The organism is Actinomadura oligospora ATCC 43269 (genome assembly GCF_000518265.1).
Lineage (GTDB): Bacteria > Actinomycetota > Actinomycetes > Streptosporangiales > Streptosporangiaceae > Spirillospora > Spirillospora oligospora.
Genome location: NZ_JADG01000003.1, coordinates 803,015 through 914,945 on the forward strand (window position 1 = coordinate 803,015; position 111,931 = coordinate 914,945).

The window sequence follows — 111,931 nt, forward strand, 5'->3', positions numbered from 1 at the left end:
GCCAGCGACCTCGACCCCTTCACCGAGCCGGACGCCTTCCAGGCCATCGACGGCGCCGTCCGCGACGTGGGCGTGCCCGTCCTGGTCGGCGCCCTGGTCGACACCCCCGACGGGACCAGGGTCGAGAACCGCGGCATCGTGTGGGACCCGCGGGAGGGCCCCGGGAACTACTACGTCAAGCGGCACCCCGTCCCGTTCGGCGAGTACCTGCCGTTCCGCGACGTCCTCACCAAGCTGATCACCCGCTTCCAGCGCATCTCCCGCGACTTCGTCAAGGGCGACCGCAGCGGCGTCATGAAGCTCGGCCCGATCACGATCGGCGACGTCATCTGCTTCGAGGTCGCCTACGACAAGGAGACCCGCGACTCCGCGCCCGGCGACGTCATGGTCGTCCAGACCAACAACGCCACCTACGGCCGGACCAGCCTCCCGCCGCAGCAGATCGCGATGTCGCGGCTGCGCGCCGTCGAGCACGGCCGGACGGTCCTGGTCGCGGCGACGAGCGGGATCAGCGCGATCATCGCCCCCGACGGCCGTATGATCGCCCGGTCGCGGGAGTTCGTCCCGGCCGTCCAGGTCGCCACGGTCCCCGCGCGCACATCGCGTACGATGGCGGACCGTCTGGGCGCGCTCCCCGAGTGGGCCCTCACCATCGCGGCCCTGGGGGCGGTCGCGGCCGCGCTCGGCCTGGCGCGCCGCCGCCGCACCACCATCGTGCCGCTCCCGCAGGGCCCCACGAACGGGGACGTTCTGCGGGACACTGAGCGGAACACCGAGCGGGCAGGCGTGCGGGAGGCCGCACGCACCGACGACGAGGAGAACTGACGCCGATGGACATCCCAGCCGACCTGGGCCGGGTCCTTGTGATCATCCCGACCTACAACGAGCGGGACAACATCGAGCGGATCGTCGGCCGCGTCCGGGCCGCAGCGCCCGGCGTGGACGTCCTCGTCGCCGACGACAACAGCCCGGACGGCACCGGGAAGATCGCCGACGACCTCGCCGACGACGACGACCACGTCAAGGTCCTGCACCGCAAGGGCAAGGAGGGCCTCGGCGCCGCCTACATCGCCGGGTTCCGCTGGGCCGCCGAGCACGGCTACGACGTCATGGTCGAGATGGACGCCGACGGCTCCCACCAGCCCGAGGAACTGCCCCGCCTGCTCACCGCCCTGCAGGACGCCGACCTGGTCCTCGGCGCCCGCTACATCCCCGGCGGCCGCACCGAGAACTGGCCCCTGAGCCGCCAGTTCATCTCCCGCGGCGGCAACGTGTTCGTCCGCGTGATGCTCGGCCTGCCGCTGCGCGACGCCACCGGCGGCTACCGCGCCTTCCGCGCCGCGACCCTGCAGAAGATCGGCCTGGACGGTGTCGACTCGCGCGGCTACTGCTTCCAGATCGACCTGGCCCGCCGCTCCCTCAAGCAGGGACTGCGCGTCGTCGAGGTCCCGATCACCTTCGTCGAGCGCGTCCACGGCACCAGCAAGATGAGCCGCGACATCATGATCGAGGCGATGGTCCGCGTCACCCAGTGGGGCGTCGCCGACCGCGTCGCCCGCCTCCGCGCCCCCCACTGACGCGCCCCGGACCGGCCGCCTCGGGAACCTGGGGGCGGCGGTGGGGAAACGTTCGGGTGGGCGGCGGCGTTGTAGACGGTGAAACGGTTCGTCCACCCGAAACGAAGATGGAGCCATGCTGCCGCTCGTCCTGGTCCTGTCGTTCCTGCTGCTGCCCGTCCTGGAGATCACGCTGATCATCCAGGTGGGGCAGGCCATCGGCGGCTGGCCGACGGCGGGGCTCCTCGCCGCCGGGCTGCTGGCGGGCGGCTGGCTCGTCCGCCGCGAGGGCCGCCGCGCCTGGCGCGCCCTCAACGCCGCCCTCAGCCGCGGCGAGATCCCCGAGCGTGAGCTCGGCGACGCCGCCCTGGTCATGGCCGGCGGCGTCCTGCTGATGATCCCCGGCTTCCTCACCGACCTGCTCGGGCTGATGTTCGTGCTGCCGTTCACCCGGCCCCCGCTGCGGCGCCTGTTCGGCCGGCTCGCCGCCCGCCGCCTGGGCGCCGCCCAGTCCCGCGCGGGCCTGTTCCCGCCCGGCATGAACGGCCCCGGCCCCGGCGGCTTCGGAGCTTCCGGCGGCACGCCGTTCGGCGACCCGTTCGGGCGCGGCGGTGGGGCGGGCCCGTCCGGCGAATCCGGGCCGTCGCCGCGCGGCACGGTCGTCCAGGGCGAGGTCATCCACGACGACGACCGCCCCTGACCCGACCGCCTCTGCCCCGTCCCGGCCCGCCACCCGTTCGTGATCGTCTTCGGGTCCGCTCTCTGAACCCCGCCCCGCCGGGCTCAGAGAGCCTCACGGGCGGCGACGCCACCGGAGCCGCACCGGGCGGCGCCCTGCGGCCGATCACGCCCCTGAGATGATCTCCGCGTCGTCCAGCCCCGGCCGCGCCGTCCAGCCGGGGCGCCCGAGGGGCGTGCGGCTGTGACGGTTGAGGGTCAGCGGGCGGAACGCCCGGGGAGGGCGGGATGTCGCCCTGCGGACAGATGGAAAACGCCGGGCCGCCCCCGTCATGTGACGGGGGCGGCCCGGCGGTAGTAGTGGCGGATGCCGGTTTCTCAGGCGGACCTACGCCGGCCTGAACGCAGGATCTCCAGACGTTCGGCCAGCACCTCCTCCAGATCCTCCAGCGTCCGTCGTTCCATGAGCATGTCCCAGTGGGTGCGCGGCGGCTTGCCCTTCTTGGTTTGGGGCAGCTCTCCGTCCACCCGCAGTGCGGTCGCGCCGCAGCTGCGGCACTCCCAGGTCATGGGCACCTCGGCCTCGGCGGCGAGCGTCACGGTGAACCGGTGGCCCTTGCCGCAGGTGTAGTCGACCTCCTGGCGTGGGGCCAGATCGGTGTTGCGATCGTTCTCGTAGCTCGTCGCTCCGAGTCGGGTGCCGCGAAGTGCGCGCTCCGCCATCGTCACGTGCCTCCCAGACGGCTTGCGGTCTTGTCCAGACCAACGCTGAGTACCCCGGCAAGATTCCCAGTAGACGGTCGATCCAACCCTGGTACTTTTCCGCGTCCGTCATCGGCCCGTGACCGGCCGTTCACCGGCCCCGTGGTGTCAGGACGTGGTCGACCAGCCCGTACTCCAGGGCCTCCGCGGCGGTGAAGAACCGGGCCCGGTCGAGATCACGGCGGACGGTCTCCAGCCCATGCCCGGTCGCCTCCGCCACGATCCGCTCGGTCTGGTCCCGCAGCCGCAGGATCTCCGCGGCCTGGATCTCCAGGTCGCTGGACGACCCGCGCGACACGTCCACCGCGGGCTCGTGCAGCAGGATCCGCGCCCCCGGCAGCGCCTGCCGCCGCCCCTTGGCCCCGCCCGCCAGCAGGATCGCCGCCGCCGACACCGCCTGCCCGACGCACGTCGTCTCGACGACCGGGCTGACGTACTGCATGGTGTCGAAGATCGCCAGCATGGCTGTCAGGGACCCGCCGGGGGAGTTGATGTACAGGTTGATCGGCCGGTCGGGGTCCATGCCCTCCAGCGCCAGCAGCTGCGCGGTGACGTCGTTGGCGGCCGTGTCGTCCACCGGCGAGCCGAGGAACACGATCCGCTCCTCGAACAGCTTGTTGTACGGGTTGCTCTCCTTCACCCCGTAGGAGGTCCGCTCGACGTAGGACGGCATGACGTAGCGCCCCTCGGCGCGCGGCGTCCTCACGATCCGACCCGGTCGGTGGAGTCGACGACGTGGTCGACGAAGCCGTACTCGCGGGCCTGCTCGGCGGTGAACCAGCGGTCCCGGTCGCCGTCGGCGACGACCTGCTCCAGGGGCCGTCCGGTGTGCTGGGCGATCCGCTCGAACAGCGTCCGCTTCAGGTACACCGACTGCTCGGCCTGGATCTTGATGTCGGAGGCGGTGCCGCCGATCCCGCCGGACACCTGGTGCATCATGATCCGCGCGTGCCGCAGGGCGTACCGCTTGCCGGGCGCGCCCGCGCACAGGATCATCTGCCCCATCGACGCGGCCATCCCGAGCCCGACGGTCGACACGTCGTTCGGGACGAACTGCATCATGTCGTAGATCGCCATTCCCGCGTCCACGACCCCGCCCGGGGAGTTGACGTACAAGGTGATGTCGCGTTCGCCGTCCTGCGCCGCGAGCAGCAGCAGCTGCGCGCAGACCCGGTTGGCGACCTGGTCGTCGACCTCCTCGCCCAGGAACACGATCCGCTGCCCGAGCAGCCGCTGGAACAGCGGCTCGCTCCCCAGCGCCGCCTCCGGCGCCGCGACCGACGCCCGGGACCTCCCCACGAACGTCTCGATCCGCCCCGACCCGTCGCCGACCCGCATGACGCCTCCCAGATCATCTGTACAACTTGTACGGACTGTACAGATCGGAGCGTAGGACGCGCGGACGCTCCGCACCAGGAGGGGCCGGACGGTTTCGCTATACGATGAATCTCGTGGAAGTGCCGGTTACGGAAGCTCGAGCCCAGTTCGCCGACCTGGTCAACAAGGTCGCCTACACCGGCGAGCCCGTGGCCATCACGCGCCGCGGCCGGGTGATGGCCGCCCTGGTGTCCCCCGAGGACCTGGAACTGCTGCAGAGCATGCGCGCGCAGCGCTACGACCTCACGCAGGCCGAATCCACCCCCGCGGGCCCCGACCAGCCGGGGGAGGACCGCCGTCCGAGCGGCCCCCTCCGCATCGCCGCCGAGTACCGCCCCGGAGGCCCACCGGCCCACCGTCCCGGCTTCGGCCGCTGACTCCCGCACCCGAAGAGGGTGAACGCGGCGGGACTACGGCCCGCCTCCCGCGACGCCTGATCGTTTGGCACGGAAAGTCGCCGGGCAGTCACCCGGCGCGAAGATCAAATATGTGCGGACATCGACGGCCATGGCCATTCCACCGACCTGGTCGTCGCCGGCGGCGGTGCGGCCGCCACCGGACCGGGAGCCACCGCCGTCGTCGGTGGTGACGGCGGCGAGACCGGCACGGCCGGGACGCCGCGCCTGGTGGAGTTCAACGGCGGCCCGGGCGGGGCCGGCGGCACCGGAGGCGCGGGCGGCGTGGCAGGCGAGGGTCCCCGTCCGGAACTGAGCGGCATGCCCGGTTCGCCGGGCCAGGGTGGGGACGGAGCGCCGTACGGGACGGGCTACTACCAGGGCGGCAGCGGCGGTGGCGGCGGCGTCATGGGCGGTGTGACTTCGACACCGAACCCGGGTCTTGGGACGCGATCTGCGCCTTCTTCCCCCTCCTGCAACTCCCGCGCCCCGACCTCGACGCCACCCTCACTCGGATCGCGACCTGGATCGCCCCTGGCGGCCACCTGCTCTTCGCCACCGTCCCGGCGGACGTGGACGGAGTCGACATCACCTGGATGGGCCAGCAGGTCCGCGCCACCAGCTACCCCACCGAGGCGTACCTGGCCCGCCTCACCTCAGCCAACCTGACCCTCCTCCAAGTCAAGGTCACCCACTTCACCCCAGACTTCCCGGGCATGGGCCCCGAGCCACAACTGTTCTGCTACGCCCGTCGGCCCGAGCCCGCCTCGGACGGCGCCTGACCGCCGACCGGGCTCGTCGGCCGTGGAGGCGGGCGCTGGAGCGGCCAGGCGGTTGCACGGCACACCTGGCCTCCCAGCCACGAACCAGCCACGAGAGCCCGCTCCCGGCGCGAACAGGCCGACCCGGACCACCAGCACGTTCTAGCGTCGGGCGGTGTCGTCGTGCGCCTTGTCGCGCTTCTCCTTGTGGTCGTCCTGGCGCGCGTTCCGGCAGTCACGGACGATCGCCACGGCGGCGGCGGCGATCTGGAGGATCAGCGAGATTTCGGTGAGGACGTCGCTGGTCATCGGGGGTCCCTTCGTCGGTGGGCGGGTTCCCGTTGTAGGAAGCGCCGGGATGGTCCGGAATCGGGCACGGACAAACCCCGGACAAAGGGGCCCTGGCCGCCGGTCTCGTAGGACAATTCGCTTGTTCTGGATGAGGACGGAGGGTTCATGGGGCGGCTGCGTGACCCGATCGACGAGGACGCGCCGGAGCCGATGCGTGAGCTGGCACGGCGGCTCAGAGCGGCGATGGACGACGGGGGCTACCGGACGGTCCGGGAGTTGGGCGAGGCGGCCGAACTGGGGCACGGCACGGTCGCCGACGAGCTGAGCGGCTCGCGCGCGCCGTCCTGGCGCACGGTCGGGAAGATCCTCCAGGCGTGCGGCGTCCGCGCCGAGACGCCCTGGCTGCGGGCGCAGGAGCAGGCCAAGGAGGCCGAGCGGCGGTGGCGGGTGTCGCTGCGGTCGCAGGGCGCCGCCGAACCGGACGCGCCGGCGCCGGAGGCCGGCCCCGGGATGTTCTCGATCAGGCCGCCCTTCGGTGAGTTGCCCGCACGCGTCCGGGGGCGGGAGACCCTGCTGGACACGCTGCGCGCCCGCCTGGACGCTCCGTCGCGCGACGTCCAGGTGCTGCACGGGCTCGGCGGCTGCGGGAAGACGACCGTCGCGCTCGCCCTCGCCCAGCACGCGCGCGAGCAGGGGTATGCGATCTTCTGGCTGTCCGGCGCCGACCGGGACCGCCTGCTGACCGGCATGTCGGAGATCGCGCGCGGGCTCGGCGCGAACGAGGAGGAGATCGGGGACGCCTGGGCGGGCCGGTCCAGCGCCATGGACCTGGTGTGGAACCACCTGGACCGGTCGCCGCGCCGGTGGCTGCTGGTCGTCGACAACGCCGACGAGCCCGGGCTGCTCGCCGCCGCGGGCGGTGCCCCGGGTGACGGGACGGGCTGGGTCCGCTCCAGCGCCATGGGCCTGACGGTCGTGACCAGCAGGGTCGGCGCGGCCGAGACCTGGGGCGGGGAGGCGGAGTGCCACCTGGTGGGCGTGCTCGGCCCGGCCGACGGCGCGGACGTCCTCATCGACCTCGCCGGGCACGCGGGGGTCCGTGAGGAGGCCAGCCGCCTCGCCGTGCGCCTGGGCGGGCTGCCTCTGGCGCTGCGGCTGGCGGGTTCCTATCTCGCGCGCACCGGCCGCGGCGCCGGTCTGCTGAGGTACCGCCGGGACGGCGCGGACCGCGTCCGCTCGTTCACCGCCTACATCGACACGCTCGGTGACGTCGGCACCAGGCTCCTGGACGACGGTGTTCGAGGGGATGTCCCTGCGGAGCGCGGCGACGACAGCCGCGTCGAGCGGCTGCACCGTCAGCTGATCAGCCGCACCTGGGAACTGACGCTCGACCTGCTCGACACTCAGGGGCTCCCGGAGGCGCGGTCCCTGATGCGCCTGCTGTCCTGCTTCGCCGCCGCGCCCTTGCCCGTGGCCCTGCTGGACCTGGAGGTGCTCGCCGCCCACGGGCTGCTTCCCGACCCGCCCCTTCTCGACCGGGCCGACCGGGCGCTGGAGGCGCTGGTCGACCTCAGCCTGCTGGAGGTCACCGAGGCGGGGGAGGGCGAGGAGGTGCCGTGCCTGACGGCGCATCGCATCGTCCTGGAGTCGAACGCCCAACGTCTGAGGGAGCCGTCGGCGCGGGAACACAGCGCCGTCTGGATCGCGGCCGTCACCATGCTGGAGTCGGGGTGCGCGCCCGATCCGCAGTCACCCTTGAACGGGCTGCGGTGGCGGCTGCTCGCCCCGCACGTCCTGGCCGTGGCCCGGAACGTCCCCGGTGAGCACCCGGACCTTGTGGGGAAGGCGATGGAGGCCGGCCTGCGCGCGTTCTTCTATCTGTGGTCCAGCCGCCAGGCCGAGGCGGCGACCGAACTGGCGTCGGTGCTGTACCGGCGCAGCGAGGCGCTGGCGGTGGACGACCCGGTCCGGTTGTCGATCCGGCATCGGCGTGCTCTGACCCACCTGGAGGGCGAGGAGGAGCTCGCCGAGTACGCGAGCGTGCTCGGCGCGCAGCGGGAGGTGCTCGGACCGGACCATCCCGAAACGCTGATCACCCACTACCAGTGGGCGACCGGGCTGTCAGGCCAGGGCCGTCCGGCGGAGGCCGAGGCGGAGCTCCGGGCGGTCCTCGACGCACGCAGGCGGGTCCTCGGCCCGTCCGACCCGTACACGCTCCTGACGCTCGCGTCGCTGGCGGAGCTCATGAAGCAACGCGGCCACCAGGAGGCGGCCGACGCCTACTACCAGGAGGTGATCGAGCACTCGCCCGCGGAGTTCGGTTTTCTGGACCTGGAGAAGCGGCACCAGCTCGCGCACGCGCTCGACAAGGTCGGCCGCTTCGCGGAGGCCGAACGGGACTACTGCTCGATCCTCGCCGAATTGGAGGAGGGCGGCGCCGTCGACAGCTACCTGTACCGGGACATGAAGCGGTGCCTGTCGCGCAACCTCGCTCGCCAGGGCCGCCTTCCAGAGGCGCTGCAGGCGATGGACGCGTGTGTGGAGCTCTTCGCCCGTGCCTGTGCCGCCGACGACCCGGCGCTGCTGGCCGTCCGGCACGAACGGGGAGACCTCCTGCGCCAGTTCGACGACAACGTCCGCGCCGAGGAGGAGATCCGCGCCGTCCTGGAGATCCGCCGGAACACCGTCGACGACGATGACTCGGTCGTTCTGCACGAGCGGCACTGCCTGGCGCACGCGCTCGCCGACCTCGAAAGATACGAGGAGGCCGCGGCTGAGCTGCGGGAGGTGGCCGGCGCCCACACGCGGATCCTGGGGAACGAGGACCCCCTCACCCGCGATGCGACGTACTGCTTGGGCAGGATGCTCCAACATGCCGGGCGATGGGAGGAGGCAGCAGGCGCGTACACCTCCGTCGTCGCTGCGGAGACGGCGACGCTCGGAGCGGAAGCCGGTGAGACGCTCATGACGCGCTTCCGGCTGGCCGAGGTTCGGCATGCGGGCGGAACCCTCACCGACGAGGCGGCACTGGCCGCGTTCGAGGTGCTGCTCGCCGCGCAGATCGAGGCGGTCGGGGTGGAGCACGAGTACGTGGAGACGGTTCGCGAGGCGCGTGACCTGCTGGCGGCCGTCGTCCACGGCTCCGTCGCGGAGGGCTGACTCAGGGATGGGCGGCCGGGTCAGTGGGGCCAGAGGTTTCGGGTGGAGAGGACGTGGCGGAGGGCTACCAGGTCGTCGGTCATGATGCCGTCGATGCCCATGTCGATGAGGCGGGCCATGGTGTTCGGGTCGTTGACGGTCCAGGCGTGGACCTTCAGGCCGAGGTCGTGGGCCTTGGCGACGAAGGACTCGGTGACGAAGGGGAGGGGGCCGAGGCCGTAGGGGACCTGGGCGCAGGCGACGCCGGTGGAGGCGAGGCGGACGAGTTTGTCGGTGGGGCCGCCGTAGGACTTGGCGCGCAGGGCCATGACGCCGCGGGGGCCGAGTGAGGTGCAGACGTCCTGGTCGGTGAACAGGGGGAGGCGGGCGCGCATCTGGGTGAGGCGGCGGGTGGAGAAGGACGTCAGGCAGACGCGGTCCCAGGACTTGGTCCGGTGCAGGACGCGGGCGAGGGGGCCGATGACCGAGGTTTCCTTCAGGTCGATGTTGAAGCGCGCGTCGGGGAAGGCGTCCAGGAGGTCCTCGAGGCGGGGGATGGGCTCGGTGCCGTGGATGCGGGCGCGGGCGACCTGGGCGTAGGGGAGGGCCGCGATGGTCCCGGTCCGGTCGGTGACGCGGTCGAGGGTCCGGTCGTGGAAGGCGACGACGACGCCGTCGGCGGTGGCGTGGGCGTCGGTCTCCAGGTAGCGGTAGCCGAGGTCGTGGGCGCGTTGGAAGGCCGCGAGGGAGTTCTCGGGGCGTCCGCCGGCGCCGCCCCGGTGGGCGAAGGGGATGGGGCCGGGGTGATCGAGGAAGGCGTAGGAGCCGCGTGACCGCACGCACCAGATTATGGCGGGTTCCCGAGGCGAGGGCCGCATCGCCCACTTCATACCTTACTTCGTAAAGGTCACGAGCGGTGGCAATACCCCCAGAACTCCTCAGATCGGACATCTCTAGCGAGCCGGACGGCGTCAGATGGCTTCGCGGTGGTCGTAGGTGTCGCGGGACTCGGCAACGTAGTCGATGTGGGCGTCGGCCCAGCGGATGAGGGAGGCGACCTCGGTGGACAGGGTGCGGCCCACGGGGGTGAGGGAGTAGTCGACGCGCGGGGGCGAGGTCGGGGTGACGTCGCGGACGACGAGGCCGTCGCGTTCGAGGCTGCGGAGCGTGAGGGTGAGCATGCGCTGGGAGATGCCCTCGATGCCGCGCTGGAGTTCGGAGTAGCGGAGCGGGCCGTCCCCGAGCAGGGCCATGACCAGGACGCTCCACTTGTCGCCGACGCGGTCCAGGACGTCGCGGAGGCGGCAGGTGGGGGTGGCGGCGCCGACGGGTTCGTGGGGGGAGCGAACATCGGTGTGCGTTACGCGGGGCAAAGTGCCTTCTTCCGTCATGGGGGCATTGTCGTCGAGACTCTCTGTGCGCACAACATGTAACCAACGCACAGAAAGTGCGGTGCCTTGTGATTCTGAATGTCGATGCCCTGCGGCGTCGTCCGGGGGTCCGCCCGGTGACGACGGGGCGGGAGATTCCGCATGACCAGCTGGACCAGTTCTCGCCGCCGGAGGTGAGGTCGGCGCTGGTGCGTGAGGCGGAGGCCCTGCCGGGGGTGTTCACCGGGCCGAGCCAGGTGTCGGAGCCGTCGTCGCTGGCGCTGCGGTTGCGGCGTCCGGCGGGGCCGTGGGAGGCGTTCCTGCATCCGAGCCGGGACGAGTTCGGGCACGTCCACCGGGCGGGGTTCATGCACCTGACGGTGCCGCTGCCGCTGGTGGCGCCGCTGGTGGAGGCGGGATGGGCCGAGCCCCATCCGATCAGCCTGCGGCCGGAGTGGCCCGACACGATCGTGATGCTGTACGCGCCGCGTGACGAGGACGAGCTGGCGGTCGCGGTGGCGGTTCTTCGGGCGTCCTTCGAGCAGGCGTCCGGTGTTTCTGGTGAGAAGGAGTGAATGACGTGATGCGTGCGGTGGCTTTCGGTGGTTTCGACGAGGCTCCGGTGCTGACGGAGCTGGCGGTTCCGGAGCCGGCGGCCGGTGAGGTGCTGGTCCGCGTGGCCGCCTCGTCGGTGAACGGGTTCGACCTCGGGTCGGTCGGCGGGTTCCTGAAGGGGGTGTACGAGTACGAGTTCCCGGTGGTGGTCGGCAAGGACTTCGCCGGGACGGTCGCCGCCGTGGGCGAGGGCGTGTCGGAGTACGCGGTCGGGGACGCGGTGTTCGGCGTGGTGATGCGTCCGACGCTGGGGCAGGGCGGTTTCGCCGAGTACGTCGCGGTGCCCGCGGCCTACGGTGTGGCGCGGATTCCGGACGGACTGGACGAGGTCCGCGCGGGCGTGCTGGGCCTGGCGGGGACGGCCGCGTTGAACTCGGTGGACGCGGTGGCGCCGGGCGCGGGGGAGACCGTGCTGGTGTCGGGTGCGACCGGTGGCGTGGGGGCGTTCGCGGTGCAGTTCGCGGCGTCGCGGGGCGCGCGGGTGATCGCGACGGCCGAGCCGGGCGCCGAGGCGGCGTTCGTGACGGCGCTGGGCGCGGCGCACGTGGTGGATCGCGGGGGCCTGGTGGAGCGGGTGCGGGAGCTGGTCCCGGGTGGGGTGGACGCGGCGGTGCACCTGGCCGGTGACGGTGCGGAGGTGTCGGGGCTGGTCGCCGATGGTGGACGGTTCGCCTCCACCGTGCACTTCGTCCCCGAGGACGCCGAGGCGCGTGGCCTGAACACGGCGGTGATCATGTCGGACCCGAGCCCGGAGACGCTCGCGCGGCTGGCGGGTGACGTGGTCGAGGGCCGTCTGCGGGTGCCGATCGCGCGGCGCTACGCGCTGTCGGAGGCCGCTGGGGCGATCGGTGACTTCACGGGCGGGACGCTCGGGAAGTTCGCCGTCTCGGTCGCGGTGTGACCGGGGGTTCGTGATGTTCGTCGCTTATATCGTCGCGGCCGTCGTGATGGCGGTGGTGCTGGCCGGGTCGGGGCGGGCGAAGCTCGTCAAGGATCCGAAGATCACCGCGGGGTTGACCGCGGTGGGTGTTCCGGAGGGGTGGTTCCCGCGGCTGGCGGCGCTGGAGATCGCCGGGGCGCTGGGGTTGCTCGCGGGGATCGGGTTCCGGCCGCTGGGCGTCGCCGCGGGGGCCGGTGTGGTGCTGTACTTCGCGGGTGCCGTGGTGACGCATCTGCGGGCCCGTGACGTCAAGGGCGCGCCGGTCCCGGGTGTTCTGCTGCTGGTGGCCGTCGCTCCGGTGGCGCTGGGGCTGGCCACGCTCTGACCACAGGTGCCGAAGGGGCGCCGGATCTTCGCGGGCTCGGGTTCTCCGGGCCGTGAGGATCCGGCGCCTTTTGTTGTCAGCGGCGGTTGCGTTGGCGGGTCGCCTCGTAGAGGGCGACGGTGGCGGCGTTGGCCGCGTTGAGGGAGCTGGCGGCGCCGCCGATGGGGATGCGGGCCATGATGTCGCAGCCGTCACGCCATCCGGCGCTGAGGCCGTTGGTCTCGTTCCCGATCACCAGGAGGGTGGGGCGGGTGAGGTCGACGTCGGCGATGTCGCGGTCGCCGTTCTCGTCGGTTCCGACGATCTGGACGGGGTTCCCGGTGGCGTGGAGTTCGCCGGTCCAGTCCAGGACCTCGCGGTGGGAGCGGACGCGGACGACGGGCAGCGCGAGCAGCGAGCCGGTGGACGCGCGGACGGCCTTGGGGTCGTAGGGGTCGGCGGCGTGGCCGGTGACGATGAGTCCGGCGCCGCCGAACGCGTCGAGGGACCGGATCAGGGTGCCGATGTTGCCGGGTCCGGTGGGCCGGTCGAACACGGCGCCGAGGAAGCCGGGGGTGACGGGGATGCGGGAGAGGTCGTCGGCGGGGAGTTCGACGACGGCGACGAGCTCGGGGGTCTGCTGTTCCTTGCCGCTGAGCTGGAGCAGCAGGTCGGGGGACATCGCGACGCGTCCGCCGCCGGCCTCGCGCAGGATGTCCTCGGCCCAGCGTGACAGGGGCCGGTCGGCGTCGTAGATGACCGCGCGGACGGGCCAGCCGTGTTCGACGGCCAGGCCGATGGGGCGGACGCCCTGCAGGAGGAACTCTCCGGCGCGCTGGCGCTTGTTCTGGTTCCGCAGCAGCGCCTCCCACTGCTGGAAACGCGCGTTGGGACGCGTGATCCGCACAACGCTCATGGCCGGCCCCCCGGGTCTTGTCGCACCGCACATCGTCGAGCGCGCCAGTCTCCCACAGGTGATCTTCGTCTGTGCGTGGTGCGGCGGGCGCGGCACACTGACCTGCCATGCCGCCTCCGCGCCGCCTCTGTGCCGGTGCCGCGCCGGTGCCGGTCGGTGATCGTGGTCACAGGGTGTTATGGGGGACGTCCGGGCGGTGTCTTGTTACCGAATCCCCGGGCGGGGGCGCACGGATCAGGATGGACGAGGACGGCGACATGAGCGAGCAGCGAAACGGCGAGCGGAACGGCGGCGGACCGGTCTTCGGCGCGGTGGACGGCCAGGTCGAGGAGGCCGCGGCGGGCGCGCCCACGGAGCCGGACGCGGAGGGCGACGTGGCCGGCGACGTCGGCGACGCGGAGGTGGATGTGGACGCGGCGACCGGCGCGTTCGTCGCGCACCGGAACCTGCTGTTCACCGTGGCCTACGAGATGCTCGGCTCGGCCGCCGACGCCGAGGACGTCCTGCAGGAGACGTGGTTGCGGTGGGTGCGGACCGACCTGGAGCAGGTGCGGGACGCGCGGGCGTACCTGATCCGGATCACCACGCGGCAGGCGCTGAACCGGCTGCGGACGATGACGCGCCGCAAGGAGTCCTATGTGGGGCCGTGGTTGCCCGAGCCGGTGCTGACCGCCCCGGACGTCGCGGAGGACGTGGAGCTGGCGGAGAGCATGTCGATGGCGTTGATGCTGGTGCTGGAGACGCTGGGGCCGACCGAGCGGGCGGTGTTCGTGCTGCACGAGGCGTTCGACGTCGGCTACGACGAGATCGCCGAGGCCGTCGGGAAGAGCCCGGCGGCGGTCCGGCAGATCGCCTACCGGGCGCGGCGGCACGTCGACGCGCGCCGTCCCCGGCGGACGGTCACCGCGGGGGAGACGCGGGCGGTGCTGGAGTCGTTCCAGCGGGCGCTGGAGACCGGGGACCTGCAGCGGCTCCTGGACGTCCTCGCGCCGGACATCGTGCTGGTCGGTGACGGCGGGGGTGTGAGGCACGCGGCACCTCGGCCGATCGCGGGCGCGGAGAAGGTCGGCCGGTACATCCTTGGGGGGATCGGCAGGTTCGGCGCCGGGGTGAGCGCGCATCACACCGTCGTGAACGGTAGTCCGGCGCTGGTGTTGCGGCTGGACGGGGTGATCGACGGGGTCCTGGCGGTCGCGGTCGGTGGTGAGGACGGGCGGATCACGGGTCTGTACTACGTCCGCAACCCGGCGAAGTTGACCCGGGTGGAGGCGGAGACGCCGTTCAGTCGCCACTGACATCCCCGACACCCCACTGTATTCCTTGACAGGAATATTCTTCTAAGGGAATACTCGGGGGCATGGACGCACTTGTCTCCGCACTGGCCGATCCGGCCCGCTGGCGCCTGGTGGCGCTGCTGGCCGAGCGGCCCCGCCCCGTCGGCGTCCTCGCCCGTCTCGCCGGCGCGCGGCAGCCGCAGACGTCCAAGCATCTGCAGACGCTCGAGCGCGCCGGGATCGTCACCTCCCTGCGCGTCGGGCAGCGCCGCGTGTACGCGCTGAGTCCCGGCCCGCTGCGGGACCTGGCGGCCGAACTCACCCGCCTCGCCGACACCGCCGAACGCGACGGCGGGTTCGGCGCGGCCCTGGACCACCACGGCCGCGCCGTCGCCGAACGCCTCGCCGCCGCCCAGAACCCCGGGTGGGCCGACGGCCGCACCTTCCACTTCCACCGCACCCTGGCCGGCGCCGTCGACCGTGTCTGGCGGCACCTCACCGACCCGGCGCTGCTCGCCCGCTGGTGGACGCCCGACGGGCTGCGGATGTCGGAGCTGGTGTTCGAGGCGCGGCCGGGCGGGCGGATCGTCCAGGAGTACCGCGACGCCGAGGACGTCGACGGCTCCGACACCCCCCTCGGACGCGCCGACGGCACCGTCGAGGACGTCCGCCCCGGTGAGCGTCTGGTGTTCCGGACCGTCCCGCGGCTCCCCGACGGCGGCCCCGCCTTCACCTCCCACCTCGAACTGCTCCTCCACCCCGCCGCCCCCGGCCCGGGCGGCGGCGCGCCCCGCACCGAGCTCGACGTGCACTACCGGATCACCGACAGCACCGTCGACGCCGCCGACTTCATCGCCGGAATCGAGATCGGCTTCGGGCAGAGCCTCGACCGCCTCGCCGCGACCCTCGCCACACCCCACGACAGCGAAAACAGCAACAGCGACACCGACAGCAACAGCGACACCGACAGCAGCATCGACATCGTGAACAGGAGCGCATCATGACCACTTCGACCGGACGCCGCGTGACCGCGAACCTCGGCCTCAGCCTGGACGGCCGCTACCACGGCGCGGGCGGGTCCCTGGACCTTTCCGCGATCGTCCCGTACGCCACCACCGACACCTCGCGCGACCACCTGGTCCGCCTCACCGAGAACGCCACCACGGCCGTCCTCGGCCGGTCCAGCGCCGAGGGGTTCCTGCAGTACTGGCCGCCGCTGGCGTCCGACGAGGACGCCGACCCGCGCGACCGCGCCTACGCCAAGTGGCTCGTGGACGTCGACAAGGTCGTGTTCTCCCGCACCCTCACCGAGGCGCCCTGGGAGCGGGCCCGCGTGGTGAACGCGCCGGCCGCCGACGTCATCACCGAGCTGAAGGCCGAGGGTGACGGCGACATCCTGGTCAACAGCAGCCCCAGCATCATCAAGCCGCTGCTCGCGGCGGACCTGGTCGACCGCCTCTACCTGATGGTGGTCCCGGAGATCATGGGGGAGGGTCGGCGGCTGTTCGAGGACGGCCTGCCCGCGACCCGGTGGACCCTGGCCCGTCAGGACACCGGCGAACGCGGCGAGATGACCCTGGTCTATGACCGCGCCCGCTGACCCGCGCGCGGCACGCCGCGACGCGCGCCGCTCGTCATGAGGCCCCGAGGCATCCCGCCCGGGGCCTCACCCTTGTCCCGGCGGGCTCTTTGAGGCCGTCAGGCGCTGCTACGCGGACGGGGCCAGCACGAAGACGGGGATCACACGGTCGGTCATCTCCTGGTATTCCGCGTACGTCGGAAACGCGGCGACGGCGCGCTTCCACCACTCGGCCCTCTCGTCCCCGGTGACCTCACGGGCCGTCATGTCCTGGCACACGGCGCCGTCCCGGAGTTCCACGCGCGGGTCGGACCGGAGGTTGAAGTACCAGTCCGGATGGCTCGGGAAGCCGCCCTTGGACGCCACGGCCGCGTACTGCCCCTCGTGCTCCACGCGCATCAGCGGGATCTTTCGGAGCCTGCCGCTCCGCGCGCCGCGCATCGTGAGGATGACGACGGGCAGGCCGGTGTCCCACAGCGTCGTCCCCCGCGTGCCGCCGGAACTTTCGTACAGCTCGACCTGTTCGCGTATCCACTGGGCCGGACTCGGCCCGTACTCGCCCTCGAGAGGCATGGTGGCCACCCCGTCGTCGCCCGCCGGATCGTGCTGCGCAGTGCAACCGTCCCGTGTCCGCAGGCAGCCCATCCTAGGCGTGAAGCGGTGAGGCGGGACTGGGGAGCGGATCCGGTGGGGGTGGGGGCGGCGGGTGGTGCTACGGTCGCTTGCCGACCTGGTGACACCTGAACCGAAGGGGAGGGCCGATGGCCGATCCGGAGCAGTACCGCGCGACGTTCGAGCTGGTGGACGTCGACGGCGACGGGCAGATCTCGCCCGCCGAGCTGAAGAGCCTCATGCGCGCGCTCGGGCAGGACATCTCCGAGACGCGCGCGGTCGAGGTGGTCGTGCAGGCCGACGGGGACCGCGACGGCCGGATCTCCCTGCCGGAGTTCGCCGCCCTCATGGAGACCTTCACCGCCTGAACCCGGCCCCCCGGTTCATCGAGCCCGTGGGGGGAGGTCAGGTGGTGGGGGCGGACCATTCGCGGCGGCGGGCCTCGGCGAGCGCCACGGCCGTCGCGACCGCCACGTTCAGCGACCCGACCCGTCCGATCTGGGGGATGTAGGCGACCGCGTCGGCGGCGGCGAGCAGGGCGGGGGAGCAGCCGTGGTCCTCGCCGCCGACCGCCAGGCACACGTCCCCGTCCAGCGGCGCCTCGTGCAGCGGGACGGCGTCGCCGGTCAGCTCCACCGCGACCAGCCGCATGCCGTTCGCGCGGACCGCCGCGGCGGCCTCGGCCGCCGTCCCCGCGTGGTCCCACGGCACCAGCCGCTCGGTGCCCAGCGCCGTCTTGGCGACGTTGCGGTGGTCGGGGTCGATCGCGTTCCCCGCCAGCCACAGGTGCTCCACGCCGAACACCGCCGCGCTGCGGATGATCGAGCCCATGTTGAACGGCTGCGTCACCGACTCCACCAGCAGCCCCAGCCGCCCGTCGGTGCGGCGGCGCCAGTCCCGGTTCAGGCGCTTGACGTCGGTGGGCCGCAGCTGCCGGCGCGCGGACTGGCCGCTGTCGCGGGCCCCGCCCCGGGCCCCGTCGCGGGAGGCGGAACCGGCGGTGTCGCGTGCGGTGCTCATCAGAGGTGACCTTCCTGCGGACGGGCCGCGACGTGCAGGACCCGGTAGGCGGAGCGTGAGGCGATGCGGCGGGTCGGGAACCCCTGCTGCTCCAGCCAGCGCTGCAGGGAGTCCGATCCGAGGTGCTTCTGCACGACCAGGTGCGCGGCCCCGTCCGGGGTGAGGCGCGGCAGCCAGGTCAGCAGCAGGTCGTGGAGGGCGGGCTTCCCGATCCGGATCGGCGGGTTGGACCACAGCGCGGAGAACCGCAGCTCCGGGTCGACCTCGCCCGGCAGGAGGAACCGGGCATTGCCCGTGTCCGTGGACGCGGCGTTGTCCCGCGCCAGCTCCAGCGCGCGTTCGTTGACGTCCACGCCGATCACGGTCGCGCCGGGGGCGCGTTTGGCCATCGTCAACGCGATCGGGCCGTAACCGCAGCCGACGTCCAGGAGGGTGCCGTGGGCGGGCGGCGGCGGGACGGTCTCCAGCAGGATCCGCGTGCCGGGGTCGAGCCGGTCGGGGGAGAACATGCCCGAGTCGGTCCGCAGCCGAAGGTGCAGGTCGGGCAGGACGAGATCGACCGACCGCGGACGCGACGGCGTTCCGGGCCTGGCCTCGAAATAGTGTTCCCCCACGTCGGGTGACCGTATCAGTGCCGCAGCAGCACTCGCGCCACCCCACACACCCCTGCACGGCCCTCGGCACGGCCGCGCGCAGCCCCTGCCCGGCCGCCCCTCCCCACCCTTGCGCGGACTGGTCGGACCCGGCTGGTCGTCCTGGGGGGAGCGGGGCGGGGTTCCGGCGTGCCGGGGGCCGTCCGGACGCGCGCGTGGGGAAGAGTGGGAACGTCAGGGGCCGGCGGGTGAGGTCGGAGGGGCGGGAATGGTCATCGCGTTGGTGCTGGTCGTGACCGGCTGGTACGCCCTGCGGGCGCTCGGGCTGGTGTGGGAGCCGGTCCGCCGGGTCGTGGCGTTCTGTGAGCCGTGGACGCGCCGCGCGCACGCCTGGGCCCTGTCCGCGCCCGCCACGTTCACCTACGTCGCGATCTTCACCGCGTCCACGCTCGTCCAGTTCTCCGCCCCGCCCAAGCTCATCGACCTGCTCACCACGCTGCAGAGCACGAACCTGGCGAACCTGCACCGCGCGCCGCTGCGCGCCCTGCTCGACAGCGCCCTGTGGGTCGCCGACAACGGTGAGGGCCTCGCCCTGTACGTGGCGCTGTTCGTCACCGTGGTCGCCTGGGGCGAACGCCGTTACGGCACGCCGCGGATCCTGCTGGTGTGGCTGTGCGGGCACGTCCTGGGGTCCCTGCTGACCGCCCTGGTGGAGACCCACGCCCTGGAGAACGGCCGCGCCCCCGCGCGCCTGGCCGTGACCACCGACGTCGGCGTCAGCTACATCATGGTCGCCGGGTGCGCCGCGGCGGTGCTGCTCATGCGGGGCCGGTGGCTCGCGCTCGGTGTCGCCGGGCTGGCCGTGGGGGTGGTCGGGCCCGTCCTGTGGAGCCACTCGCTGTGGGACCTGGGACATCTGTTCGCCGCCACGTGCGGGCTCGCCGCGGCCTGGGCGCTCCTGCAGATCGCCCCGCCGCGTGTCCCGCCCGACCTGCTGCCGTGCCTGCCGCGTCCGGCGCCACTGACGGGGCTTCCGCCCGGGACACCGGCCCCCGGCACCCTCGGCGGCGGCCCGTTCCCGTCCCCGTCCCGCACCGGCGGCCCAGGGGAGGGCACGCCGCGCGGCGGCGGGGGAGCGGAGGACGGCGCCTGACCCCCGCGCCCCGGTGAGGGCGGGGTGGGGTCAGGGGAGGCGGGAGAACCAGGCGAGGGACGTTCCCGCCGCCGCCAGCGCGAACAGCAGCGCCACACCCAGGAACCGGGCGGAGATGTCGCGGTGCTCGGTCTTGAACCCGAGGGAGCTGCCGATGTGGGCGTACACGTCGGTGAGCTGCCCCAGCGACTCAGCCTCGTAGGCCTTGCCGTCGGTGGACTCGGCCAGCGACCGCAGCGTCTCCTTGTTCACCGAAACCCCGGTCGTCTCACCCTCGATGTCGACGGTGCCGTACGGGGTGCCGAACGCGATCGTGGAGACCGGGACGTGCGCGGAACGCGCCGCGTCGACCGCCTCCTGCACCGACCGGCCCGTGGTGTTGTCGCCGTCCGACAGCAGGACGATGTGGGAGGGCGGCGGGTCCTGGCTGGCCTGGGAGTCGAAGGTCCGGACGGCCTGCAGGCAGGTGAACACCGCCTCGCCGATCGCGGTCCGCTTGGCCAGCACCAGCTGGTCGATCGACGCCAGCGCCGTCTGCCGGTCCGCCGACGGCGCGGCGATCAGGTTCGCGTTCCCCGCGAACGACACCACCCCCACGTTGAACCGGGACGGCAGCTCGCCGATGAACTTCTTCGCCGCCGACTTGGCCGCCTCGACCCGGCTCGGCGGGACGTCCTTGGCCATCATCGACAGCGACACGTCCACCGCCACCATGATCGTCGCCCGGTCGCGGGGGACCTTCACGGTCCCGGCGGGCCGCGCGAACCCGACCACCATCAGCGCGATCATCACCAGGAACAGGCCCGCGCCGACATGCCGCCGCCACCCCGGGTTCCGCGGCGCGACCTGCGACAGCAACGCCAGGTTGGTGAACCGGACCGTGTAGCCGCGACGGCGCCGCTGCAGCAGCACGTAGACGGCCACCAGCAGCGGAAGCAGCAGGAGCAGCCAGAGCCGTCCGGGGGACAGGAGGGTCATGCGTGGGCTCCCGCGGTCGAACCGCCGGTCGAGGGGGAAGAGGAGGAGGAAGAGGACGGACTCGGGGAAGCGCCGCCCGCGTGACCGGCGGCGCGTCCGGCCGCCCGGCGGCGCCGCAACGCGAACCGGGCGATGTCGGTGACCCAGTCACCGTCGGTGCGCAGCACCAGATGGTGCGCGCCCGCGCGGCGCAGCGCCACCCGCGTCGCCTCCCGCTGCGCGGCGGCCGCCGCCGCGTACCGCTCACGGACCTTGCGGGACAGGTGGATCTCCTGGGTCGCGCCCGTCTCCGGGTCGGTCATCTCGACCACGCCGATGTCGGGCAGGTCCAGCTCACGCGGGTCGATGATCTCCACGGCGAGGACCTCGTGCCGCGCGGCGAGCCTCCGCAGCGGCCGCTCCCACGGCAACGCGCCCGACCCGGGCACGGCGTTTCCGGGCGGGATGTTCCCGGGCGTGGTGGTCGCGCGGCGGCGCGCCCAGCCGAAACCGGACGTCGCCGGGGCCTCGGGCGGAGCGTCGGGGAGGAAGTCGGAGATGATCACGCGGAGTCCGCGGCGGGTCTGCCCGCGGTGCAGCGCCTCGATGCCCGCCGCCAGGTCCGGCCGCGCCTCGCCGGGGCCGCCGCCGGTGTCGAAACCGCCCGGCCCGAACGTGCCGCCCGCCGCGCCGGGCAGGCCGACGGCCCCGCCGGGACGGGCGCTCCCGGGACGGTGCGGATCGGTGTCCAGGACCTCCTGCAGCAGCGCGTACAGGGGGGCCTTGCCCGTCCGCGCGGGACGCCTCCGCAACCGGTCCCGGTCCAGCAGGTACGCGCCGACCCGGTCACCCAGCCGGACGGTCAGGAACCCCACTGCCGCCAGTGCCGCCACCGCCAGGTCGCGCTTGACCATCCGGGCCGTCCCGAACCCCATGCTCGGAGTGAGGTCGGCGAGCGCCCACACCTCCAGCTCGTGGTCGGCGATCAGGTCCCGGACGTGCGGGGTGGTGGTGCGGGCCGTCACCGCCCAGTCCATGTGCCGGACATCGTCCTCACCCGGCTGGTACAGGCGCGCCTCGGCGACCTCGGTGCCCGGGCCCGGCAGCAGACCGAGATGCTCACCGTTCAGCAGGCCGTCCAGGCGGCGCGTCACCGACAGCTCCAGGCGGCGCAGCGTCCGCTCGGGGACCAGCTCCGCCAGCCGCGAGTCACGCGCGCCGGACCGTTCGGCCGGGGGAGGGAGAGGCGGCGCGAACTCGGGTCGACGCCCCCACATCGCTCCCTCGCCCGGTGCGCCAGCCCCTGGAAGGCCAGACCCTGGATGGTCGGGGCCGTCCGCCGGGCCGGGCGGTGGCGGCGGTGGTGGCCCGGGCGGGCCGCTGGCGGGAGGCATCAGGCCGTCACCTGACCGACCCCGGCACCCGCGCCGGCGGCCGTCCCCTGGTTCCACACCACCCGCGGCGGCGGCACCGCCGCCAGGATCTGCTCCACGACGTCACCGGTGTCGACACCGTCGGCCAGCGCGTCGAACGACAGCACGATCCGGTGCGCCATCACATCCCGCGCGACCGCCCGCACATCGTCCGGCAGCACGTAGTCACGGCCGTTCAGCAACGCCAGCGCCCGCGCTGCGCCCACCAGCCCCAGCGTCGCGCGGGGACTCGCGCCGATCTCGATCACCGGGCGCAGGTCCGGCAGCCGGTACTGCTCGGGCTCACGCGTCGCCATCACCAGCCGCACGATGTAGTCGGCGACCAGCTCGTGCACCGACACCTCCTCGGCGGCGCGCTGCAACCCGATCAGCCGGTCCGGGGTGAGGAGCGCGTCGGCCTCGGGCGGGTCCACGCTCATCCGCCGCAGGATCTGCAGCTCCTCGTGCGCCCCCGGATACCGCACGTCGATCTTCATCAGGAACCGGTCGCGCTGCGCCTCCGGCAGCGGGTACACGCCCTCGGACTCGATCGGGTTCTGCGTCGCCAGCACGATGAACGGCGCCGGCAGCGCGTAGGTGTGCCCGCCCAGCGACACCTGCCGCTCCGCCATGACCTCCAGCAGCGCCGACTGCACCTTCGCGGGAGCCCGGTTGATCTCGTCGGCCAGCACGAAGTTCACGAACACCGGCCCGAGCTCCACGTCGAACTGCTCGGTCGACGGATGGTAGATGCGGGTCCCCACGATGTCGGACGGCACCAGGTCCGGGGTGAACTGCAGGCGGGCGAACGTCCCGCCCACGACCCGCGCGAGCGTCCCGACCGCCAGGGTCTTGGCGACACCCGGCACACCCTCGATCAGGCAGTGGCCGCGCGCGAGGAGCGCCACCACCATCCGCTCGACCATGTGCTCCTGCCCGACGATGACCTTCTTGACCTCCGCGACCGTCCGCTGGAGCAGCGCGGCGGCCTGGTCGACGTCGTGGGCGGCGACGGTCATCTGCGGGTCCCTCACTGGATGGACGGCAACGGACGATGGAACACCGCGACCGGGGAAGCAGGCGACGCCACCCGACCGGGAGCGCCGGCCGCGCGTCCCGGCGGGCACGGCAGGCGGGGACGCCCCATGCCGGTGCGGCCCCTTTTCCGACCTTACGCGATCACTCCGAGGGGTGTGGCGGGGAACACCCACCCTTGCCCCCGGGCCTACCGCCACCACACCCCGGACAGGGCCGGGCGCCCGGGGCGAGGACGGCCCGTCGGGTCGCGCGGTGCGGCCGATCCCGCGTGGGCGGGGCGTCCTGCGGCGGGATCCCGGAACGGGCGGGTGTTGTTAGGCTGACGGGCATGTCGAGGCCGCTGCCCTCCGGGGATCCTGTCCGGTTGGGGCCGTTCCGGTTGACGGCCCGGCTCACCGAGAACGCGGCCGGGATCGTGTACCTGGCCGTCGACGACGAAGGACGCCGCGCGAGCCTCGCCGTCCTGTCCCGGGACGCCGCCGACGACGCCGCCGCCCGTGACCGCTTCCGCGCCGCGATCCTGGCGGGCCTGGCAGGAACATCTCACGCTCCCGGTCATGTCCGCGCGCCTGGTTCGGGCGGGGGGAGCCTCGCCGCTCCCGGGCCGGTCCCTGGGGTGGCGGCGTCCACGCTCACCGAATCCACCTCGGCAGCTCCTGCCGCTGCCCCTGCCTCGGACGCGGGCGGTTCCGGTGGTGCGGACGGCCAGGACCGTCCGGTGTTCGCCGCGCCCGACGGGGCACCCGGCGCCGACGGAGCCGGTGCGGATGCCGGAGCTGGGGCCGGGGGAGTGGCGGAGATCCTGGCGGCGCAGCCCGACGGGCCCGCGCCCTGGGTCGCGACCGCCTATGACGGGCACGCGGTCGGAGCCGAGCGGTTCCTCGAGCCGGTCGTCCCGCGTGGCGCGCTTCGCGGCCGGTGGGGCGGCGTGCGCCGCCGTGGGCCGCTGTTCCAGCCGTACTGGGCGGGCGGGACGGGCGAACCGGCCCTCGCGCCCCGTCCCGGACCTCCCGTCCTGGCGGGCCTGCCCGCCGCGCGGCCCCCGGAACGCGGCCTGGTCGCGGCGATCCTCACCCTCGCGGGGGTCCTGGGCGTTCTGGCGGTGCTGCTGCTGGTGCTGTTCGCCTGCCAGCCGACGGTGAAGACCCCGCCGCCGCAGCCTCCCGAACCGACGTTGGAGTCCCCGTCGGAGACGCCCCCGCCGTCCACGCCCGCCTCCCCGTCGCCGTCTCCGACGCCCACGCCCCGCGAGACCTCGCCGGTGACGCCCGGTCCGTCCGGCTCACCCGGCGACGACGGCGGCGGCTCCGTCTGACCTCCTCCGCCTGCCCCTGCCGACGGGCACGCGGCCCCGCCTGACGATCTCGTGGGCGAGTGGTGTTGCCACCGCGCTCGGCCGACGGTGAGGATGAGGTCGTGGTGAACGAACTGGTGGCGTTCCTCGGCGCGGCGTTCCTCATCGCGATGGTGCCGGGCCCGAGCACCGTCGTGATCGTCCAGCGCGCGGCGCGGGAAGGACGGCGGGCGGGCATGGCGACCGTCCTCGGCAACGAGACCGGCGTCCTGGCCTGGGGCCTGGCCGCCGCGCTCGGTCTGTCGGCGCTGCTGGTCGCCTCGCGTGTCGCCTATGACGTCCTGCGGATCGCCGGTGCCGCCGTCCTGGTGTGGTTCGGCCTGCGCGCGCTCTGGCAGTCCCGTCGCGGCGCCGCCCGCACGACCGCGGACGCCGACACCTTCCCGGACGCGGCTTCCGACGCGGCCTCGGGTGACGTGAGCGCGCCCACCGGGGTCGGACGTTGTTACCGGCAGGGAGTGGTGACCAGCTTCGCCAACCCCAAGGCGGGCGTGTTCGCCGTGTCGTTCTTGCCCCAGTTCGTCCCCGACGGGGTGTCCGTCCCCCTCGCCCTCGTCGCGCTGTCGATGCTGTGGGCGCTCGTCGACCTGGCCTGGTACACGCCGATCGTGTGGCTCGCCGGAGGCGCCGGACGAGTCCTGCGGCGACCCCGCGTCCGGCGCGTCCTGGAACGCGTCTCCGGCATGGTGCTGCTCGGCTTCGGGCTACGCCTCGCCACCGACTCCACCTGACCCCGAACCACAAGATCACCTGGACGCGGAACGGCGCACCGCACTCGCCCCAGGCCGGGCTCTACGCTGGGGAGATGATCTCTTCCCTGGACGCGCTCTCCGACCGCTACGTCGACGAGATGGCCGCCCTCGACCCCTGCCTGGCGGCCATGATGGGCATCGCCGGACAGGACGACCGGCTCACCGACTACAGCCCCGAAGGCGACGCCGCCCGCACCGACCTCGCCCGGCGCACCCTCGCCGAACTCGACAAGACCTCTCTCGACGGCTCCGCCCGCGCCCGCGTCGCCGCCGGTGTCCTGCGCGACCGTCTCGAAACCGAGATCGCCCTCGCCGACGCCGGCGTCCGCGACGAGGCCCTCGACACCACCGACGGACCGATCCAGCGACTTCGCCAGGCCGTCGAACTCCTCGACCAGGGCCCCGCCACCCGCTGGGAACCCGTCCTGGCCCGTCTCGCCGCGTTCCCCGCCGTCCTCACCGGCCTCACCACCTCCCTCACCGCCGCCCGCCAGCGCGGACGCGTCGCCGCGCTCCGCCAGGTCGCCCGCAACATCGAGGTGTGCCGGACCGCGCCCGCCTACCTCACCGGCCTCGCCGACCGCTACGCCCAGTACGGCGGCGGCCCCCTCGCCGAACCCCTCACCACCGCCGCACGCGCCGCCTCGGCCGCCCTCCACGACTTCGCCCACTTCCTCGAAACCGAGATCGCCCCGCACGCGCCCACCCGCGACGCCCTCGGCCGCGACCGGTACGCCCTCGGCGTCCGCGACTACCTCGGCACCACCCTGGACCTGGAGGAGACCTACGCCTGGGGCTGGGCCGAACTCGCCCGCGTCGAGGCGGCCATGGCCGAGGAGGCCGCCCGGATCCTGCCCGGCGCGCCCCTCCCCGAGGTCCTCACCGCCCTCGACAACGACCCCCAGCACCGCGTCACCGGCGCCGAGGCGTTCCGCCGCCACATCCAGGACCTCGCCGACCGCGCCATCGACGACCTCGACGGCACCCACTTCACCATCCCCGAAGCCCTCCGCACCATCGACTGCCGCATCCCGCCCGTCCCGGCCGGGATCTACTACCTCGCCCCCGCCGAGGACCTGTCCCGCCCCGGCACCGTCTGGTGGACCGTCCCGGGCCCCGACACCGACATGATCACCTGGACCGTTCCGGCGACCATGTACCACGAAGGCGTCCCCGGCCACCACCTGCAACTCGGCATCACCACCCTGAACACCACCACCCTCAACCGGTTCCAGCGCACCTCCAGCGAACTCCACCCCGGACACTGCGAGGGATGGGGCCTGTACTCCGAGCGCCTGATGGACGAACTCGGCTTCTACCAGACCCCCGCCCACCGCCTCGGCATGCTCGCCGGCGGACAGCAGCTCCGCGCCGCCCGCGTCGTCCTCGACATCGGCCTGCACCTGGAACTCCCCATCCCCGCCGGAACCGGCTTCCACGAAGGCGAACACTGGAACGCCGACCTGGGCCGCGAGTTCCTCACCCGCCACGGCGGCGCCATGACCCCCGCAGAAGTCGCCTTCGAGATCGACCGCTACCTCGGCCGCCCCGGCCAGGCCATCGCCTACAAGCTCGGCGAACGCATCTGGCTGGAGGCCCGCGACACCGCCCGCCACCGCGACGGCGCCGCGTTCGACCTCAAGGCGTTCCACCAGCACGCCCTCGACCTCGGCCCCATGGGCCTGGACCGCCTCCGCACCGAACTCACCCACCCCGCCTAACCCCCGCGCCCCCTCGCCCCGCCAACAGCCGGTCGAGGGGGACCCCCACCCCTCGACCAGGCCCACGACTCCCGAAACCACGGCGACGCTACGCGGCTGGGGATCCGCGTTTCGGTGTGGCCGAAGACCCGGACGGAACCCTGCTATCTGCCGCGGGTCGCCGGTCACCTGCACGCCGGACCCCGGCACCCGGCACGCCCCCTGTCACATTGCCTCGTCGGCCGGGCTCATAGGCATGAGCGCAACCACACGAGGAGAACACAGTGCAGTTCGTACAAGCCGCCGAGTCCGCCGACGAAACGACGATGCGGTCGATGCTGGCCACCGATCCCGGGCTGGCCGATCGGCACGAGGACCTGGTCACGCGGACGGCCGAGGCACGCAACTGGGCGACGGTCCGGGTGCTGGTCGAACTCGGCTTCGACGTCAACGGCGTCAGCGCCGCCGGCGCGACCGCCCTGCACCACGCGGCGGCGGCGGGCGAGTTGTCGATCGTGCGGCTGCTGGTCGAGCACGGTGCCGACCACACCGTCCGCGAGCCCGAGTTCAACGCCCAACCGGCGGGTTGGGCGCAGTACTTCAAGAAGCCGGAAACGAGGAAGTACCTCGAATCCCTCGCCTGACGCCGCGCCACAGACCACGCGACACCAGGCTGCAGCTCGTCCGGAACGAGGTGCGCGCCGCGCGCGTCCGCCAACGAGGGCTGGCGGGCCGCACGGGTCGTGCTGGACGGTGAGCGCCCTTGCCAGGTGCGCGTTCCGCATCAGGCGAAGCCGCTCACCACCCTGGTCACTCCGCCTGGTGGAGGACGGCGGAGGCGAGCCGATGGACGCGGTCAGGGTCCCGGATCACGTCGATCCTGACGATCTTGTCGCCCGCGACGGTGAAGGCCATGACGGAGAACGGCCGCCCGTCGCGGGTGATCAACGTTCCGGCCGTCCCGTTGACCAGGGCCGGGCGCAGCTCTCCGCCGCGCGGGGCGCGCGACCGCCTGGCCACGGCCGGGGCACCGCGGACGATGGTCGGAGGACGGGCGGCGCCGAAGTCGGTGCGCAGGACGACGTCGGGATCAAGGACCTGGACGAGGGCGTCGAAGTCGCCGGTCCACGCGGCCGCGTAGAACGCGCCGACGACCTGCCGCTGGCGCGCCGGATCCGGATCGGGCGAGGGGACCTGGGCGCCGTTCACCCGGCGCCGCGCCCGGCTGGCGAGCTGACGTGCGGCGGCCGGGGCGCGGCCCGCGATGCCGGCGATCTCCCCGAAGGGCAGTTCGAACATGTCGTGCAGCACGAACGCCAACCGCTCGGCCGGGGTGAGCCGGTCGAGCACCAGGAGCAGGGCCAGGCTCACCGAGTCGGCCAACAACGCCTCCTGCTCGGGGCCGAGGTCACCGGCCGGGACGGCGACCAGGTCCGGCAGGTGCGTGGCGAACGGCTCCTCCCGGCGGCGTCGGCGGGAGCGCAACATGTGCAGGCACTCCCGGGCGACGACGGTCGTCAGCCATCCACCGAGGTTGTCGATCTGTTCCGCGTCCGACCGGCTCAGCCGCAGCCAGGCGTCCTGGACGGCGTCGTCCGCCTCGGCCAGCGAACCGAGCATGCGGTACGCCACCGCCCGCAACCGGGGCCGGTGCTCGAAGCGCTCGGCCAGCCACTCGTTGTCGTCCATCGGTCACACCATTCCATCGCCGGGGATCACAGAGGTGAGCCCTCAGGCGCGGCGAATGTGACGCGCCTGATCACCGGGGGGACCGTCCGCCCACTCCGGCAATGCCGCGACGAGCCGGACCCGCGTGCCGCCGCCGATCGGTCAGGACGCGGGCGACATCCGGAGGGGGTTTGCCCGGTGGGTGGGGGATCGGCGTGTGGACGACGGTCAGTGACCGGCTGAGGGGCGCTCGCCTGCGGAGCCCTTGGCGGTCTGGCCGCTCGGGCCGGTGGCGGCTCGGATCTGGTCGTTGGGGGGACGCCTGACGTCGGCGGGGGAGACCGCCTCGATGTGCTCGCGGTGCAGCCACAGTTCCAGGCCGTCCAGGATCCGCTCGGCGCCGAAGTCCGCGTCGTCCTCGGGACGGTTCCACTGGTGCATGTCGTCCCGGTTCTCCTGCCACCAGCGCGCGTAGTGCGGGAACCGGTCGGACTGCGAGGTGACATACGGGTCGAGCTGCTCCAGCAGCTCCGACCGGCCCACGCCCAGCCCGTCGGTGGCCTGCCGGTACGCCGCCTCGTACGCCGCCGCGCCGACCGCGTGCGACATCAGCAGCGAACTCGCCCGCGCCACGTCCCGACCGGAGAACCCCGCCGAGGTGAACACCGCGATGAACCGGTCACTGAACCGCATCGCGTTCGGACCGATCGCCATCCGCGTCCCGAACAGGCCGATCACCCAGTGATGACGCACCAGCATCGTCCGCATCTCCCGCGCGAACCCCGCCGCGGCCTCCCGCCACGCCACCTCCGGGCCCGGCAGCGGCACCTCGCCCAGCACCTCGTCCATCGCCAGGTCCAGCAGCTCGTCCTTGCCGTCCACGTAGAAGTACAACGACGTCGCGCCCGCCTCCAGCGCCGCGCCGAGCCGCCGCATGCTGAACCCGTCCAGGCCCTCGGTGTCCAGCAGCGCCACCGCCGCGGTCACGATCTCACCCCGGCTGAGCTGCGGACGGCCCCGCCGTGGACGCCCCGGACGCATCCACACCGAGTCGCTGATCGGGTCGGTCTTCCGCGGCATCACACGTCCTTCGGTCTCACCAGGTCCCGGGCGGGGGAGCGGACCTTCACCCTACCCACTCTCGTACAGTGTGCGACGATTAGTAGAGTGTTCGAAAATTCGAGCACCGTACGAAAGGAAGCGGGCCACACCCATGCCCACCACCGCCCCCCACCCACGGCGCTGGCTCATCCTCGCCGTCCTCTGCCTCAGCCTCCTCGTCGTCGTCATCGACAACACCGTCCTCACCGTCGCGATCCCCTCACTCATCCGCGACCTCGGCGCCACCAACACCGACATCCAATGGATCCTCGACGCCTACATCCTGGTGTTCGCCGGACTCCTCCTCACCGCAGGCGCCCTCTCCGACCGCTACGGCCGCCGCCTCGGCCTCATCACCGGACTCGTCTTCTTCGGCGCCGCCTCCGCCCTCGCCGCCTACGCCGACACCCCCACCCAGCTCATCACCGCACGCGCCCTCATGGGCATCGGCGGAGCCTTCCTCATGCCCGGCACCCTCTCCATCCTCACCACCGTCTTCGACGACGACGAACGCAAGAAGGCCATCGCCGTCTGGAGCTCGGCCCTCATGCTCGGCGCCCTCGGCGCCCCCGTCGCGGGCGGCCTCCTCCTCCAGCACTACTGGTGGGGATCGGTCTTCCTCATCAACCTTCCCGTCGCGGCCCTCGGCGTCATCGCCGCCCTCCTGGTCATCCCCGAATCACGCGGCCCCGCCACCCGCCCCGACCTCCCCGGCGCCCTCCTGTCCACCGCCGGCATGACCGGCCTGGTCTGGGCCGTCATCAACATCGCCCGCCACGGCTGGACCGCCCCCACCGTCCTGCTCGGCTTCACCGTCGCCGTCCTCGCCCTCACCGGCTTCGCCCTCTGGGAACGCCGCACCCCCCACCCCATGCTCCCCATCACCCTGTTCACCGACCGCAACTTCACCGGCGCCAGCCTGTCCATCGTCCTGATGTCCCTGTCCGCCGGCGGCCTCACCCTCGCCCTCACCCAGTACCTCCAGTTCGTCCTCGACTACACCCCCCTCAGAACCGGCCTCGCCTTCATGCCGATGCTCGTCTCCGTCATCGCCTTCAACGGCATCGGCGTCGCCCTCGACCGCAAACTCGGAACCCGCACCGCCCTCGCCACCGGCCTCCTCCTGCTCGCCGCCGGATTCGGCCTCCTCGCCCTCATCCGCCCCGGCGACGGCTACACCCACCTCGTCGCCGCCCTCGTCGTCATGGGCGCCGGCAGCGGCACCGCCGGACCCGCCGCCTACGGAACCCTCCTCGCCTCCCTCCCCAAAGACCGCGCCGGAGTCGGCTCCGCCGTCAACGACACCGTCCAGCAAGTCGGCCAAGCCCTCAGCGTCGCCATCCTCGGCACCGTCCTCACCACCGCCTACGCCCGCGCCCTGCCCCACACCATCACCGGCCCCGCCCGCGAATCCCTCGGCGACGCCCTCGCCATCGCCACCCGCACCCACGACAACGCCCTCGCCCACACCGCACGCGACGCCTTCGTCCACGCCATGACCACCATCGCCATCGTCGGCGCCCTCGGCGGCATCGCCGCAGCCGCCGTGGCCTTCACCGTCCTCCGCCCCACCCCCCACAACACCCCCGAAAACACAGCCGAAGACCCAGCTGGGCAGACGCCGGACGGCCCGGCAGGGGAGACCCGAACCGCCGAAACACAACACCGGGATTGACCACCTCCCTGGACGCCTCCCCGGCACCGACCCGCGCCCGGACGGAACCCGGAACGACCCCTGCCGTCCACCCACCGCGACAAGGCTCACCACCAAAACCCGCGACGACGGCCCGGGGACCCGTCCCAAGAAGCAGACAAACGCCACCGCCGCGCAGTTCCGTAGGGCCCGGGATAAGGAGGCACTCGCGGCGCACAAGTTCAGACTGCTCCGGCAGTTGCCGCCTCCGGCCTCACGGAGCGTCCAGGTCGACCTTCCGGAGGGCCGCCGAAGGGCCTACCCCGTGATCTCGGCTCAGAGCGCTTTCGATGCGATGTCCGCGCGTGCTGCCTCGCGAGGGGAGCCGATCGAGGTCACGCGCGTGGAATTGGGGACGGCGGCGATGCCGACCGACCGGGGGAGCGTCCGCATCCCGTCATGGATCTTCCATACCGCCCGGGGCGGCTCGTTCGCCTGGCCGGCGATCACACCGGACGCGTTCTGGGAGCTGGGCCGGGCACGTCCTTCGCGGATGGCGTCCGATGCCCGGTCGGATACGGCCGACACCACACTGAGCGTCCGCATGCCAGCGGCACCAACCGCCTGCCCGGGAGCTCCGAAACAGGACTACCGGGCGTCGGCGCTCGAATCGGCTACGGGCGTGGCGGTCGGTCTGACCATTGCGCAATCCGGGACGGCCACCCGAGCGGCCGTCCCGGATTGCCATGTCATCGACACCGACGTGTTGAGGACGACCGTCTACGACGTCCGGCTCACCCGCCCGCTGGCCGACCGAATCCTCATCTACGCCGACGGCGCCCCGATCACCGTCACCCGCGGGCGGGCCTGACCGCCCGCTCAGCCCGTCTTCGCGGAGATCCCGAAGTCACGCCAGGCCGTGGCGAAGTCCTGGTAGTAGAACGTGGAGCCGTCGTGAGCGGTGACAGTCCCGTTGGCCACGACGTTGTAGTCGCCGCTCAGAGAGAAGACCGGCCCGCCACTGTCGCCACCCTGGCTCGGCAACCCACCGTCAGTACGACGAGCGACGATCAGGTCGGAGTAGTACTCGGTGTTGCCGTACGCGTCGATGTACCAGCCACCGTAGGTGAAGTTGGACGTGTTCTGGATCCCGCAGACCGCACCACTGGTCGAGCCGGACTGGCAGACCCACTCGTTCGCATAAACCCAGTCCCAGCCGACGACGCCCTTGGTGAAGTCGCCCGCAGAACTGCCGTCCCAGATACGCCCGGCCGAACTCGCGCCGATGAGAAGCAGGTCATGCCCCACGTTCTCCTGCGCGCCCGTCCCGACCCACAGACCGGTCCCGGGCGTCGTCCAGGAGCCGTTGTGCCAGCCGCCTCCGGTACGGCCACAGTGACCGGCGGTCAGGAGGTAACTGTTCCCACCGCCGTCGGAGACCGCCCACCCCGCAGTACATCGCGCATGGTTGTCGTCGTTGAGGATCGCGCCACCCCCGTAGTAGGGCGCGTAGTCGTCGTACCGGCCGTCCAGGCCGGCGACGCCACCGTCGACATAGCTCACCGGAACACCCGCCACGGTCTGAGCCTGAGCCGCAGCCGCCTTCCCCCTGTCCCTGGTGGTCAGGACCAGCCCGTCCCCGGTGAGCGACCCGGCGACCTGGCTGATCGGATACGCCGGATCCTTCTTCATGGCGGCCAGCAGGCCCCTGGCCGCCGTCCTCAGTTCGTTCTGGGAGTAGCGAGCGGGCTTCACCTCGACCGCCGCCGAGCCGCGCGCCTGACCGACGGCCTTACTCACGGAGGCGGGAAGCTTACCCTTCCACCACAACTCGACCGACTTGGGCTGCAGGACGATCCCCGCGTACCCGCCCCGTCCCGCCTTTTCCACCGCCCAGGAAATCTTCGACGCGGCCTCCTTCAGCGGTACCTGGTCATGCATCTTCTGCCGGATGTCCGCCGGGATGTGGCTGAACGGAACCGACTCGACGGCGTCCTTGCCACCGCCGGACGCCTGCCCCGCCCCCTGCCCCGCCGACGCGGGCACCATGCCCGACATCGCCACGCTCAGCACTGCCACACCCAAGACCCCGACGAACCGTCCCGAGCCGCGCTTGCTTCCCATGGGTTCCCCTCGTGTAGACCTATGGCCAAGCGAGAGTATTGATGGACTCAAAGGCGATATCAATGCGTTATCGACCAGGTGAATGGCAATGTCCGAATATGGACGCCAGACTTGCCATGAGACGGATGCAACGTACGCTTGTTCCGCTTTACGAATAACAAAGTCAACGCGACGGCCGACATCGGCCAACGGCGCGGCTGTCACTTGCAGGACGTGCGTTGAATCTCGGCAAGGGCGGCAGCATGCCGCCGGGCGTCAGCGCCGACGTAGGGGAGTGGTGGGACTTCATCTCGGCGGAGGGGTGAGGCGTGGCACTGGACGGGGTTCTGTTCGGTTTAGATGCGCTCGGATCGTCCTGAGGTCGTTGGGGAGGAGTCGCTTCACCGCGGGACCGAGCAGGGCCGTGGTGTGCCTGCTCGAGGCGGCGATGCCGCGCGTCCACGCGTCCAACACGGCGAAGCTCGTGAGGACCTACAGGCCTGGGGGAGTCGGGAGCGCGCCGGGTCGATGTTCACCGGCGCGGACGTGCCGGCAGGGGACTGACCGGCGACACAACGCCATGCGTTGTGTCGCTTCGCGGGGCCGTGGCCGCCGAATGGAACCTTGCCTGCGAGGTACGGGCATCCTTCACACGCGGCCGGGGCGGGCGCCAGGTGGGCCCGCTTTGACGAGCACATCTGTTGCGTCGATGAGCCGCGTGTTGAGGGCGAGTGTCGCTGTCCGAGTTGATGGCCGTCGCCCTGGCGGCGTGCCCGTCCAGCAAGACCGGACGCGCGAAGGCGCCGAGTGCCGCATCTGCCTTCAGGGGAGTGAACGATGCTGGCCCGCCGCGGGAGCCGGTCGGGGCCGTGGAGAGGTTACTTAACATAATGTGCATTATCGACCATCCCTGAGATAGCCATGAGTAGGGGTGAAACGGGCACCCTGCGGCCCGGCGCGCGACGCGCGGCGTCGTCGCGCAGGACGTCAGTCGACGACGCGGAGCAGCAAGCTCGTCCCGGCGCTCGTTGTCCGCGTCCGGATCGGCTCGAGCCGGAACGTCCGGCCGCCCGGATGCGAGAACAGCCTGACGCCGTCACCGAGCAGCACGGGAACGATGCTCACGAAGATCTCGTCCAGCAGACCCGACTCGAGGCACTGCGCGGCGACCTGGGCGCCCAGCACGCCCACGTTCTTCGAACCGGCCGCCTCGCGTGCGGCCCCAGCGGCGCGCTCCAGGTCGTCCATGAACGTCACGCCCGGGACCGCCCGCTCGGGGATCTTGTGGGTCAGGACGAACTGCGGCCCGTCCCAGCCTCCCCCGTACGGCTCGCCCTCCTGCTCGGTGCCCTTGTAGGGATCGTCCCCACCGAAGGTGCGGCGGCCGACCAGCAGCGCGCCGGTCTCGCTCATCAGGTCGTCCGCTGCCGGATCAGGCGTCAGGTACTCCACCATCCACCCCATGTCGCCGCCAGGTCCCGCGATGAACCCGTCGAGCGACATCGCGCACTGGTACTGCAAGGCCATGACGTCCTCCCTGGTCTGCTTAGAGAGGTCGACCGCGCCGCGCGCCGATAATCATCGCTCGCTCACTGGTCGCCGTTCACGGGACGCTCTCCTGTCGATTCGTCCGTACCCCGTGCCGAGGACTCCCCCTCGGTGGCCTGGTGTGGACGGACGTTCTGGGATGCGAGGAGCTCGCGCGTCCATGGTCGGCCGCGCAGGATCACCGCCCACGTCCAGGTGGCACAAACAGTACAAAGAGTGCCTAACCGGACAGAAGGGGGATTCTGAGCGGTTTGGCACCCGTTGTTCGGTTCTCATCCGAGGACGTCGGCGCGTGGTGGTCACTGCATGGTCAGCTGGTGCGGGTGGTCGAACGACGTCGGGCAGATGAAGGTCCACAGACTGTAGCCGCGGCCGATCGTGACGCCGGTGGGGTAGCTGGCTGCGGGCAGGCTGTGATGCGTGGGCTCCGCGGCGTCTTCGACGGGCCGCCAGCTGCCGGAGCCGTCCCATTCGCCGCTCGCGATCGTGAGCAGGAGCTCCATGTCCGTTCCACAGTCGCAGACCACCGGGTAAGGGTCGGTGATACTCCAGGAGGCGTACCCGCCGACCTTCCAGCCGTTAGCGACCGACAGCTCGTACTGATATCTGTGCCCGCTCGCCTCCTCCCACTCTCGCAGCCTCCGCCGCAGGTCCCCCGGTAGGGAATCGTCGTCGGGGTACTCGACCACCTGCTCGGGATGCAGGACGCACGGCACCGGCAGGTAGGTGTCGTTCTCCATCACTTCGGGCTCGGGCTGGGGTTCGAGCACGTCCACGACATCGGACGTCCGCCGCCACCGCAGCACCAGTGAGGGGCAGCTCAGGCCGGCATCGTCATCGTGGTCGAAGGGGCACCACAGCACCTGGAGCAGATCCATTCCCGGCGGCGCCACGAGATCGGGAACGTCGCGGCGATACAGCTGAGCGATCGGCAGCATCGTGATCGGCTGCTCTGGGCGCGCGGGAGGCGCTGCCGCCTCCATGTGCTCCAGTTCCGCCTCCTCCCCCGCGGTGATCGCGAACTGCTCGCCGACGGGTGTGCGGGCCCAGGCGTCTCCCAGGATGCGCCGCCGCTTCCGGACGTCCTGCGTTCGTTCCAGTTCCCCGTACATCTCATGGTCCTCGCCGCAGACCGGCCAGGGTTCGTCGGCCGGCCACAGGAGGGGGCCGCCGACCGAGCTGTCCCATACGGTCGGCGCGCCCGGCCGGGGATGCAGTCGCGTCGTCGTACGGGCCAGGGACGCGAGTTCGGGGAAGACGGCCGCAATGTCGACCGGGCGTGGCGGAGTCGTACGGGTCATGGCCGCAGATCATAGGGCCGCCGTCTGGCTCCCCTCCCCTCCGCGCTCCTTCCGCACCGTCAGGCGGTCTGTGCGAGAGGAGTGCCGGCTACCTGGCCGACCGCTGTTGTTGATCTTGACCGGAGGAGTGAAGATCGTCATGCTGGGGGCTCGCTCCCCCGCGAATGGTGAATTGATGCGTCTTGTGCTGCCCACAGTGGCCCTGATGACCGGATCGGTGGGGGCGGTCGCCGTCGTCCCGCCCGCGCATGCCGCACCCGTGACCGAGACGCGGATCGCGGACTTCGGTGTCTCCCGCGAGCAGGTGGACGCCGACCACGACGAGGTGACGTTCACCGGACGGGTCGTGACCGACGAGGCGGCGCCGCGTCCTGTCGCGGACGCGCTGGTGGCGATCCGGTGCGTGCGCGACTGCCTGAACTTCCGGGAGGTCGGCAAGGTTCATGCGGACGCCGATGGCCGGTTCAGCCTGACCGGTCGTCTGGACTCTGGCGGCTACTACGCCGCGCAGTACTACTCCTACCGGCAGCAGCAGTACGCCGACTCGTGGTCGTCGCTGGTCAAGGTTGCGGCGGGGGTGAAGACCCCGGCGGTCGTGGCGCTCGACCCGCCTCCGGCGCGTGTCCTCGCCTACGGCACCACGTTCGCCTACACCGGGCGGGTGCAGCGGCGGGACGGGCGGCCGGTGGCCGGGGCCTGGGTTCTCCTGGACGAGTGTCAGAACGGCCAGGTCTGTGGCTCCTTGAAGGTGTGGACGGACGCGGACGGGCGGTTCCGTTCGAACGCCGTCGCCCTTGCGGCGGCGCGGGTGGACGCTGCTGTCTCCAGTGGTCTCTACTCCACGGACGGCGTCCCGACCATCCGCTACGGCGTCCGGTATGAGACTCGCATCACCGATATGAACGTCCGCGTCGATGCCAGGTCGAGCGGGTGGGTGGAGGCCGACATCCGGGTCCAGCGGAAGACGACCCGGTGGGAGCCGCACACGGATGTCTACAACGCTGTTTCGTTGTACTTCCGTCCGAAGGGCGGCAAGACGTGGACGCGGAGGAACGGTTGTGGGACCTCCGACGCGAGTGGCTGGATCCGGCGGTGCATCGCCCCTTCGCCTGGGGATGGTGACTGGCAGGCGCGTGTGGCCCTGACCGACTCGACGCTGCCGAGCGTGAGCGTCGTGCGTGCCCTGACGATGCGGTATCCGACGCGGTTCGAACTGTTCAACGCCACGCCGGAGCCCGTCCGCAAGGGTGGAACGGTGAAGCTCTCCGGCTACTTGTTCTGGATGCGGCCGACTGGGCGGGACAACCTTGGGCTGCCGAAGGCGCTCGGCCAGCGCGAGGTCGTGTTCTATTTCCAGGCGCGCGGTTCCAGGAAGTGGGGTTACCTGGGCAGCGGGGCGACCGACCGTTACGGCTCGTTCAGCTCCCGCTTCACAGCTCGGCGCGACGGGACCTGGCGGGCCGTGTTCGCCGGTGACGGCCGCTTGTTCGCCGCGTCGGTGAACGACTACGTGGACGTCCGCTGATCACCTGCCGGTGGGGCGTCGTGCTGGGGCTGCGGGCCTCGGACGCGTCTTCACGTGGCTGCTCCCCCACCGTGGCTCTCGCTCAGCGCGCCAGACGATCGCCCTGCGCGCCGGTCAGACCGGGCCGGGCAAGCTCGCGCAGGGCGAGTACGGGTCCCGTGTCGGCGCCCGCCGGATCCTTCGCCTGCTGGAGCGCTTCAACGTCCCGGCCTCGTTCTTCATGCCTGCGGTCTCGTCGCTGCTGCACCCCGAGGAGGTGCGCGACTACGTCGCCGCCGGTCACGAGGTAGCGATGCACGGCTGGATCCACGAGAGCAACACGCTGCTGGACCCGGCCGACGAGCGTGAGCTGGCCCTGCGGGCCGCGGGCACCCTGGAGAAGCCGTCGGGTACCCGTTCGGTCGGCATCCGCACCTCGACGTGGGAGTTCTCCGACCACACCCTGGCCATCACGCGTGAGCTGGGCCTGCTGTACGACTCCTCGCTCATGGCCGACGACGAGCCGTACGAGCTGCTGGCCGACGGTGAGCCGACCGGCGTCGTGGAGATCCCGGTCGAGTGAATAAGGGACGGCGTGCCGTACCTGCTGCTGGAGTTCGACGGCACGGTGCGGGCGTGTCCGCCGCCGCGGGAGGTGGCGGGGATCTGGCGGGACGAGTTCGATGCGGCGCTGGAGGAGGGCGTCTGGTACGCCACCCACGCCCAGATCGCCCAGTACGTCCTGGAGCAGGGCTCGTAGTCCGGACGGCTCACCGGGTCATTCGACCGCGCCGGCTTGTTGCAGGAAGGCGGCGATGGCCGGTTTGTTCAGCTCTCGGGCGATGCCCAGCGGGGTGTGCGCGGTGAGCGTTTCCTGGAGCGCGGACGGGTCATCGAGCCGTGCGTTGACGTCGGCTCCGGCGGCCACGAGCACCTCGGTGGCGCCGGTGTCGTCGGCGGTCCGTGGTGCCCCGATCGCGTAGTGCAGCGGGGTGACGCCCGTGCGGGTGCGGACGTCCGGATCGGCCGCGTGCTCCAGGAGCAGCGGCAACGCCCCTCGTGGGCTCCTGGCGGCCTGGTGGAGCGGGGTGATTCCCTGGACGCCCCAGGAGGTCGTGTCGGTGGGCCGGCACGGGTCGGCTCCTGCGGCGAGCAGGAGGCGGATGGTTTCCTGATGGCCGTGGAGGGCTCTCAACAGCGGCGTGCCGTCTCCTGCCTCCAGGTTGGGGTCGGCGCCGGCTTCGAGCAGGAGTCGCACCGCTTCGGTGACGGTGTCACGTGTGCTGTGGGACGCCATTCTCAGGAGCGGGGTTCCGCGCAGGGAGTCGGCGTTGGGGTCGGCGCCGGCGTCCAGGAGCAGGCCGATGATCTGCGTGCCCGACGTGAACTCGGGTGTGCCGCCGCCCGGGCCCCAGCATTCGAAGTGCAGCGGTGTCTGACCAGCGCTGTCGGTGGCGTTGGGGTCGGCGCCCGCCTGGATGAGCATCCGGACGATGTTCAGGCTGGGTGTCTTGTCGTACAGCTTCCGGGGCGCCTCATGGTCGAGGGTCAGGTGCAGCGCGGTCGCTCCGGCCAGCAGTTCCCCCGAGGTGTAGACGTCGCCGTCCAGGAAGCGCCACGGCGTGGACGCGTGCCGCGTGATCGTCGCGTTCGGATCGGCGCCGGCGTCCAGCAGTGCCCGGATCACCTCCGCGCTCCGGGCCAGCGCGGCCAGGTGCAGCGGGGTGAGCCCGGAATCGTCCAGCGGGCCCAGGTCAGGCGTCCCGGCCAGTTTTTCGGTGGCCGCGGAGAGGTCACCTGCCGCGCAGGCCCGGCCGAACGCGTCGTCCTCCGACGGCGGCCCGACCCGTGTGAACCCGTCGAGCACTGTGGACAGGCGGTCTCCGGCGGGGTCGTCCTCGTCGCCTTCGTGGTCCACCCGGTACACCTCGGGGTCGTCCCCGGCGATATCGTCCAGGTCCACGACGTAGTAGAACTGCCCGTCGTCGTAGCCGATGGTGAACCAGGCACGCGGCTGGGTGATGAGGTCGTCCTCCACCTCCGGGCCGCCGTCCAGCCAGACCTTCCATTCGAACTCGTCGTCGGTGCGGAGGGTGCCCTCGCTCCACCGCACCGCCAGCAGCGCCTGAACCCACGGGGGCAGCCGCCGGGGCCCTGCCGGGGTCGCCGCGATCCACTCCCGCGGCGTGAAGTCATCCGGCACGACGCCCTGGAGGCGTGCGATCTGCCGGAGCACGTCCTCGCCCAAACCGCCCGCAGGCGCGTCCACCAACGCCACACCCTCCAATCGAAGATCAAGATGATCAAGGTGACCGATGCTAGTCGGCCGACCGCCCGCTCCGTTGATCTTTCGGTGTAGGCGTTCACTCGACCGCTCCCCCGCGATGTGAGGGCTGGGGCGGGTCAGGTGGTGAGGCGGCGGAGGGCGGCCTGGGCGGGCGGGGCCCAGGTGGGTTTGCCGCCGGGACGGCCGCGGAGTCCGGCTTCGCCGATGAGGACGCCGCCGAGGGCGCGGAGCGCGGCCCAGCCGCGTGCGCGGCGGACGGTCGCCTCGTCCGGGGCGGGCCGGTAGGTGGCGAGGAGGCGGGACGCGGCGCCGTCGGGCAGGAGGTTCCAGGCGGCGGCCAGGTCGCAGGCCGGGTCGCCGGTGCAGAGGTCGCCGAAGTCGATGACGCCGGTCAGGGTTCCGTCGGTGGTGAGGACGTTGGCGGGGTGCAGGTCGCCGTGGAGCCAGACCGGTGGGCCCGTCCAGAGAGGGGCCTGGACGGCGTCGTCCCAGACCGCGCGGACGGCGTCAGGGTCCGGGAGCAGCCCGAGGTCGGTGGCCGCGGCGAGCCCTTCGGCGAAGGAGGCGGTGTGGCGGGTCAGTGGCGCGCCGCGGTCGTTGCGGCTACGGGGAGCGTCGTCGGGGGCGGGTTGGTGGAGGGCCGTGAGGAAGGCGGCGAGGGCGTCCGCCGCTGGGGCGGCGTGGGTGATCGGGGCCTGGTCGGCGGGGCGGCCTGGGACCCACGTGGTGATGATCCAGGGGCGTGGGAAACGGTCGGTGGGCTCGCCGAGGTGCCGTGGGACGGGGATCGGCAGGGGGAGGTGGAGGGCGAGGCGGGGCAGCCAGGTGTGCTCCTTGCGGAGGAGGACGTCGGCGGAGTCGGTGGCCCACGGCAGCCGGATCGCCAGGTCGGGGCCGAGACGCCACATCTGGTTGTCCCAGCCGCGCGTGGCGGAGTGGACGGGGTGGTGGGCGAGCTCGGGGAACTGGTCGCGGAGGAGGTCGCGGACGAGTTCGGGCGTGACCTCGATCTTGGTGTGGGCCATGGGGGGCAACGGTAGTTGGACGGCCTGTGTCTGAGGGGGCTGCTAGGAACGGTTCGGTTGTGTGACGTTTTCCGTTCTGGTGGGAGTGCGTTCTGGTGGCGAAGAGACGGGACGATCCGGGTCTGCCTGTGGTGCTGCGCGAGATGTGCGCGCGGATCGCGGGGGCGGCGCCGACGGGTTGGGTGCGGGCGACGGCGAGCGGCGTCGTTGACCGGCGGGGCGTCGGGGTGACGGGTGTCGTCTGTGAGTTGGCGGACGGCGGGGAACAGGTCGTCGAGGCGGATCTGCGGCCGGGCCTGCGTCAGGTGTACCGGGCGTCGGGCGAGTCGGAACGGATGCTGAGGGTGAGGCTCGCCGTCGCCGCGTCCGGGGAGTTCGAGGCGGTCATCGGCGGCGGGGCGAGTGAGGTGAGCGTCCCCAGGCGCGGGTTCCTGTACGTGGTCGGCCCCGAGGACGCTCCAGGTGACCCCGGGGATGAGCAGGACGGGCCGGACGAGGCCGTGCAGGCGGGTGACCCGGACGAGGCCGTTCGGCTGTTGCGGGAGTACTGCCGGTTCCGCGGTGAGCTGTTCGGCCTGGTGGACGAGGGCGAGGATCCACTTTCCGCGTTGCCCGCTCCGGTTCCGGCCGAGCGGCTGGCGGAGGTGGAGCGGGGGCTCGGTGTGGCGCTTCCGGCGGACCTGCGGGCGTTGTACGGCGTGGTCGGCGGCGACGGAGAGGCCGGGATCTTCGAGCGGCTGTCGTGGTGGTTGGGCGTGGAGGGGCTGGCCGGGTCGCACGGCGGCGAGCGGCACTGGGCCGGGCGCGGTGGCTGGAAGGAGCGGCTGTTCGATCCCTTCGTGCACGAAGCCGATCCGCCGGGGACGGTCCGGCGTTCGGCGGATCGTCCCGGTTGGGTTCCGTTCGTGTTGTGCACCGGCGGTGATTTCCTCGCGGTGGACATGGACCCTGCGAGCCGGGGCCGACCCGGGCAGGTCATCCGCGTCTCCCCCGGCGTCGGGGTTCGCCATGTCGCCGATTCGGTGACGTCGCTGCTCCGCCGGTACGTGGACGCCCTCACCCGCGGCGACTTCGTGATCGACGGGCAGGGTGAGCTTCGGATCGACGTGCCGGAACCGCGCCAGGGGCCGTCCGGGGCCGTCCAGATCCTGCGGGTGGACGGCGGCGGAGAGGTCGACCTGGAGCAGGCGCGCCGCGAGCCGCACCTGCGTGCGGTGGAGTTGACCCGGTGCGCGTCCGCCGACCTGGCGGCGTTGCGCGCGGCGCCGCTCGAGACGCTCGACATCGAGGCCAAGACGGTCGACCTGGCGCCGCTGGCAGGCCATCCGACGCTGCGGAGGGTCACCGTGGCCGCGTCGCACCCCGTCGACCTGGAACCGCTGCGTTCGCTCACCCGTCTCGAGTGCCTGGACGTGTCGCGCGTCCCCGATCCGGACCTGCGGCTGGTCGCCGGGCTGGACGGGCTGCGGTACCTCGCGTTGACGTTCGCGCAGTGGGAGCGGCTGTGGGAGTCCGCGGGCCGGATGCCGGGGCTGGAGGCCGCGTTCCTGGCGGGCAAGGGACCGCACGACAAGGTCGCCGCGTGGATCGCGCGACTCGAGGAACGCGCCGGGCGTGAGGGTGATCGGCCGGGCGGCGGTGGGGAGGTTCATCGCGGGCATCTGTGAATCGCGGGCGTCTGTGACCGGCGGCGTCGCCGCTCGAGCCGCGCGGAAGCGCGGGATGGGGCGGCAGTAGGGTGACGCGCGTGAAGAGACACATCGCGTTCGAGCGGCTCCACAACTTCCGCGACCTGGGCGGCTACCCGGGCGCGGACGGAAGGGCCGTCCGCTGGGGGCATCTCTACCGGACGGACTCGCTCGGCAAGCTGAGCCCCGGGGACGGCGCCGACTGGGAACGGTTCCTCGGGCTCGGCGTCCGGACGGTCATCGACCTGCGGTACCCGTGGGAGATCGAGCGCCGTGGACGCGTCCCGGAGTTCGACGGGCTGGAGTACCACAACCTCAGCATCGAGCACCGCCCCTACGACCAGGCCGCGATCGACCCGGACGTCGACCCCTGGCGGTACCTGGCGGACCGGTTCGCCGAGGTCGCCGAGGACGGCGTGAAGGAACTGCGGGCCGTCCTGGAGATCGTCGCGGACGCCGACGCCCCCGTCGCGTTCCACTGCCACTCCGGGAAGGACCGCACCGGCATGGTCGCCGCGCTGGTCCTGTCCCTGGCCGGAGTCGCCGAGGACGACATCCTCGCCGACTTCGCCCTCACCGAGCTGGCCACCGAGCGGTTCGTCGCCGACTGGCACGCCGAGAACCCGGGGCGGGAACTGCGCTGGCCCGGGTACGGACGCGCCCCCGCCGAGGTGATGCGGTTGTTCCTCACCGACCTGACCGGACGGTACGGATCGGTGCGCGCGTACGTCGGCGACCGTCTCGAGGTCGGCGATGACGTCGTGGCGCGGCTGCGGGCCAACGTCCTCGAACCGTGGCCCGAACCGTAGGGAGATCCCTCTTCGTCGGCGGTCACGGGTCGCGGTGTCGGTGGCGGAGGGTAACGTCCACCGGGTGCGACCCACGGATGTTCAGCGGCTGACGGTGGCGGAGGCGGTCGACCGCTACGCCGAGATGGTGCGGGCCAAATGCTCCACGGGGGCGCTGGCCCCCGCGACCGCCGAGGTGTACGCGCGGGACGTGCACACCTTCGCCGCCCTCGCCGGGCCGGACCTGGTCCTGGACGACCTGACCGGCGAGGACGTCGACGAGGTGCTGCTGCGGTTCGCCCGCAAACCCGACGGCCGCCGCACCGGCGCCGCCCCTGCCACCTCCCCTGGAGCCTCTGTCGCGGGCGGGAGCGGCGGGGCGGTGCAGAGCGCGGCGTCGCAGGCGCGGTTCCGGCGGTCGGTGTCGGCGCTGTTCCGGTACGCGCTGGTCGCCGGGTGGGTGCACCTGAACCCGATGGGCGCCGCGACGGTCCGTCCCAAACACCGGGGCGGGCTGCGCGCGGAGCGGCGGGCCCTCACGGCCGAGCAGGCGGGGGGCCTGGTCGGCGCCGCCAGGGAACTGGCGAAACGACCCGAGACCGTCACCGGCGAGCGAGGACGGCCCGACCAGCGCACCGAACTTCGGGACGCGCTCATCGTGCTGCTGCTCGCCGCCGTCGGCCCCCGCGTGTCGGAGCTGACGCGCGCGAACGCCGAGGACTTCTTCGTGAACGCGGGCGTCCGCTACTGGCGCGTCTTCGGCAAGGGCGGCCGGACCCGGGACGTCCCGCTCCCCCGCCCCGTCGCCGAGGTCCTGGACGCCTACCTCACCGACGGGCGCGCGCTCCTCGACCGGGGCCGCGAGCCCAAGGCGCTGCTGCTGTCCTGGCGCGGACGGCGGCTCGCGCGCGGCGACGTCCAGGCGGTCATCGACCGCGTCCAGGCGCGCGTCGACCCCGAACACCGCCGCTCGGTCACCCCCCACGGGCTGCGGCACACCACCGCCACCCACCTGCTCGCCGCCGCCACCGACATGGACGCCGTCCGCCGCGTCCTCGGGCACGCCGACCTGTCCACGCTCGGGCGCTACCGCGACGAGCTGCCCGGTGAGCTGGAGGCGGCCATGCGCGTCCACCCCCTCCTCGGACGCGTCGACACCGCCGCCCACGACGGCTGAGGACGGCCCGGTCCCCGGCCGGGCACGGGCGGCGTCAGGACCAGTGGGGCGGGCGGGTGAGGTCGGCCGGGAGGCCGGTGGCGGCGTCGCCGCGTGCCGCGTTGATCTGCGGCTGGGTGAGGAACAGCGCCGAGGACAGGTCCGCGCCGTTCAGGACGGTCGCGCGGAGGTCCGCCCCCAGCAGGTCGGCGTGGCCGAGGTCGACACCGGTCAGGTCGGCGCCGATGAGCAGCGCGCCCCGCAGGTCCGCCGCGCGCAGGCCGGTGCGGCGCAGGTCCCGCCCGGTCAGGTCGGCACGGGCGTGATCGGGCGGTCGCGGGTTCTCGTGGTGGCGGACCAGGCGGCTGGCGGTGCGCAGCAGCTCGGCCGCCGCCGCGTGCAGCGCGGGCAGGTCGGCGGCCAGGAGCGTGTCGGCGTCCTGGAGGGTGAGGTCGTCCAGCGTGGCGATCATGCCGGTGACCCGGTCGCGGACGGACGCGGCGGGTTGAAGCGCCGCCGCGTGACGCAGGTGCCACAGCAGTTCGTGCAGGTGCCGCATCACCGGGTACGCGGCGGTCATCACCGGGACGAGCTCGGGGTGGGCGCGCCAGTCACGTCCCCCGAAGGTGTGCTGCGACAGCTTCTGCCCCGCGCCCAGGCACTCGTACACCGTGCAGCCGGTGAAACCCCGGTCCCGCAGGCCCGAGTGGACGGTGCAGCGGTGGTCGCCGGCGAGGTTCGGGCACGGCGTCCCGGCCGGTTTGGTGAGCGCGAAGTCACTCGAACGCGTGAAGGGCAGGGCGAGGCAGCACAGCCCGAAGCACGCGCCGCAGTCGGCGCGGAGATCATCGGGCTGGGTGCGGGGCGTGGCGGTCACGGGCGAGCCGATCTTGCGGAGAGGCCGGAGCACTGCGGCCCCGGCGGGCGGACAAGGCAGGCGGGCGTAGCGGACGGGCGGACCGGGCGGGCACCTGGCGTGGCGCGGGCGGCCAGGCGGGCGGAACGCACGATACGGCGGGTAGGGGCGGCGCGGGGCCGCTCGTTCATTGTGCCTGGTCGGCGGGGGTGAAAAGGGCGCGGGCGAGGCCGTAGGCGCGGGTCAGGTCACCGCCGCGGTAGTCCAGCGCCGCCAGGTCGGCCAGGTGGTGGTCGGCGTTCACCGCCACGGTGTGCCGCAGGTGCCGGAACAGCGGCGCGTCCGACATCGAGTCCCCGTAGGCCACGCACCGGTCCCGGGACACCGCGTGGCGGGCCCGGACCCGGTCGGTGATCGTGACCTTGTCGGCGGGGGTGAGGATGTCGCCGGGCTCCGGCGGCCCGGCCAGGGGCAGCGGCGGGAACCGGGACGCGACGACCTCGTCGAATCCCAGCGCGAGCAGGTGCCGCGCGAAGAAGTCCGGCGACATCGTGATCACCAGGGAGTGCTCGCCGCGCGTCCGGATGTCGGCGCAGACCTCGGCGATCCCCTCCAGCCAGGGGCTGGCGGCGTAGGCGGCGGCGACGGTGTCGGCGGTGAGCCGGTCCCGCCAGATGCCGTACAGGGACGTGGAGAACGTCCTGGTGTCGATGGCGCCGGACGCGAACCGCGCCTCCAGGTCGTGCAGCTCGGCCTCGGTCCCGGTGTGCCGGGCGATCTGGAGGCTGGCGGTGGACCCGGTCAGCAGCGTGCCGTCCATGTCGAAAATGTGCAGGATTCCCACAAGTCGATCATTGTCGCATTCGCACAGGCGGGGTGCGCTACCGGTTTTCGTGGCGGTTCGTCCCACCCCGGTTCTTCTTGTCGCGCGCGGGCCAGAAGACGTACGAGAGGAGGATCGCGCCCCAGATGCCCAGGGGCCAGGCCGGCCAGTAGTCCTCCAGGTGCCCCTGGCTGATCGACTTGGCGGCCCACAGCACCGTCATGATCACGGCGCCGCCGACCCAGTACAGGATCTCCTTGCGCCAGCGCAGCCGGTCGGCCGCGCGGCGGGTGGAGGCGGCGACGGCCGCCGCGCGGGCGCCCGCCGTCCGCGACTCGGGCAGGTCGGCGGTGAGAGCGGCGAGCTCGTCCTGGGTGACCGCGGCCAGCGCCCGGTCCAGACGCGACTGGTACTCGGCGGCGCTCAGGGCGCCGTCGGCCAGCGCGTCGCCGAGGCGCTCGGCGACGGCGTCGCGGTCCCGGTCACCGGCGCGCAGACCCGGCTGGACGGGCGGCTGTGCGAACGGGCTGCTCATGAGATCTCTCCTGCGTGGACGGCTGCTTCCAGTGTCACGCGGCCGGGACCGCGCGGGCATCGTCGGCGGTGACGAACCGCGCGTACCACTTTCGATGTAGGCCGGGCCGATCCGGCAGGAATCCGGCCCTAGACGACGCAGGTGGCAATGCTCTGAACCGTACGTGAACCCTCCCGGTCTGTTAGATGATCAGTATCCGTCCCGGGACGCTTCCGCCCCCGGGATCGCGCCGTTCCCGCCCCGGGGACGGCGCGCCGGACGTGGAGGGGGAGCATGCGAGCACCGGGTTTCAGCGCCGACTGGTACCAGGCCGTCACCGAGTTCGCGCACGGGACACCCGGCTGGGTGCACACCGGCGCGGAGGTCGGCACGGACGCGGGCCTGCTGGCGTTCGCCGCGCTGTTCGCCGCCGGCTGGTGGCGGGCCCGGACCCGCGACGGCCGGGCGATGGCCCTGGCCCTGCTCGCCCCGGTCGCGATGGTCTGCGCCTACCTGGTCAGCTCCAACGTCAAGGACGTCCTGCAGGAGGAACGGCCCTGCCGCGCCGTGCCGCACGCGATGAACATCGCCGCCTGCCCCGCGCCCGGCGACTGGTCGTTCCCCAGCAACCACGCGACGATCGCCGCCGGGGCCGCCGCGGGCCTGCTGGTGGCCTGGCGCGCACTGGCCCCCTGGGTCCTGTCGCTGGCGGTCCTCGAGGCGTTCTCCCGGGTGTTCGTCGGCGTGCACTACCCGCACGACGTCGCCGTCGGGCTCCTGGTCGGCCTCGCCGTCGCGACGGCCGTGTCGCTGCTCGCGGCCAGGCTCGTCACACCGCTGGTGGACCGGCTGCGCGCGTGGGGCCCGGTCGGGCCGCTCGTCCTCGGAACCCCCGCCGCGACGCCTGCGCCCGCCTACGCGGGCGGCCCCGGACACGGCGGGTTCGGCGGCCCTGCGGACGTCCCGGTGGCGGGACGCTCCCACCCGGTGGGCTCCCGGCCTCCCATGCCCGCCCCGGCCGACGCGGCCGTGACCGTCCCGGACCTTCCCGTGCTGGACGCCCAGGGCCGCCCGTCCCCGGCCCCCGGTTCCGCACCCGGGCGTCACCGCCGCGGCTGAAACCCTCCGCGCACCCGCCGCAGCCGTCCGAGGCGTCCGACTGGACACCTCGGACGGTTCTCGTTTGAAGGCACGGCTTCGCAGACGGACGACGTTCGGAGATGCGTCGCGCGGAACCGTGGCGGAAGGCTGCGGCGCGGCTACGGGGTGACGGGGACTTCGCTGTGGCCGGTCCCGACCGTGCGCAGGCGCGCCTGCCCGGCGGTGACCTCCGCGGCCCACGCGGTGAAATCGTCCAGGCCGTCCGACGGCACCGACACCTCGGCGTGGACGGCGTCGCCGTAGCGGACGTCGTCCGGCTGCGGGCCGTGCGCGTGCAGGTCGCCGAGGAACCGTCCGGCCAACGCGTGGTCCACGGTCACCTCCACGCGCGTCACCGGACGCAGCTCCACCACGCCGACCGCGTCGACGGCCTCCGACACCGCCTGCGAATACGCGCGGACCAGGCCGCCCGCGCCGAGCTTCACACCCCCGAAGTAGCGGGTGACGACGGCGGCCGTCCCGGTCAGGCCGCGCCGGACCAGCACCTCCAGCATCGGGATCCCCGCCGTCCCGGCCGGTTCGCCGTCGTCGCTGCTCTTGGTCAGCTCACCGAACTCCCCCACCACGTACGCCGAGCAGTTGTGCGTGGCGTCGCGGTGCGCGCGTTTCTGCGCCGCGACGAACGCCGCCGCCTCCGCCTCGTCGGCGACCCGCGCGAGCGTGCACAGGAACCGGGAACGGCGGATCTCCAGCTCGTGCGAGCCGGACGCGGCGATCATGCGCATGGCGGCGGACATGTGACGGCTCGGGGCGGGCGCCCCGTCAGGCCCCCGACCCGGAACCGGCGGCGCCGGGCTCGCGGGCGGGCGCGACCATGTCGACGACGTCGGCGATCGACGGCACCACGTGCGACGGACGGAACGGGAACCGGTCCACCTCGTCCTTCCGCGTCACCCCCGACAGCACCAGGATCGTCTCCAGGCCCGCCTCCACGCCCGCGCGGACGTCGGTGTCCATCCGGTCGCCGATCATCACCGTCGACTCGCTGTGCCCGCCGACCCGGTTCAGCGCCGTCCGCATCATCAGCGGGTTCGGCTTCCCCACGAAGTACGGCTCGACCCCGGTCGCCCGCGTGATCATCGCGGCGACCGCGCCCGTCGCGGGCAGCGACCCCTCCGTGGACGGCCCGATCGGGTCGGGGTTGGTCGCGATGAACCGCGCGCCGCGCTCGATCAGCCGGATCGCCCGCGTGATCGAGGAGAAGCTGTAGGTGCGGGTCTCCCCCAGCACCACGTAGTCGGGGTTCAGGTCCGTCAGCACGTACCCGGCCTCGTGCAGCGCCGTCGTCAGGCCCGCCTCGCCGATCACGTACGCCGACCCGTTGGGCCGCTGGTCCGACAGGAACTGCGCGGTCGCGAGCGCCGACGTCCAGATCGCGTCCTCGGCGACCGGCAGCCCCAGCGCGTGCAGCCGGGCCGACAGGTCACGCGGCGTGTAGATGGAGTTGTTCGTCAGCACCAGGAACCGCTTGCCGGAGGCGGTCAGCCGCCTCAGGAACTCGTCCGCGCCGGGGATCGGGTGACCCTCGTGCACCAGGACCCCGTCCATGTCCGTCAGCCACGACTCGATCGGCCTGCGCTCGCTCATACCGATCATTGTCGCAGCCCATCGGGGTGTTTCGCGCAACACCCCGCCCCCGCCCCGAGGCGATCCGGGGGCGGCTACGGTGGCGGGGTGAGCGATCATGAACTGCGCACCGGAACCGACATCCGCCAGATCGACCCGCCCGGCCTCCCCGCCGGCCCCGGATACAGCCACGGCGTCTCCGTCGAGGTGCCCGGACGGCTCGTCCTGGTGAGCGGACAGGTCCCGGTCGACGCGTCGGGCGCCGTCGTCGGCCGCGACGACCTGGCCGCCCAGACCCGCCAGGTGTTCCGCAACGTCCAGACCGTCCTCACCGACGCGGGGGCGTCCTGGGAGCACGTGGTGAAACTCGGCTACTTCCTGCGGGACGCCCACGGCGTCGGGACCGTCCGGGAGGTCCGCGCCGAGTTCGTCCCCGAGCACGTCACACCCGCCGCGACCCTCGTGGGGGTGTCGCGGCTGGTGCGCGAGGAGTTCCTCGTCGAGATCGACGCGATGGCGGTCGTCCCGATCCGCTGACCGGCCGGCCGGGCGCCTCGGTCGGCGAAGCGGGACGACCGCGACGCCCGGGACGGACGGGCGCGGGCGGCAGGCGTGGGCGGCAGCGGCCCGCGCGCGGCCGGTCACGGTGAGCCGGTGGGTTCCCTCGGGGTGGCCGGGGCGGCGATCGCGGCCGGGGCGTCGAGCGCGGCGGCCAGGTCGGCGACGCGTCCGCCGAGACGGTCCCCGACCTCGCGGCGCCCGGCCCACACCCGCTCCAGCAGCCCCGGACCGGCGACGCCATGCTCCAGCAGCAGCGCGGCGCGACGCTCGATCCAGTCCAGCCCGTACTGGCGCAGCAGAGGCTCCAGCAGCCCGGCCGCCTCGGCCGGGACGTCGCGCGACGCCTCGTCCACGATCCGCAGGACGATCCCGTCGGCGGCGACCCGCGACGTGGCGGCGGCGAGCGTCAGGTTGTCGTTCCACGCGGTGAACACCGCGCCCGCGTCGTCCGCGTCCTCGATGGCGGTGCGGGCGGCGAGACGGGACGCCAAGGCGCGTTCCAGCGACGCCGCCAGGGTCCGGCACATCGCCGGGGACCCGAACTCCCCGCCCTCCTCCGGCAACGGATCGGGCGCGGCGGGCGGCTCGGCGGCCAGCGCGCGGGCCGTGTCGAACAGGATCAGCTCGTTGTCGCCGCCCGCGTTCTGGTAGGCGTGCGCCAGCCCCCGGTACCCGTTCAGGCGGTTGGACGCCGCGAACCCCGGCGCGCCCGCGTGCACCCGGCACGCGCCCACCACGTCCTGGGCATGCTCGGTCACGGCCGCCTTCAGCAACGCCAGGTCGCGGTCCACCGCCGACCACGGCGCCCACGCCGCGCCACCCGTCCCCGCGCTGGACGGCGGCGCGCTGGACGGCGGCGCCGCCGGGGCGCGGCCGAGCGGACGCGGGCCCTTCACCCGGTCGGCGACCAGCGTCAGCGCGTACGCCGACGCCAGCGCGCCGAGCATCGCCTCACGCTGGTTGCGGTAGTCCCCCAGCGGACGGCGCGGAGCGAGCCGTCCGAGGGTGGCGCGCCCGGCGGTGTGCGCGACGAGCGTGACGGCCGAGGCGCGCGCGAGCGCCGCGCACGCCGACACCACCGCCCGCCACACCGGCGGCGCGATCCCCATCGACCGGACCAGCCGCTCGCCCGGCCCGCCGGCCGGGTCGTGGAAACCGCCGTCCGGGTCCAGGCGCGCTCCGTCCGACAGCCACGCCTCGAACGGCACCCGCATCTCGGTTAGGGCGACCGCCCCGTAGTCCACCATCAGCCCGAAGGTGTCGGGCGCGGGCGTGATCCGCACCCCGGGCGGCGTCGAGCCGTCCGCGGCGCGCAGCGGGACGGCGAACACGAACACGCCCCGTTCCCGTCCGCCGTGCACCAGGGTGGCGTACACGGCGGCGACCTTCGGCACCCGCGGATGCGCGGTGTTGGTGGGGAACTTCGCGGCGGCCGCGTCCGGCGTGGTCAGCACGAACCCGCCCGTCTCCGGGTCGTGCCGGGCCAGCGTCCGAGGCGACAGGTGGCTGTTGCTGCGGCCGATCTCGGTCATCAGCAGCGTCCCCGCCGCCTCCATCGACTCCAGCGCCTCCCGGGCCGGGAGCGGACCTTGCCCGTCCTGCGGAGTGAACCTCACGATCGGGCCGAGCGCGAGCGTGTAGTGCAGCATCAGCACGTGGAACAGCGCCGGATCGGCGACCGCGCAGCGCTCCAGCAGCCCGCACAGCAGCGGCGGATCGTCCAGCAGGTCCGGGGCGGGCGGCGCGGCCAGGCCCGCCGCCCGCATCCGCCGGTAGGTCTCGCCCTGCCGCTGCGACAGGGTCAGCCCGTCGGGATAGCCGAAGAACGCCGCCGGGACCGCCTCGGCGATCATCAGCCGCTCCTTGGCCTCGAGCCTGCCCTCCGGGACGGTGCCGCGCATCCAGCCGCGCAACGCGACCGCGTCGGACGGCGGCTCCGCCGGTGCCGCGTCCGGCTCGAACGCCACCGTGAACGGATCACCGGAACCAGAGCGCTCAGAAGCCTCGGAGGGATCGGACGGTCGGGTCATGGGGGTGCTCCTGTCGCGACACGAAACCGAACAGAACCTTGCGGACGAGGACGGGCAAGACGACGGAGGGCGCGCGGACGGAGCGGTCCAACCGGCGGCCACCACGAACGGACGCCGGGTGCGGCCGAGGACGCGTCGGGGCGGCGCTGTACCGGGGTGCCGGGGCGTGTGGACCAGGGCGGACGTTCCGTCCGCGCAGGGGATCAGGCGTCCCTGGCCTCCCCGCTCGACCGGGCGGGCGGACGCGTCGGCACCGGAGCGGACTCCGACCGGACCTCCGGTGCGGACTTGCCGACCGGCGGCTTGCCCCCCGGACGCGGACGCTCCCGCAGCGGCGCGACCGTCGCGACGTCCGGGACGGTCAGCCGCGCGCACCGGCACAACGCGTCGCCCGCGCCCGCCTCCACGAACACCGTCGCGCCCGCCTTGGCGACCTCGACCAACGTGTCGGGCAGCCGGACGGGCAGCACGATGCAGTCCGCGAGCGCCCGGTGCAGATCGTCGTCGTCGCGGTAGGCGCGGCCCCGCACCGGCGAGTGCACGGCCGTCTCCAGCGGGCGCTGCGGGAACTGCCGGATCGTCTCGTACCACTCGTGGTCGGCCCCGGCCATCGCCGGATGGTGCGACAGGTACGGGACGGCCAGCCGGACCGCCTTCACGCCCCGGTCGCGCGCCGTGTCCAGCACCGCGTCCAGCTCGGCGTCCGGGCCGGACACGACCGTGGCGGACGGCGCGTTCAGGCACGCCACCACCACCTCCCCCCACGCCGCCGACCGCGTGCCGACGCGTCCGCCGGGAAGGACCCGGTGCGCGTCGGCGGCCGGCCCCGGCTCCTGGGCCTCCCGCGCCTCGCGCGCGCGGCGCGCGGCCTCGGCGATGAGGGCGCGGGTGTCGTCCTCGGTGGCCTCCAGCAGGCCCATCCCGCCGCCCGCGCCGCGCCGCGTCAGGACGTCCACCAGCGTGAACGCCATGCGCGCGCCGTCGCTGATGGAGAACGCGCCCGCGCACACCAGCGCGGCGATCTCGCCGAAGCTCTGCCCGACCGCGAACGCCGGGACGACCCCGGACGCGCGCAGCACCCGGTCGACCGCGACCGACGCGGTGTAGGCGGCCAGCTGCGGGACCCCGGGTGTGCGGGCCGCGGTCCGGTAGGTGTCGGGCTCGTCCAGCAGGATCCGCCGCATCGACGGCCACCCGCCACCGGGGCCGTCCTGTCCTGCGGGCGTGTCCGGTGCCGTGCGGGCGTGCTCGCCGGTACGGGTTTCCTCGCCTGTGGGGGTGTCCTTGTTCGTGCGGTGGTCCGTGTCTGTGGGGTTGTCGCCGGTGCGGTCGCCGTTTGTTGTGCGGCCTTCCTTGTGTGCGGGGCTGCCGGGTTCGGGGGCGGACGGCGGGGAGGGGACGCCGGGCGGCGGGAGCGCCTCGGCGACGGCGTCGAGCACGTCGCCGACGACGCGGGCGGCGGCCGGGCCGGTCGCGGCCAGGGCGCGCAGGTCGGGCGCGCCGGCGGCGCCGGTGCCGGGGAACAGGAACGCGCGGACCTCGTCGGGATCTTCGAGTCGCGAGGCCCACGGGGGCGGGGCGTCGGTCACTCCGCACTCCTAACCGGGAAGGCACACTTCCACTTCTCGACGGACAAACGCCATACAAGAACTAGATATGGAAAGCGGATCGCGAAATGGGATTATTCACTCATGGAATCGGGGCGCCGACAAGCGCCTTCCCGCCGATCGAGAGGGTGGTCACCGCAGGACGACCGAACGGTCACCCCGAGTGAAAGGATGAACGGCAACAAATCACAACAAAAGCCGCGCCGCACCACAACCACCGAAATCCGGCCCTCCCCGGCCGGATGTGGGGAGAAACGACGTGACGATCCCGTACGCCATCCGCGGCACCGGCGCCTACCTGCCCGAGCAGCGGATCACCAGCACCGAGCTGTCGGCCGGACTCGGCCTCGACCCGCACTGGATCGAGAGCCGCACCGGCATCCGCGCCCGGCACCGCGCCGCCCCCGGCCAGGCCGCCTCCGACCTGGCCGCCCACGCCGCCCGCAACGCCCTCGACGCGGCCGGAATCGACGCGGGGGACCTCACCCTCATCGTGCTCGGCACCTCCACCCCCGACGAGCTCGGCCCCGCCACCGCCTGCCGCCTCCAGGCCCTCCTCGGCGCCGGCCAGGCCGCCGCCTTCGACGTCGCCGCCGCCTGCACCGGATTCCTGCACGCCCTGCAGACCGCCGCCGCCCTCCTCACCGCGACTCCCACCGCGCCCGACCGCCCGCCCACCGGCCCCGGCCCCTACGCCCTGGTCGTCGGCGTCGAGGTCTACTCGCGCTTCCTCGACCCCGCCGACCGCGGCACCAGCGCCCTGTTCGGTGACGGCGCCGCCGCGGCCGTCCTCGGCCCCGTCCCCGCCCCCCACGGCATCACCGCCATGGGCATGGGCTCCGACGGCACCCGCGCGGACGACGTCCTCATCCCCGCCGGAGGCAGCCGCCGCCCCGCCACCGGCGACACCCTCGCCGCCCTCGACCACACCATCCACATGGACGGCTCGGCCGTCCGGCGCTTCATCACCGACATCTTCCCCCGGCTGGTCGAGGACGCCACCGACCAGGCCGGAGTGAAGCCCGCCGACCTCGCCCTGGTCGTCCCGCACCAGCCCAACCCCAAACTCGTCGCCTCCCTCGCCCCCACCGCCGGACTCGACCCCTCCCAGCTCGCCATCGCCGGACAGGACGTCGGCAACATCGGCGCCGCGAGCCTCCCCTACGCCCTGCACCGCGCCGTCGCCGACGGCCGCCTCCACGCCGGGGACCAGGTCCTGCTCGCCGGATTCGGCGCCGGACTCACCTGGGCTCACGCCCTCATCACCTGGCCGTCCCTCGACTGACCCGTCCCCCGGTATGGCCGCGGCAGGCGATCGCCGCGGCCATACCGGGGCGCTCCCGCTCAGCGATCCGCTGAACGCGCACAAAGGGGGGTGCCGCCCACGTCAACCACGACGCGTCCAGCAACCGCGCCACCTGGACGGGCAGCGGACGGCCCGCGTCCGGACGCAGCCTCGGACGCGTCCACGCCACCGTGAGCGCCAGGAACGACGCCGCGACCGCCGCGCCCCCGCCCACGATCGCCGTCACCCCGTCCATCGGCAGGTCCGTCCGCCCACCAGCCCGTGCGCCAGCACGCCACCGCCCGGCGCCGGCCCACCCCACGCGGAGCCGCTCCAGCCCGCGCCGCTCCACGCCGCGCCGCTCGACGCGGCCACGGCCATGACCCCCACCGCTCAGCCGACCTGCAGCTCGAACAGGCGCGCACCCGAGTGGTGCAGTTCCGCCTCGAACACCCCCGGCACGGACGCGACCAGCCGCAACGTCCCCGGACGCCCTGCGGCCAGCTCCAACTCCCGGTCGTAACCGTGCAGGTGGAATTCGTCGGCGATGTCACTGGTCACCGTGACCACCACCGTCGCGCCACGGCGCACCTTCACCGTCCGGGACGCCGTCACGACCCGTCCCCTCACCACCGAAACCCGCACCTCGGTCACCCCCGCCGACGCCGTCCCCGAAGCCGTCCCGGACGGTGCGCCGGACGCGCCACCCGACGCGCCGCCGGTCTCCGAGCGCGCCTGCGAAGCGGGCTTCCCGCACCCCGCGCAGGCCAGCGGCGCCACCGCCACCACCCACATCACGACCACCACCGGCCACCTCGACGCGCGCACCATGCCTCCTCCAGGTCCCGCCCGGCCGCGACCGCCGGGTGCCGTACACCACACGATGTGACACTAGGCAATGACACATTCGAGGCTGGCATACTCCGGGCCGTGGGTGGAATCACACCCCGGACCCACCAAGCACCAGAAACCCCCCAAAGGACCAGGCAAGGGAGCGACCGTGCCGCAACCCCCCACCGACAGCGCCGCACGCACCGCCGCGCGCGTCCTCGGCCACCCCGCCGTCACGCACCTCGCGCAACAGGACAGGCCCGCCGGAGGGGCCGCGATCGACCAGGTCGTGATCGCCTCGGGCGCCGGCGCGGTCCTCGCCGCCGTGCTGCTCCTGCTCGGCTGGGGCCACCGCAGCGGACGCCTCACCTGGCTCACCCGCGCCGCCGCGCTCGCCGAGCGCGGAGCCGGACGCGGCCTGCCCGGCTGGGCCGCCCTCCCCTCCAGCGTCGCCCTGGTGTCCCTGCTGACCGCGCTGCTCGGCATGTACTGGGACATCTCCCTGCACATCTCGCACGGACGCGACGTCGGCCCCCTCGCCAACATCGCCCACTACCCGATCCTGTTCGGCCTGTTCGGGATCTTCACCGCGGGCGTCATCGCCGTCGTCCTGCCGCTGCCCGGCGAGCGGCCCGGCGCCGCCGCCGTCCGGATCACCCGCACCTGGTACGCGCCCACCGGCGGCGTCCTGCTCGCCGGAGCGGGCTTCTACGCCCTGCTCGGCTTCCCCCTCGACGACGTCTGGCACCGCGTCTTCGGCCAGGACGTCACCCTCTGGGGCCCCACCCACCTCATGCTCATCGGCGGCGCCGGGCTGTCACTGGTCGCCATGATGATCCTCGAACGCGAAGGCCGCCGCGCCCACGCCGCTTCCGGCGGCGGGAGCGGATCCCGGCCGCCCGGCTGGGCGCAGTGGATCCGCCGTGGCATGACCGCGGGCGGCCTGCTCGTCGGCCTGTCGGTGTTCCAGGCCGAGTACGACTTCGGCGTCCCGCAGTTCCGGCTCGTCCACCAGCCGCTGCTCATCGCCGTCGCCGCCGGATGCGCCCTGGTCAGCGCCCGCCTGTGGGTCGGACGCGGCGGAGCGCTGTTCGCCGTCGCGTTCTACATGCTGGTGCGCGGCGGCGTGTCACTGGCCGTCGCCGGGATCATCGGCGAACTGTGGGCGGCCGTCCCGCTGTACTTCGCCGAGGCGCTCTGCGTCGAGGTCGCCGCGCTCGTCCTGGCCCGACGTCCGCTCGCCCTCGGCGTCGTGTCCGGGCTGCTCATCGGCACCGCCGGGTTCGCCGCCGAGTTCGCCTGGACGCACCTCGCCTACCGGCTGCCCTGGACCGGCGACATCGTCGTCGAGGGCATGGCCATGGCCGTCGTCGGCGGCGTCGCCGGAGGCGTCTGCGGCGCCATGCTCGCCGAAGGACTCGAAGGCCGCCTCCCCGGACGCGGCCACGGCGTCGTCTCGAACCGTGGGAGCCGGAACGTGGCCCGCGCGCTGTTCGCCGCCAGCCTCGCCGCGTTCGCCGCCGCCCTGGTCAACTGCCAGATCTTCACCGTTCCGCGCGGCGAGACCGCCACCCTCATCCTCACCGCCGTGCACGGCGCCGGAGAGGACCGCACCGCCGACGTGCGCGTCGAACTCAGCCCCCGCGGCGGTCTCGACGGCCCGTCCTGGGTCGACATCACCGCCTGGCAGGGCGAGGGCCTGCACGTCGACCGGCTCGTCCGGGAAGCGCCCGGCGTCTACCGCACCAGCGTCCCCGCTCCCATCGGGGGACAGTGGAAGACCCTCGTCCGCGTCCACGACGGGCGGGAACTGGCCGGAGTCCCCGTCTACCTCCCGCGCGACAAGGCCATCAACGCGCCCGAGATGCCCGCCCAGCCCCACGTCACCCGCGCCGTCACCGGCGAACGCCACATCCTGCAACGCGAACTGAAGACCGGCCTGCCGCCCTGGCTGTGGGCCGCGTGCTCGGCCGTCGTCCTCGCCTGCACCCTCACCCTGCTCATCGCCCTCGGCTGGGGCGTCGCCCGCATCGCCCGCGTCCTGCCCGAACCCGCCCGTCCCGCCTCCACCCCCGAGAAGGTCGGCACGTGACCACCCTGCCCTCGGCGGCGGCCGAACCGCTCGCGGCGCACTCGGCCGTCACCGCCATCCCGTTCTTCATCCCGACGTTCGTCGTCGTCTCGGTCATCGCCGTCATCATCTGGCGCGACCGCCGCACCCTCGACGACGCGCCCGCGACCCCCGACGAAGATCATTCCGGGGAGGGCGGCGACCGGGGCCCGCACACCCCTTCCGTAGGGTGACGGTCTTATGGACCACTCCGCACCCCACACGCCCCCGGCGTACCTGACCGGCCTGTTCTCCCTGGACGGACGCGTCGCCGTCGTCACCGGCGGCAGCTCCGGCATCGGACGCGCCATCGCCGAGGCCCTCGCCCGCGCCGGCGCGTCCGTCGTCGTCGTCGCCCGCCGCGAGAGCGAACTCGACGCCACCGTCACCGAACTCACCGCCCTCGGCTGCCGTGCCGCCCGCGTCAGCGCCGACCTCAGCGACCGGGACGCCGTGCGCGCCGCCGCCGACGAGGCCGTCCGCCCGTTCGGCGAACCCGACATCCTCGTCAACGCCGCCGGGATCAACCTGCGACCGCCCCTCGGCGACCTCACCCCGGACGTGTGGGACACCACCATGGCCGTCAACCTCGACGCGCCCTTCCTGCTCGGCCAGCGTTTCGGTCCCGGCATGGCCGAACGCGGCTACGGACGCCTCATCCACATCACCTCGCAGCAGGCCTACCGCGCGTTCGTGTCCAGCGGCGCCTACGGCGTGTCCAAGGCCGGGCTCGCCGCCCTCGCCCGCTCCCAGGCCGAGGCGTGGTCCCCGCACGGCGTCACCGCCAACACCCTGGTGCCCGGCTTCGTCATGACCCCCCTCAACCAGCGCCTCCAGTCCGACCCCGAACTGGTCGCCTCGCTCGCCGCCCGCACCCTCACCGGACGCAACGGCGTCGCCGACGACTTCGCCGGAGCCGCCGTGTTCCTGGCCTCCGCCGCGTCCGCCTACGTCACCGGCCAGGCCCTGTTCATCGACGGCGGCCTCTCCAGCCACTGACCCGAGCCACGCACCGGGCACCCTCCCTGGCGGCCCGGTGACGGCGCGGGCGGCGGACCGCGACAGACCGTCCGGCCCCGCCCGACCCTTCTCAGCGCGCGCCGTGCTCGGCGGCCAACCCGTCGATCCGGCGCGCCATCGCGAAGTCCAGCCGCGTCAGGCCGCCCTCGCTGTGCGTGCTGAGCGCGAACCGGACCGTCGTCCACCGCACGTCGATGTCGGGATGGTGGTCGGCCTCCTCGGCGGCCGCCGCCACCGCCACCACCAGCTCGATCCCCGCCGCGAACGACGGCGCCTCGAACGCGCGCCGGATCTCCTCACCCTCCCGGGACCACTCCGGCACCTCCGCCATCCGCTCGACGATCCCCGCCTCGTCCAACCTGCTCCGGTCGACCATCACTCCCCCTCCGGACCCGCCACCGCCCCGACGCGGTGACCCACCCAGTACTTGACCTCCTCCCCAAGGCTAAAGCTTGCTATTCCACCGGGCCCGAAGGGCAGTTGGTGCACCCTTTTGCGGGGCCGCTGATTCCTCCTTCGCAGACCGCTTGGCGGCGAAGCCTCACAGGCGGAACCGCATGCCCACGACGCAGAGCGCGAGCTGACGCGGACTCCCGGCGTCGAGGAGTTTCATACAGAGCCAAGGGCGGACCGCGTGAGCGGCCCGCTCTACGGGCTCTGGTGCGTCGGGCGCGGTCCTTGCCGGGCGCGACATGCGAACGTGCTTGTTCTCAGGCCACGTGTACCCAGACCCTCGCCACCGGATCGGCCAGTGGTCAACAGGGGAGCGTCAACTCCGGGCTGTGAGCGTGGTACTGGATGAGGTCGCTGTCAAAGCCCCAGGCATGAGCCATGTAGGTGTGGCTGCCGCCAACGCAGGCAACGCCGGTCCCGTAGGTCTGGTCGAAGGGGCCCTTCCGCCAGAACTCCGAGGTCTTCACCACAGAACCGTCTCGGATGATTCTCAAATGAATCTTCGTGCCACCATCCGCAGGCTGCGTGGAACAGTTCCAATGCGACTCGATCCACACATGGTTGCCGGCATGGTTGGGATTTCCGACGCTCACCGCACACGGTCCCAGGATTCTGGCACTGCTCGCGTACGCTGCTGCCGCGGTCGCGCCCGGCACCACCGCGGCGGACAGGACGATGCTGGCGGCAAGATGCTTGGCGGCGGGAATGAAGGACATCGGAACCTCCGAGTCTCGGCTGGGCCGCCGGGCGAGCCCGGTGCGGCAACCTCACACTTGACACAGAGTGTAGTGACACCAATTCGATAAGTCACCGCGTTATTGGCGTCAGGCCGTGCCCTGTGGATCAGGTATTGATCCAGCGGTCCCCACTACCGAGAACGGATCACCGTCCCGTTGTCAGGTCGTAGACCGTCACGCCGCCGATCGTGCGCGGCGTGAAGTTCTCCTGGACCCACGCCGCGATCCGCTGCGCGTCGTCGCTCCCGCCGGACGAATCGCGGGGTACCGGAGTCGTTCAGGCGTGGCGGGTGGGCGACAGTCCGAGCCAGCCGGGGGTGGGCGGCCCGGAGACCTCGCCGAAGTACAGGATCATGGTCTGGCGCCAGCGTTCGACGGCGGCGCGGTCGGCCATGAAGTCGACGAACCCGCGGGTGTGGGCGTTGGGGACGTCCCAGATTCCCTGCCCCACGGGGGTGACGTCGGTGCGTACGCCCCAGCCGTGCTGACCGGCGGCCTGCCATTCGGGAGTGAGCAGCCAGTTGAGGTAGAGCCTCGCGGCCGCAGGGTGGCGGGCGTTCCTGAACATGGCCGCGCGCTGGCCCCAGGCCAGGAAGGGGTGGTCGCCTTGCGGGGTGACCCAGGTGGTGGTGTCCGCGCCACCCGTCTCGGCGCCGGCCAGGCCGACCTGCTTGGCGCCGCTGTCGACCGCCTCTCCGGGGCTGTTGGTCCCGCGGTGGAAGACGATGTCCTGATCGGCCAGGCGCTCGATCCAGTCCCACCCGTACCGGTCGGCGTACGCCTTGTAGAGGAACAGCGTGGCGTCGTCGCCCCGGGGTGGGAGGACAGGATCTGTCCCTTCCACTCGGAGTCCACTCGGACAGGGACTTCTCCAGCTTGTCGCACGGGACCGTGCCTGTCCCGTCCCAGAGGTCCGCCCTGGTCAAGAGCGGCCTATATCTTGGTTTCGCGGGCTGGATCTCGAAGGCGCACAGGGCATCGGCAAGCTGCCACTTCGCCCCCGCGAAACTGATCCGGACCCGCCGCGACGCCTGCCGCAGGCGTCGCGGCGGGACCGATCCCACGCGCGAACCCACCAAGAGGCCCGTCAGCCCAGCCGGTACAACTGCGCCGCGCCGAAACCGCCGGGCATCTGCGACGCACCCGACCCGCCGCTCGAGCCGGACGACGCGGACCCGCCGTACTCACTCGGCTGGACAAGCGTCCCGTGCTGCTTCACCCACGCCGCGACCTCCTGGGACCCGCCCATCTCGCCCGGGCCCATGCCGCCTTCGGAGATCTGGATGTAGTGCAGCTTCCCCTGCCGGACGTACGACTCCAGCTTGGACACGGTCATCGCCTTGTCGGTCCCCATGAACCCGCCCATGGCGATCACCGGCCGCCCGGTCTTCAGGATGATCGACGCCGCCGCCTGCGCGTTGTTCACCGCGACGAGCCACTGGGCGCCGTCCCGGTGCTGCTCCAGGTAGGAGACCATCTGGTCGCTGACCTCGCCGCCCGGGCCACCGAAGCCGCGGCGTCCGCCCATGCCGGGAGGCGTGCCGCCGGGGCCCCGCATGAAGTCGCCGCCACGGCCGCCCGGGCCGAAGCCGTGACCGCTGTCGGGGCCGGCCAGCGGGTTCACGCCCTCGACCGGCGAGGACGCCGCCGACGCCGCGTACGCGCCCGGCCCGGTCAGGCCCGCCACCAGCGCCAGCGTCAGTCCCGCCAGCGTGAACGGCACTCCGGCCTTGCGCACCAGCCGTCCCACGAGCAGGTTCGCCACCGCAAGGACCGTCCCGGCCGCCACCAGCCAGCGCAGCGCCGGATGCCAGTCCGGCGTCCGGTTCAGCAGGACGAACGCCCAGACGCCTGTCACCGCGACCGCCGCCGGCAGCACCCACGACCACCGCGCCGACCGCCGGTACGCGCCGACCAGCAGCACCCCACCACCGCCGACGAGCGCCGCGATCGCCGGGGCCATCGCCGTCGTGTAGTACGGGTGGAAGGTGCCCTCGGCGAAGCTGAACACCACGAAGTGCACCGCCAGCCACGCGCCCCACAGCACCAGCGCCGCCCGCACCAGGTCGGCGCGCGGACGCCGCCACACCAGCACCAGGCCCGCGACCAGCGCGATCGCCGCGAACGGCAGCAGCCAGGAGATCTGGCCGCCCAGCTGCGCCTCGAACAACCGGCCGGTGCCCGTCTGCCCGCCGAACCCGCCGCCGAACCCCCCGCCCGGCGGACGGCTCTGTGCCGCGTCCCCGGCCCGCCGCATGAACTCCGGGATCGCGTCGCCGTTCGGAGCGCCGCCAGGGAAGCCGCCGCTCATGCCGCCGCGTCCGCCGCGGTCCTGCCCGAACACCCGTCCCAGGCCGTTGTAGCCGATCACCAGGTCCCACACCGTGCCGTCGGTGCTGCCGCCGATGTACGGACGCCTGGACGCAGGGATCAGATCGACCACCACCATCCACCAACCCGCCGACACCAGCAGCACCGCGCCCGCGATCAGCAGCTGCAGAATGCGCCGTCCGAGCCTCGGAGGGCCGAACAACAGGTACGCCAGCGCCAGCGCGGGAAGCGCGACGAACGCCTGGAGCATCTTGGTGTTGAACCCGCAGCCGACGAAGAACGCCGCCAGCGCCAGCCAGCGCACCCGTCCGTCGTCGATCGCGCGCATCGTCGCCCACACCGCCGCGACCAGCAGCAGCACCAGCAGGGTGTCGGGGTTGTTGTCCCGGTTGATCGCCACCGTGATCGGCGTCAGCGCCAGGACTCCGGCCGCCAGCAGCGCCGCCGCCGGGCCGAACGCCCGCCGAACCGTCACGTGCAGCAGCGCCACGGCCGCCACACCCTCGATCACCTGCGGCAGCAGCAGGCTCCACGACCCGAACCCGATCACCCGGGCGAACAGGCCCATCACCCACAGCGCCATCGGCGGCTTGTCCACCGTGATGAACGAGCCGGCGTCCAACGACCCGAAGAAGAACGCCTTCCAGCTCCGCGCGCCGCTCTTCACCGCCGCCGAGTAGTACGCGTTCGCGTCCCCGCTCTTCGACAGCCCCCACGCGTACAGAACGGCCGCCAGCGCGAGGACCGCCCACAACCCCGGACGTACCCACGCCGGATCACCCTCCGGCCCCAGCAGGAACCGGACGAGCCGTCCCCGCCGTGCCCCCGCCGACCGGTGCGCCTCCTCCGGTGCGCCGGTCGTCATCGTCGCGCTCATCGACCGGCCTCCTCTGCGGAAGTCCCCACCTGCGAGGACGCGTCCGCACTCCCCTCCACGGACCCGCCGGGCACCGCGCTCACAGCAGCGCCCCTCGCGCTCGCCGTGGCTGCGGTGGCGTCCGGGCGGTGCGGGCTTCGCAGGCGGCGTGGATGGAAGATCCACGCCCGCATCAGGAGGAAGCGCGCCAGCGTCGCGACCGCGTTCGCCGCCACCATCGCCGCGACCTCCACCCACCGGGACGGGTTCGCGGCCACCGCGTGCAGCAGCGCCAGCCCGCCGGTGCTGAGCCCCAGCCCGAGCAGGAACGTCAGCCCGCCCTCGACCTGGTGCCGCACCGCCCGATGCGACCCGGTCACACCGAAGGTGAACCGGCGGTTCGCGGCGGTGTTGCCGATCGTGGTGACCACCAGCGACAGCGCGTTCGCCATCAGCGGCCCCATCACCAGCCGCAGCAGCACGAACAGCACCAGCTGCGCCACCGTGCTCACCACGCCGATCACCGCGAACACCGGAAGCTGCCGCCGCATCCCCGCGGGCAGCTCACCAGCCGCGCCACCCTCCGCGCCGCCGGCGTGCGTCCGCGCACGTGACCGCCCGGGCACCGGGGCCCCGAAACCGCCGGTCAGCATCCGACGTCCCACCCGCGCCATTCCCTTCAGGTCGTCCAGCGCCGTGCGCAGCACGTCGACGCGGCTGTCGGCGTCGTCCACCCAGTCCACGGGCACCTCGTGGATCCGCAGGCCCGTCCGCTCGGCCAGCAACAGCAGCTCGGTGTCGAAGAACCACTTCTGGTCCTCCACCACCGGCAGCAGCGCTTGGACGACCTCGGTCCGGCCCGCCTTGAACCCGCACTGCGCGTCGGAGAACCGCGCCGCGAGCGTCGCCCGCAGCAGCAGGTTGTAGCAGCGCGAGATCACCTCCCGGCGCGGACCGCGCACGACCGCCGAACCGCGCGACAGCCGCGACCCGATCGCCAGATCGCTGTGCCCGGAGATCAGCGGCGCGACCAGCGGCAGGAACGCGTCCAGGTCCGTCGACAGGTCCACGTCCATGTACGCGACGACGTCGGCGTCCGAACCGGACCACACCCGCCGCAGCGCCCGGCCGCGCCCCTTGGCGTCCAGATGCACCGCCCGGACCCGGGTCAGCTCGGCCATCAGCTCCTCGGCGACCCGCCACGTGCCGTCCGTGCTGGCGTTGTCGGCGACGGTGATCCGCCACGCGTAGGGGAAGGTGTCGCTCAGATAGGCGTGCAGCCGTCGCACGCTCGCGGACAGGACGCGTTCCTCGTTGAAGACCGGGATCACGACCTCCACCAGCCGTTCCCGCCCGCCCGGCTCCCCTTCGGGACGCCCGGGACCGGACGGGACGGCGGCGTGGTCGGCCGTGCTCCGCGTGGTGACCAGGTGACTCATGCGACCACCGTCGGAAACGGGCGTGGGAGACCGCTGAGCCGTTCCTTAACGGCCGATGAGAAACCCGTCCCCGACCGCCGGACGAATCCTCAGAAACCCCGTCAGTCCGGACGAACCGGGCTGCCCGGCAGGACGACCCGGGCCACCGTGCCGCCGCCCTCGGCCGGTTCCAGGGTCACCCGCCCGCCGCCCTCGCCGACGACCCGCGCCACGATCGACAGCCCCAGTCCCGACCCCGGCAGGCTCCGCGCCGACGGCGACCGCCAGAACCGCTCGAACACGTGCGGCAGGTCCTCCGGCGCGATCCCCGGGCCCTCGTCCCGGACGGTCAGCTCCCCGCCGTCCAGGCGCACCCGCACCCGCCCGGACGGCGGGCTGAACTTCACCGCGTTGTCCAGCAGGTTCACCACGGCCCGCTCCAGCTGACCCGGATCGCCCCGGACGAACCACGGCGACGCGTCCAGCTCGACCGTCAGCTCCGGACCGCGCAGCCGCGCCCGCTCCACGGCGCGCTCCACCGCCTCGTGCAGCGCGACCGTCTCCCGCGCGGGCTGCCCCTCCGCCGGACGCGCCAGCTCCAGCAGGTCGCCCACCAGGCTCGACAGCTCCACCATCTGCGCCTTCACGCTCACCAGCAGCCGACGCCGCGCGTCCGGCGGCAGCTCCCGGCCGCTGTCCTGCGACCGCAGCAGCAGATCGATGTTGGTGCGCAGCGACGTCAGCGGCGTGCGCAGCTCGTGCCCGGCGTCCGCGATCAGCTGTTGCTGCCGGTCACGGGCCGCCGCCAGCGCCCCCGTCATCGTGTTGAACGCCTGGCTGAGCCGTGCGATCTCGTCGTGCCCGTGCTCGGGGATGCGGGTGTCCAGGTCCTCGGTCCGCGCGATGTGCTCGGCCGCGTCGGTCAGCCGGTCCACCGGACGCAGCGACGCCCGCGCGATCATCAGGCCCGCGCCCGCCGACAGCAGCACCCCCGCCGCCGACACCGCCACCAGCAGCAGCGCCAGGTTGCCGAGCGGCCCCTCCGCCTCGTCCAGCGGGATCGCGGTCGAGATCGCGAACCGCACCGGGTTCCCGCTCGCGTCCTCCGCCGGGTAGCCGACCGTCAGGATCCGCACGCGGACGCTCTTCCCCTGGCTGTCGACGCCCTTCCCGTTGTGCAGCGCGTCCGGCCGCGTCCCGGCCGCGACCTGCGCGTCGGCCTCGGTCACCGTCAGCCCGCCCCGGTCCTGGATCACGCACGCCCGCCCGTCGGCGGCGATCGCCTGCTGGATGACGTACGGGCCGGCGTACCGGGTCTCGCCCGTGCCGACCGGCGTGGACCGGCAGTTGGTCAGCGCATCCCGGATCTCCGGCCAGCCGCGCGGCCGGTGGGTGCCCAGGTCTCCGGCCGGAGGAGGGCCGCTCATCGCGTGCAGCCGTCCGTCCAGCTCGCGGTACAGCTGGCCCCGCACCAGGAACCAGCTGACCGTCGCGCACGCCGCCACCGCGACGGCGACCGCGAGCGCCGTCAGCAGCGCCAGCCGTCCCCGCAGCGGCAGCCGCGTCATCAGCCGCCGCACGATCCGCCGCCCTCCCGGCACCGGAGGGCCCCACCGCCGCCGAGCCCAGCCACGCGGAGACGCCGCCGCCCGCTCACGACGAGCCCGCTCACGACGAGTTCCGCAGGACGTAGCCGACGCCGCGGACGGTGTGGATCAGCCGGGGCAGCCCCTGCACCTCGGTCTTGCGCCGCAGGTACATCACGTACACGTCCAGCGAGTTGGACGCGGGCTCGAAGTCGAACCCCCACACGGTCTCCAGGATCTGCTCGCGGGTCAGCACCTGCCGCGGATGCCGCAGGAACAGCTCCAGCAGCATGAACTCGGTGCGGGTCAGCTCCAGGGGCAGCCCCTCCCGCGTCACCTCCCGGGTGCGCGGGTCCATGCTCAGGTCGTCGAACGCCAGCACCTCGCCATCCGGACGGGACGCCGGGCCGTAGTCCACCGCCCGGCGCAGCAGCGCCCGCACCCTCGCCAGCAGCTCGTCCAGCTCGAACGGCTTCACCAGATAGTCGTCGGCGCCCGCGTCCAGTCCGGTCACCCGGTCGCCGACCATGTCCCGCGCCGTCAGCATCAGCACCGGCATCGTCGCGCCGCGCGCCCGCATCCGGCGGCACGCGGTCAGCCCGTCCATGCGGGGCATCAGCACGTCCAGGACGACCAGGTCGGGACGCTCCCGCTCGACGGCGTCCAGGGCCAGCAACCCGTCCGCCGCGGTGCCGACCTCGTACCCCTCGAACTCCAGGCTGCTGGTCAGCGACTCACGGACCGCCGGCTCGTCGTCCACGACCAGGATCCGCCCACGCGCGGCACCAGACTCCATGCGCCCACGGTAACCGGCCGCCCTGCGATCAAGGCTGTGACCAGCGGATTCTCATAGATCTCTCAGAAACGCCGCCCCTGCGAGGCCGCCGCCGAGCGCCGTTCAGGCGTCTCCCGCGCGCTCCCGGCCGCCGTCCTCGTCGCGTCCCGCCCGCTCAGTCCGCGCGGGGTCGGCGGGACGCACCGCCGTGCGGATCACGGCCGCCGTCGCGTCCCCGGCCGTCCGCGTCACCACCATGAAGATCGACTCCGCAGATCGGGACGGGGAGGCGGCCGGACGCTCCGGAAGATCGGCGCGGCGCACGCCCGCCCGGTACCGGGAGGCGTTGCGGAGCGTGCTCGCCGCCACGCGCGGCACCACGCGCGGAGCGGTCCGGGCCGTGACCCGGACGGCGATCCCGGTCGCCGAGGTCACCACCGTTCCCGTCGCCGGGTGCGAGGCGACCGCGCCGACCGTGGCCCGCGCCACCCGGCCCATCAGGCCGCCGAGCGACATCTCCGCCGCCCTGCTCCCGGCCGATCCGCCGCCCGAACGCGCCGCCCCGGCGGGCCCGGGCCCGGCATCGGCGTCGGCATTGGCGTCCATGTCGGCATTGGTGTCCATGTCGGCGTCGGCGCGCAGGACGGTCGCCCAGCCCGTCCGGACGGACTCGACCACGACCTCCCGCGCCACGTCGCGCATGAGCCCGCGCAGCGACTCCCTCAGCGCGGCCTTCAACGCCTCGCGCATCAACTCCCGCATGACCGTCTCGACGGCCAGCGCCAGCGCCCGGTCGGCGACCTGCCCCGCCAGCCCGGCCGCCGTGCGAACCAGGGCGCTGCCCGCCGCGGCCTTCCAGAACCCGCTCGCGGCCCGTGCCGCCTCACCGGTTCCCAGGTCACGCGCCACGTCCAGGACGAACGAGGACGCCAGATCGGCGCTCGCCGCCGCGACCGGACTGGCCACCGCGACCCGGCGGCCCTGCTCCCGCACCCCGGACGCCAGCTCCCGCGCCGCCTGCTTGGCGGCCTCCTGCGCCACCGTCCGCACCACGTCCGCGATCACCTCGCGGCCGACGTCGAGCGCGACGTCCACGGCCACGTCGGCGACGGCGTCGATCGCCGTGTCGACCACCACGCGGGTCGCCGCCTGGACGACCGGCGCCGACACCGTCCGGCCCGCGACGTCGGCGACCGCGTCCAGGGCCGTCGCGGTCGCGGCCTTTGCGAACGGGCTGCGCGCGGCCAGCCGCCGCGCCGCCGCCGCCATCGGGTGCTGCGCGGCCTGCTCGGCCAGCGTCATCGCCGTTCCGGTGAGGGTGCCGGTGACCTCGATCGCCGTGCCCGCCAGCGGGCTGGTGCCGGCGACCGTCCGCGCGACGGACCGTGCCTCCTGGACGGCCTCCCGCACCGCCTTCTCGGCCGCCGCCGAGGCGACCTTGACCGCCGCGTCCCGGGCGGCCCGCTCCACCGCCTCCATCGCCGAGGTGCGGGCGAGCCGCTCCACGACCTGGGCGGCGGCCTGGTCGGCGGCCCGCCGGGCGATCACCCGGACCGGCTCGGCCGCCGCCGACGCGCTCCGCGCCGCCCGCTCGGCGACCGGCGCGAGCCCGCGCGAGACCTCACCGAACCCGTCCATCGCGGCCCGCGCGACCGAACTCGAGACCGGCGCGTCCGGCGAAGCCTCCGACACGGTGTCGGAGAGGGGTTCAGCCGCGGGTTTCGGGACGGCGGCGGGCGCCTGCGGGGACGCGTCGTCGCCGGTCGAGCCGCCGCTGTACGGGCCGCTCCCGGTCCGGTCGGTCATGTCCACGCCCCCAAACCCGCCCACGTCCTGCCACTCCAGACTAACGATCGTCCGGGCGAATCGTTCCCCGCGCACCCTCCGCCTCCACGCCACGACACCAGGGGACCGGCACGAGGACGGGCCCGGACGACCGCCGTCCGGGCCCGTTCCGCGCGAGGCGTGGTCAGACCTCGAGGTTCTCCTCGATGCCCCGCATGTGGTGCCGGGCCAGCGCCAGGTTCGCCCGGCCGCGGTCGAGCGCCAGGTAGAGGAACAGGCCCTTGCCCTTGCGCCCGGTCACCGGCCGGACGATGTGGTACTGGCCGCCGAGCGTGATCAGGATGTCCTCGATCTCGTCCTTCATGCCGAGCTGCTCGATGGTGCGCATCTTGGACCGCATGACCTCGGTGTTGCCCGCTGCGGCGACCTGCAGGTCCAGCGCCTTGGAGCCGCCCTGCACGCCCAGCGCCATGCCGCTGCCGTAGTCGACGACGGCGGCGCCGATCGCGCCGTCGATCGCCATCATGTCCTTCAGGGACAGGTCCATGTTCGACACGGGGTCTCCTTTCACTCGGATGTTCCTTCTCACCGCTCGTTCACGTCCCCCGCCGGTCACACCTGCTCCAGGGCGGCCCGCAGCCGCATCAGCGTCTCCAGATCGACCGGCGGCTCCTGCGGCGGCCGGACCGGACCCGCCGCGGGCCGCGTCCGCCTGCGCAGCGGCCCGCCGACGCCCACCACCGGGCGCTCGACCAGCCCCAGCGCCGTCAGCGCGCGCACCGCCTCCAGGCACACCACCACCGGACGGCCCAGCTCGGCGGCCAGCCCGGCGGGCGTGCGGCGGCCGTCCACCGCGAGGGACACCTCGGCCTGCACCGCCGTGAGCATCACCCGTTGCCGGTGGACGTGCCGCAGCGCCACCACCGGAGCGGCGTCCGCCAGCGCCAGCGGCCACCCGCCCGCGCGATCGGCCAGCCGGGCGCATTCGTGCAGCAGCACCGTCGGCGGGACGCCCTTGCAGCGCACCGTCCGCCGTCCGAGCCGTCCCGCGACGAACACCGGCTCGAACCCCGGACCGCCGCCCCGGTCGGCCGGACCGCCGTCGGGGCGTCCCGGCCAGGCGGCCGACCGGGCGGTGTCCAGCAGCAACGCCATCGCGTCGAACGTCGCCGTCAACGCGTAGACCTGCAGCGGGGACGCGTCGCCCGCCCCGCCCGCCGCGTCCTCGGGCGTCCCGCCCTGGCCGGGCCACCACGGCTGCTCCCCGACCGGCCCGTCGGGCGTCCACAGCGCGGCCAGCGGCGTGGCGCGGCGGGACTCGGCCCGGCACACCAGCCCGTCCGACAGCAGGACCCGCCCCTCCATGCCGCAGCTCACCTCGCCCGAACAGCGCTCCCGCTCCAGCCGGAGCAGCAACCGCTCCAACGTGACCGCGCCGGAAGCGGCGGAAGCAGAGACAGTGGCGGATACGGAGACGGCGGCGGCGGATTCCCCTCGCACCGGGGAACCGTCGGCGAAATCGCCCGGAGCGCCGGAGAACTCAGACGTCATCACGGCCCCCCGCGAGCAGATCGACGATTTCCCGGACCCGCAGCCGCGCCAACGCGAGATTCCCGCTGTCCCGGTCGAGAACGACGTGCAGGAAGAGCTGGGCGCCGAAGGCCCGCCCGACGCAGACCAGCAGGTGGTAGCCGAACTCGCCGGAGACGATGATCTCCTGGACGTCGTCCCCCGCCGGCGACGCGCTGAGCGCCGGGCTGGCCAGCACCACCCGGACGACGTCGGTGGTGCCCGCCGCGTCCTCGTGCCGGTCGAGCACTCCGGAGCCGCCGACCGCGGCCACCGCCAGGCCCGTGGAACAGTCGACCAGGGTCGCGCCCCGCGCCCCCGGAATCGTCATGATCTGCTCTACGCAGCCATTGATTCCCACCGCTCCCCCTCCTGCGAGTGCGTCTTCCAGGGCACTGACCGTACGCGCCCCATAAGGAACGGAAGGCGATATCCCGGAGCTAATGACAACGTTCAGGAAAGGGCGAGAATCCGCCACCGGTGGAACGCTTCAAAGAAGAGGGATACCTCTCGGTATAAACGACAGAAAGGGGCACGGGCGGGCAGCGCTCACATCAGGGAGGAAATCCGACGCGGAGAAGCGGCCGTCCGGCGACCCCCGATCGGCACGACCGGAACCGGTGGGCCTGGCGTCCCAGGAGAACTCCACCCGGATCCAGGCTGTCCGGCCACAGGCGCGTTGCTCGGCACGGTGGGCGCGCAGCCGCCGCGTCCCCTTGCCCTGAGGGGTGGACAGAAGGCACCGCAGGCGTATATTTGGGAACAAGTACTCGTCCACGAGTACTCGCGGACGAGTGGCAAGGGCCGAGCCCGAGCGGAGGTGGTTCCGGTGGCGAAGCGGCGCAGGGTCGGCAACCTGCTGGCACTGCCGGTGCTGAGCACGCTCAGCGAGCGCCCGATGTACCCCTACGAGATCGCCTCCACGATGCGGCGTCGCGGCAAGGACGCCAGCGTGAAGATCAACTGGGGGTCCTTCTACACGGTCGTCCGCAACCTGGAGAAGCACGGGCTGATCAAGGCGACCGGCACCGTCCGGCAGGGCAACCAGCCGGACCGGACGGTCTACACGATCACCCCCGAGGGCCGCGCCGAGCTCACCGACTGGCTGCGCGAGCTCGTCGAGGTCCCCGAGCGCGAGTACCCGCGCTTCGAGGCCGCGCTCGCCGACATCGCCGCCCTGGACCCGCGCGACTTCACCGTCCTGCTGCGCCGCCGCCTGGAGGCGCTGGACGCCGACCTCGCCGAGCAGGACCGGCAACTCGCCGAGGCCCGCGCCTGGCTGCCCGAACTGCTGGTCATCGAGGCCGACTACCACCGCACGCTCTGCGCCGCCGAGGCCGCCTGGGTCCGCGCGCTGCTCGCCCGGCTCGAGGACGGCACCATGCCCGGCCTCGCCGACTGGGCCCGTTTCCACGAGACCGGCGAGGTCCCCCGCGAGATCGACTGGCTCCACGAACAGGAGCAGCGGCTCGACGAGGCCGCGCCCGGCGCCGAGCAGGACGCCGAGGACGGCCCGCCAGACGAGGAGGCCGGCTGACGACCCCGACATAGAAGAACGAAAAGGCCCCGGCCGGTGCGGCAACACCGGGCCGGGGCCCCGAGACCAGAACGCCGATCCGCGGCAACGGAACCAGCGACCTGGGTGACACCACAAGGTTAGCCGGACCCCCTCCGCCGCCGGATCGTCCCACCACCGATCCCACGAAGCGGGAGCGTCCCATGACCACCGAACCGTGCGCCGTGCGCGCGCACGACCTCGGCAAGACCTACTCCGTCCGCGGCGTCAAGGGCGGCGTCCGCGCCCTGGACGGCCTGGACCTCACCGTCGGCCGCGGCCTCGTCTTCGGGCTGCTCGGCCCGAACGGCGCGGGCAAGTCCACCGCCGTCAAGGTCCTCACCACCCTCACGCGCCCCGACCGCGGCACCGCCGTGATCGAGGGCGTGGACGTCCGGCGCCGCCCCGACCACGTCCGCAGGCTCATCGGCGTCGTCGCGCAGCGCTCCGGCAGCGACCCGCGCGCCACCGCCCGCGAGAACCTGGTCCTGCAGGCCAGGATGCACGGCATGGGAGGGCGCGCCGCCCGCGCCCGCGCCGCCGAACTGCTCGGCCGGTTCGACCTCGCCGAGGTCGCCGACCGGCTCGTCAAGACGTTCTCCGGCGGCACCCAGCGCCGCCTGGACGTCGCGCTCGGCCTGGTCCACCGGCCCGCCGTGCTGTTCCTGGACGAACCCACCACCGGCCTGGACCCCGAGGCCCGCGCCGCGATGTGGTCCGAGATCCGCCGCCTCGCCGGAGACGACGGGCTCACCGTCGTCCTCACCACCCACTACCTGGAGGAGGCCGACCGGCTCGCGCAGCGCCTGGCCATCGTCGACCGCGGACGCGTCGTCGCGGACGGCACCCCCGACGAGCTGAAGGGCGAGCTGCGCGGCGACGCCGTCCACCTCGAACTGCCGTCCGGGACCGTCCCCGGCGAGGTCCGCGCCGTGCTGGAGGCGCTGCCGTCGGTCCGGGAGGTCCGCGTCGCCGGACGCGGCGTCAGCACCCGCAGCGACAACGGCGCCGCGGCCGTCCCCGCCGTCCTGGCAGCGCTCGAACGCGCCGGGACGCCCGCCGCGTCCGTGACCGTCGCCCGCCCGTCCCTGGACGACGTGTTCCTGCGGTACACCGGCCGCCGCTACGCGCCCGACACCGACCAGGACGACAGCACCTCATCCCCACCCGGACCCGAGACCCGTCCCTCCGCCCGGCAGGAGGCCGCGCGATGACCGCCGCACCCCTCACCGCACCAGCGTCCCGCGCCGTCACCGTGCCGCGCCTGGCCGCCCACACCTGGTTCCTCACCGGACGCCGCCTGCACGCGCTCGCGCGGCAGCCCGCCGTCGTCGTCGGGAACCTCGTCCAGCCAGCGATCTGGCTGTTCCTGTTCGGCTCGCTGTTCCGCCGCGTCGTGGACATCCCCGGCTTCGGTCACGGCTCCTACCTGGGCTACCTGGTGCCGGGCGTGATCGCCATGAACGCGATGAACGCCAGCATGTGGGCCGGGGTCGCGATGATCGAGGAGATCGACCGGGGCACCCTGAACCGGTTCCTGACCTCCCCGGTCAGCCGGCTCGCGCTGATGACCTCCGGCGTCGCCGACCAGGCCGTCACGACCGGGCTCCAGTCCGTCGCCATCCTGCTGCTCGGGCTCCTCGGCGGCGCGCACTACCCGGGCGGCGTCGCCGGATGCGCCGTGGTCGTCGCGGCGGGCGTCCTGCTCGGCACGGTGTTCGGCGGGCTGTCCAACGCGATGGGCATGATGCTGAGGCAGCGCGAGGCGATCATCGGGTTCAACGTGCTGTTCATGCTGCCCCTGACGTTCCTGTCCTCCGCGTTCATGCCGACCGCGCTGATGCCCCACTGGATGCGGGTCGTCACCGCGTGCAACCCGCTCGACTGGGCCGTCCGCGCGGGCCGCTCGGCCCTCACCGCCGACCCCGACTGGAGCGCGATCGCCGCGCGCGGCGGCGGCCTGCTCGCCCTGGCGGTCGTGTGCGTCGCGGTCTCCGTCGCGACCTTCCGCTACTACCAGAAGTCCGTCTGACCCGGTGGGCCCAGCGGGCCCCGACCCACGGCGGCCCGGACGATCCGTCCGGGCCGCCGCCCGGGTGTGGCGGTCGCCTAACCTGGCACGGACGGAAGGGGCCCGATCGATGAGCGAACTGCTGCGCGCCGGGCGTGCCATGGCGGTCGCGACCGCCGTGTCGCGGATCACCGGGTTCGTCCGCACCCTGGTGCTGGTCGCCGCGCTCGGCCTCGGAACCCGGCTGCTGGACGCCTACACCGCCGCGAACGTCACCCCGAACACGATCTACGAGCTGGTGATGGGCGGCGCGGTCGCCAGCGTCGTCGTCCCGCTGCTGGTCCGGCAGGCGTCCCGGCCGGACGCCGACCTGTTCGCCCAGCGGCTGCTGTCGCTGGTGGTGTACGGGCTGGGCGCGGTCGTGATCGTGACCGTGGTCGCCGCGCCCCTGATCGTGGACGCGACCGTGTCGAGTTTCCCGCCGCCCGAACGGCACCTGGCGGTGCTGTTCACCCGGTTCTTCATGCCCCAGATCCTCTTCTACGGCGTCAGCGCGACGCTCGCGGCCGTGCTGACCGCGCGCGGGCGGCTCACCGCGCCGATGTGGGCGCCGGTCGCCAACAACCTCGTCGTGATCGCGACCGGGCTGGCGTTCGTCCTGGTCGGCGGCACCGGGCGCGTCGAGACGCTCAGCACCGCGCAGACGCTGCTGCTGTCGATCGGCACCAGCGCCGGGGTGGCCGCGCAGATGACCGTCCTGGCGTTCGCCGGGCGCAGGGCCGGATTCCGGCTGCGGCTGCACGCCGACCCACGCGGCATCGGCGTCCGGCGCATCGCGGCCATGGCGGGCTGGACGATCGCGTCCGTCGCCGCCGCGCAGGCCGTGTTCGTGGTGTCCTCGCGGCTCGCCACGCACGCCGGGACGGGCATGCTCGCCGTCTACAGCAACGCCTCCGCCATGTTCCAGCTCCCCTACGGGGTCGTCGCCGTCACCGTGATCACCGGCGTGCTGCCGCGGATGAGCCGCGCCGCCGGACGCCGCGACCTCGAGGGCGTCACCGCCGACCTGTCCCACGGCCTGCGGATCACCGGCGTCGCCCTCGCCCCGGTCGCGGCGGCGCTGATCGTGCTCGGCCCGGCGCTGACGACCCTGGTGTTCGCGCACGGCCACACCTCGCCGGACGCGGCCCGGCTGACCGGGCAGACCCTCGCCGCCTACGGGTTTGCGCTCGTCCCGTTCGCCGGGTACCAGATCATGCTGCGCGCGTTCTACGCCCTCGGCGACACCCGCACGCCCGCGCTGATCAGCGTCGGCGTCTCGGCCGTCACGGTCACCGCCGTTCTGGTGGTGTCCCGGTTCACCGGCGGCGCGCGACTGGTGGTCGCGCTGGCGGCCTGCGCCGTCGTCGCCTACACGGTCGGCATGCTGGTCACGGCGCTGATGCTGCGGCACCGGCTGGGCCGGGTGGACGGCCGCCGCCTGCTCGACACCCACCTGCGCACCCTGGCCGCCGCGACCGTCGCCGGACTGGCCGCCGCCGGCGTCGCCCACACCGTGGACGGGTCGTTCGGCGCCGGGACGGGCAACGCCGCCGCGGTCGTCCTCGCCGCGTCCGCCGCCGGAGGCGTGCTGTACGCGCTGGTCGCGCGGATCCTCGGCGTGGCGGAACTGCGCGTTCTGACCTCGGCGCTACGGCCCGCCTGACCGGTACGGGTGCGTTTTGTCCGGCCGGGGCTGCACAATGGCCGGGTGGACGAGCTGGTGGAGTTCCTGCGGGCCCGGATCGCCAAGGACGAGCAGATCGCGCGCGCCGGGTCGGGCGCGGCGTGGCGGCCGTCCCCGCCGGGCTCGGTCAGCATCAACGCCCCCGCCGAAAAGCGTGGCGCCGACGACCGTCCGGCGGACGGCCGTGCGGCGGACGGCGCGGGATCGAGCGGCCCGGGACGGCCGGGCTTCGTCGCGCAGGCCGAGAACGAGGGTTACGCCGAGCACATCGCCCGCCACCACCCCGCCCGCGCGCTGCGCGACGCGGCCGCCAAGCGCCTGATCCTCGACGAGTACGTGAAGGCCGAGTGGCTGCTGTCCAGCGGGCATCGCGGCGAGGCCGCGGAGGCCGCCCAGGCCGTCCGGCTCACCACGCTGCGCGCCCTCGCGTCCGCGTACGCCGACCACCCCGCCTACCGGCAGGAATGGCGCGCCTGAGCCCTCACAACCGGTCGACCACGCGCACCCTCGGTGGGAGCAGGCGGCGCGGCTCGGTGGGGAGGGTGTCGCGGGCGCGGTTCCTGATGGTGATCAGCTCCTCGTCCCAGCGGGCCTCCCGCAGTTCCGCGTCCGTCATGCTCAGGCCGTCGGGCTGCTGTCCGATGGCGGCGAGGTGTCCGAGGTGGCCCCAGGCGAGCCGTTCGACCTTCCAGGCCGGCCAGGCCGCCTCCACCCGCGCGGCGAGCCCCGGTGAGACGGTGTCGGCGGTCCAGTAGCGCAGGCGACGGGTGGGCAGATCGATGACCGCGCCGTCGGTCACGGCGTCCTCGGCGGCCAGGGGAAAGGGCGCGCCGGCGGCCAGGGTCCCGGGCAGCGATTCCCCCTGGTGCGCCAGCAACGGGACGATCGTGTCGGACAGTTGCCAGTGCGTGAGAGTCGCGTCGGCGCCGATGACGCTGACGAGGCAGGTCGCGTGGGCGAGGGCGTCGGCGATCAGCTCGTCGTGGCGGACCGTGATCTGGCGGGCGTCCGCGTCCCACCCGACGAACCAGTGGTCGCGCGAGGCCAGGTCCAAGGCGATGCCGTGGCAGGCCCGTGCCGTGTTCGGGGCTCCATCGATGGGTCTGCCGTCGGCCAGGACCCTCTCCACGAGGTCGGCGCGGTCGTCGGCGTCCGCGAGGTGCCACCGGCCGTACTTCTCGTACGACTCCCAGTGGGAGCCGTCGTCCAAACGGACGAGATAGGCGGTCCAACATCCCATCCGCGAACAGTACTCATCGGGTCCACCAAGTGATCGAGTACATGTACTCGGTTCAGGCTCCGATCAGGTCGTGCCGCCGGGACGGCGTGATCTCGGGGCGGCGCGCAGGTGGACGCGTTCGCCCTGGCGGCCGAACAAGCTGAGCAGTTCGACCGGCTCACCGTTCACCGGGCCGAACCAGTGCGGCAGCCGGGTGTCGAACTCGGCGGCCTCGCCCGGCGACAGTTCCAGGTCGTGGTCGCCGACGATCAGCCGGAGCCGCCCGGACAGCACGTACAGCCACTCGTAGCCCTCGTGCGTCACCGGGTTCGGCTCGCTGCGCGCGTCCCCCGGCAGGATCGTCTTCCACGCCTGCAGCGGCCCGGGATGCCGGGTCAGGGGGATCACCGTCCGGTCGCCGCCGTCGCGCGGTGTCAGCCGGACGCGCGGGTCGCCGACCTCGGGCGCGCCGACCATCTCGTCCAGCGGTACCTGGTAGACCTGCGCGAGCGGCAGCAGCAGCTCCAGGCTGGGCCTGCGCTGGCCCGACTCCAGCCGGGACAGGGTGCTCTTGGAGATCCCGGTCGCCTCGGCGAGCGCGCCGAGCGTGATGCCGTGTTCGGCGCGCAGCTTCCGCAGTCGCGGCCCGACCTCGGTCAGGGCCCGGTCGATCGCGGACGACGGATCGTCCGGGACGGTCTCGTGGTGGTGCTCCATGCCCCCATTCCACCCGACGCGTCCCGGAAACAGCAACAGCGGTTGCCGGTCTCATCTCGCCGGACGCACCCTGGCGGCGGAGGTGACCCATGAACGAGAACACCCACGACGTGGTGATCGTCGGCGGCGGCGCGGCAGGGCTGAGCGCCGGGCTGGTGCTGGCGCGCGCCCGCCGCCGCATCGCGATCCTGGACGGCGGAGCCCCGCGCAACGCGCCCGCCGCCCACATGCACGGCTTCCTGTCCCGGGACGGCATGCCCCCGGCGGCCCTGCTCGAGGCGGGCCGCGCCGAACTCGCCCGATACGGCGTCGAGCCGATCGCCGCCCGCGTGGACGACATCACCCGCGAGGACGGACCCGACCTCGCCTTCACCGTCCGCTTGACCGGCGGCGCGACCCTGCGCACCCGCCGCGTCCTGGTGGCGACCGGCCTGCGCGACGACCTGCCCGAGCTGCCCGGCCTGCGCGAACGATGGGGCAAGGACGTCCTGCACTGCCCCTACTGCCACGGCTACGAGGTCCGCGACCGGCCGATCGGCGTGCTGGCCACCGGCCCGATGGCCGTCCACCAGACGCTGCTCATCCGGCAGTGGTCCCCGGACGTCACCTTGTTCAGCCACGATCAGGAGATCTCCCCGGACGACCGCGAGCGCCTCGCCGCGCACGGCATCACCCTCGCGGAAGGCCAGGTCAAGCGGATCGTCGCCGACGAGGACGGCCTCCAGGGCGTCGAGATGGCCGACGGATCCGTCGTGGAGCGCGGCGCCCTGCTCGTCCAGAGCACCATGATCCCCAACGACGCGCTGCTCACCGGCCTCGGCTGCGCCCGCGAGGACGGCCTGGTGCCGACCGACGGCATGGGCCGCACCGCCGTCCCCGGCGTGTCCGCGGCGGGCAACGTGGTGAACGCCCACGCGCAGGTGATCATGGCCGCGGCGGAGGGCTCGGCGGCGGCCATGGCGCTGAACGCCGACCTGGTCGAGGAGGACGTCCAGCGGGCCGTCGACCGCGACCGCGTCACCGCGCGGCGCGCGGCCGGGTTCGACGCGGCCGTCGAGGCGCTGATCACCGAGACGGTCCTGGGCGACCGCAGGCACGGCCTGTGACGGCTCAGGTGTAGTAGCCGTCGACCGCGGCGCGGGCCTCCTCGTGAAGGGCCGGACCGTCCTGCCGGACGCGGGGCCACCCGCCGTTCGGGGGGAGCTCGTCGTGCTGCTCGCTGGACAGCGCGTACACGACGCGTCCCAGGCCCGAACGGTCGATCGCGCCGGTGCACATGGCGCACGGCTGGCAGCTGGTGAACATCGTCGTCGCGGCGGCGGTCGCCGAGTCCAGTTCGCGGGCCGCCCACCGGGCCAGCTTCAGTTCGGGATGGGCGCTGATGTCCCGGTCGGCGCGCACGGTGTTGTGCGCCTCGATGAGGATGACGCCGTCCCGGTCCGCGAGCAGCGAGCCGTAGGGCGCGTGCCCGTCCGCGCGGGACCGGACGGCGATCTCGACGGCCCGCCGCAGCAGGCGTTCGTCGTCGGGGGTCACGTGAGCTCCTCTCGAAGGGCGGCCACGGTGGCCAGGTCCCGCCAGGCGTTCTCGGGGCGCAGGGTCTCGTCCGGGTGGGCGAGGAACGGGTCGAGCAGGACGCTTTCGGCGCCCATCCGGCGCAGCCGCTCCAGGTCGGCGAGCACCTGCTCGATCGTCCCCTCGCCCGCGCGGCGCTCGCCGGTGAGCGGCTCGTCGGTGAGGCGCAGCAGCATGCGGGGCGCGAGGGACGGGACGGGGCGGCCCTCGCGTTCGGCGATCCGGCCGAGCCGTCCGACCGCCTCGTCCAGCCAGGGCAGGGTGAACCGCAGCGGGTGCCAGGCGTCGCCGTACAGGACGGCGCGGCGCATCGCGGCGTCGCTGTGCCCGCCCACCCAGACCGGGATCGGCCCGCCCTGGTAGTCGTCGGGATGTTCCTGCCAGGCGGCGCGGACCTCCCGGAGCAGGTCGCCGGTGAGCTCGCCGCGCCGCTCGAACGGGACGCCGAGCGCCTCGAACTCCTCCCGGGCCCAGCCCGCGCCCACGCCGAGGACGAGCCGTCCGCCGCTGAGCCGGTTCAGGTTGGCGGCCATGCGGGCGACCAGCAGCGGATGCCGGTACGGCGCGACGAGCACGGTCGTGCCCAGCCGGATCCGGCGGGTGACGCCCGCGAGCCACGACAGCGTGGTGAACGGCTCGTAGAACGGCGCTGGATACTGCCGGGCCACGTCCGGCGTGATCACGACGTGGTCGGAGACCATCAGCAGGTCGTAGCCGAGGCCCTCGACGGTCTGCGCCCACGCGGCCAGCCTGTCCGGGTCCGTGCCGGGTCCGAAGTTCGGAACGTTGACTCCCAAAATCACGGGGGCAACGCTATCCAGCCGATCCGGCCCCGCTGAAGGGACTCCTCCCGGCATCAGGAGGTGTCAGCCGTGGAATCGACGGTACTTTGGCGCGGTGACCGAGAATCTCGACGCGACCGACCGGGCGATCCTCGCCGAGCTGCAGCGGGACGGCCGCATGCCGCTCACCGAACTGGGACGGCGGGTCAGCCTCAGCGCGTCCGCCACCACCGAACGGGTCCGGCGGCTGGAGGAGACCGGCGTGATCACCGGCTACCACGCCCGCGTCGACCTGGCCAAGGCGGGCCTGCCGGTCCTCGCCGTCGTCCGGCTGAAGTACCCCGGCAACCGGCACGGCCCGCTGCACGACCTCCTCCGTGAGCGCGGGGAGATCCTGGAGTGCCTGCGCACCACCGGCGAGGACTGCTACGTCCTGAAGATCGCCGCGACCTCCATGGGGCACCTGGAGCGGGTCATGGACGAGCTTCTCGAACTCGGCTCGACCACCACCAACCTCGTCTACAGCGAGCCCCTCTCCTATCGCGGCCTGCCTCCGGGCGCGGTCGGCGACACGGCGGCGGCCGAATCCGTCGGTGGCGCCCGGTAGCGTGTGCGGCCCCACCCGCACCCGACGGAGAGACGATGAGCAAGGGCACAGAACCGGACGTCCAGCAGACCATGCCTCACGCGGCCGACGGCCACGCGCTGATCCGCGTGGTCGGAGCCCGCGAGAACAACCTCAAGGACGTCACCGTCGAGCTGCCCAAGCGGCGGCTCACGGTGTTCACCGGCGTGTCCGGCTCGGGCAAGAGCTCCCTGGTGTTCAGCACGATCGCGGCCGAGTCGCAGCGCCTGATCAACGAGACCTACAGCGCGTTCGTGCAGGGCTTCATGCCGTCGCTGGCCCGGCCCGAGGTGGACGTCCTGGAGGGCCTCACCACCGCGATCATCGTCGACCAGCAGCGGATGGGCGCCGACCCGCGCTCCACCGTCGGCACGGCCACCGACGCCAACGCGATGCTGCGCATCCTGTTCAGCCGTCTCGGGACGCCGCACATCGGCTCGCCGCAGGCGTTCTCCTTCAACGTCCCCTCGATCAGCGGCGCGGGCGCGGTCACCGTCGAGCGGGGCGACAAGCCGGTGAAGGAGAAGCGCAGCTTCAGCGTCACCGGCGGCATGTGCCCGCGCTGCGAGGGCCGCGGCTCGGTCTCCGACCTCGACCTCACGCAGCTGTTCGACGACTCCAGGTCGCTGTCCGAGGGCGCGATGACGATCCCCGGGTACAAGGCGGGCGGCTGGAACCACCGGCTGTACGCCTCGTCCGGATTCTTCGACCCGGACAAGCCGATCCGGACGTTCACGAAGGCCGAGCTCGACGACTTCCTGTACCGCGAGCCGACGCGGATGAAGATCGAGGGCATCAACATGACCTACGAGGGTCTGGTGCCGCGCATCCAGAAGTCGATGCTCGCCAAGGACAAGGAGGGCATGCAGCCCCACATCCGCGAGTTCGTGGACCGGGCCGTCACCTTCACCGCCTGCCCCGACTGCGGCGGCACCCGCCTGGCCGCGCCCGCCCGCTCGTCCAAGATCGCCGGGATCAGCATCGCCGACGCCTGCGCGATGCAGATCAGCGACCTGGCCGCGTGGGTCCGCGCCCTGGACGAGCCGTCGGTCGGGCCCCTGCTCGGCTCGCTCCAGCAGACCCTCGACTCGTTCGTGGAGATCGGCCTCGGCTACCTGTCGCTCGACCGGCCCGCGGGCACCCTGTCGGGCGGCGAGGCGCAGCGCGTCAAGATGATCCGCCACCTCGGGTCCTCGCTCACCGACGTCACCTACGTCTTCGACGAGCCGACCGTCGGCCTGCACCCGCACGACATCCGCCGCATGAACGACCTGCTCCTGCGCCTGCGCGACAAGGGCAACACCGTCCTGGTCGTCGAGCACAAGCCCGAGACCATCGAGATCGCCGACCACGTCGTCGACCTCGGCCCCGGCGCGGGCACCGGCGGCGGCACCGTCTGCTTCGAGGGCACCGTCGCGGGCCTGCGCGCCAGCGGCACCGTCACCGGACGCCACCTGGACGACCGCGCCGTCCTCAAGGACACCGTGCGCGAGCCGACCGGAGCGCTGGAGATCCGCGGCGCGAACGCCCACAACCTCCAGGACGTCGACGTCGACGTCCCGCTCGGCGTGCTGACCGTCATCACCGGCGTCGCGGGCTCCGGCAAGAGCTCGCTGGTGCACGGGTCGATCCCGGCCGACGCGGGCGTGGTGTCGGTCGACCAGACCGCGATCCGCGGCTCGCGGCGCTCCAACCCGGCCACCTACACCGGCCTGCTCGAGCCGATCCGCAAGGCGTTCGCCAAGGCCAACGGCGTCAAGCCCGCCCTGTTCTCGGCGAACTCCGAAGGCGCCTGCCCCACCTGCAACGGCGCGGGCGTCATCTACACCGACCTGGCGATGATGGCGGGCGTCGCGACCGTCTGCGAGGAGTGCGACGGCAAGCGGTTCCAGGCGTCGGTCCTGGAGTACCGCCTCGGCGGACGCGACATCAGCGAGGTCCTGGCGATGCCCGTGACCGAGGCCGAGGAGTTCTTCGGCTCCGGCGACGCCCGCATCCCCGCCGCGCACGCGATCCTCCAGCGGCTCGTCGACGTCGGCCTCGGCTACCTCACCATCGGCCAGCCGCTCACCACGCTGTCCGGCGGCGAGCGGCAGCGGCTGAAGCTCGCCACCCACATGGCCGACAAGGGCGGCGTCTACGTCCTGGACGAGCCGACCACCGGCCTGCACCTCGCCGACGTCGAACAACTGCTCGGCCTGCTCGACCGGCTCGTCGACTCCGGCAAGTCGGTCATCGTCATCGAGCACCACCAGGCCGTCATGGCGCACGCCGACTGGATCATCGACCTCGGCCCCGGTGCCGGGCACGACGGTGGCCGCGTCGTCTTCGAGGGCACCCCCGCCGACCTGGTCGCCGCCCGCTCCACCCTCACCGCCCAACACCTCGCCGACTACATCGGCGCCTGACCACGGGAAGGGGCGGGCGCCGAAGCCGGACGACCGCCGGGCGGCGGGTGCCGCGCCGCGCGGGTCCTCCCGCGGTCAGGCTGATGACCTGCCGGTCGCGGGACGGAGCCGGTGGGAGACGAGCATTCCGCCGACGGCGAGCAGGCCGGTCAGGACGAACACGCTCAGCAGAGCGGCTCGCAGGGAGGTGCCGTGGTTCTCGCTGAGCGCGACGGCCCCGCCGCCGAGTCCGGCGATCACGGCGGTGGCGAAGGTCTGGGCGAGCTGGAGAGCGCCGCTCGCCTCACCTTGCCGTTCGGTCGGGGCCTGCCCCAGGGTCTCGGTGGTGGACGCGTTGAAGGCGATGCCCATCCCCAGTCCCCCGACGGCCCACCCGATCACGGCGGTCCACGACGGCAGCGCGGTGGACAGTGTCGTGAGCGCGGTCAGCACGACTCCCGCGAGGAGCACGGCGAAGCCGCCGACGGTGGCGGCGACGCGCCCGGCGCCGCCGGCGTCGCGCCTGGCCTGGAGGGCGGACCCGGCGACCCAGGTGATCGCCCCGGCCGACAGGCCGAGCCCCGCCGTGGTGGCGCCCATTCCGCGCAGGTCCTGGAGCCCGAGCGGAAGGAACGCCTCGGTGCCGAAGTAGGTCCCGCACAGCAGGGCGCGGATGGTGACACCGGCCCCGACGCCCGGCCGGGCGTTGAGCGTGCCCTCCGGCGTCACCCAACGCAGCGCGGGCACCATGACGGCGACGCCGGCGATGGCCAGGACGAGCAGGACGGCGGCGTTTCTCAGCAGCAGGGCCTGGAGAAGGAGGCCGGTCCCGGCGGTGAGCAGAACGGAACCGCTCAGGGGGCGCTTCCACCACGGAAGGGCGGTGACGGGGATGTCCGTGCCGTTCGGACGGCGCAGCGCGCGCAGCGCGGGCAGCGTGAGCGCCGCCGCGACAACGATGATCGGCAGGATGACCAGGAACACCGACCGCCACGTGGTGTGGTCGGCCAGGGTGCCGGTGATGGCCGGGCCGACGAGCGAGGGAACCGTCCACGCCGACGACAGCAGGGCGTACATCCGGGCCCGCAGGTGTTCGGGATAGGCCAGGCCGATCACGGTGTAGGCCGTGGCCATCACGGCGCCCACCCCCAACCCCTGGCAGAAACGGCCGACCAGGAAGAGCGCCCAGGTGGGAGCGGCGGCTGCCATCACGCAGCCGACGGCCAGGACCAGCGTCCCCCAGGCCATCGGGCGCCACGGGCCGCGACGGTCGGCGACCCGCCCCGCGAGCACGGTGCCGATGATGTTGGCCAGCATCAGCGCGGACAGTCCCCAGCCGTAGGCGCCGAGGCCGTCGAGGTCGTCGGCGATACCGGGCAGCACGGTCGCCACCCCCAGTGACTCGAAGGCGACGACGCCGACCGACAGCAGGACGCCGAGGGTGAGCGCGCGATAGGCGCCACCGAAGACGCCGTCGCCGGTGTGGGCCTCCGCCGCCGGGGCGGAGGGGGGCCGTTCAGGGGCATGGTCGGCGGTGTCGTCCACGGGTTCGCCGTAGCTGCGGGCCATGTCGGACTCCATTACGTTTCGTTCCGGATCGGAATGTAATACATATAATCCGATCATGGCCCAGACGACAAGGGGAGCCTCGACCGGCGGCGCCGGGAGACCCCGTGACCCACGCATCGACGACGCGGTCCTCCGGGCGGTCATCGAGATCCTCAACGAGGTCGGCTACGGCGGCCTCACGATGGAGGGGGCCGCCGCCCGCGCCGGAACCAGCAAGCCCGCCATCCGCCGCCGCTGGCGCTCACGCCAGCACCTCGTGGTGGGAGCGCTGGCCGCCACGATCGGCACCGCGCCGACGCCGGACACCGGCTGCACCCACTGCGACCTCGTCGCCGGCATCAGCACCCTCAGCGACGCCTTCGCCACCACCGTCGGCCGCAGGGCGCTGCCGGCGCTCGTCGCCGACCTCGCCGACGATCCCGAGCTGGAGAGGGAGTTCCTGGACGCCTTCTTCAACCCCCGCCGGGCGACCACCGCCGAGGCGCTACGCCGCGGCATCGACCGCGGCGACATCCGGCCCGACGCCGACATCGACCTCCTGCTGGACATGCTCGCCTCGACCACCTACTACCGCGTGCTCTTCGGACACCTGCCCATCACGCCCGACCTCGCCGAGTCCGTCATCTCGGTGATCATGGCCGGTGTCGCCACCGACCACTGGCGGAGCACCCACGCGGCGGAGTAGGCGGCTGCCGCGCGGACGGTTCAGGGGCGGGCGACGATGAGCGCGATGCTGTTCGCGGTGCTGGCGGTCGCCGCGCAGCTGGACCGTGTCGGCCCGGATGGGATCATCACGCGGCAGAACTGTGATGGGTCACTCCGGCGAGGGCAGACAAGCTGCTCATCAAGCCAGCAGGTGGGCCAGGGGCAGGGGGAAGATCTGGCCGGGCATTAGCGCTTAGCGCCGATCCGCAGGTCGACAGGGTTTTTTCTCGGTCAGGCTGATCGGGCGGATGGGACGTTCTGGCCTGGCAGGAGGTGACCCAGGAGCGGTCCGGATGGCGGCGCGGCTGACTCCGTGGGCGCGTGCCCATGCTGCGATCGAGGCTCCTTGTTCGATCGCGGCACGGGCACCCAGCGCGTAACTCGTGCTCGAAGGGATTCGGGGCGCAGCGGCCCCATGATGCGTCCGGCTCGCGGGCCGGCCGCTGGTCAGATCGTCAGGCCACCGGAGACACGTAGGTTCTGGCCCGTGACCCATTGTGCGTCGGGCCCGGCCAGGAACGCGACGACGTTGGCGATGTCCTCCGGACGTCCCAGCCGCTGCAGTGGCGTCAGGGACACGGTGTGCTTGATGGCCTGCTCCAGATGCTCCCCGGCCGCGGCGCGCATCATGTCCGTCTCGGTGGCACCAGGGGTCACGCTGTTGACGGTGATGCCCCTGGGACCGAACTCGTGGGCGGCGACGGCGGTGATCGACTCCAGCGCCGCCTTGCTGGCGAAGTACAGGGCCAGACCCGGCACCGCGCCGGACGAGGAGATGTTGATGATCCGTCCCCCCTCGCCGAGCCTTTCGGCGGCGGCCTGGACGACGAAGAACGGCCCCTTGGTGTTGACGGCCATCACCTCGTCGAAGTCGCTCTCGGTGGCGTCGCAGATGTTCCCCATCGGATTGATCGCAGCGTTGTTGACCACCACGTCCAAACCGGCGAGGTTCCGGTCGACCTCACCGAACAGGTGCTTCAGGTCTTCCAGGCGTCCCTGATCCGCCCGGACGGCGATCGCCCGGCCGCCGAAGGCCGCCACCTCGGCCACCACGTCCTCCGCCGCCGCCTGGTCGCGAACGAAGCTGAAGACCACCGCCGCGCCCTCACGGGCCAGCCTCACCACGATCGCGCGCCCGATCCCCCGCGACCCGCCGGTCACCAGTGCCGACTTGTTCTCCAACGTCCCCACGCCAACTCCTTACCATCGGCGACTCCCCTGATCGGAGCGCCTCACAGCAGGAGGTCGTAGCAACAAGCCCGGTCTTGACATCCGCACCGAAAAGGATCGAGAAAGTGGAGGCGCCCCGGCCTCCAAGTCGGAGGCCGGGGCCAGGGCGCCCCTCAGGTGGTTGGTCCAGCCGCAGGTCACGCTGGCCCTGAGGGGCTGATGGTGAGTCGCAGGCGGTGGAGCGGACGGTCCAGGAGACGTCGCCCTCGATGTGTCGCCTCCGTCGGCGCTGGCGCCGCCGATGGTGACGCTGAAGGCGCGGTGGGCGTACACGGGGTCCGGGCCTTCAGGTGCCGGTCGGGCGCGTGGAGGGGGCGACGAGGGCGGCGAGGTGGTAGGCCGGGGAGCGGTCCAGGGCGTCGCGGTCGCGGTCGTAGCGGCGGGTCGTGCGCGGGTCGGCGTGTCCGGCGAAGTCCTGGACGACGTGCAGCGGACGGCCCTCGCCGAGAGCGATCGTGATCGCCGAGTGGCGGAAGGAGTGCGGGCTGATGACGAAGTCGACGCCGCACTCCCCCGCGATCCGGTTGACCAGCTTCCACACGTAGGACTGGACGAGCGTCCGGCCCGTCCGGCTGACGAAGAGGGGGCCGGAGCCGGGACGGCCGCGTTCGGCGAGGTAGCGGTCGAGCGCGGCGACGGCGGGCGGCGGCAGCGCGAACCGCTTGCTCTGGCCGCCCTTGACCACCACGTCCAGGACGCGGTGGCCGCTGTCCTCGCTCAGGTCCTCGATCCGCGCGGAGAGCAGCGAGCCGATGCGTCCGGCGGTGGCGAACATCAGCCAGAGCAGGGCGTAGGTCCGGGCCGACTCGTGTTCGGCGGCGTGGGCGAGGACGTCGGTGACCTGCTGTTTGGACAGGCCGCGCGTCCGTGAGTGGCGGGTGTCCATGCGGGGACGTTCCGCGCCCTCGAACGGGTTGGCCGCCACGCACCCCTCGCGGACCAGGTACCGGTACCACGACGACACGGCCGCCACCCGCCGGTTCACGGTGGCGCGGGCGAGGCCGGACGCGACCAGGTCGGCGACGTACAGGTCGGCGTCCATGGGCGCGGGCGCCTGGGCGGCTTCGGCGGCGCGGGCGGTGCACCACCACACCCACCAGCCGACGTCCCGCAGGTAGGCGGCCTGGGTGTGCGCGGACGAGCGTCGTCCGGACACCAGCCACACGCCCGTGGCGCGCAGCGCCGACTCGTCCATTCCGGCGGCGCGCATCAGGCTGGCCAGTTCCCCGGCCGCGCGCGCGGGCGGGGTGCCGCGCAGCGCGCGTTCGGGGGCCCGTGGGACGTCCAGAGCCGTCCCGCGCTCGGCAGCAAGTCCCGTTCCGGTGTTGGTATCGAGGTCAGCCCGCGTCTCCGCCACGGCCGAAGCTTAGAACCTTCCGGGCGGATCAGTCGTTCAGGTAGGCGTCGAGTGCGGCGGCGCCCGTCAGCATCGCGCGTCCGCGCGCCGTCAGCCGTGCGTGCCATTCACGCATGGTCGGCTGGAGCGCCTCGGGGCCTCCCGCCGTCCGCATCTGCTCCAGGACCTGCGCGATCTGGTCGAGTCCGTGCCCGCCACGCCGCAGCTGGTGGGCCATCAGCACGTCGCGGACGTCGGCGGAACCGTAGACGCGGTAGCCGGTCTTGGGATCCCGGTCCGGGACGACCAGCCCCGCCTGTTCCCACTTGCGCAGCGTCGCCGGACGGATGCCGAGCCTGCGCGCCAGCGGCCCGATGAACGTCCCGCCCCGCGCGGGTTCCTCGGCGTCCGGCAGCGTGAGGTCGTGCAGGGCCCGTTCGACGGCCTCCAGCGTGCGGCGGTCGCCCGCCAGCTCGGCGTGGCTCTCGTCGATCAGCCGGAGCGCCGCCTCGACCGCGCCGTCGTTCACCGCCCGCATGATCGCGGTCGCCGTCGCGTGGCCGTGCGCGGGGACGAGCGCCAGGAACGCCCGCAGCGCCGCCGCGTGCCGCGGTGCATAGACGCGGTAGCCGCTCGGCGAGCGCTCGGCGGGCGGCAGGACGCCCGCCTCCTCGTAGTTGCGCACCGCCTGCGTGGACAGGCCGTGCTCCCGAGCCAGGTCGACAGGACGCAACCCCATTTGAGACTTCACCCTCTGAACGAGCGACTGGAAGCACCAAAGTTTACATCGAAGGTTCAACGATACAGTTGAAGGTATGACGGCATCGATCCGGGACGCCGCGCGTCCCTTCACCGGAGAGTCCCTCGCCTCGCTCCTGCCCGCGACCATCCGCGTGCTCGGCCTCGGCGAGCCCACGCACGGCGCCGAGGCGTTCCTGGACCTGCGCAACGAGTTCTTCCGTCACCTCGTCGAGCAGGAGGGCTACCGCTCGATCACGATCGAGAGCGACGGCGTCGCGGCCCTGATCGCCGACGCCTATGTCGCGGGCGGCCTCGGCACGCTGGACGAGGCGGTGGAGCGCGGCTTCAGCCACGACTTCGGCGCCTTCGCGGGAAACCGCGAACTGCTGCGCTGGATGCGCGCTTACAACGAGGAACGTCCGCCGGACGAGCGGGTGCGCTTCTACGGCCTGGAGGCTCCGCTCGAGACGGCCTTCGCCGCCAGCCCGCGCGGGGCGCTGACCGAGCTGCACGACTACCTCGCCGCCCACCTCGGTGTGCCGCTGACCCGCGCCTCCCTGGACGGCCTGCTCGGCGCGGACGACCCCTGGACGAACCCCGCCGTGATGATGGATCCCACGCAGTCCATCGGCCGGACGCCCGAGGCCCGCGAACTGCGGCTGGTCGCCGACGACCTGCGCACGCTGCTCGCCATGAACGCCCCGGGCCTGATCACCGCCACGTCCCACGACGACTGGTGGCGCGCCGACCTGCACGGACGCGCCGCGACCGGTCTGCTGCGCTACCACGCGGCCATGGCCGACACCACGCCCGCGCGCGTCAGCACGCTCCTGGCCGTGCGCGACGCGATCATGGCCGAGAACCTCGACGCGATCGTCCGCCGCGAGGAGCGGCGCGGTCGCACCCTCATGTTCGCCCACAACTCACACCTGCAGCGCGACCGCAGCCGCATGGGCTGGGGCGACCAGACGGTCGAGTGGTGGAGCGCCGGGGCCCTCGCCGGTGCCCACCTCGGCGACCGGTACGCGGTGGTGGCCGCCAACTTCGGCACGCGCGGCTCTGACGTCCCCGCACCCGACAGCCTGGAGGGGATGCTGTCGGACCTGCCCGACGCCCGCAGCGTCATCGACCCGGCGCGTCTCGCCGAGGTCCTCGACCGCAAGCCGGAGCCGCGCGTCCCCGCCGACTACACCTATGCCGCGCTCGACCCGTCCACGCTCGATCGGGTCGACGCCATCGTGTTCATCCGGGAGATCTGACCTGCCAGGCGTCGCGGCCCGCCCGGCGGGGTGGGCCGCGACGCCGAGGCCGGTCAGCGGCGGCGCAGGGACGCGTCGACCAGGGACGGGCGGGTGTCGACCTTCTCGTGGGCGGCCAGGTCGACGCCCGGCGGGACGATCTCGTCGATCGCGTCGAGCACGTCCGGGGACAGGACGGTGTCGGCGGCGGCGAGCTGCGAGTGCAGGTGGTCGAGCGTCCGCGGGCCGATGATCGCGCTGGTCACGCCGGGGTGCGCGGTGACGAACCCGAGCGCGAGCTGGATCAGCGTCAGGCCCGCCTCGTCGGCGACCTTCGCGAGCCGCTCGACCGCGTCCAGCCGGACCTGGTTGGACGGCACCGACAGGTCGAACCGATCTGGCAGGACCGTCGAACGGTGCGTGGCGATCTCCCGGCCCGCGCGGACCGCCCCGGACAGCCAGCCCGACGCCAGCGGGCTCCACACCAGCACGCCCATCCCGTACTCCTCGGTGACCGGCAGGACGTCGGCCTCGATGCCGCGTTGCAGGATCGAGTAACTCGGCTGCTCGGTGACGTACCGTCCGAGCCGGGCCTCGCGCGCGGCCCACTGCGCCTGGACGATGCGGTAGGCGGGGAAGGTCGAGGAGCCGAAGTAGCGGATCTTCCCGGCCCGCTGCAGGTCGGTCAGCGCCGACAGGGTCTCCTCGTCGCTGGTGGACGGGTCCCAGCGGTGGATCTGGTAGAGGTCGACGTGGTCGACGCCGAGGCGGCGCAGGCTGCTGTCCAGCTCGGTGACCAGCCAGCGCCGCGAGGCGCCCCGATGGTTGCGGTCGTCGTCCACCGGCAGCGCGGCCTTGGTCGCCAGGACGACGTCGTCCCGGCGGCCCGCGATGGCCTTGCCGACCATCGCCTCGGAGCCGGGGTAGAAGTCGGCGGTGTCGATGAGGTTGATCCCGGCGTCCAGCGCGGCGCCGACGATGGCGTCCGCCTCGTCCTGGCCGGTGGCGCCGATCCTGCCGAAGTTCATCGCGCCGAGCACCAGCGTGCTCACCTGGACTCCGGTGCGTCCGAGGGTGCGGTAGCGCATCGCGTGCTCCTTCGATGGAGGAATGACTTGGGTCCGCAGATCCGCTCTGGCATCATGGGGCGCAAGCGGAACCGTGTTCCGATTAATATACGGAACCATGTTCCGTTTAGCAACGGGAGGGTGCGATGACCGAGGAGCAGGACGGGGGCGGGCCCGGGAAGAGCGGCGAGCCCGGGAATGCCGCGCCGCGCAAGAGGGCCGACGCGCGACGCAACGAGCAGGCGCTGCTGGACGCCGCGGCGGCGGTGTTCGTGACCTCGGGGGTCGAGGCGCCCGTGCGCGACATCGCGTCCCGGGCGGGCGTCGGGGTCGCCACCATCTACCGCCACTTCCCCACGCGCGCGGACCTGATCACCGCCGTCTACCGGCACCAGGTCGAGGCCTGCGCCGAGGCCGGCAGGACCCTGCTGGCCGACGACGCCTCCCCCTATGACGCGCTGGGACGATGGGTCAACCAGTTCGTCGACTTCGTCGCCACCAAGCACGGCCTGGCCGCCGTCCTGCAGTCGGACGACCCGGCCTTCCAGTCCCTGCACGCCTACTTCGTCGACCGGCTCGTCCCCGTGTGCACCGACCTCCTCCGGGCCGCCGCCGACGCGGGCGAGATCCGCTCCGACATCGACGCCTACGAGCTCATGCGCGGCGTCGGCAACCTGTGCATCGGCGCGGAGGGCGACCCCCGCTACGACGCGCGCCGCCTGGTGGAACTCCTCGTCGCGGGCCTGCGCCGTACCCCCTAGCCCGTCCTTACCGGAACACGGTTTCGGAAAGGGGCGCGCTACTCGCCGTCCGTGGTCGGGACGCCGAGCTCGGCGAGGAAGGCCGTGGTGGCCGGGGACGGCGGGAATCGGCTCCACACGAGGTGCTCCATGCGCGTGGGGGCGTCACGGATCTGGAGAACGGCCAGGTCGGACAGTTCGGAGACGAACGACGCGGGCATCAGCCCGATGCCGAGGCCCCGCCGGATGAGCCGGGCCATGAAGTCCGCGGTCGAGATCTCGAAGGCGACCTCGCGCCGGACGCGCGCCGCCGTGAACGCCTCGTCCGACTGCGCCCGCGCGGCCGATCCCGGCGGGAAGTCGACGAACGGCTCGTCCGCCAGGTCGCGCAGGTCCACGCGGCCCCGGCCCGCGAGCGCGTGGTCGGACGCCACGACGGCGACGAGCTCGCCGCGCGCCAGCTCCCGTCCGTGCACGTCCTTCGGGTGCGCGCCCACCGGAATCCCGAGGAACGCGACGTCCAGGGTGCCGAGGCGCACGCGTTCGGCCAGTTCCTCGCTCGCGCCCGAGCGCAGGCTGATCCGCACCCGCGGATGGCGGGCGTGGAAGCGCTCCAGGACGCCGGGCAGGTCCACCGCCGTGACGGTCGGGATGGCGCCGATGGAGATCTGCCCGCGGACCTCCCCGGACGCCGCCGCCACCTCGGCCTTCGCGCGCTCCGCCGCGTCCAGGGACAGCCGCGCCGCGGGCAGGAACGCCTCACCGGCCGGGGTCAGCCGGACGCGGCGGCTCGTGCGGTCGAACAGCTTGGCGCCGAGCTCCCGTTCCAGCCGCGCGATCTGGTGGCTGAGCGCGGACTGCACGACCCTGCACTGCTCGGCGGCGCGGGTGAAGGTGCCCGTCTCGGCGACGGCGACGACGTAACGCATCTGCTGAAGCTCCACGAAGTCATCGTGGATCACGATCGATGTCGATGACAAACATGTGTTGGACTCATTGATCATCGCTGGCCCAGGCTGGACGCATGACGACGAGCTCCCACCCCGAGGGTGGCGGTCTTTCGCGCGGGCTGCTGGCGCTCATGGCGGTGGCGACCGGGCTGGCCGCCGCGGGCAACTACTTCGCGCAGCCGCTGCTGGACCTGATCGGCCGAGAGCTGGACCCGGACTCCTCGCAGGCGCCCCTGCTGGTCCTGGGCCGTCCCCCACGCGACGTCGCCGACTACGTCCGCGACCACGCCCCCGCCTTCTGCAACTGAAAGGACCACCGCATCATGCGACGCTCGACGATCTCGGCTCTCCTCGTCCTCGGTCTGCTCGGCGCGACGGCCGTCCCGGCCCAGGCCGCGGACACGGCACCGTTCCCCGCCGACATCCGACTTCCGGACGGATTCCAGCCCGAAGGCATCGCCACCGGGCCCGGCCCGTTCGCCTATGTCGGCTCGATGGCCGACGGCTCCATCTACCGCGCTGACCTGCGCACCGGCCGCGGCACCGTCTTCAGCAAGGGCCCCGGCACACCGTCCCTCGGCCTGAAGCTCGACAAGTACGGCCACCTGTTCGTCGCGGGCGGCACTGGCGGCGACGCCCGGATCATCGACACCCGCACTGGACGGACCCTCGCCACCTACCGACTCACCAGCGGCCCGGCGTTCGTCAACGACATCGCCATCACCGAAGGCGCGGCCTGGATCACCGACTCCACGAACCCCGTCCTGTACAAGCTGCCCCTGCGTGACGGGCGGCTGCCGGACAAGGCCGAGCGCATCCCGCTCACCGGCGACATCGAGTACGGCAGCGGCTTCAACGCCAACGGCATCACCCCCACCCCGGACGGCCGGGCACTGATCGTCGTCCAGTCCAACACCGGCGACCTGTTCCGCGTCGAGCGGACCGGCGCGACCCACCGCGTGAACCTGCACGGCGAATCCCTGAAGGAAGGCGACGGCCTGCTCCTCAGGGGCCGGACGCTCTACGCGGTGCAGAACAGGTACAACACGGTGACCGTCGTGCACCTGAACAAGGCCGGGACGGACGGCCGCGTCGTCAAGCGCGTCGGCTCGCCCCTGTTCGACGTCCCGGCGACCATCGCCGAGTTCGGATCCCGCCTCTACCTCCCCAACGCCCGCTTCGACACACCCCCGACCCCCACCACGCCCTACGACGTCACCGCCATCCCCCGCCCCTGACCGGTGAGCCCCTCACCTCTCGGTGGGCGGTTCACCATGGACGACCTTCCAGTTCGTCCGGTCCCTCGAGTCGGGATGGGGACGGTCCGGATGGACACCGACGACGGCGAGTGGCGGCAGATCGTCGAGTTCCGACAGTTCCCGCCACTGCTCCAGCGTCACTGCCAGGAACCGCAGGCCCTTCAGCCGGGCCACCGTCCGGAGGTCGGCGACGGAGGCCCCGGCGATGTCCAGCGCCCACAGGCTCGGCGACGCGCGCAGCGGGGCCAGGTCGACCGGCCGCGTGCAGGTGATCGACAGCGAACGCAGCTGTGGGTTCCGCGCGGGGCCGGTCAGGTCGGCGGACTCCACGTCCAGCCGCAGGTACTCCACCGGACGATCACCCGCTGGGGCCAGGTCGGGTGAACCCTCGCCCGACAGCGTCAGCGAGAGGACGTCGGGCAGCGCGCCCAGGAACGCGCAGTCCTCGACCTCGGTCACCCGCACCTCCTGCACGCGCGGCCCGGCCTGCTCCGCCTGCCCGGCCCGCTCGAGCGACGGCGGACCGTCGCTGTACACGCCATGCCCACCGGGCTCGTGCGGCAGGTCGGCTTCGATCCACAGGCTCCGGTCGTGCTGCCGGTGGTCGCCGCGTTCCAACGCCTCCACCAGGCGCCGCAGGAAGGTCGTCACCGAGTCCGCGACGTACGCCGGTCCGTCGCCGAAGTCGACCCCGACCGCGATGACCTGCCCGGGGCGGCCCTCCGGGCCCGGGTCCATGTCCAGGGCGAGCCAGTTCCCGCCGGTGTCGAACGCGAACCGGATCCATCCAGGACGCAGCGCGGAGCGCCGGACCGCGTTCGGGACACGGGCGTCGAAGAGCGTCCGGCGCCACGGCTCGTACTGCCACTCCTGCGAGATGTCGAGCCACTCGTCGTCCTCGTCGCCCAGGTCGGCGAGGGAGAACCACTCCCAGCGGTCGAACAGGGAGTTGATCTGGTGGCCCTCGCCGTCGGCGATGCCGTAGAGCGCCCGCAGGTCCGGGGGCAGGGCGAACCCGAGGTCCTCCTCGGCCTCGGCGATGTCCTCCTCGCTCGCGGGTCCGGGGAACTCGTCCTCGAAGCCGAGGATCTCCGCCGTCAGCTGCCGGTAGCGGTGGAAGAGCCGGACCGTCTCGTCCGGATCACCCGCGGGAACCGCCTTCTCCGGGCCGTCCTGCTCGTCACCCCGATCCGGCAGGACGAAGTCGTCGTCGATCACGTAGAGGTTCGCCATGCCGACGCAACCTAGCCCCCGCCCCCGACAACCCGGCCGTGCGGGCGTCAGGCGACCTCGGTCATTGAGGAGATTTGGCGGACCGGGGAGAAGAAGGCGATCAGCCAGCGGAAGGTGAGTCCGGCGGCTCCGAGCCAGAGGACGACGTGGACGCCGGCGTACTGGCCGACGAGGCCGCCGAGCGCGCCGCCCAGGGCGAGGGCGCCGGTGAGGAGGAAGCGGGTGGTGGCGTTCATGCGGCCGAGCATGGCATCCGGGGTGACGTGCTGGCGGAAGCTGACCAGCAGGACGTTGTCGACGCCCACCTTGAACAGGCTCACCGTCCAGCCGAGTCCCGCCACCCAGAGCAGCGGGCCGTGCTGGACGAGGGCCGCGAGCGGCGCGAAGGGGGCGACCGCGATTCCGGCGAGCCACAGAGCGCGGCCGACGCCGAGACGCCGGGCGAGGACGGGAGCGGCGACCGAGCCGAGGAACGCGCCCACGCCGCCCGCCGCGAGGAACAGGCCGAGGACCCCGGCGGGCAACCGCAGTTCGGTGGTGAACAGCACCAGGAACGCGACCTGGCACATCTGGATGCTGAGGTTGGTGAGCGCGCCCTCCAGCACCGCCGGACGCAGGATCGGATGGCCGAGGACGAACCGCAGCCCCTCCCCCATCCCGCCCCGCGCGGCGGGCCGGTCGGGCTCGGCGGGACGCAGGTTCCGCAGGAAGCATGCTGACCACACGTAGCCGACCGCGTCGGCCAGGACGGCGAAGGGCGCGCCGAGGGCCTGGACGACGAAGCCGCCGACGCCGCGTCCCGAGACGTCCGCGACGGTGCTGAGACCGGCGAGCGCGGAGTTGGCGGCCACCAGGCGGTCGCGTCCGACCAGGGCGGGCAGCAGGCTCAGGTGCGCGACGTCGAAGAAGACGGTCGCGACGCCGGTGAGCAGCGTCACCGCGTAGAGCTGCGGCAGGGTGAGCACGCCGAGCGCCCAGGCGGCCGGGACGGACCCGACCAGCGCGGCCCGGACGAGGTCGGCGACGACGAGGACGCGCCGCTTGCGCATCCGGTCGATCCAGGGCCCGGCCGGGAGCCCGACCAGAAGGAACGCGGCGGTGCTCAGCGCGGCGAGCAGCCCGACCTGGCCGGCTCCGGCGTGCAGGGCGGTCTGCGCGAGCAGCGGGACGGCGAGCGCGCCGAGCTGCGTACTGATCTTGGATGCGGCGGCCGCGGTGAACAGCAAACGGAAGTCCCGGTCGGCCAGGACGGGCCGCCGCACGTCGCGGGTGAGGGTCGTCATGCCCGGAACCTTCGCCGACGACCGCATTCGGCCTCGACGGATTTAGTCTGGACCGAATCCAGGAGGGATCCGCGTGCTCGAACTGACCTTCTCCGCCGACGACCTGGCCTTCACCCGGTTCGCCATCTCGCCGCTGTGGGAGACCGTGGCGGCCGTCCGGACGCTGAAGTACCCGGCCGAACACCCGCTGCACCGCCGGTGGGCCGAGACCGTCCGGCCACGGCTGGCCGCCGCCGGAACGCGCCTGGAACCGCTGTCGGAGCTGGTCGGACCCCGGCTGATCGCCGCGTTCGCGTGCCCGCCGCCGTCCTCGCCCTCTCCCGACCTGGAGCTGGAGCTCGCCGCCCTGCGCCTCCAGCCCCACGACCGGGTCGCCGCGGACCGCGAGGCCCTCGACCTCCCGCCTGACCCCGATCCGAAGGCCGGGCTCGACCGGCTCGCCGACACCGTCGCGGAGTTCTGGGACATCGCGCTCGCGCCCTACTGGCCACGCGTCCGGGCACTGCTGGACGGCGACATCCTTTACCGCGCGCGACTGCTCGCGTCCGGAGGCGCGCACCGCCTTTTCGCCGACCTCAGCCCAGGCGTCACGTGGATGGGCGACCAGCTGAACGTGCCCCGCCGCGCCCCCGGCACGGTTCCGCTGGACGGACGCGGGCTGCTGCTCGTCCCGTCCGTGTTCACCTGGCCCAAACTCTTCTCCCTGACCGCGCCGGGCTGGCAGCCGCTGCTCCGCTACCCGGCACGCGGCGTCGGGACGCTCTGGGAGCACACCGAGCGGGACGCTCCGGTCGCGCTCGCGAAGATCCTCGGCCGCTCCCGCGCGCACCTGCTCGTCCTCCTGGACGAACCGGCCGCCACCGGCGACCTCGCCCTCCGCGCCGGGCTCTCGGCGGGCGGCACGTCCCAGCACCTCACCGCGCTGCGCGACGCCGGGCTCGTCTCGGCGCACCGGACGGGCCGCTACGTCCTCTACGCGCGCACGGAGATCGCCGAGGCCCTCCTCGCCGCCCCGCACACCTGATGCCGCGTCCCGCGAGGGTGACGGCGCAAGATCACGATATCCACGGCGGCGCGGAGGGCGGATCACTAGGATCCCGCAGATGATCACGAGCAAGCCGTCTCCCGCCGAATCCCCGATCTGCCACCTCGGGGTGGTGCACCACGCGGGTGCACCACTGGTCGTCTGCGCCGAGAGATGGGGTGGTGTCCTCGTGTGGTCACCCGCCGACGGGGAGTGGACCACTCCACGGCTGGCCTTCGCGCATCGTGAGGACCCGGCCTTCGCCGAATACCCGGACGCGCACAACGAACTCGACAAGGTCGCCGCGCTTTCGGCCGACGGCAGGCTGCTGCTGGCGGCGGGCGGAGACGAACAGGAACCCGCCGTGTGGAACGTCGACAGTGGCGAACTCGTGGCCCACACGCCTTCCTGTGGCGCGTACACCACCGACATCGTCGCGCTCGACGACAGGTTCGTCACCGCCCAGCAGTACTCCGAGGAAGTGCGCCTCTGGTCACCCGACGGCACCGACACCCTCCTGGACGAGGTGGGCTCGCTCTTCTGCCTGGCCTCGGCCCAAATCGGCGACCGAACCCTCCTCCTCACGGGCGGGTCGGGCGTGACGGTGTGGGACGCCGCGACACTGACCGAGCTCGGGAACTTCTACCCGGCCGAGGACGAGCGCGTGTGGGCCGTAGCGGCCTGCTCGCTGGGACGGACCACGGCGATCATCGGACTGACCGAGGAATGCATGCTCCACGCCTGGTCCCTCGACGCCGACGACCCTGACGAGGCCCTGCTGTACGACCCGGTCGAACTCAACGGCGCCGACGACCTGATGGTGGTGATCCATGTCGACGGCCGCCCCCTCGTGGTGAACCCGACCGAGAGCTCGCTGCACCTCTTGGACGCCGCCGACGGAACCACGGTCGGCCACGTCCCTACCCCCGGCCACAGCGTCACGGCTATGAAAGCGGCAACCGTGGACGGCCGTCCTGTGCTCGTCACCGGCGGAGACGACGGCATCCTCCGCATCTGGGACGAAACCGACCTCACCCAGGCGCTCCACCAGGACTGAGGGCCGTCATGCGCCGGTGAGCGCGAGCCATTCCGCCCGCGTTCACCGGGGGCTCAGCTGTCGGATGGTGCTCCGAACCACTTGGGTAGGTGGGCGCGTAGGTTCTGCTGGTCGTCGCCGATCCAGGCGACGTGGCCGTCGGGACGCAGGAGGAGCGCGGGGACGTCCAGCTGCTCGCTGACGTCGACGACGTGGTCGACCCGGTCCGTCCAGCCGTCCACCGACAGGCGGCCGGTCTGGTCGAGGAGCAGGCCGCGACCGCCGCGCGTCAGTTCGTAGAGGCGGCCCCTCTTCAGCTCGACGTCCCGCATCCGCCGTCCGAGCAGGTCGTGTCCCTCACCGAAGTCGTAGCGGACGTGGAGCGCGGTGACCTTCTCCATCAGGTGCCGGTTGACCTCCTCGAACTCCATCAGCTCCGACATCAGGCGGCGCACCGCCAGCGGACCCGGCGCGTTCGCCATCAGGACGGCCTGCGCGCGGGTGTTGGTCAGCACCTCGGCGGCCACCGGATGGCGTTCGGCCTCGTAGCTGTCCAGCAGTCCCTCCGGAGCCCACCCGTTGACCTCGGCCGCGAGCTTCCAGCCGAGATTGAACGCGTCCTGGACGCCGAGGTTGAGTCCCTGCCCGCCCATCGGCGGGTGGACGTGCGCCGCGTCGCCTGCCAGCAGCACCCGGCCGTCGCGGTAGCGCTCGGCCTGCCGGGTGGCGTCGCCGAACCGGGACAGCCAGTGCGGTGAGTGGGCGCCGAAGTCGGTTCCGGCGTAGGCCCGCAGCTGCCGCCGGAACTCCTCGATGGTCGGCGGGCCCGCGCCGTCCTCGGCCACGCCCGCGGCGGGCACGACGAAGCGGGACACCCCGTCCCCGAGGGGCATGGCGGAGAAGAACAGCTCGGTCTTGCGGATCTCCGCGACGGCGGCGTTGATCGTCGCCGGGTCCGCGTTCACCTTCATCTCGCCGAGCAGCGTCTCCTTCTCGGCGGGCTCGCCGGGGAAGCCGATGCCGGCCAGCTTGCGCACCGTGCTCCGGCCGCCGTCGCAGCCGACGAGGTGGCGCGAGCGCACCCGCGTGCCGTCGGCCAGCTCGGCGGTCACGCCGTCGCCGTCCTGGCTCAGCCCGACCAGCTCGCAGCCGCGCCGCACCTCGGCGCCCAGCTCCGCGGCGCGTTCGGCCAGCAGGCGTTCGGTGACGAGCTGCGGGATGCCGAGGACGTAGCCGTGCGCGGTGCCGAGCTTCACGGGCGACCGCTTGGCGAGGCCCGCGAAGAAACCGCCGCCGAGCGGATGCTTGCGTCCGTTCTCCAGGAACCGCTCCAGCAGGCCGCGCTGGTCCATCACCTCGATGCTGCGCACGTGCAGGCCGAGCGCCCGGACGTTCGGCGGCTGCTCGGCGTCCCGTTCCAGCACGAGCACGCGCACGCCGTGCAGGCGCAGCTCACCGGCCAGCATCAGGCCGGTCGGCCCGCCGCCGACGATGATCACGTCGACCATGAATCCCCCTGCTCCCTGGGTTGCCGTTCGGCCGGCGGCCCAGCACGGGACAGCGCCGCGCCCGCCCACGGGACGGACACATTTCACTGGTCCCGAATTCGCAGGCACCGGCTTCAGCGGGAGATTCTGCGCCATGCCCCGGGTCTTGCCGCAAGCCCCCTGGTGCGCTATAGGTTGAAAATGGAGGGGGACATCGTCCCCCTCCATTTTCGTTGCCCGAAGGAATTCGTGGCGGCCGGGCCGAGGACGCCGGGCGAACGGGCCGTCAGCGGAGCTGCTCGGCCAGCGCGACGATGACGTTCGCGGGGCCGCGCAGGTAGCAGAGCCGGAAGAGGTCCTCGTACCGTTCCACCTCGCCGACGAGCTCCGCGCCGTGCCCGCGCAGGCGGGCGATGGTGTCGTCGATGTCGTCGACGGCGAACATGATGCTGCGCAGGCCCAGCGTGTTCGGCACCGAGTTGTCCGGTGCGGGGCTGATCGCCGTCGGTGAGGTGAACCTCGTCAGCTCGACCTTGCTGTGGCCGTCCGGGGTCCGCATCATCGCGATGTCGACGCGGACGCCCTCGATCCCGTTGACGCGGTCGACCCACGGTCCCTCGACCGGTGTCCTGCCCTCGAGTTCCATTCCGAGCTCGACGAAGAACGCGATAGCGGCCTCGAGATCCTCGACGATGACGCCGACGTGGTCCATTCGCTGAATCGTCATGTTCCGAGCCTAGGAGGGCCGTGGGACATTCTCAGCGATTGATGGCGTCGCGCACGTCCCTGGCGATCTGCTCGTCGATCCGGCCGTCCGGCGCGCCGCCGACGCCGACTCCCGCGATCGGGAAACCGTTCCGCTTGACCGGAACGCCACCGGCCAGGGTGAGCGTGCCGGGAATCTGGCGGATGGTGGCGTTCCCTGCCAGCGCGCTGGTCGGCTGCCCAAAGGCCACGGCCGTGTACGCCTTGCGCTTGGCCGACTCATAGGTCTGAGGCCCGGCCTGGCGCATCCGCACGACGAGGCGGATGACGCCGGACCGCTCCATGACGACCACCGTCACCCGCTGCCCCCGCCCTTCGGCGGAGCGGACCGCGGCCCTGCTGGCGCGCTCGAGCGACGCGTTCGACAGGACCTCGTCGACCGGATGCCCGGCCCGGACCTTCGCCGCGGGCGCCTGGCGCGCGGGCGCCTGCGCCGAGGCGTTCCCCGACAAGGGCAGCGTCACCGACGCGACCGCGCCCAGCGCGACGACCCCCGCGGCGACATGGCGAAGCGACATGACTGTTCCCCCTGGACAAGGACGGCTTGCGACGTGGGACGGAGAGCGGCGGCCCCCCACCGATTCGTCTCCGCCCTCGTCACCGGAAGAACCAAGACCAAGGTCATCATTACCCCCGAATCAGGTCAGGGCCCCTTTTCAGCGGTGGCTGCGGTGGACGGTCGCGGGGCCGATCGCGCGGAGGAGTTCGAGGGCCTCGATGCTCCTGGAGCCGGGCGGGGGCGTGAAGAGGCGCAGTCGCTGGTCGGCGGCCTGGGTCTGGAGCATCTCGAAGTCGAACTCGATGGGACCGACGGACGGATGCATGACGCGCATCCGGTTGCCGCGGCGGACGGCGACCTCGTGCAGCCGCCACAGCACGGAGAACTCCTCGCTCGCCGCCTCGAGCCGTCCGATCAGGGCGGTCGAGGGACGGTCGTAGCCACGGCGGGTCGCGGCGGCGCGCAGGTCCGCGACATGCAGGCGGCCGAGCCGGTCGTGCTCCTCGGCGGAGTACGGCTCGCGCACGAACGGGTCGGTGAACCAGCGCCACACGATGTTCCGGTCCGGTTCCTCGATCGTGCAGACGCAGCCGAACAGCGCCTCGGCCAGGGCGTTCTGCGCGAGCAGGTCGCCGAGGTCGGTGAGGAGCTGGGCCGGGGTGTCCCCCAGCCGGTCGAGCAGGTAGAGCAGGCCGGGGCGGACGTGGTCCCCGGCGCGCGTCCCCTCGGGAGGACGGTGGCCCGCGAGCAGGAAGAGGTGGTCCCGCTCGTCCTCGGTCAGCCTCAGGGCCCGGGCGAGCGCGGCCAGGAGCTGGGTGGACGGCTGGGAACTGCGCGCCTGCTCGAGCCGCATCACGTAGTCGGCCGACACCCCGGCGAGCTGGGCCACCTCCTCACGGCGCAGGCCGGGCGTCCGGCGGCGCGGTCCGGCGGGCAGGCCGACCTCCTGCGGCTGGAGCCGCTCGCGGGAACGGCGGAGGAAGTCCGCGAGGTTGGAGCGGTCCAGGGTCATGCCGTCCATCCTCGCTCACCCGGCCCACCCCGCCCGCCGCGAGGCGCGGGCACCGTGAGGCGCGGGCGAAGGCGTTCGGCTACTCCTCGCCGGGGGCGTCGAGCATCTCGCGCACCTCTTCGACCTCGGTGGGGACGTCCTCGGCGGGCCAGGTCGCGGCCAAGGCCTCGATCGTCGGCCGGTGCTCCTCGAACGTGTCGTCCTTGGCGAGGGCCAGGGCGGCGGCCGACTGGATCTCCACTTCGGGGCAGCGGATCGCGCGGAGAAGCATGTCGACGGTGTTGTCGCTCCGGTGCTCCCTCAGCAGATACATGGCCAGCTCGCGGTCGTTCATCGGGACGGCCTCGTCGCACACGACGTCCCCGAGGGCCTGGACGAGCCGGGGATGGGATGCGTCCCCGGCCCAGAACGCGTCTCGCGCCACGTCGAGGACATGGTGGCGATACGAGTCGTCGGCGTTCTCGATGAGCTCGGCGAGGACGGGCAGATCGTCCATCGCGGCGACCCTCAACGCCGACAGGGCCGTGAGGTGGGCGGCGGTGGGTCCGTACTCCCGGCTGAGTTCGGGCGGGGACTCAGGCTGCCGCAGGATCTCCGGAACCAGGGCGAGGACGAGCGCCCGCGCCGGTTCCCGTGCCTCCTCGCCGCCTCGCGCGACCGCGGCCTCCGGATCCCACCAGTGGTCGAGGGCGATGCCGACGGCCGCGATGTCGCCGCTTTCGAGCATCGTGCGCATGGCCTCGTGGTACGACGCGTCCACGGTGGGACGGCGCAGTCTCCTGTGGGCGCGGTGCAGGGCCGGGTCCGGCAGCCGGTGGCCGTCCCAGTGGATGCTGTGCGGCTTCCCGAAGACCGACTCGACCGCTTTGCGGCCCCGGAACCGGTCCGGAGGGTTCTCGTCCCAGCGTTCCGCCCATTCCTCCAGGACGGCGGGGTGGCGTTCAAGGCCCCCCGTCCTGATCAGGTAGTTGACCGCGTGCGCCTGCACCTTCGGCTCCGTCTCGCGGATCGCGCGCAGGAGGATGTCGTCGGCGTCCGCGCCGATCCGGTCGGCCAGGATCCGGATCGCGGTCTCCTTGGCGTCGGAGAGCTCGGACGGCCGGTCGAAGATCACACCGCTGATCGCTTCGACGAGGCGGGCGTCGACCACGTCGTCGAGGATCCCGCCCGCCATCCAGATGGCCTCGTGCAGGACGGAACCGGACTCGTTCTCGTTGAGGATGTCCACGAGCGGGCCGGCGTCACCCGGCTCCGCGTGCTGGCCGCCGATCGTGTTCAGCGCGCTCACCACGGCGGGCGAGAGCGGACGGCGCAGCACCTCACGGGCTCGCGCCAGCACCTCGGGCAGAAGGCCCTCGGCGAGATCCTCGTCGTCCAGGGCGCGCCGCAGGCCCTCCCAATGCTCGTAGTGGTCGAGCGCGATGCCCACGGCGACCGGGTTCTCGCTGTGCAGCAGCGTGGCGAACGCCTCCAGGCACGTCTCGTCGCTGAGCGGAAACCTCAGCTCGTCGTGGGCGCGTCGAAGAACGGGATCGTCCAGCTGGGCGTCCTTCCAATACGTGCTGTGGAAGCCCACGAGCGCGTCGCGGACGTCCTGGGACCACGGGCCCGCGTCCTCCGGCCAGGAATCGACGAGCCGTTGGAGGAGATCCCGGTGCGCGCGGACCTTCTTCGGCGTTGTCAGCCGCCTGGCGGCCTCGACCTGGACCTCCAGATTGTCGGAGCCGGTCAGGCTTATGAGGAGGTCCTCCACCTCCGGCAGGTCCAGGTCGCCCAGGGCGTGGATCGCGGAGCCGCGGTCCCGCGCGTCCAGGCTCTCGTCGAGCGCGACGGACCGGACGGCCGCCAGCAGCCGCGGGTTCGGTTCCTCGCCGTCCTCCAGGGCGGTGGACGCGGCGAGCAGCGCGTCCTCCCGCACCCCGTCGTCCGGGTCGCCGTCCAGAACGTCCGCGATCCGGTCGGCGTCCTCGTCCTCGCCGAGATGCCACACCATGGTGAGAGCCCACGAGAGCGCCCGCCGCCGCTGCTCCTCGTCGAGGACGGCCGCCCGGTCCAGAAGGTCGCGGGCGGCGAAGAGCACCTCGTTGTTCAGCGGCCAGTAGCGGTTGTCGACGCCCCACCTGGTGTCCGCCTGAGCCTGCTGGTAGTCGCTCAGCGCATCACACACGACGTCGATGTCGTCACTGTGCAAACGCTCGCTGAACTCACCGAGATACGACGCTTCGTCGCCGTCCGACATAAGCCCTCCTTCAAGATCGGCTCGTCAGACTGGCAGACCCGTCCACGCCCCGTCCTCCGGTTTTTCCCACCCCGTTTCGTCCGGCGAGTCGGGGGCGAGTGTTGAAGGACGCGGCGTGCCCAGACGCCGATCGCACCCGGCCGATGTGGACGGCCAGGTGCGTTCGGGCGGGACGCGCGTGGATCAGACGGGCTCGACGCGGGTGTGCAGGAGGCAGAACTCGTTGCCTTCCGGGTCGGCCAGGACGTGCCAGCTCTCGTCGCCGGTCTGGCCGACGTCGGCGGGCTTGGCGCCGAGGGCGAGGAGCCGCTCCAGCTCGGCGTCCTGGTCGCGGTCGGTGGCGCTGACGTCGAGGTGCAGGCGGAGCTTCACGGGCCGCGGGTCGCTGGTCGGGCTGAGGACGAGGGCGGGCAGCGGACCGCCGAAGCCCGTGCCGGGCGGCCCGATCGCGATGCTTCCGTCGTCCTCCCGCTCGATCTCGACGTAGCCGAGGACCTCACTCCAGAACCTGGCGAGCCCTTCGGGGTCGACGCAGTCGAGGACCAGTTCGGTGATGCGGCATGCCATGCCCGCCAGTGTACGGGGACGATCCCGAAGACGATCTTGGCTCGCGTGGCGCGGATCCGGGACGGCGGCTAACCGGCGTCCGAATCCGGCTCGACGTCGCCTGAGGCCGGTTCGGTCCTGACGTAGAGGACCTCGCGGGCCTGTTCGGCGGCGCGCAGGAGGCTCTCGTGGATGAAGTCGAGGAAGCGGGCGGCGTTCTCGAGGCGGACGGCGGCCGGGCTGCCGGGGCCGAGGACGGCGGCGCCCTCCCGCGCGGCCTCGACGAACTGGTCGTTGGACCGGGCGCTGCGGACCATCGACTGGTACCAGAGGTCGTCGTCGACGACGTAGCGCTCGCGGCGGCGTTCGTCGCGTTCGCGGCGGATGAGGTCCAGTCCTTCGAGGAAGGTGATCGCCTTGGAGACCGACGCCGGGCTGACCTGGAGCCGCTGGGAGAGTTCGGCGGCGGTGAGGCTGCCGGAGTCGGTGGTGTAGAGGCTGGCCAGCACGCGGGCCATCATCTTCGGCAGGCCCGAGATCATGAGGACGGTGGAGAGCCGCTCCTCGAACTCCTGGACGGCGTCGGCGTCCCGTCCGTGCGGCAGGGGGCCCGAGTCCGCCCGCCGGGACGAGGCGGGCCTGCGCCGCTGGGTGCGTTGCTGGGTGGCGTGCTGGGCCAGGTCGGCGCGGTAGCCGGTGGGGCCGCCGTTCCGCATCACCTCGCGCGTGACGGTCGAGGTCGGACGGTCGAGACGGCGGGCGATCTCGGCGTAGGCGAGCCCGTCGGCCAGCCCCAGCGCGATCTGCTGGCGTTCCTGCTGGGTGAGCCTGCCTCCGGGCATCCGGTTTCTCCCTCGTGCTGCGTCTCGATGGACTCCGACGCGTCCATCCTAGCGCCCACCTCTGATCCAATGCAACGATCGATAGAGAGAACGTTGCATTACGTGCACGATCATTGCAACGATTTCAAGTTGTGACCTGCGGAAATAGATATCAGTCGCAACGATATTGTTGCTTGAAATCGGAAAGCAACGTAGCGTTTGCACTGTCAGAAACGACGAGCCGCGAGGAGGGAACGATGCGCAAGTTCGACACCCCCGCCTCGATCGCCGCGGTCCTGTCGGTTCCGGCTGGACGCGTCCAGGCCCGCGAGGAGGATGAGCGCAGAAACTGGCGGTAGGGAGCCGATGTTCGTTTCGGTTGGATGACGGGGCGGGTTTGCCCTGGTGAGGGCCCGTACGTTCCGGGGGCATGCCCTTCGAATTCATTTCCGACGACGGCTACCGCCGCATGCCCGGCACCCAACTCAACGATCCAGGAAGCCCGCCACCACCCCGCCCACCAGATCACCCTCGGCAACCACCGCCAGCTCCCCCAGCGCAACCGCAAAGGCATGGAAGACCGGCTCGGCACCCCCGCCCTCGCCTTGAACGCCGCACCGGGCTGCCCCCCACCACCGAGGCCATGCGCACCCAGCACCCACCCATCGCCAACGAACCCGTCAGCTGCCTCGGCCGCCCGCACCGACCCCAAGACGGGCCAACACCCCATCCACAACCCCACCACCGAGGCGTAGCCCACCGGCCGCCTACCAACGGTGCCTCGGCCGGGCCTGGCTGCCTTAGGCCAGCGGGCAGGATCGGAACGGTCAGTACGACTTCCTCGCGGGCCGATCGTCGGTTAGGTGAGATGTGGGTTGAGGGATCGCCAGGCGCGCTGGAAGGCGTCGCTCGCGGGTGGGGCTGGGCCGATGTGGCCGGTGCTGAGGTCGAGGTAGCCCCAGCCGCCCCGGACACCGGGCCCGGTTGCGGCCATCAGGGTGAGGGTGTCACCCGGAGCGGCATGCAAGGCGGTGACCGCCCCGATCCGCTTTTGCCTGGCGTTGGTGGGTGGGGTTGCCAGACAATTTTCCGCCTCCGAGGCTGGGTCTGGGCGGCCGTCCCTGGCCGTGCGCCCCGCATCCGGCATCCGGCGCAAGGGAGAAGCATGCGCGCACACCTCAAGGTCATCATCGCCGCCGCGGCGGCGACCGTCGGCCTCGGCCTGGCCGCCGCCCCCGCCCACGCGGGCGACGACTTCTGGCCGCACACCGGCGGGTTCGCCTCGGCGGGCGACGACTACTGGCCGCACTCCGGCGGGTTCGCCCCGCCGAAGGAGGAGCCCTGGCCGAGCACCGGTGGGTTCGGGCCGGCGAAGGACGACTACTACCCGGGCGGCGGCACCTTCGCCCCGGCCAAGGACGACTTCTACCCGGGCGGCGGCACCTTCGCCCCGGCCAAGGACGACTACTACCCGGGCACCGGCGGGTTCGCGCCGGCCAAGGAGGACTTCTACCCGGGCACCGGCGGGTGACGATTCCCGGCCGCGCTCCGGCGCTCTGGTAGTCGCTCCCGCGTGGGCTGGCCGGTCGCCGGTCGGCCCACGCGGGGTCCGCCGGGGCGGGGCGGACCCCAAGGCGTTGAGCTGCGCGAAGTCGTGGCGTGAACGGGACAGAGCGGGGACTCTGCCAGGCAACCCCGGAGGCCGGCAACGGCGTGCGTCGTCGCAGGCCGCGCTTCGTCGTACCAGCGGTCTTACCGCGGGAGAACGGCCGGTGACGAGGGAGGGCCTTGCCGGGCCTCTGGCCGCCACTGGCCGTTCTCCCGCCGGGTGCGGACCCGTCGATGACACGCCCGCGCTGCCGGGAAACGCCGGTCAGAAGGGCAGGCGCATGCTCTCGAGGGCGCCGGTGAGCAGGCCGCCCGCTGTGGCCGGAGGCGGCGACGCGCTGGCACCCAGCGGCCACCGGGGAACCACCGGCCCGGGAGGAGGCTGAGTGCAGAAACCAGGGGTGGGCCGTCGCGCTTTCGGTCTCGATGGCCCGCGTCGCCAACTCGCTGGCAAGCATGTATGGCTGAGCCAGCAGGTCAGCGGCCTGGAGACCTGCCCAACATGTAGTGCAAGTCGATGCGTCACGTTTTTTGAGGATGTGGCAGGCCCGCGATGACGCGGTCGTGCGGGTGTTGGGGCCTGTCGCGGGTTCGGCGGGGCGAGTTGGGGGGCGCCGAAGCTGTGCACTTGCCCAGGATCGGCGCCTGAAGTGCTGAAACTTAGGCTTCAATGGAGCATGGCCTCGTCGCCGCGTAAGCCTATGACCGCAGGTCACGTCCGGACTGCCTTGCGCCGCTTCCTGCGCGAGCGGTGGCCGAGACCCGAGCCTTCCCGGGTGATCGGGTCCTGGCCCGGCTCGCCACGGCCCGATGGCTCGCTTCCGAACTGGACCTTGTCACTCGCGAGCTGGTGGTGACCGCCCGCCGGGGCGAGCGCCGCTACTCCTGGAGGCAGATTGGCGAGGCGGTGGGGGCCTCCGGCCAGGCCGCCGGTTGATGGGCGCGATCGCACGGTCTTCCGTCGATGAACCCGCCGCCGGCCACGTCCATGCGTGCCGTACATGAGCGACAGCAGAAGCCACCCAAGAAAACCACCACGGTCACACTCGCTGGGCTGACGCCAGGCGCCGACCCCACACGCTAATTCTGAACGAGCTGTAAGGCGGGGAGCCTTGGGCGCCCGCCGGTTTCCTGCAACCATCGTGGCGCGGGACGACGTGATCGCTCTCGTACGTGCGATGGTTCCCGCAGGGCGGTGCCGCGGGTACGGGTGGCCTGGCACCAACAGGGCGCGGGAGAAGGGGTACCGAGATGGAATCGGGTGTGGTGGTCAGCGGGCGGTACCGGCTGGACCGGCGCCTGGGACGCGGGGGCATGGGCGAGGTGTGGGCCGCGCAGGATAGTGATCTGAGACGCTCGGTCGCGATCAAGATAGTGCTCGCCGAGCTGACAGCCGACCCGGACCTGATCGTCCGGCTGTGGCGCGAGGCGCGCACCGCGGCCGCACTCCAGCACGCTGGCATCACCGTGGTGCACGACGTCGGTGAGCATGATGGTCGCCCCTATTTCGTGATGGAACTGCTGGACGGCCAGGACTTCAACGCCCTGCTGGCCGAGCACCCCGATGGCGTGCCCCTCGCCCTCGCGGTGGACCTGATGGCCCGGGTCGCCGATGCGCTCGACCATGCACACAGCCGTGGTGTGGTGCACCGCGACATGAAACCCGCCAACCTGATGCGCCTACCGGGCGGTGGGGTGAAGATCTGCGACTTCGGCATCGCGCGCTACGCCGAGGCCACCACCCACCTCACCGCGACCGGCAGCGTGCTCGGCACCCCCGCGTTCATGGCCCCCGAGCAGTGGCTCGGCGAGCAGCTCACCGCGGCTACCGACCTGTACGCCTTCGGCGTCACCCTGCACACCCTCCTGACGGGCACGCCGCCTTTCCCCGGGCCGACCGCGGCCGCGCTGATGCACCAGCACCTCAACAGCGCCCCGCCCCACGTGCGCGAAGCATGCCCGAACGTACCCTCCGAACTCGACGACCTGCTTCAGCAGTTGCTGGCCAAAGCGCCCGCCGAACGGCCTGCCACGGCGGCCCGGGCGCGGGAGGTCCTGCAGGCCGTCGCCGACCGTTCTGCCCGGGCGTCGTTGTCCGCCTCCGCCACTGTCCCGCAGGCCAACTCCCCGGTCGCGCCGACGCTGGAGCCGGAGGAGGTGCGGGAACACGAGCCGGCGGGGCCGTCGAGACGGGACTGGGTCCCGAGGCTGGAGGACAGGGAGAACCGGAAGGACAAGGAACGGCGAGAGGAATGGGAGCAGGAGTGGGAGCAGGAAACGGCATCGCCCACGGTTCCGTCCGGCAACACCACGATCACCAACAGCAGGTGGTTCCGGACCAAGACCGCAGCGGGCACCGGTGCTCAGATCCTCTCCGTGGCTTTCGCCGTGCTCGGCGTGCTCTTCGCGGTGACCGGCAACGCGGACCAGATCATCTCGGGCGTCCCAGGTAGCGAGAGCACCGGCGGGAAGATCGTGGCGGTCACCGTGATCGGCGTCCTCGCGGGTGGGTTCTTAGGCGCCCTGATCGGCTTCCTCGGCACCCCCGACAGCCTCACGGTGGACGGCGAGAAGCTCGTCGTCACCCGCAACAAGGTTCACCAGCTCACGGTCCGCTGGGACACTCTCGAAGGCATCGCGGTGGAGGAGGATGGCAGTAAGGCCGCGCTCGTCGCCCAGTTCCGCTCCACGCGTACGCCCACCACGAAGTGGCGGACCGCGCACGACGTCGAACTACGGGCGGACGGCAGCCACGTCATCTACGGCCCCACGAAGGGAAACTCGCAGGAGGTGAACCCGGCGCGACTCCGTGCGGCACTGGAGCGGTACGCCGGGGGCCTGTACGACAATCCGGACGACGTACCGGATCCGTGATCCCGACCGGTCCCGTTGTCGCGAAGATGGCAGGCCCGTCAGGTGCATGCCCATCTGCTCACGCGCAGGGGCGTGTCCGACAGCCAGGTGACCATCACCGCGTCGCGGGCGGGGTTCTGGCGCACTCCGTGTGATGCGATCACGGGCCGTGAGATTCAGGCTGGTCTGCGCAAGGATGATGGGGCTTGAGCCCCGACAAGGCCCTCCGCTCCCAAACGTGTCCCCAGCCGCCAGGTAGCGATGTGCGGTTCGGCTTGTTCCGCTTGGCGGGCCGGGGGCGAGCCGTACGCGCGAAAACTGATGTCCGTGGTTGCTCGCCCGGATGATCCTGGGTGGATGGACCTTGAGGGCGCGACGCGGGACTGGCGGGCCGATGGCTTCGTGATCCTTCCCGGGTTCATCCCCGCTGAGGAGCTGACGGCAGCGGTGAGCGACCTGGGCCTGCTGTTTCCCTCCGCCGAGGGCTTCCATGACGGCACCGACCCGCGCCGCGGACGCTTCATCGGCGACGAGTTCGCCGGGATCGACACCTTCCCGTTCGCCAGCACCGAGATCAGCCTGCTGGCGGTGCACCATCGCATCCTGGCACTCGCCCAGGCGCTGCTGGACGACAGCGACGTCCACATCTACACGGCCGAGGCCTGGGCGAAGTACACCGGTGCCTGCGACTACGACCAGGACCTGCACCGCGACTACCTCAACCACACCGTGCTGGTCCCCAGCACGGCACCGGGCTGTCTACAAGTGGAGATGTTCGTCTTCCTGGCCGACGTCCCCGAGGAACTCGGACCGCCGCATCTCCTCTCACGCCAGCACACCGCCGACATCCCCGCCGTCCCGAACTGGTTCCTGCGGCCGGGACAGCACAGCGCCTGGCGATTCAACGACGACAGCGGCAGCCCACAGATGTACGGGGCCGAGGTCTCCGGTGCCGGGCCCGCCGGAACGGTCATCGCCTTCGAGGCCGGCACCTTCCACCGAGGCACCCAACTGACCGCACCTCGCGGCGCCCGCTACAGCATGCACCTGGGCTTCCGCCCGTCCAGTCTCTCGTGGGGGCAGCGTGTGGGGTGGGCAGCGCGCAGCTTCGAACGCGAATGGGTCGAGTTCGTCCACCGCGCCACCCCTCGCCAACTCCAGACATTCGGATTCCCCCCGCCAGGACATTCCTACTGGACGCCGCAGACGCTGGCCGACATGGCCTTGCGGTATCCGGAACTCGACCTCACGCCCTGGTCGGCCTCCGTTCCCGCACCACGTAGGTCTTGATTACGCTCCGACGCCTTAGCGTGTCCCCGGCCTGGGGGCGCGGGAGCAGCGCCTCCCATTCGGGACGCGCCCCCCGCGCTTGCCGGACTCCTTCTCGGAGACCAGTTCGTCGTAGCCGCCGGCCTCCAGGGCGTCGAGCTGGAGCTGGGGGTTCTGGTCGTGGGTGGAGACCCTCGCGTAGGCGTAGATCCGTCCCATCACATCCGCCGGAGGTCGTCGCGGCCGGTGACGGTGCGCAGGATGTCGTCGTCCCCGGAACTCATCGCGGCACGGACCGACATGCCGCGCAGCGAGTTGGCGACGCGGGCAGGCCCTCGCGGTCGTACCCGTCGGACCGGGAGGGCCTGCCGCAGATCTCCATCTGTCGAGCCGACGGCGACCGAGCTCACATCGGTCGCCGTCGGCGTTTCGCGTTGAGCCCGTCCGCGCCGTCAGCCGACCTTGCGCACGGTGGTCGTGTCGGCGTCGGCGACGGTTCCGCTGGAGTCGACCGGCCGCAGCTCCGCAAGCGGACGATCGTGCTCGTCGACGAGGACGGAGTGCTCTTCGCCCGGGGCGAAGGCATGTCGTTCGCCCCACT

At 72.6% G+C, this 111,931-nt stretch carries 114 protein-coding genes (2 of these 114 cut by a window edge); 52 read left to right on the forward strand and 62 right to left on the reverse strand.

What is annotated here, in order from left to right; translation table 11 throughout:
• The 3 genes from lnt to P696_RS0103045 form a co-directional block, all read left to right on the forward strand.
• A protein-coding gene (gene lnt / locus P696_RS42895; RefSeq protein ID WP_245627479.1) for an apolipoprotein N-acyltransferase crosses the window boundary here: on the forward strand, positions 1-825 show its 3' portion. It extends 1,092 nt beyond the left edge of the window; only the last 825 of its 1,917 coding nucleotides appear in the window; the start codon falls outside the window, past its left edge; its stop codon occupies positions 823-825.
• 5 nt (positions 826-830) lie between these two features.
• The gene (locus P696_RS0103040) at positions 831-1,577 is read left to right on the forward strand and encodes a polyprenol monophosphomannose synthase (protein ID WP_051466679.1); all 747 of its coding nucleotides are present in this window, start codon (positions 831-833) and stop codon (positions 1,575-1,577) included.
• A gap of 115 nt (positions 1,578-1,692) precedes the next feature.
• A complete protein-coding gene (locus P696_RS0103045) occupies positions 1,693-2,256 on the forward strand; it encodes an FxsA family protein (RefSeq protein WP_051466680.1) in 564 nt (187 codons plus the stop codon).
• 356 nt (positions 2,257-2,612) lie between these two features.
• Here the strand turns inward: P696_RS0103045 and P696_RS0103050 are convergent, their stop codons facing one another.
• The 3 genes from P696_RS0103050 to P696_RS0103060 form a co-directional block, all read right to left on the reverse strand.
• Positions 2,613-2,957, reverse strand: coding sequence for an RNA polymerase-binding protein RbpA (locus P696_RS0103050; protein ID WP_026411175.1), 345 nt, complete (start codon positions 2,955-2,957; stop codon positions 2,613-2,615).
• 130 nt (positions 2,958-3,087) lie between these two features.
• Positions 3,088-3,705, reverse strand: coding sequence for an ATP-dependent Clp protease proteolytic subunit (locus P696_RS0103055; RefSeq protein WP_026411176.1), 618 nt, complete (start codon positions 3,703-3,705; stop codon positions 3,088-3,090).
• A complete protein-coding gene (locus P696_RS0103060; protein ID WP_051466682.1) occupies positions 3,699-4,334 on the reverse strand; it encodes a ClpP family protease in 636 nt (211 codons plus the stop codon). The genes P696_RS0103055 and P696_RS0103060 overlap by 7 nt, the downstream gene beginning before the upstream one ends.
• A 104-nt stretch (positions 4,335-4,438) precedes the next feature.
• On the opposite strand from P696_RS0103060, the gene P696_RS0103065 reads away from it, so the two are divergent.
• Positions 4,439-4,750 (forward strand): type II toxin-antitoxin system Phd/YefM family antitoxin, encoded by a 312-nt coding sequence (locus tag P696_RS0103065; RefSeq protein ID WP_034482776.1) that lies wholly within the window; start codon positions 4,439-4,441, stop codon positions 4,748-4,750.
• A gap of 590 nt (positions 4,751-5,340) precedes the next feature.
• A complete protein-coding gene (locus P696_RS51975) occupies positions 5,341-5,550 on the forward strand; it encodes a hypothetical protein (protein ID WP_157429480.1) in 210 nt (69 codons plus the stop codon).
• Between the two features lie 141 nt (positions 5,551-5,691).
• Here P696_RS51975 and P696_RS55600 read toward each other — a convergent pair whose 3' ends face one another.
• Positions 5,692-5,838, reverse strand: coding sequence for a hypothetical protein (locus P696_RS55600; protein ID WP_157429481.1), 147 nt, complete (start codon positions 5,836-5,838; stop codon positions 5,692-5,694).
• Positions 5,839-5,985: 147 nt separating this feature from the next.
• On the opposite strand from P696_RS55600, the gene P696_RS0103080 reads away from it, so the two are divergent.
• On the forward strand, positions 5,986-8,979 hold the full coding sequence (locus P696_RS0103080; protein WP_026411180.1) for a tetratricopeptide repeat protein: 2,994 nt from the start codon (positions 5,986-5,988) through the stop codon (positions 8,977-8,979).
• 20 nt (positions 8,980-8,999) lie between these two features.
• Here P696_RS0103080 and P696_RS0103085 read toward each other — a convergent pair whose 3' ends face one another.
• Both P696_RS0103085 and P696_RS0103090 read right to left on the reverse strand, forming a co-directional pair.
• Positions 9,000-9,836, reverse strand: coding sequence for a glycerophosphodiester phosphodiesterase family protein (locus tag P696_RS0103085; protein WP_051466828.1), 837 nt, complete (start codon positions 9,834-9,836; stop codon positions 9,000-9,002).
• Between the two features lie 93 nt (positions 9,837-9,929).
• Complete coding sequence (locus P696_RS0103090) at positions 9,930-10,349, reverse strand: winged helix-turn-helix transcriptional regulator (RefSeq protein WP_051466684.1); 420 nt, start codon at positions 10,347-10,349, stop codon at positions 9,930-9,932.
• Positions 10,350-10,465: 116 nt separating this feature from the next.
• Between P696_RS0103090 and P696_RS0103095 the strand changes: the two genes are divergently transcribed.
• Genes P696_RS0103095 through P696_RS0103105 form a run of 3 tightly spaced genes read left to right on the forward strand, consistent with a single transcriptional unit; the run spans position 10,466 to position 12,208 of the window.
• Positions 10,466-10,903 (forward strand): luciferase domain-containing protein, encoded by a 438-nt coding sequence (locus P696_RS0103095; RefSeq protein WP_051466686.1) that lies wholly within the window; start codon positions 10,466-10,468, stop codon positions 10,901-10,903.
• Between the two features lie 8 nt (positions 10,904-10,911).
• Entirely contained in the window at positions 10,912-11,844 is a 933-nt protein-coding gene (locus P696_RS0103100; RefSeq protein ID WP_026411184.1) for an NADP-dependent oxidoreductase, read from the forward strand.
• Between the two features lie 13 nt (positions 11,845-11,857).
• Positions 11,858-12,208, forward strand: coding sequence for a DoxX family protein (locus tag P696_RS0103105; protein WP_026411185.1), 351 nt, complete (start codon positions 11,858-11,860; stop codon positions 12,206-12,208).
• Positions 12,209-12,284: 76 nt separating this feature from the next.
• On the opposite strand, the gene P696_RS0103110 is transcribed toward P696_RS0103105, so the two are convergent.
• Positions 12,285-13,103, reverse strand: coding sequence for a TrmH family RNA methyltransferase (locus tag P696_RS0103110; protein WP_026411186.1), 819 nt, complete (start codon positions 13,101-13,103; stop codon positions 12,285-12,287).
• 257 nt (positions 13,104-13,360) lie between these two features.
• Between P696_RS0103110 and P696_RS0103115 the strand changes: the two genes are divergently transcribed.
• The 3 genes from P696_RS0103115 to P696_RS0103125 all read left to right on the forward strand — a co-directional run bounded on the left by P696_RS0103115 (position 13,361) and on the right by P696_RS0103125 (position 15,977).
• The gene (locus P696_RS0103115; protein ID WP_084336809.1) at positions 13,361-14,398 is read left to right on the forward strand and encodes an RNA polymerase sigma-70 factor; all 1,038 of its coding nucleotides are present in this window, start codon (positions 13,361-13,363) and stop codon (positions 14,396-14,398) included.
• 62 nt (positions 14,399-14,460) lie between these two features.
• Complete coding sequence (locus tag P696_RS42905) at positions 14,461-15,381, forward strand: metalloregulator ArsR/SmtB family transcription factor (RefSeq protein ID WP_034482778.1); 921 nt, start codon at positions 14,461-14,463, stop codon at positions 15,379-15,381.
• A complete protein-coding gene (locus P696_RS0103125; RefSeq protein WP_026411188.1) occupies positions 15,378-15,977 on the forward strand; it encodes a dihydrofolate reductase family protein in 600 nt (199 codons plus the stop codon). The genes P696_RS42905 and P696_RS0103125 overlap by 4 nt, the downstream gene beginning before the upstream one ends.
• Before the next feature lie 108 nt (positions 15,978-16,085).
• On the opposite strand, the gene P696_RS0103130 is transcribed toward P696_RS0103125, so the two are convergent.
• Complete coding sequence (locus P696_RS0103130; RefSeq protein ID WP_026411189.1) at positions 16,086-16,529, reverse strand: nitroreductase family deazaflavin-dependent oxidoreductase; 444 nt, start codon at positions 16,527-16,529, stop codon at positions 16,086-16,088.
• Positions 16,530-16,717: 188 nt separating this feature from the next.
• Here P696_RS0103130 and P696_RS0103135 point away from each other — a divergent pair, with 188 nt between their 5' ends.
• Positions 16,718-16,936, forward strand: a complete 219-nt coding sequence (locus P696_RS0103135; protein WP_026411190.1) for an EF-hand domain-containing protein — start codon at positions 16,718-16,720, stop codon at positions 16,934-16,936.
• Positions 16,937-16,973: 37 nt separating this feature from the next.
• Here the strand turns inward: P696_RS0103135 and P696_RS0103140 are convergent, their stop codons facing one another.
• Positions 16,974-17,588, reverse strand: a complete 615-nt coding sequence (locus P696_RS0103140) for a TrmH family RNA methyltransferase (protein WP_084336703.1) — start codon at positions 17,586-17,588, stop codon at positions 16,974-16,976.
• Positions 17,588-18,202, reverse strand: a complete 615-nt coding sequence (locus tag P696_RS0103145) for a class I SAM-dependent methyltransferase (protein WP_026411192.1) — start codon at positions 18,200-18,202, stop codon at positions 17,588-17,590. Before P696_RS0103145 ends, P696_RS0103140 begins: the two co-directional genes overlap by 1 nt.
• A gap of 247 nt (positions 18,203-18,449) precedes the next feature.
• Between P696_RS0103145 and P696_RS42910 the strand changes: the two genes are divergently transcribed.
• On the forward strand, positions 18,450-19,334 hold the full coding sequence (locus P696_RS42910; RefSeq protein ID WP_064743852.1) for a rhomboid-like protein: 885 nt from the start codon (positions 18,450-18,452) through the stop codon (positions 19,332-19,334).
• Between the two features lie 30 nt (positions 19,335-19,364).
• On the opposite strand, the gene P696_RS0103155 is transcribed toward P696_RS42910, so the two are convergent.
• From P696_RS0103155 to P696_RS42920, 3 genes are all read right to left on the reverse strand, one after another.
• Positions 19,365-20,312 carry a VWA domain-containing protein gene (locus tag P696_RS0103155; protein ID WP_026411193.1) on the reverse strand — a complete coding sequence of 316 codons (948 nt, stop codon included), beginning with the start codon at positions 20,310-20,312 and terminating at the stop codon, positions 19,365-19,367.
• Positions 20,309-21,568, reverse strand: coding sequence for a DUF58 domain-containing protein (locus P696_RS53890; protein ID WP_084336705.1), 1,260 nt, complete (start codon positions 21,566-21,568; stop codon positions 20,309-20,311). Before P696_RS53890 ends, P696_RS0103155 begins: the two co-directional genes overlap by 4 nt.
• A 116-nt stretch (positions 21,569-21,684) precedes the next feature.
• Complete coding sequence (locus P696_RS42920) at positions 21,685-22,722, reverse strand: AAA family ATPase (protein ID WP_051466688.1); 1,038 nt, start codon at positions 22,720-22,722, stop codon at positions 21,685-21,687.
• Positions 22,723-23,069: 347 nt separating this feature from the next.
• Between P696_RS42920 and P696_RS57245 the strand changes: the two genes are divergently transcribed.
• From P696_RS57245 to P696_RS0103185, 4 genes are all read left to right on the forward strand, one after another.
• Positions 23,070-24,056, forward strand: a complete 987-nt coding sequence (locus tag P696_RS57245; RefSeq protein ID WP_026411194.1) for a hypothetical protein — start codon at positions 23,070-23,072, stop codon at positions 24,054-24,056.
• Between the two features lie 101 nt (positions 24,057-24,157).
• On the forward strand, positions 24,158-24,826 hold the full coding sequence (locus tag P696_RS0103175) for a LysE family translocator (protein ID WP_026411195.1): 669 nt from the start codon (positions 24,158-24,160) through the stop codon (positions 24,824-24,826).
• Between the two features lie 74 nt (positions 24,827-24,900).
• Positions 24,901-26,568: a DUF885 domain-containing protein gene (locus tag P696_RS0103180; RefSeq protein ID WP_034482780.1), complete on the forward strand. Its 1,668-nt coding sequence runs from the start codon at positions 24,901-24,903 to the stop codon at positions 26,566-26,568.
• Between the two features lie 263 nt (positions 26,569-26,831).
• Positions 26,832-27,191 carry an ankyrin repeat domain-containing protein gene (locus P696_RS0103185; RefSeq protein WP_026411197.1) on the forward strand — a complete coding sequence of 120 codons (360 nt, stop codon included), beginning with the start codon at positions 26,832-26,834 and terminating at the stop codon, positions 27,189-27,191.
• A 166-nt stretch (positions 27,192-27,357) separates the two neighbouring features.
• On the opposite strand, the gene P696_RS0103190 is transcribed toward P696_RS0103185, so the two are convergent.
• A complete protein-coding gene (locus P696_RS0103190; protein ID WP_026411198.1) occupies positions 27,358-28,236 on the reverse strand; it encodes a sigma-70 family RNA polymerase sigma factor in 879 nt (292 codons plus the stop codon).
• 207 nt (positions 28,237-28,443) lie between these two features.
• Complete coding sequence (locus P696_RS42930) at positions 28,444-29,295, reverse strand: TetR/AcrR family transcriptional regulator (RefSeq protein ID WP_051466692.1); 852 nt, start codon at positions 29,293-29,295, stop codon at positions 28,444-28,446.
• A gap of 133 nt (positions 29,296-29,428) precedes the next feature.
• Here P696_RS42930 and P696_RS42935 point away from each other — a divergent pair, with 133 nt between their 5' ends.
• Both P696_RS42935 and P696_RS0103205 read left to right on the forward strand, forming a co-directional pair.
• Positions 29,429-30,991, forward strand: a complete 1,563-nt coding sequence (locus tag P696_RS42935; RefSeq protein ID WP_051466694.1) for an MFS transporter — start codon at positions 29,429-29,431, stop codon at positions 30,989-30,991.
• Between the two features lie 283 nt (positions 30,992-31,274).
• The gene (locus P696_RS0103205) at positions 31,275-31,820 is read left to right on the forward strand and encodes a hypothetical protein (RefSeq protein WP_026411199.1); all 546 of its coding nucleotides are present in this window, start codon (positions 31,275-31,277) and stop codon (positions 31,818-31,820) included.
• 8 nt (positions 31,821-31,828) lie between these two features.
• Here the strand turns inward: P696_RS0103205 and P696_RS0103210 are convergent, their stop codons facing one another.
• The 3 genes from P696_RS0103210 to P696_RS0103230 all read right to left on the reverse strand — a co-directional run bounded on the left by P696_RS0103210 (position 31,829) and on the right by P696_RS0103230 (position 35,901).
• Positions 31,829-33,073, reverse strand: a complete 1,245-nt coding sequence (locus P696_RS0103210) for a chymotrypsin family serine protease (RefSeq protein ID WP_157429482.1) — start codon at positions 33,071-33,073, stop codon at positions 31,829-31,831.
• Between the two features lie 966 nt (positions 33,074-34,039).
• Positions 34,040-34,579, reverse strand: a complete 540-nt coding sequence (locus P696_RS0103225; RefSeq protein ID WP_026411201.1) for a dihydrofolate reductase family protein — start codon at positions 34,577-34,579, stop codon at positions 34,040-34,042.
• 320 nt (positions 34,580-34,899) lie between these two features.
• Positions 34,900-35,901, reverse strand: coding sequence for a hypothetical protein (locus P696_RS0103230; RefSeq protein WP_026411202.1), 1,002 nt, complete (start codon positions 35,899-35,901; stop codon positions 34,900-34,902).
• Between the two features lie 205 nt (positions 35,902-36,106).
• Between P696_RS0103230 and P696_RS0103235 the strand changes: the two genes are divergently transcribed.
• The 3 genes from P696_RS0103235 to P696_RS57250 are packed head-to-tail and all read left to right on the forward strand — an operon-like array spanning position 36,107 to position 38,165.
• Positions 36,107-37,426, forward strand: coding sequence for a hypothetical protein (locus tag P696_RS0103235; protein ID WP_157429483.1), 1,320 nt, complete (start codon positions 36,107-36,109; stop codon positions 37,424-37,426).
• A 10-nt stretch (positions 37,427-37,436) separates the two neighbouring features.
• A complete protein-coding gene (locus P696_RS42940; protein ID WP_051466698.1) occupies positions 37,437-37,988 on the forward strand; it encodes a polysaccharide deacetylase family protein in 552 nt (183 codons plus the stop codon).
• 12 nt (positions 37,989-38,000) lie between these two features.
• A complete protein-coding gene (locus P696_RS57250) occupies positions 38,001-38,165 on the forward strand; it encodes a hypothetical protein (RefSeq protein ID WP_211245590.1) in 165 nt (54 codons plus the stop codon).
• 18 nt (positions 38,166-38,183) lie between these two features.
• On the opposite strand, the gene P696_RS0103245 is transcribed toward P696_RS57250, so the two are convergent.
• Together P696_RS0103245 and P696_RS0103250 are read right to left on the reverse strand one after the other, a co-directional pair.
• On the reverse strand, positions 38,184-39,674 hold the full coding sequence (locus P696_RS0103245) for an ankyrin repeat domain-containing protein (protein ID WP_157429484.1): 1,491 nt from the start codon (positions 39,672-39,674) through the stop codon (positions 38,184-38,186).
• Positions 39,675-39,808: 134 nt separating this feature from the next.
• Positions 39,809-40,717 carry an aminoglycoside phosphotransferase APH(3') gene (locus tag P696_RS0103250; protein WP_026411205.1) on the reverse strand — a complete coding sequence of 303 codons (909 nt, stop codon included), beginning with the start codon at positions 40,715-40,717 and terminating at the stop codon, positions 39,809-39,811.
• 95 nt (positions 40,718-40,812) lie between these two features.
• Here P696_RS0103250 and P696_RS42945 point away from each other — a divergent pair, with 95 nt between their 5' ends.
• From P696_RS42945 to P696_RS0103265, 3 genes are all read left to right on the forward strand, one after another.
• The gene (locus P696_RS42945; RefSeq protein ID WP_157429485.1) at positions 40,813-42,384 is read left to right on the forward strand and encodes an SMI1/KNR4 family protein; all 1,572 of its coding nucleotides are present in this window, start codon (positions 40,813-40,815) and stop codon (positions 42,382-42,384) included.
• Between the two features lie 80 nt (positions 42,385-42,464).
• Positions 42,465-43,214 carry a tyrosine-protein phosphatase gene (locus P696_RS0103260; protein WP_026411206.1) on the forward strand — a complete coding sequence of 250 codons (750 nt, stop codon included), beginning with the start codon at positions 42,465-42,467 and terminating at the stop codon, positions 43,212-43,214.
• Between the two features lie 64 nt (positions 43,215-43,278).
• A complete protein-coding gene (locus P696_RS0103265; protein ID WP_026411207.1) occupies positions 43,279-44,370 on the forward strand; it encodes a tyrosine-type recombinase/integrase in 1,092 nt (363 codons plus the stop codon).
• Positions 44,371-44,404: 34 nt separating this feature from the next.
• On the opposite strand, the gene P696_RS0103270 is transcribed toward P696_RS0103265, so the two are convergent.
• The 3 genes from P696_RS0103270 to P696_RS0103280 all read right to left on the reverse strand — a co-directional run bounded on the left by P696_RS0103270 (position 44,405) and on the right by P696_RS0103280 (position 46,563).
• Positions 44,405-45,226 (reverse strand): pentapeptide repeat-containing protein, encoded by an 822-nt coding sequence (locus P696_RS0103270; RefSeq protein WP_026411208.1) that lies wholly within the window; start codon positions 45,224-45,226, stop codon positions 44,405-44,407.
• A 166-nt stretch (positions 45,227-45,392) separates the two neighbouring features.
• The gene (locus P696_RS0103275) at positions 45,393-46,049 is read right to left on the reverse strand and encodes an HAD family hydrolase (protein ID WP_026411209.1); all 657 of its coding nucleotides are present in this window, start codon (positions 46,047-46,049) and stop codon (positions 45,393-45,395) included.
• Positions 46,050-46,086: 37 nt separating this feature from the next.
• Positions 46,087-46,563, reverse strand: coding sequence for a DUF1707 SHOCT-like domain-containing protein (locus P696_RS0103280; RefSeq protein WP_245627480.1), 477 nt, complete (start codon positions 46,561-46,563; stop codon positions 46,087-46,089).
• Between the two features lie 273 nt (positions 46,564-46,836).
• Between P696_RS0103280 and P696_RS42950 the strand changes: the two genes are divergently transcribed.
• Positions 46,837-47,661: a phosphatase PAP2 family protein gene (locus tag P696_RS42950; protein ID WP_064743854.1), complete on the forward strand. Its 825-nt coding sequence runs from the start codon at positions 46,837-46,839 to the stop codon at positions 47,659-47,661.
• A 140-nt stretch (positions 47,662-47,801) separates the two neighbouring features.
• On the opposite strand, the gene P696_RS0103290 is transcribed toward P696_RS42950, so the two are convergent.
• Together P696_RS0103290 and P696_RS42955 are read right to left on the reverse strand one after the other, a co-directional pair.
• Positions 47,802-48,428: an IMPACT family protein gene (locus P696_RS0103290; RefSeq protein WP_026411211.1), complete on the reverse strand. Its 627-nt coding sequence runs from the start codon at positions 48,426-48,428 to the stop codon at positions 47,802-47,804.
• Between the two features lie 37 nt (positions 48,429-48,465).
• Entirely contained in the window at positions 48,466-49,290 is an 825-nt protein-coding gene (locus tag P696_RS42955; RefSeq protein WP_051466702.1) for an HAD-IIA family hydrolase, read from the reverse strand.
• Between the two features lie 87 nt (positions 49,291-49,377).
• Here P696_RS42955 and P696_RS0103300 point away from each other — a divergent pair, with 87 nt between their 5' ends.
• Positions 49,378-49,806, forward strand: coding sequence for a RidA family protein (locus tag P696_RS0103300; protein ID WP_211245591.1), 429 nt, complete (start codon positions 49,378-49,380; stop codon positions 49,804-49,806).
• A gap of 104 nt (positions 49,807-49,910) precedes the next feature.
• Here the strand turns inward: P696_RS0103300 and P696_RS0103305 are convergent, their stop codons facing one another.
• Complete coding sequence (locus P696_RS0103305; protein WP_245627481.1) at positions 49,911-51,860, reverse strand: acyl-CoA dehydrogenase family protein; 1,950 nt, start codon at positions 51,858-51,860, stop codon at positions 49,911-49,913.
• Between the two features lie 203 nt (positions 51,861-52,063).
• A complete protein-coding gene (locus P696_RS51985; protein WP_051466703.1) occupies positions 52,064-53,449 on the reverse strand; it encodes an ACP S-malonyltransferase in 1,386 nt (461 codons plus the stop codon).
• A gap of 277 nt (positions 53,450-53,726) precedes the next feature.
• Between P696_RS51985 and P696_RS0103315 the strand changes: the two genes are divergently transcribed.
• Entirely contained in the window at positions 53,727-54,752 is a 1,026-nt protein-coding gene (locus P696_RS0103315) for a 3-oxoacyl-ACP synthase III family protein (protein ID WP_034482783.1), read from the forward strand.
• Here the strand turns inward: P696_RS0103315 and P696_RS55615 are convergent.
• Positions 54,730-55,008: a hypothetical protein gene (locus P696_RS55615; protein WP_026411215.1), complete on the reverse strand. Its 279-nt coding sequence runs from the start codon at positions 55,006-55,008 to the stop codon at positions 54,730-54,732. The two genes, P696_RS0103315 and P696_RS55615, sit on opposite strands and share 23 nt — an antisense overlap.
• 137 nt (positions 55,009-55,145) lie before the next feature.
• Positions 55,146-55,313 carry a hypothetical protein gene (locus P696_RS55620; RefSeq protein WP_157429486.1) on the reverse strand — a complete coding sequence of 56 codons (168 nt, stop codon included), beginning with the start codon at positions 55,311-55,313 and terminating at the stop codon, positions 55,146-55,148.
• Between the two features lies 1 nt (position 55,314).
• On the opposite strand from P696_RS55620, the gene P696_RS58660 reads away from it, so the two are divergent.
• The 4 genes from P696_RS58660 to P696_RS0103340 all read left to right on the forward strand — a co-directional run bounded on the left by P696_RS58660 (position 55,315) and on the right by P696_RS0103340 (position 58,692).
• Positions 55,315-55,641, forward strand: coding sequence for a hypothetical protein (locus P696_RS58660; protein ID WP_034482787.1), 327 nt, complete (start codon positions 55,315-55,317; stop codon positions 55,639-55,641).
• 111 nt (positions 55,642-55,752) lie between these two features.
• Positions 55,753-57,675 carry a hypothetical protein gene (locus tag P696_RS42975; RefSeq protein ID WP_211245592.1) on the forward strand — a complete coding sequence of 641 codons (1,923 nt, stop codon included), beginning with the start codon at positions 55,753-55,755 and terminating at the stop codon, positions 57,673-57,675.
• Positions 57,672-57,887, forward strand: a complete 216-nt coding sequence (locus tag P696_RS0103335; protein ID WP_026411216.1) for a hypothetical protein — start codon at positions 57,672-57,674, stop codon at positions 57,885-57,887. Before P696_RS42975 ends, P696_RS0103335 begins: the two co-directional genes overlap by 4 nt.
• Positions 57,888-57,894: 7 nt before the next feature.
• On the forward strand, positions 57,895-58,692 hold the full coding sequence (locus P696_RS0103340; RefSeq protein WP_026411217.1) for an SDR family NAD(P)-dependent oxidoreductase: 798 nt from the start codon (positions 57,895-57,897) through the stop codon (positions 58,690-58,692).
• Between the two features lie 91 nt (positions 58,693-58,783).
• Here P696_RS0103340 and P696_RS0103345 read toward each other — a convergent pair whose 3' ends face one another.
• From P696_RS0103345 to P696_RS0103395, 11 genes are all read right to left on the reverse strand, one after another.
• A complete protein-coding gene (locus P696_RS0103345) occupies positions 58,784-59,089 on the reverse strand; it encodes a 4a-hydroxytetrahydrobiopterin dehydratase (RefSeq protein ID WP_026411218.1) in 306 nt (101 codons plus the stop codon).
• Positions 59,090-59,468: 379 nt separating this feature from the next.
• The gene (locus P696_RS55630) at positions 59,469-59,882 is read right to left on the reverse strand and encodes a hypothetical protein (RefSeq protein WP_157429488.1); all 414 of its coding nucleotides are present in this window, start codon (positions 59,880-59,882) and stop codon (positions 59,469-59,471) included.
• Positions 59,883-60,180: 298 nt separating this feature from the next.
• A complete protein-coding gene (locus P696_RS42980; protein ID WP_051466705.1) occupies positions 60,181-60,747 on the reverse strand; it encodes a hypothetical protein in 567 nt (188 codons plus the stop codon).
• Between the two features lie 243 nt (positions 60,748-60,990).
• Positions 60,991-63,111: a glycosyltransferase family 39 protein gene (locus P696_RS42985; protein WP_245627482.1), complete on the reverse strand. Its 2,121-nt coding sequence runs from the start codon at positions 63,109-63,111 to the stop codon at positions 60,991-60,993.
• Positions 63,108-64,529, reverse strand: coding sequence for a glycosyltransferase (locus tag P696_RS0103365; protein WP_084336711.1), 1,422 nt, complete (start codon positions 64,527-64,529; stop codon positions 63,108-63,110). Before P696_RS0103365 ends, P696_RS42985 begins: the two co-directional genes overlap by 4 nt.
• Positions 64,530-64,630: 101 nt before the next feature.
• A complete protein-coding gene (locus tag P696_RS0103370; protein WP_211245593.1) occupies positions 64,631-66,076 on the reverse strand; it encodes a sensor histidine kinase in 1,446 nt (481 codons plus the stop codon).
• Between the two features lie 100 nt (positions 66,077-66,176).
• Positions 66,177-66,890: a response regulator transcription factor gene (locus P696_RS0103375; RefSeq protein WP_026411221.1), complete on the reverse strand. Its 714-nt coding sequence runs from the start codon at positions 66,888-66,890 to the stop codon at positions 66,177-66,179.
• 102 nt (positions 66,891-66,992) lie between these two features.
• The gene (locus tag P696_RS0103380) at positions 66,993-68,675 is read right to left on the reverse strand and encodes a hypothetical protein (RefSeq protein ID WP_157429489.1); all 1,683 of its coding nucleotides are present in this window, start codon (positions 68,673-68,675) and stop codon (positions 66,993-66,995) included.
• 163 nt (positions 68,676-68,838) lie between these two features.
• Positions 68,839-69,201: a hypothetical protein gene (locus P696_RS0103385; protein ID WP_425394127.1), complete on the reverse strand. Its 363-nt coding sequence runs from the start codon at positions 69,199-69,201 to the stop codon at positions 68,839-68,841.
• A gap of 65 nt (positions 69,202-69,266) precedes the next feature.
• Entirely contained in the window at positions 69,267-70,070 is an 804-nt protein-coding gene (locus P696_RS42990; RefSeq protein WP_157429490.1) for a hypothetical protein, read from the reverse strand.
• A 124-nt stretch (positions 70,071-70,194) separates the two neighbouring features.
• Positions 70,195-70,554, reverse strand: coding sequence for a hypothetical protein (locus P696_RS0103395; RefSeq protein WP_026411224.1), 360 nt, complete (start codon positions 70,552-70,554; stop codon positions 70,195-70,197).
• A gap of 498 nt (positions 70,555-71,052) precedes the next feature.
• Between P696_RS0103395 and P696_RS42995 the strand changes: the two genes are divergently transcribed.
• The 5 genes from P696_RS42995 to P696_RS0103420 all read left to right on the forward strand — a co-directional run bounded on the left by P696_RS42995 (position 71,053) and on the right by P696_RS0103420 (position 75,992).
• Complete coding sequence (locus P696_RS42995) at positions 71,053-71,760, forward strand: PadR family transcriptional regulator (protein WP_034482791.1); 708 nt, start codon at positions 71,053-71,055, stop codon at positions 71,758-71,760.
• 182 nt (positions 71,761-71,942) lie between these two features.
• Positions 71,943-72,992 carry an ABC transporter ATP-binding protein gene (locus P696_RS43000; RefSeq protein ID WP_051466707.1) on the forward strand — a complete coding sequence of 350 codons (1,050 nt, stop codon included), beginning with the start codon at positions 71,943-71,945 and terminating at the stop codon, positions 72,990-72,992.
• Entirely contained in the window at positions 72,989-73,810 is an 822-nt protein-coding gene (locus tag P696_RS0103410) for an ABC transporter permease (protein WP_051466709.1), read from the forward strand. The genes P696_RS43000 and P696_RS0103410 overlap by 4 nt, the downstream gene beginning before the upstream one ends.
• Before the next feature lie 109 nt (positions 73,811-73,919).
• On the forward strand, positions 73,920-75,494 hold the full coding sequence (murJ, locus tag P696_RS0103415; RefSeq protein WP_084336713.1) for a murein biosynthesis integral membrane protein MurJ: 1,575 nt from the start codon (positions 73,920-73,922) through the stop codon (positions 75,492-75,494).
• Between the two features lie 45 nt (positions 75,495-75,539).
• The gene (locus tag P696_RS0103420; RefSeq protein ID WP_026411227.1) at positions 75,540-75,992 is read left to right on the forward strand and encodes a DUF6221 family protein; all 453 of its coding nucleotides are present in this window, start codon (positions 75,540-75,542) and stop codon (positions 75,990-75,992) included.
• A gap of 4 nt (positions 75,993-75,996) precedes the next feature.
• On the opposite strand, the gene P696_RS0103425 is transcribed toward P696_RS0103420, so the two are convergent.
• Together P696_RS0103425 and P696_RS0103430 are read right to left on the reverse strand one after the other, a co-directional pair.
• A complete protein-coding gene (locus P696_RS0103425; RefSeq protein WP_157429491.1) occupies positions 75,997-76,755 on the reverse strand; it encodes a hypothetical protein in 759 nt (252 codons plus the stop codon).
• A 63-nt stretch (positions 76,756-76,818) separates the two neighbouring features.
• Complete coding sequence (locus P696_RS0103430) at positions 76,819-77,451, reverse strand: helix-turn-helix domain-containing protein (RefSeq protein ID WP_051466711.1); 633 nt, start codon at positions 77,449-77,451, stop codon at positions 76,819-76,821.
• 89 nt (positions 77,452-77,540) lie between these two features.
• Between P696_RS0103430 and P696_RS43005 the strand changes: the two genes are divergently transcribed.
• Positions 77,541-78,557: an NAD(P)/FAD-dependent oxidoreductase gene (locus tag P696_RS43005; protein ID WP_034482793.1), complete on the forward strand. Its 1,017-nt coding sequence runs from the start codon at positions 77,541-77,543 to the stop codon at positions 78,555-78,557.
• 4 nt (positions 78,558-78,561) lie between these two features.
• Here the strand turns inward: P696_RS43005 and P696_RS0103440 are convergent, their stop codons facing one another.
• Positions 78,562-78,987, reverse strand: coding sequence for a nucleoside deaminase (locus P696_RS0103440; protein WP_026411230.1), 426 nt, complete (start codon positions 78,985-78,987; stop codon positions 78,562-78,564).
• Positions 78,984-79,829 carry an LLM class flavin-dependent oxidoreductase gene (locus P696_RS0103445; protein WP_026411231.1) on the reverse strand — a complete coding sequence of 282 codons (846 nt, stop codon included), beginning with the start codon at positions 79,827-79,829 and terminating at the stop codon, positions 78,984-78,986. Before P696_RS0103445 ends, P696_RS0103440 begins: the two co-directional genes overlap by 4 nt.
• A gap of 94 nt (positions 79,830-79,923) precedes the next feature.
• On the opposite strand from P696_RS0103445, the gene P696_RS43010 reads away from it, so the two are divergent.
• A complete protein-coding gene (locus tag P696_RS43010; protein WP_051466714.1) occupies positions 79,924-80,415 on the forward strand; it encodes an Lrp/AsnC family transcriptional regulator in 492 nt (163 codons plus the stop codon).
• Positions 80,416-80,450: 35 nt separating this feature from the next.
• Positions 80,451-82,841 carry an ATP-binding cassette domain-containing protein gene (locus tag P696_RS0103455; RefSeq protein WP_026411232.1) on the forward strand — a complete coding sequence of 797 codons (2,391 nt, stop codon included), beginning with the start codon at positions 80,451-80,453 and terminating at the stop codon, positions 82,839-82,841.
• 75 nt (positions 82,842-82,916) lie between these two features.
• On the opposite strand, the gene P696_RS43015 is transcribed toward P696_RS0103455, so the two are convergent.
• The gene (locus P696_RS43015) at positions 82,917-84,389 is read right to left on the reverse strand and encodes an MFS transporter (RefSeq protein WP_084336813.1); all 1,473 of its coding nucleotides are present in this window, start codon (positions 84,387-84,389) and stop codon (positions 82,917-82,919) included.
• Positions 84,390-84,444: 55 nt separating this feature from the next.
• Here P696_RS43015 and P696_RS0103465 point away from each other — a divergent pair, with 55 nt between their 5' ends.
• Positions 84,445-85,074 (forward strand): TetR/AcrR family transcriptional regulator, encoded by a 630-nt coding sequence (locus tag P696_RS0103465; protein ID WP_026411233.1) that lies wholly within the window; start codon positions 84,445-84,447, stop codon positions 85,072-85,074.
• Between the two features lie 467 nt (positions 85,075-85,541).
• Here the strand turns inward: P696_RS0103465 and P696_RS0103475 are convergent, their stop codons facing one another.
• The 3 genes from P696_RS0103475 to P696_RS0103485 form a co-directional block, all read right to left on the reverse strand.
• Positions 85,542-86,285 carry an SDR family NAD(P)-dependent oxidoreductase gene (locus P696_RS0103475; RefSeq protein WP_026411234.1) on the reverse strand — a complete coding sequence of 248 codons (744 nt, stop codon included), beginning with the start codon at positions 86,283-86,285 and terminating at the stop codon, positions 85,542-85,544.
• A gap of 325 nt (positions 86,286-86,610) precedes the next feature.
• Positions 86,611-87,681 carry a tyrosine-type recombinase/integrase gene (locus tag P696_RS0103480; RefSeq protein WP_051466716.1) on the reverse strand — a complete coding sequence of 357 codons (1,071 nt, stop codon included), beginning with the start codon at positions 87,679-87,681 and terminating at the stop codon, positions 86,611-86,613.
• Between the two features lie 28 nt (positions 87,682-87,709).
• Positions 87,710-88,399, reverse strand: coding sequence for a TioE family transcriptional regulator (locus P696_RS0103485; protein WP_026411236.1), 690 nt, complete (start codon positions 88,397-88,399; stop codon positions 87,710-87,712).
• A gap of 76 nt (positions 88,400-88,475) precedes the next feature.
• Between P696_RS0103485 and P696_RS0103490 the strand changes: the two genes are divergently transcribed.
• Entirely contained in the window at positions 88,476-89,660 is a 1,185-nt protein-coding gene (locus P696_RS0103490) for an erythromycin esterase family protein (RefSeq protein WP_026411237.1), read from the forward strand.
• Positions 89,661-89,713: 53 nt separating this feature from the next.
• Here P696_RS0103490 and P696_RS0103495 read toward each other — a convergent pair whose 3' ends face one another.
• Positions 89,714-90,727: an aldo/keto reductase gene (locus P696_RS0103495; RefSeq protein WP_026411238.1), complete on the reverse strand. Its 1,014-nt coding sequence runs from the start codon at positions 90,725-90,727 to the stop codon at positions 89,714-89,716.
• 125 nt (positions 90,728-90,852) lie between these two features.
• On the opposite strand from P696_RS0103495, the gene P696_RS0103500 reads away from it, so the two are divergent.
• Positions 90,853-91,467, forward strand: a complete 615-nt coding sequence (locus P696_RS0103500; RefSeq protein WP_026411239.1) for a TetR/AcrR family transcriptional regulator — start codon at positions 90,853-90,855, stop codon at positions 91,465-91,467.
• Positions 91,468-91,505: 38 nt separating this feature from the next.
• Here P696_RS0103500 and P696_RS0103505 read toward each other — a convergent pair whose 3' ends face one another.
• Complete coding sequence (locus P696_RS0103505; RefSeq protein WP_026411240.1) at positions 91,506-92,390, reverse strand: LysR family transcriptional regulator; 885 nt, start codon at positions 92,388-92,390, stop codon at positions 91,506-91,508.
• A gap of 80 nt (positions 92,391-92,470) precedes the next feature.
• On the opposite strand from P696_RS0103505, the gene P696_RS57255 reads away from it, so the two are divergent.
• Both P696_RS57255 and P696_RS0103515 read left to right on the forward strand, forming a co-directional pair.
• Entirely contained in the window at positions 92,471-92,704 is a 234-nt protein-coding gene (locus P696_RS57255; RefSeq protein ID WP_051466717.1) for a hypothetical protein, read from the forward strand.
• A gap of 15 nt (positions 92,705-92,719) precedes the next feature.
• Complete coding sequence (locus P696_RS0103515) at positions 92,720-93,634, forward strand: NHL repeat-containing protein (RefSeq protein WP_026411241.1); 915 nt, start codon at positions 92,720-92,722, stop codon at positions 93,632-93,634.
• A 12-nt stretch (positions 93,635-93,646) separates the two neighbouring features.
• Here the strand turns inward: P696_RS0103515 and P696_RS51990 are convergent, their stop codons facing one another.
• Together P696_RS51990 and P696_RS0103525 are read right to left on the reverse strand one after the other, a co-directional pair.
• On the reverse strand, positions 93,647-94,888 hold the full coding sequence (locus P696_RS51990) for an SMI1/KNR4 family protein (RefSeq protein ID WP_026411242.1): 1,242 nt from the start codon (positions 94,886-94,888) through the stop codon (positions 93,647-93,649).
• A gap of 47 nt (positions 94,889-94,935) precedes the next feature.
• Positions 94,936-96,171: an MFS transporter gene (locus P696_RS0103525; protein WP_051466719.1), complete on the reverse strand. Its 1,236-nt coding sequence runs from the start codon at positions 96,169-96,171 to the stop codon at positions 94,936-94,938.
• A gap of 73 nt (positions 96,172-96,244) precedes the next feature.
• Here P696_RS0103525 and P696_RS0103530 point away from each other — a divergent pair, with 73 nt between their 5' ends.
• Together P696_RS0103530 and P696_RS0103535 are read left to right on the forward strand one after the other, a co-directional pair.
• On the forward strand, positions 96,245-97,195 hold the full coding sequence (locus tag P696_RS0103530; RefSeq protein WP_026411244.1) for an ArsR/SmtB family transcription factor: 951 nt from the start codon (positions 96,245-96,247) through the stop codon (positions 97,193-97,195).
• 79 nt (positions 97,196-97,274) lie between these two features.
• Complete coding sequence (locus P696_RS0103535; protein ID WP_157429492.1) at positions 97,275-98,252, forward strand: WD40 repeat domain-containing protein; 978 nt, start codon at positions 97,275-97,277, stop codon at positions 98,250-98,252.
• Between the two features lie 53 nt (positions 98,253-98,305).
• On the opposite strand, the gene rox is transcribed toward P696_RS0103535, so the two are convergent.
• From rox to P696_RS58665, 8 genes are all read right to left on the reverse strand, one after another.
• Complete coding sequence (gene rox / locus P696_RS0103540; RefSeq protein WP_026411246.1) at positions 98,306-99,739, reverse strand: rifampin monooxygenase; 1,434 nt, start codon at positions 99,737-99,739, stop codon at positions 98,306-98,308.
• 265 nt (positions 99,740-100,004) lie between these two features.
• The gene (locus tag P696_RS0103545; RefSeq protein WP_026411247.1) at positions 100,005-100,430 is read right to left on the reverse strand and encodes a VOC family protein; all 426 of its coding nucleotides are present in this window, start codon (positions 100,428-100,430) and stop codon (positions 100,005-100,007) included.
• A gap of 46 nt (positions 100,431-100,476) precedes the next feature.
• The gene (locus P696_RS43030; RefSeq protein WP_034482796.1) at positions 100,477-101,001 is read right to left on the reverse strand and encodes a GlcG/HbpS family heme-binding protein; all 525 of its coding nucleotides are present in this window, start codon (positions 100,999-101,001) and stop codon (positions 100,477-100,479) included.
• A gap of 138 nt (positions 101,002-101,139) precedes the next feature.
• Positions 101,140-101,994, reverse strand: a complete 855-nt coding sequence (locus P696_RS0103555) for a helix-turn-helix transcriptional regulator (protein ID WP_026411248.1) — start codon at positions 101,992-101,994, stop codon at positions 101,140-101,142.
• 79 nt (positions 101,995-102,073) lie between these two features.
• Entirely contained in the window at positions 102,074-104,233 is a 2,160-nt protein-coding gene (locus P696_RS0103560; RefSeq protein WP_026411249.1) for a HEAT repeat domain-containing protein, read from the reverse strand.
• Between the two features lie 183 nt (positions 104,234-104,416).
• Positions 104,417-104,800: a VOC family protein gene (locus P696_RS0103565; RefSeq protein ID WP_026411250.1), complete on the reverse strand. Its 384-nt coding sequence runs from the start codon at positions 104,798-104,800 to the stop codon at positions 104,417-104,419.
• Between the two features lie 68 nt (positions 104,801-104,868).
• Complete coding sequence (locus P696_RS0103570; RefSeq protein WP_026411251.1) at positions 104,869-105,621, reverse strand: GbsR/MarR family transcriptional regulator; 753 nt, start codon at positions 105,619-105,621, stop codon at positions 104,869-104,871.
• A gap of 838 nt (positions 105,622-106,459) precedes the next feature.
• Positions 106,460-106,594 (reverse strand): hypothetical protein, encoded by a 135-nt coding sequence (locus P696_RS58665; RefSeq protein ID WP_281174908.1) that lies wholly within the window; start codon positions 106,592-106,594, stop codon positions 106,460-106,462.
• A gap of 171 nt (positions 106,595-106,765) precedes the next feature.
• Between P696_RS58665 and P696_RS55640 the strand changes: the two genes are divergently transcribed.
• The 4 genes from P696_RS55640 (at position 106,766) to P696_RS0103595 (ending at position 111,351) form a co-directional block, all read left to right on the forward strand.
• On the forward strand, positions 106,766-107,131 hold the full coding sequence (locus P696_RS55640; protein ID WP_026411252.1) for a ribosomal eL19 family protein: 366 nt from the start codon (positions 106,766-106,768) through the stop codon (positions 107,129-107,131).
• Positions 107,132-107,959: 828 nt separating this feature from the next.
• Positions 107,960-108,145 (forward strand): hypothetical protein, encoded by a 186-nt coding sequence (locus P696_RS57260; protein ID WP_026411253.1) that lies wholly within the window; start codon positions 107,960-107,962, stop codon positions 108,143-108,145.
• A gap of 314 nt (positions 108,146-108,459) precedes the next feature.
• Complete coding sequence (locus P696_RS51995) at positions 108,460-110,082, forward strand: serine/threonine-protein kinase (RefSeq protein WP_084336717.1); 1,623 nt, start codon at positions 108,460-108,462, stop codon at positions 110,080-110,082.
• A gap of 336 nt (positions 110,083-110,418) precedes the next feature.
• Positions 110,419-111,351, forward strand: a complete 933-nt coding sequence (locus P696_RS0103595; RefSeq protein WP_026411254.1) for a phytanoyl-CoA dioxygenase family protein — start codon at positions 110,419-110,421, stop codon at positions 111,349-111,351.
• A gap of 15 nt (positions 111,352-111,366) precedes the next feature.
• Here P696_RS0103595 and P696_RS0103600 read toward each other — a convergent pair whose 3' ends face one another.
• Together P696_RS0103600 and P696_RS0103610 are read right to left on the reverse strand one after the other, a co-directional pair.
• Complete coding sequence (locus P696_RS0103600; RefSeq protein WP_026411255.1) at positions 111,367-111,549, reverse strand: recombinase family protein; 183 nt, start codon at positions 111,547-111,549, stop codon at positions 111,367-111,369.
• Positions 111,550-111,782: 233 nt separating this feature from the next.
• Positions 111,783-111,931 carry the 3' portion of a winged helix-turn-helix transcriptional regulator gene (locus tag P696_RS0103610; protein ID WP_051466722.1) on the reverse strand. It continues 334 nt past the right edge of the window, so the window shows 149 of its 483 coding nt (coding positions 335-483); its start codon lies off the right edge, out of view — the gene reads right to left on this strand; its stop codon occupies positions 111,783-111,785.

Bases quoted from the DNA above. Each gene is read 5' to 3' on its own strand.
- P696_RS0103595 (WP_026411254.1), top strand. From the start codon at position 110,419: ATGGACCTTGAGGGCGCGACGCGGGACTGGCGGGCCGATGGCTTCGTG.
- P696_RS0103190 (WP_026411198.1), bottom strand. From the start codon at position 28,236: ATGGACGACAACGAGTGGCTGGCCGAGCGCTTCGAGCACCGGCCCCGG.
- P696_RS42910 (WP_064743852.1), top strand. From the start codon at position 18,450: ATGGTCATCGCGTTGGTGCTGGTCGTGACCGGCTGGTACGCCCTGCGG.
- P696_RS0103555 (WP_026411248.1), bottom strand. From the start codon at position 101,994: ATGACCCTGGACCGCTCCAACCTCGCGGACTTCCTCCGCCGTTCCCGC.
- P696_RS43015 (WP_084336813.1), bottom strand. From the start codon at position 84,389: ATGGCCCGCAGCTACGGCGAACCCGTGGACGACACCGCCGACCATGCC.
- P696_RS0103380 (WP_157429489.1), bottom strand. From the start codon at position 68,675: ATGACCGACCGGACCGGGAGCGGCCCGTACAGCGGCGGCTCGACCGGC.
- P696_RS43030 (WP_034482796.1), bottom strand. From the start codon at position 101,001: ATGTCGCTTCGCCATGTCGCCGCGGGGGTCGTCGCGCTGGGCGCGGTC.
- P696_RS0103250 (WP_026411205.1), bottom strand. From the start codon at position 40,717: ATGGCCCACACCAAGATCGAGGTCACGCCCGAACTCGTCCGCGACCTC.
- P696_RS51990 (WP_026411242.1), bottom strand. From the start codon at position 94,888: ATGGCGAACCTCTACGTGATCGACGACGACTTCGTCCTGCCGGATCGG.
- P696_RS55600 (WP_157429481.1), bottom strand. From the start codon at position 5,838: ATGACCAGCGACGTCCTCACCGAAATCTCGCTGATCCTCCAGATCGCC.
- P696_RS0103045 (WP_051466680.1), top strand. From the start codon at position 1,693: ATGCTGCCGCTCGTCCTGGTCCTGTCGTTCCTGCTGCTGCCCGTCCTG.
- murJ (WP_084336713.1), top strand. From the start codon at position 73,920: ATGAGCGAACTGCTGCGCGCCGGGCGTGCCATGGCGGTCGCGACCGCC.
- P696_RS0103345 (WP_026411218.1), bottom strand. From the start codon at position 59,089: ATGGTCGACCGGAGCAGGTTGGACGAGGCGGGGATCGTCGAGCGGATG.
- P696_RS0103385 (WP_425394127.1), bottom strand. From the start codon at position 69,201: ATGGACCTGTCCCTGAAGGACATGATGGCGATCGACGGCGCGATCGGC.
- P696_RS0103235 (WP_157429483.1), top strand. From the start codon at position 36,107: ATGACCGGATCGGTGGGGGCGGTCGCCGTCGTCCCGCCCGCGCATGCC.
- P696_RS0103340 (WP_026411217.1), top strand. From the start codon at position 57,895: ATGGACCACTCCGCACCCCACACGCCCCCGGCGTACCTGACCGGCCTG.
- P696_RS0103140 (WP_084336703.1), bottom strand. From the start codon at position 17,588: ATGAGCACCGCACGCGACACCGCCGGTTCCGCCTCCCGCGACGGGGCC.
- P696_RS0103130 (WP_026411189.1), bottom strand. From the start codon at position 16,529: ATGCCTCTCGAGGGCGAGTACGGGCCGAGTCCGGCCCAGTGGATACGC.
- P696_RS0103210 (WP_157429482.1), bottom strand. From the start codon at position 33,073: ATGGGAAGCAAGCGCGGCTCGGGACGGTTCGTCGGGGTCTTGGGTGTG.
- P696_RS0103040 (WP_051466679.1), top strand. From the start codon at position 831: ATGGACATCCCAGCCGACCTGGGCCGGGTCCTTGTGATCATCCCGACC.
- P696_RS0103050 (WP_026411175.1), bottom strand. From the start codon at position 2,957: ATGGCGGAGCGCGCACTTCGCGGCACCCGACTCGGAGCGACGAGCTAC.
- P696_RS42935 (WP_051466694.1), top strand. From the start codon at position 29,429: ATGCCCACCACCGCCCCCCACCCACGGCGCTGGCTCATCCTCGCCGTC.
- P696_RS0103395 (WP_026411224.1), bottom strand. From the start codon at position 70,554: ATGACGATTCCGGGGGCGCGGGGCGCGACCCTGGTCGACTGTTCCACG.
- P696_RS0103430 (WP_051466711.1), bottom strand. From the start codon at position 77,451: ATGGAGCACCACCACGAGACCGTCCCGGACGATCCGTCGTCCGCGATC.
- P696_RS55630 (WP_157429488.1), bottom strand. From the start codon at position 59,882: ATGTCCTTCATTCCCGCCGCCAAGCATCTTGCCGCCAGCATCGTCCTG.
- P696_RS57255 (WP_051466717.1), top strand. From the start codon at position 92,471: ATGACGACGAGCTCCCACCCCGAGGGTGGCGGTCTTTCGCGCGGGCTG.
- rox (WP_026411246.1), bottom strand. From the start codon at position 99,739: ATGGTCGACGTGATCATCGTCGGCGGCGGGCCGACCGGCCTGATGCTG.
- P696_RS0103085 (WP_051466828.1), bottom strand. From the start codon at position 9,836: ATGCGGCCCTCGCCTCGGGAACCCGCCATAATCTGGTGCGTGCGGTCA.
- P696_RS0103105 (WP_026411185.1), top strand. From the start codon at position 11,858: ATGTTCGTCGCTTATATCGTCGCGGCCGTCGTGATGGCGGTGGTGCTG.
- P696_RS0103155 (WP_026411193.1), bottom strand. From the start codon at position 20,312: ATGACCCTCCTGTCCCCCGGACGGCTCTGGCTGCTCCTGCTGCTTCCG.
- P696_RS42955 (WP_051466702.1), bottom strand. From the start codon at position 49,290: ATGAGCGAGCGCAGGCCGATCGAGTCGTGGCTGACGGACATGGACGGG.
- P696_RS0103225 (WP_026411201.1), bottom strand. From the start codon at position 34,579: ATGGCCTTGCAGTACCAGTGCGCGATGTCGCTCGACGGGTTCATCGCG.
- P696_RS57245 (WP_026411194.1), top strand. From the start codon at position 23,070: ATGTCGAGGCCGCTGCCCTCCGGGGATCCTGTCCGGTTGGGGCCGTTC.
- P696_RS0103560 (WP_026411249.1), bottom strand. From the start codon at position 104,233: ATGTCGGACGGCGACGAAGCGTCGTATCTCGGTGAGTTCAGCGAGCGT.
- P696_RS42930 (WP_051466692.1), bottom strand. From the start codon at position 29,295: ATGCCGCGGAAGACCGACCCGATCAGCGACTCGGTGTGGATGCGTCCG.
- P696_RS53890 (WP_084336705.1), bottom strand. From the start codon at position 21,568: ATGTGGGGGCGTCGACCCGAGTTCGCGCCGCCTCTCCCTCCCCCGGCC.
- P696_RS0103495 (WP_026411238.1), bottom strand. From the start codon at position 90,727: ATGCGCTACCGCACCCTCGGACGCACCGGAGTCCAGGTGAGCACGCTG.
- P696_RS55640 (WP_026411252.1), top strand. From the start codon at position 106,766: ATGCGCGCACACCTCAAGGTCATCATCGCCGCCGCGGCGGCGACCGTC.
- P696_RS0103525 (WP_051466719.1), bottom strand. From the start codon at position 96,171: ATGACGACCCTCACCCGCGACGTGCGGCGGCCCGTCCTGGCCGACCGG.
- P696_RS42920 (WP_051466688.1), bottom strand. From the start codon at position 22,722: ATGACCGTCGCCGCCCACGACGTCGACCAGGCCGCCGCGCTGCTCCAG.
- P696_RS43005 (WP_034482793.1), top strand. From the start codon at position 77,541: ATGAACGAGAACACCCACGACGTGGTGATCGTCGGCGGCGGCGCGGCA.
- P696_RS0103280 (WP_245627480.1), bottom strand. From the start codon at position 46,563: ATGAGCAGCCCGTTCGCACAGCCGCCCGTCCAGCCGGGTCTGCGCGCC.
- P696_RS0103600 (WP_026411255.1), bottom strand. From the start codon at position 111,549: ATGGGACGGATCTACGCCTACGCGAGGGTCTCCACCCACGACCAGAAC.
- P696_RS0103115 (WP_084336809.1), top strand. From the start codon at position 13,361: ATGAGCGAGCAGCGAAACGGCGAGCGGAACGGCGGCGGACCGGTCTTC.
- P696_RS58665 (WP_281174908.1), bottom strand. From the start codon at position 106,594: ATGGCCGCAACCGGGCCCGGTGTCCGGGGCGGCTGGGGCTACCTCGAC.
- P696_RS0103565 (WP_026411250.1), bottom strand. From the start codon at position 104,800: ATGGCATGCCGCATCACCGAACTGGTCCTCGACTGCGTCGACCCCGAA.
- P696_RS42950 (WP_064743854.1), top strand. From the start codon at position 46,837: ATGCGAGCACCGGGTTTCAGCGCCGACTGGTACCAGGCCGTCACCGAG.
- P696_RS0103135 (WP_026411190.1), top strand. From the start codon at position 16,718: ATGGCCGATCCGGAGCAGTACCGCGCGACGTTCGAGCTGGTGGACGTC.
- P696_RS0103180 (WP_034482780.1), top strand. From the start codon at position 24,901: ATGATCTCTTCCCTGGACGCGCTCTCCGACCGCTACGTCGACGAGATG.
- P696_RS0103090 (WP_051466684.1), bottom strand. From the start codon at position 10,349: ATGACGGAAGAAGGCACTTTGCCCCGCGTAACGCACACCGATGTTCGC.
- P696_RS0103100 (WP_026411184.1), top strand. From the start codon at position 10,912: ATGCGTGCGGTGGCTTTCGGTGGTTTCGACGAGGCTCCGGTGCTGACG.
- P696_RS0103375 (WP_026411221.1), bottom strand. From the start codon at position 66,890: ATGGAGTCTGGTGCCGCGCGTGGGCGGATCCTGGTCGTGGACGACGAG.
- P696_RS0103125 (WP_026411188.1), top strand. From the start codon at position 15,378: ATGACCACTTCGACCGGACGCCGCGTGACCGCGAACCTCGGCCTCAGC.
- P696_RS51995 (WP_084336717.1), top strand. From the start codon at position 108,460: ATGGAATCGGGTGTGGTGGTCAGCGGGCGGTACCGGCTGGACCGGCGC.
- P696_RS0103500 (WP_026411239.1), top strand. From the start codon at position 90,853: ATGACCGAGGAGCAGGACGGGGGCGGGCCCGGGAAGAGCGGCGAGCCC.
- P696_RS42985 (WP_245627482.1), bottom strand. From the start codon at position 63,111: ATGAGCGCGACGATGACGACCGGCGCACCGGAGGAGGCGCACCGGTCG.
- P696_RS0103305 (WP_245627481.1), bottom strand. From the start codon at position 51,860: ATGACCCGACCGTCCGATCCCTCCGAGGCTTCTGAGCGCTCTGGTTCC.
- P696_RS0103490 (WP_026411237.1), top strand. From the start codon at position 88,476: ATGACGGCATCGATCCGGGACGCCGCGCGTCCCTTCACCGGAGAGTCC.
- P696_RS42905 (WP_034482778.1), top strand. From the start codon at position 14,461: ATGGACGCACTTGTCTCCGCACTGGCCGATCCGGCCCGCTGGCGCCTG.
- P696_RS0103290 (WP_026411211.1), bottom strand. From the start codon at position 48,428: ATGCGCATGATCGCCGCGTCCGGCTCGCACGAGCTGGAGATCCGCCGT.
- P696_RS0103545 (WP_026411247.1), bottom strand. From the start codon at position 100,430: ATGGACCACGTCGGCGTCATCGTCGAGGATCTCGAGGCCGCTATCGCG.
- P696_RS0103365 (WP_084336711.1), bottom strand. From the start codon at position 64,529: ATGAGTCACCTGGTCACCACGCGGAGCACGGCCGACCACGCCGCCGTC.
- P696_RS0103230 (WP_026411202.1), bottom strand. From the start codon at position 35,901: ATGACCCGTACGACTCCGCCACGCCCGGTCGACATTGCGGCCGTCTTC.
- P696_RS0103485 (WP_026411236.1), bottom strand. From the start codon at position 88,399: ATGGGGTTGCGTCCTGTCGACCTGGCTCGGGAGCACGGCCTGTCCACG.
- P696_RS0103370 (WP_211245593.1), bottom strand. From the start codon at position 66,076: ATGACGCGGCTGCCGCTGCGGGGACGGCTGGCGCTGCTGACGGCGCTC.
- P696_RS0103465 (WP_026411233.1), top strand. From the start codon at position 84,445: ATGGCCCAGACGACAAGGGGAGCCTCGACCGGCGGCGCCGGGAGACCC.
- P696_RS43000 (WP_051466707.1), top strand. From the start codon at position 71,943: ATGACCACCGAACCGTGCGCCGTGCGCGCGCACGACCTCGGCAAGACC.
- P696_RS0103080 (WP_026411180.1), top strand. From the start codon at position 5,986: ATGGGGCGGCTGCGTGACCCGATCGACGAGGACGCGCCGGAGCCGATG.
- P696_RS0103410 (WP_051466709.1), top strand. From the start codon at position 72,989: ATGACCGCCGCACCCCTCACCGCACCAGCGTCCCGCGCCGTCACCGTG.
- P696_RS0103535 (WP_157429492.1), top strand. From the start codon at position 97,275: ATGATCACGAGCAAGCCGTCTCCCGCCGAATCCCCGATCTGCCACCTC.
- P696_RS55615 (WP_026411215.1), bottom strand. From the start codon at position 55,008: ATGGACGGGGTGACGGCGATCGTGGGCGGGGGCGCGGCGGTCGCGGCG.
- P696_RS0103570 (WP_026411251.1), bottom strand. From the start codon at position 105,621: ATGCCCGGAGGCAGGCTCACCCAGCAGGAACGCCAGCAGATCGCGCTG.
- P696_RS0103425 (WP_157429491.1), bottom strand. From the start codon at position 76,755: ATGGGATGTTGGACCGCCTATCTCGTCCGTTTGGACGACGGCTCCCAC.
- P696_RS0103060 (WP_051466682.1), bottom strand. From the start codon at position 4,334: ATGCGGGTCGGCGACGGGTCGGGGCGGATCGAGACGTTCGTGGGGAGG.
- P696_RS0103065 (WP_034482776.1), top strand. From the start codon at position 4,439: ATGAATCTCGTGGAAGTGCCGGTTACGGAAGCTCGAGCCCAGTTCGCC.
- P696_RS0103455 (WP_026411232.1), top strand. From the start codon at position 80,451: ATGAGCAAGGGCACAGAACCGGACGTCCAGCAGACCATGCCTCACGCG.
- P696_RS0103515 (WP_026411241.1), top strand. From the start codon at position 92,720: ATGCGACGCTCGACGATCTCGGCTCTCCTCGTCCTCGGTCTGCTCGGC.
- P696_RS0103110 (WP_026411186.1), bottom strand. From the start codon at position 13,103: ATGAGCGTTGTGCGGATCACGCGTCCCAACGCGCGTTTCCAGCAGTGG.